This is a genomic window from Bacteroides sp. AF29-11, assembly GCF_003602895.1.
Classification (GTDB): domain Bacteria; phylum Bacteroidota; class Bacteroidia; order Bacteroidales; family Bacteroidaceae; genus Bacteroides; species Bacteroides uniformis.
In genome coordinates this window covers 25456-140798 of sequence record NZ_QTLY01000007.1, presented here as the reverse complement: position 1 = coordinate 140798, position 115343 = coordinate 25456, and the positions used below count along the sequence as shown (strand labels likewise).

Annotated in this window: 103 protein-coding genes and 4 tRNA genes (1 of these 107 running past the window's edge); 67 read left to right on the top strand and 40 right to left on the bottom strand. The window is 45.4% G+C overall.

Annotated elements, in window-relative coordinates:
• From DWZ03_RS13070 to mtgA, 3 genes are all read left to right on the top strand, one after another.
• Positions 1–372: the 3' end of an MATE family efflux transporter gene (locus DWZ03_RS13070; protein WP_057088297.1), read on the top strand. 957 nt of this gene lie to the left of the window's left edge; only the last 372 of its 1329 coding nucleotides appear in the window; the start codon falls outside the window, past its left edge; it ends in the stop codon at positions 370–372.
• Positions 373–472: 100 nt separating this feature from the next.
• Entirely contained in the window at positions 473–1147 is a 675-nt protein-coding gene (locus DWZ03_RS13065; RefSeq protein ID WP_120130247.1) for an OmpA family protein, read from the top strand.
• A gap of 89 nt (positions 1148–1236) precedes the next feature.
• Entirely contained in the window at positions 1237–1941 is a 705-nt protein-coding gene (mtgA, locus tag DWZ03_RS13060; RefSeq protein WP_120130246.1) for a monofunctional biosynthetic peptidoglycan transglycosylase, read from the top strand.
• Positions 1942–2016: 75 nt separating this feature from the next.
• Here mtgA and DWZ03_RS13055 read toward each other — a convergent pair whose 3' ends face one another.
• The 3 genes from DWZ03_RS13055 to DWZ03_RS13045 form a co-directional block, all read right to left on the bottom strand.
• Entirely contained in the window at positions 2017–3165 is a 1149-nt protein-coding gene (locus DWZ03_RS13055) for a cytochrome d ubiquinol oxidase subunit II (RefSeq protein WP_005828073.1), read from the bottom strand.
• A 20-nt stretch (positions 3166–3185) separates the two neighbouring features.
• Positions 3186–4760, bottom strand: coding sequence for a cytochrome ubiquinol oxidase subunit I (locus DWZ03_RS13050; protein ID WP_016273496.1), 1575 nt, complete (start codon positions 4758–4760; stop codon positions 3186–3188).
• 116 nt (positions 4761–4876) lie between these two features.
• Positions 4877–5098 (bottom strand): DUF4492 domain-containing protein, encoded by a 222-nt coding sequence (locus tag DWZ03_RS13045; RefSeq protein WP_005836288.1) that lies wholly within the window; start codon positions 5096–5098, stop codon positions 4877–4879.
• Between the two features lie 210 nt (positions 5099–5308).
• On the opposite strand from DWZ03_RS13045, the gene DWZ03_RS13040 reads away from it, so the two are divergent.
• From DWZ03_RS13040 to DWZ03_RS12995, 10 genes are all read left to right on the top strand, one after another.
• A complete protein-coding gene (locus tag DWZ03_RS13040; RefSeq protein ID WP_057088295.1) occupies positions 5309–6709 on the top strand; it encodes a TolC family protein in 1401 nt (466 codons plus the stop codon).
• Between the two features lie 12 nt (positions 6710–6721).
• Positions 6722–7951, top strand: coding sequence for an efflux RND transporter periplasmic adaptor subunit (locus DWZ03_RS13035; RefSeq protein ID WP_117866122.1), 1230 nt, complete (start codon positions 6722–6724; stop codon positions 7949–7951).
• A 15-nt stretch (positions 7952–7966) separates the two neighbouring features.
• Complete coding sequence (locus DWZ03_RS13030) at positions 7967–8713, top strand: ABC transporter ATP-binding protein (RefSeq protein ID WP_005828066.1); 747 nt, start codon at positions 7967–7969, stop codon at positions 8711–8713.
• Positions 8714–8766: 53 nt separating this feature from the next.
• Positions 8767–9987, top strand: a complete 1221-nt coding sequence (locus DWZ03_RS13025; RefSeq protein WP_005836280.1) for an ABC transporter permease — start codon at positions 8767–8769, stop codon at positions 9985–9987.
• Positions 9988–10068: 81 nt separating this feature from the next.
• A complete protein-coding gene (locus DWZ03_RS20025) occupies positions 10069–10236 on the top strand; it encodes a hypothetical protein (protein ID WP_153880970.1) in 168 nt (55 codons plus the stop codon).
• Positions 10233–11300, top strand: a complete 1068-nt coding sequence (locus DWZ03_RS13015) for a sensor histidine kinase (protein ID WP_016273492.1) — start codon at positions 10233–10235, stop codon at positions 11298–11300. The genes DWZ03_RS20025 and DWZ03_RS13015 overlap by 4 nt, the downstream gene beginning before the upstream one ends.
• On the top strand, positions 11297–11998 hold the full coding sequence (locus tag DWZ03_RS13010) for a LytR/AlgR family response regulator transcription factor (protein ID WP_005836276.1): 702 nt from the start codon (positions 11297–11299) through the stop codon (positions 11996–11998). Before DWZ03_RS13015 ends, DWZ03_RS13010 begins: the two co-directional genes overlap by 4 nt.
• A 412-nt stretch (positions 11999–12410) precedes the next feature.
• Positions 12411–13097 carry an energy transducer TonB gene (locus DWZ03_RS13005; RefSeq protein ID WP_005828058.1) on the top strand — a complete coding sequence of 229 codons (687 nt, stop codon included), beginning with the start codon at positions 12411–12413 and terminating at the stop codon, positions 13095–13097.
• Between the two features lie 316 nt (positions 13098–13413).
• On the top strand, positions 13414–14058 hold the full coding sequence (gene pdxH, locus DWZ03_RS13000; protein ID WP_120130245.1) for a pyridoxamine 5'-phosphate oxidase: 645 nt from the start codon (positions 13414–13416) through the stop codon (positions 14056–14058).
• Between the two features lie 99 nt (positions 14059–14157).
• Positions 14158–15201, top strand: a complete 1044-nt coding sequence (locus DWZ03_RS12995) for a DUF2776 family protein (RefSeq protein ID WP_119979722.1) — start codon at positions 14158–14160, stop codon at positions 15199–15201.
• Here the strand turns inward: DWZ03_RS12995 and pgl are convergent.
• The 3 genes from pgl to gnd are packed head-to-tail and all read right to left on the bottom strand — an operon-like array spanning position 15194 to position 18896.
• Positions 15194–15910, bottom strand: coding sequence for a 6-phosphogluconolactonase (gene pgl, locus DWZ03_RS12990; RefSeq protein WP_005836269.1), 717 nt, complete (start codon positions 15908–15910; stop codon positions 15194–15196). The two genes, DWZ03_RS12995 and pgl, sit on opposite strands and share 8 nt — an antisense overlap.
• Entirely contained in the window at positions 15907–17403 is a 1497-nt protein-coding gene (gene zwf, locus DWZ03_RS12985; RefSeq protein WP_034525610.1) for a glucose-6-phosphate dehydrogenase, read from the bottom strand. Before zwf ends, pgl begins: the two co-directional genes overlap by 4 nt.
• A gap of 17 nt (positions 17404–17420) precedes the next feature.
• Complete coding sequence (gene gnd / locus DWZ03_RS12980; RefSeq protein ID WP_034523384.1) at positions 17421–18896, bottom strand: decarboxylating NADP(+)-dependent phosphogluconate dehydrogenase; 1476 nt, start codon at positions 18894–18896, stop codon at positions 17421–17423.
• A 128-nt stretch (positions 18897–19024) separates the two neighbouring features.
• Here gnd and DWZ03_RS12975 point away from each other — a divergent pair, with 128 nt between their 5' ends.
• The 7 genes from DWZ03_RS12975 to DWZ03_RS12945 all read left to right on the top strand — a co-directional run bounded on the left by DWZ03_RS12975 (position 19025) and on the right by DWZ03_RS12945 (position 29531).
• Positions 19025–20185: a dicarboxylate/amino acid:cation symporter gene (locus DWZ03_RS12975; RefSeq protein WP_005837656.1), complete on the top strand. Its 1161-nt coding sequence runs from the start codon at positions 19025–19027 to the stop codon at positions 20183–20185.
• Between the two features lie 74 nt (positions 20186–20259).
• Positions 20260–21336: a GDP-mannose 4,6-dehydratase gene (gene gmd / locus DWZ03_RS12970; protein WP_005836261.1), complete on the top strand. Its 1077-nt coding sequence runs from the start codon at positions 20260–20262 to the stop codon at positions 21334–21336.
• 26 nt (positions 21337–21362) lie between these two features.
• Complete coding sequence (locus DWZ03_RS12965) at positions 21363–22439, top strand: GDP-L-fucose synthase family protein (protein WP_117962792.1); 1077 nt, start codon at positions 21363–21365, stop codon at positions 22437–22439.
• A gap of 20 nt (positions 22440–22459) precedes the next feature.
• Entirely contained in the window at positions 22460–24874 is a 2415-nt protein-coding gene (locus DWZ03_RS12960; RefSeq protein WP_120130244.1) for a TonB-dependent receptor, read from the top strand.
• Positions 24875–24974: 100 nt separating this feature from the next.
• The gene (locus tag DWZ03_RS12955; RefSeq protein ID WP_005828046.1) at positions 24975–26633 is read left to right on the top strand and encodes a long-chain fatty acid--CoA ligase; all 1659 of its coding nucleotides are present in this window, start codon (positions 24975–24977) and stop codon (positions 26631–26633) included.
• Positions 26634–26688: 55 nt separating this feature from the next.
• Positions 26689–28236, top strand: a complete 1548-nt coding sequence (locus tag DWZ03_RS12950; protein WP_005828045.1) for a sulfatase — start codon at positions 26689–26691, stop codon at positions 28234–28236.
• 8 nt (positions 28237–28244) lie between these two features.
• On the top strand, positions 28245–29531 hold the full coding sequence (locus DWZ03_RS12945; RefSeq protein ID WP_008663090.1) for an LA_2272 family surface repeat-containing protein: 1287 nt from the start codon (positions 28245–28247) through the stop codon (positions 29529–29531).
• A 1-nt stretch (position 29532) separates the two neighbouring features.
• On the opposite strand, the gene DWZ03_RS12940 is transcribed toward DWZ03_RS12945, so the two are convergent.
• The 9 genes from DWZ03_RS12940 to DWZ03_RS12900 form a co-directional block, all read right to left on the bottom strand.
• A complete protein-coding gene (locus DWZ03_RS12940; protein WP_120130243.1) occupies positions 29533–31521 on the bottom strand; it encodes a fructose-1,6-bisphosphatase in 1989 nt (662 codons plus the stop codon).
• A 54-nt stretch (positions 31522–31575) separates the two neighbouring features.
• Complete coding sequence (locus tag DWZ03_RS12935) at positions 31576–33246, bottom strand: putative transporter (protein WP_005828042.1); 1671 nt, start codon at positions 33244–33246, stop codon at positions 31576–31578.
• Between the two features lie 93 nt (positions 33247–33339).
• A complete protein-coding gene (locus DWZ03_RS12930; RefSeq protein WP_005828041.1) occupies positions 33340–34353 on the bottom strand; it encodes an inorganic phosphate transporter in 1014 nt (337 codons plus the stop codon).
• 12 nt (positions 34354–34365) lie between these two features.
• Positions 34366–35013 (bottom strand): DUF47 domain-containing protein, encoded by a 648-nt coding sequence (locus DWZ03_RS12925; protein ID WP_005828040.1) that lies wholly within the window; start codon positions 35011–35013, stop codon positions 34366–34368.
• Positions 35014–35041: 28 nt separating this feature from the next.
• Entirely contained in the window at positions 35042–35689 is a 648-nt protein-coding gene (locus DWZ03_RS12920) for a DedA family protein (RefSeq protein ID WP_120130242.1), read from the bottom strand.
• 95 nt (positions 35690–35784) lie between these two features.
• Positions 35785–36198: a hypothetical protein gene (locus DWZ03_RS12915; protein ID WP_005828038.1), complete on the bottom strand. Its 414-nt coding sequence runs from the start codon at positions 36196–36198 to the stop codon at positions 35785–35787.
• A gap of 99 nt (positions 36199–36297) precedes the next feature.
• A tRNA-Glu gene (locus tag DWZ03_RS12910) sits at positions 36298–36369 on the bottom strand.
• 15 nt (positions 36370–36384) lie between these two features.
• Positions 36385–36457: transfer RNA gene (locus DWZ03_RS12905), tRNA-Lys, on the bottom strand.
• Positions 36458–36460: 3 nt separating this feature from the next.
• Positions 36461–36550 (bottom strand) — tRNA-Ser (locus DWZ03_RS12900).
• Positions 36551–36777: 227 nt separating this feature from the next.
• Between DWZ03_RS12900 and DWZ03_RS12895 the strand changes: the two genes are divergently transcribed.
• From DWZ03_RS12895 to DWZ03_RS12865, 7 genes are all read left to right on the top strand, one after another.
• Entirely contained in the window at positions 36778–38121 is a 1344-nt protein-coding gene (locus tag DWZ03_RS12895; RefSeq protein ID WP_005836251.1) for an MATE family efflux transporter, read from the top strand.
• A 54-nt stretch (positions 38122–38175) separates the two neighbouring features.
• Entirely contained in the window at positions 38176–38760 is a 585-nt protein-coding gene (locus DWZ03_RS12890; RefSeq protein ID WP_005828036.1) for a Crp/Fnr family transcriptional regulator, read from the top strand.
• A 144-nt stretch (positions 38761–38904) separates the two neighbouring features.
• Positions 38905–39831: a tyrosine-type recombinase/integrase gene (locus DWZ03_RS12885; RefSeq protein WP_008663082.1), complete on the top strand. Its 927-nt coding sequence runs from the start codon at positions 38905–38907 to the stop codon at positions 39829–39831.
• Between the two features lie 503 nt (positions 39832–40334).
• Complete coding sequence (locus DWZ03_RS12880; RefSeq protein WP_057253254.1) at positions 40335–41738, top strand: undecaprenyl-phosphate glucose phosphotransferase; 1404 nt, start codon at positions 40335–40337, stop codon at positions 41736–41738.
• A gap of 38 nt (positions 41739–41776) precedes the next feature.
• Positions 41777–42604 (top strand): polysaccharide biosynthesis/export family protein, encoded by an 828-nt coding sequence (locus DWZ03_RS12875; RefSeq protein WP_044468649.1) that lies wholly within the window; start codon positions 41777–41779, stop codon positions 42602–42604.
• A gap of 16 nt (positions 42605–42620) precedes the next feature.
• On the top strand, positions 42621–45014 hold the full coding sequence (locus tag DWZ03_RS12870; protein WP_008663076.1) for a GumC family protein: 2394 nt from the start codon (positions 42621–42623) through the stop codon (positions 45012–45014).
• Between the two features lie 171 nt (positions 45015–45185).
• Positions 45186–45725 carry a UpxY family transcription antiterminator gene (locus tag DWZ03_RS12865; protein WP_005828025.1) on the top strand — a complete coding sequence of 180 codons (540 nt, stop codon included), beginning with the start codon at positions 45186–45188 and terminating at the stop codon, positions 45723–45725.
• Here DWZ03_RS12865 and DWZ03_RS12860 read toward each other — a convergent pair.
• The 3 genes from DWZ03_RS12860 to DWZ03_RS12855 all read right to left on the bottom strand — a co-directional run bounded on the left by DWZ03_RS12860 (position 45715) and on the right by DWZ03_RS12855 (position 46913).
• A complete protein-coding gene (locus DWZ03_RS12860; RefSeq protein WP_005828023.1) occupies positions 45715–46164 on the bottom strand; it encodes an N-acetylmuramoyl-L-alanine amidase in 450 nt (149 codons plus the stop codon). The two genes, DWZ03_RS12865 and DWZ03_RS12860, sit on opposite strands and share 11 nt — an antisense overlap.
• A gap of 4 nt (positions 46165–46168) precedes the next feature.
• A complete protein-coding gene (locus DWZ03_RS20020; protein ID WP_005828021.1) occupies positions 46169–46282 on the bottom strand; it encodes a smalltalk protein in 114 nt (37 codons plus the stop codon).
• Between the two features lie 91 nt (positions 46283–46373).
• Positions 46374–46913, bottom strand: coding sequence for a hypothetical protein (locus DWZ03_RS12855; protein ID WP_005828019.1), 540 nt, complete (start codon positions 46911–46913; stop codon positions 46374–46376).
• A gap of 284 nt (positions 46914–47197) precedes the next feature.
• Here DWZ03_RS12855 and DWZ03_RS12850 point away from each other — a divergent pair, with 284 nt between their 5' ends.
• The gene (locus DWZ03_RS12850) at positions 47198–47449 is read left to right on the top strand and encodes a DUF4248 domain-containing protein (protein WP_005828017.1); all 252 of its coding nucleotides are present in this window, start codon (positions 47198–47200) and stop codon (positions 47447–47449) included.
• A gap of 5 nt (positions 47450–47454) precedes the next feature.
• On the opposite strand, the gene DWZ03_RS12845 is transcribed toward DWZ03_RS12850, so the two are convergent.
• Positions 47455–49551, bottom strand: a complete 2097-nt coding sequence (locus DWZ03_RS12845; protein ID WP_117962782.1) for a BT4734/BF3469 family protein — start codon at positions 49549–49551, stop codon at positions 47455–47457.
• Between the two features lie 140 nt (positions 49552–49691).
• Between DWZ03_RS12845 and DWZ03_RS20015 the strand changes: the two genes are divergently transcribed.
• The 28 genes from DWZ03_RS20015 to DWZ03_RS12710 all read left to right on the top strand — a co-directional run bounded on the left by DWZ03_RS20015 (position 49692) and on the right by DWZ03_RS12710 (position 77298).
• Positions 49692–49847, top strand: a complete 156-nt coding sequence (locus tag DWZ03_RS20015) for a hypothetical protein (RefSeq protein ID WP_005828011.1) — start codon at positions 49692–49694, stop codon at positions 49845–49847.
• A 435-nt stretch (positions 49848–50282) separates the two neighbouring features.
• On the top strand, positions 50283–51620 hold the full coding sequence (locus tag DWZ03_RS12840) for a nucleotide sugar dehydrogenase (protein ID WP_120130241.1): 1338 nt from the start codon (positions 50283–50285) through the stop codon (positions 51618–51620).
• 120 nt (positions 51621–51740) lie between these two features.
• Positions 51741–52910, top strand: a complete 1170-nt coding sequence (locus tag DWZ03_RS12835) for an O-antigen ligase family protein (protein ID WP_229084506.1) — start codon at positions 51741–51743, stop codon at positions 52908–52910.
• The gene (locus DWZ03_RS12830; RefSeq protein ID WP_120130239.1) at positions 52894–54417 is read left to right on the top strand and encodes an MATE family efflux transporter; all 1524 of its coding nucleotides are present in this window, start codon (positions 52894–52896) and stop codon (positions 54415–54417) included. Before DWZ03_RS12835 ends, DWZ03_RS12830 begins: the two co-directional genes overlap by 17 nt.
• Positions 54414–55367 carry an FAD-binding protein gene (locus tag DWZ03_RS12825; RefSeq protein WP_120130238.1) on the top strand — a complete coding sequence of 318 codons (954 nt, stop codon included), beginning with the start codon at positions 54414–54416 and terminating at the stop codon, positions 55365–55367. The genes DWZ03_RS12830 and DWZ03_RS12825 overlap by 4 nt, the downstream gene beginning before the upstream one ends.
• Positions 55364–56491: a polysaccharide pyruvyl transferase family protein gene (locus DWZ03_RS12820; RefSeq protein ID WP_120130237.1), complete on the top strand. Its 1128-nt coding sequence runs from the start codon at positions 55364–55366 to the stop codon at positions 56489–56491. The genes DWZ03_RS12825 and DWZ03_RS12820 overlap by 4 nt, the downstream gene beginning before the upstream one ends.
• A 10-nt stretch (positions 56492–56501) precedes the next feature.
• The gene (locus DWZ03_RS12815) at positions 56502–57101 is read left to right on the top strand and encodes an acyltransferase (protein ID WP_120130236.1); all 600 of its coding nucleotides are present in this window, start codon (positions 56502–56504) and stop codon (positions 57099–57101) included.
• A gap of 4 nt (positions 57102–57105) precedes the next feature.
• Positions 57106–58089 (top strand): hypothetical protein, encoded by a 984-nt coding sequence (locus DWZ03_RS12810; protein ID WP_120130235.1) that lies wholly within the window; start codon positions 57106–57108, stop codon positions 58087–58089.
• Positions 58090–58123: 34 nt separating this feature from the next.
• Positions 58124–59176 carry a glycosyltransferase gene (locus DWZ03_RS12805; RefSeq protein ID WP_120130234.1) on the top strand — a complete coding sequence of 351 codons (1053 nt, stop codon included), beginning with the start codon at positions 58124–58126 and terminating at the stop codon, positions 59174–59176.
• Between the two features lie 242 nt (positions 59177–59418).
• Positions 59419–59790 (top strand): serine acetyltransferase, encoded by a 372-nt coding sequence (locus DWZ03_RS20230; protein WP_229122395.1) that lies wholly within the window; start codon positions 59419–59421, stop codon positions 59788–59790.
• A complete protein-coding gene (locus DWZ03_RS12795) occupies positions 59787–60746 on the top strand; it encodes an acyltransferase family protein (protein WP_120130233.1) in 960 nt (319 codons plus the stop codon). Before DWZ03_RS20230 ends, DWZ03_RS12795 begins: the two co-directional genes overlap by 4 nt.
• Positions 60747–60769: 23 nt before the next feature.
• Positions 60770–61918 carry an NAD-dependent epimerase/dehydratase family protein gene (locus tag DWZ03_RS12790; protein WP_120130232.1) on the top strand — a complete coding sequence of 383 codons (1149 nt, stop codon included), beginning with the start codon at positions 60770–60772 and terminating at the stop codon, positions 61916–61918.
• A complete protein-coding gene (locus DWZ03_RS12785) occupies positions 61915–62718 on the top strand; it encodes a hypothetical protein (protein ID WP_016273467.1) in 804 nt (267 codons plus the stop codon). The genes DWZ03_RS12790 and DWZ03_RS12785 overlap by 4 nt, the downstream gene beginning before the upstream one ends.
• Before the next feature lie 25 nt (positions 62719–62743).
• A complete protein-coding gene (locus DWZ03_RS12780) occupies positions 62744–63643 on the top strand; it encodes a glycosyltransferase family 2 protein (protein WP_005827989.1) in 900 nt (299 codons plus the stop codon).
• 3 nt (positions 63644–63646) lie between these two features.
• Entirely contained in the window at positions 63647–64690 is a 1044-nt protein-coding gene (locus DWZ03_RS20455; RefSeq protein WP_120130231.1) for an acyltransferase family protein, read from the top strand.
• A gap of 178 nt (positions 64691–64868) precedes the next feature.
• Positions 64869–65276 carry a serine O-acetyltransferase gene (locus DWZ03_RS12770; protein ID WP_050758074.1) on the top strand — a complete coding sequence of 136 codons (408 nt, stop codon included), beginning with the start codon at positions 64869–64871 and terminating at the stop codon, positions 65274–65276.
• A gap of 4 nt (positions 65277–65280) precedes the next feature.
• The gene (locus DWZ03_RS12765; RefSeq protein ID WP_120130230.1) at positions 65281–66042 is read left to right on the top strand and encodes a glycosyltransferase family 32 protein; all 762 of its coding nucleotides are present in this window, start codon (positions 65281–65283) and stop codon (positions 66040–66042) included.
• Between the two features lie 39 nt (positions 66043–66081).
• On the top strand, positions 66082–67083 hold the full coding sequence (locus tag DWZ03_RS12760) for a glycosyltransferase family 2 protein (RefSeq protein WP_120130229.1): 1002 nt from the start codon (positions 66082–66084) through the stop codon (positions 67081–67083).
• Between the two features lie 5 nt (positions 67084–67088).
• Positions 67089–68183 (top strand): glycosyltransferase family 4 protein, encoded by a 1095-nt coding sequence (locus DWZ03_RS12755; protein ID WP_120130228.1) that lies wholly within the window; start codon positions 67089–67091, stop codon positions 68181–68183.
• A 12-nt stretch (positions 68184–68195) separates the two neighbouring features.
• Positions 68196–69266: a glycosyltransferase family 4 protein gene (locus tag DWZ03_RS12750; RefSeq protein WP_005827977.1), complete on the top strand. Its 1071-nt coding sequence runs from the start codon at positions 68196–68198 to the stop codon at positions 69264–69266.
• Positions 69244–70362 carry a glycosyltransferase family 4 protein gene (locus DWZ03_RS12745; protein ID WP_005827975.1) on the top strand — a complete coding sequence of 373 codons (1119 nt, stop codon included), beginning with the start codon at positions 69244–69246 and terminating at the stop codon, positions 70360–70362. Before DWZ03_RS12750 ends, DWZ03_RS12745 begins: the two co-directional genes overlap by 23 nt.
• Positions 70363–70398: 36 nt before the next feature.
• The gene (locus DWZ03_RS12740) at positions 70399–71499 is read left to right on the top strand and encodes a GDP-L-fucose synthase family protein (protein WP_120130227.1); all 1101 of its coding nucleotides are present in this window, start codon (positions 70399–70401) and stop codon (positions 71497–71499) included.
• 153 nt (positions 71500–71652) lie between these two features.
• A complete protein-coding gene (locus DWZ03_RS12735; protein WP_044468735.1) occupies positions 71653–72372 on the top strand; it encodes a WecB/TagA/CpsF family glycosyltransferase in 720 nt (239 codons plus the stop codon).
• A 32-nt stretch (positions 72373–72404) separates the two neighbouring features.
• Positions 72405–73511 carry a GDP-mannose 4,6-dehydratase gene (gene gmd, locus DWZ03_RS12730; RefSeq protein ID WP_120130226.1) on the top strand — a complete coding sequence of 369 codons (1107 nt, stop codon included), beginning with the start codon at positions 72405–72407 and terminating at the stop codon, positions 73509–73511.
• Positions 73505–74215: a YjbH domain-containing protein gene (locus DWZ03_RS12725; RefSeq protein WP_117866179.1), complete on the top strand. Its 711-nt coding sequence runs from the start codon at positions 73505–73507 to the stop codon at positions 74213–74215. Before gmd (DWZ03_RS12730) ends, DWZ03_RS12725 begins: the two co-directional genes overlap by 7 nt.
• A 27-nt stretch (positions 74216–74242) precedes the next feature.
• The gene (locus DWZ03_RS12720; RefSeq protein ID WP_120130225.1) at positions 74243–75490 is read left to right on the top strand and encodes a YjbH domain-containing protein; all 1248 of its coding nucleotides are present in this window, start codon (positions 74243–74245) and stop codon (positions 75488–75490) included.
• A gap of 41 nt (positions 75491–75531) precedes the next feature.
• Positions 75532–76836 carry a carboxypeptidase-like regulatory domain-containing protein gene (locus DWZ03_RS12715; protein WP_016273452.1) on the top strand — a complete coding sequence of 435 codons (1305 nt, stop codon included), beginning with the start codon at positions 75532–75534 and terminating at the stop codon, positions 76834–76836.
• Positions 76837–76875: 39 nt separating this feature from the next.
• Entirely contained in the window at positions 76876–77298 is a 423-nt protein-coding gene (locus DWZ03_RS12710; protein ID WP_005827961.1) for a BT0820 family HAD-type phosphatase, read from the top strand.
• Between the two features lie 187 nt (positions 77299–77485).
• Here the strand turns inward: DWZ03_RS12710 and DWZ03_RS12705 are convergent, their stop codons facing one another.
• The 6 genes from DWZ03_RS12705 to DWZ03_RS12680 form a co-directional block, all read right to left on the bottom strand.
• A complete protein-coding gene (locus DWZ03_RS12705) occupies positions 77486–78247 on the bottom strand; it encodes a creatininase family protein (protein ID WP_098032099.1) in 762 nt (253 codons plus the stop codon).
• 62 nt (positions 78248–78309) lie between these two features.
• Complete coding sequence (locus DWZ03_RS12700) at positions 78310–79188, bottom strand: helix-turn-helix domain-containing protein (RefSeq protein WP_005836102.1); 879 nt, start codon at positions 79186–79188, stop codon at positions 78310–78312.
• 74 nt (positions 79189–79262) lie between these two features.
• Positions 79263–81587, bottom strand: coding sequence for a TonB-dependent receptor (locus tag DWZ03_RS12695; RefSeq protein ID WP_016273450.1), 2325 nt, complete (start codon positions 81585–81587; stop codon positions 79263–79265).
• A 146-nt stretch (positions 81588–81733) separates the two neighbouring features.
• Complete coding sequence (locus tag DWZ03_RS12690; RefSeq protein WP_044467267.1) at positions 81734–82072, bottom strand: hypothetical protein; 339 nt, start codon at positions 82070–82072, stop codon at positions 81734–81736.
• Positions 82073–82118: 46 nt separating this feature from the next.
• Positions 82119–83864, bottom strand: coding sequence for a bifunctional metallophosphatase/5'-nucleotidase (locus tag DWZ03_RS12685; protein ID WP_120130224.1), 1746 nt, complete (start codon positions 83862–83864; stop codon positions 82119–82121).
• 26 nt (positions 83865–83890) lie between these two features.
• Entirely contained in the window at positions 83891–85801 is a 1911-nt protein-coding gene (locus DWZ03_RS12680; RefSeq protein WP_120130223.1) for a sensor histidine kinase, read from the bottom strand.
• Between the two features lie 119 nt (positions 85802–85920).
• Here DWZ03_RS12680 and DWZ03_RS12675 point away from each other — a divergent pair, with 119 nt between their 5' ends.
• A complete protein-coding gene (locus tag DWZ03_RS12675; protein WP_120130288.1) occupies positions 85921–88056 on the top strand; it encodes a Tex family protein in 2136 nt (711 codons plus the stop codon).
• A 39-nt stretch (positions 88057–88095) separates the two neighbouring features.
• Here the strand turns inward: DWZ03_RS12675 and DWZ03_RS12670 are convergent, their stop codons facing one another.
• Positions 88096–88992 carry a CPBP family intramembrane glutamic endopeptidase gene (locus tag DWZ03_RS12670; protein ID WP_120130222.1) on the bottom strand — a complete coding sequence of 299 codons (897 nt, stop codon included), beginning with the start codon at positions 88990–88992 and terminating at the stop codon, positions 88096–88098.
• A 112-nt stretch (positions 88993–89104) separates the two neighbouring features.
• Here DWZ03_RS12670 and DWZ03_RS12665 point away from each other — a divergent pair, with 112 nt between their 5' ends.
• Positions 89105–90157, top strand: a complete 1053-nt coding sequence (locus tag DWZ03_RS12665) for a leucine-rich repeat domain-containing protein (protein ID WP_120130221.1) — start codon at positions 89105–89107, stop codon at positions 90155–90157.
• 206 nt (positions 90158–90363) lie between these two features.
• Here DWZ03_RS12665 and DWZ03_RS12660 read toward each other — a convergent pair whose 3' ends face one another.
• Positions 90364–91980 (bottom strand): ABC-F family ATP-binding cassette domain-containing protein, encoded by a 1617-nt coding sequence (locus tag DWZ03_RS12660; protein WP_120130220.1) that lies wholly within the window; start codon positions 91978–91980, stop codon positions 90364–90366.
• Between the two features lie 221 nt (positions 91981–92201).
• Here DWZ03_RS12660 and DWZ03_RS12655 point away from each other — a divergent pair, with 221 nt between their 5' ends.
• Together DWZ03_RS12655 and dnaJ are read left to right on the top strand one after the other, a co-directional pair.
• Positions 92202–92834, top strand: coding sequence for a nucleotide exchange factor GrpE (locus DWZ03_RS12655; RefSeq protein WP_005827933.1), 633 nt, complete (start codon positions 92202–92204; stop codon positions 92832–92834).
• An 11-nt stretch (positions 92835–92845) separates the two neighbouring features.
• Positions 92846–94018 (top strand): molecular chaperone DnaJ, encoded by a 1173-nt coding sequence (gene dnaJ / locus DWZ03_RS12650; RefSeq protein WP_057088198.1) that lies wholly within the window; start codon positions 92846–92848, stop codon positions 94016–94018.
• Positions 94019–94098: 80 nt separating this feature from the next.
• Here dnaJ and DWZ03_RS12645 read toward each other — a convergent pair whose 3' ends face one another.
• From DWZ03_RS12645 to DWZ03_RS12625, 5 genes are all read right to left on the bottom strand, one after another.
• Positions 94099–94557 (bottom strand): WbuC family cupin fold metalloprotein, encoded by a 459-nt coding sequence (locus DWZ03_RS12645; protein ID WP_044468723.1) that lies wholly within the window; start codon positions 94555–94557, stop codon positions 94099–94101.
• Positions 94557–94904, bottom strand: coding sequence for a UpxY family transcription antiterminator (locus DWZ03_RS12640; RefSeq protein WP_120130219.1), 348 nt, complete (start codon positions 94902–94904; stop codon positions 94557–94559). Before DWZ03_RS12640 ends, DWZ03_RS12645 begins: the two co-directional genes overlap by 1 nt.
• Positions 94883–95989, bottom strand: coding sequence for a Wzz/FepE/Etk N-terminal domain-containing protein (locus tag DWZ03_RS12635; RefSeq protein ID WP_016273442.1), 1107 nt, complete (start codon positions 95987–95989; stop codon positions 94883–94885). Before DWZ03_RS12635 ends, DWZ03_RS12640 begins: the two co-directional genes overlap by 22 nt.
• Before the next feature lie 8 nt (positions 95990–95997).
• Positions 95998–98466, bottom strand: coding sequence for an SLBB domain-containing protein (locus DWZ03_RS12630; RefSeq protein ID WP_117962626.1), 2469 nt, complete (start codon positions 98464–98466; stop codon positions 95998–96000).
• A 140-nt stretch (positions 98467–98606) separates the two neighbouring features.
• Entirely contained in the window at positions 98607–100280 is a 1674-nt protein-coding gene (locus DWZ03_RS12625; protein WP_117703614.1) for an SDR family NAD(P)-dependent oxidoreductase, read from the bottom strand.
• Between the two features lie 199 nt (positions 100281–100479).
• On the opposite strand from DWZ03_RS12625, the gene DWZ03_RS12620 reads away from it, so the two are divergent.
• From DWZ03_RS12620 to DWZ03_RS12590, 7 genes are all read left to right on the top strand, one after another.
• Positions 100480–100552, top strand: a tRNA-Thr gene (locus tag DWZ03_RS12620).
• 379 nt (positions 100553–100931) lie between these two features.
• On the top strand, positions 100932–101129 hold the full coding sequence (locus DWZ03_RS12615; protein WP_081106209.1) for a hypothetical protein: 198 nt from the start codon (positions 100932–100934) through the stop codon (positions 101127–101129).
• A 414-nt stretch (positions 101130–101543) separates the two neighbouring features.
• On the top strand, positions 101544–102455 hold the full coding sequence (locus DWZ03_RS12610; RefSeq protein ID WP_120130287.1) for a TolB family protein: 912 nt from the start codon (positions 101544–101546) through the stop codon (positions 102453–102455).
• A 66-nt stretch (positions 102456–102521) separates the two neighbouring features.
• On the top strand, positions 102522–103553 hold the full coding sequence (gene mltG, locus DWZ03_RS12605) for an endolytic transglycosylase MltG (RefSeq protein ID WP_098032839.1): 1032 nt from the start codon (positions 102522–102524) through the stop codon (positions 103551–103553).
• 76 nt (positions 103554–103629) lie between these two features.
• Positions 103630–105222 carry a thiamine pyrophosphate-dependent enzyme gene (locus tag DWZ03_RS12600; RefSeq protein ID WP_005827886.1) on the top strand — a complete coding sequence of 531 codons (1593 nt, stop codon included), beginning with the start codon at positions 103630–103632 and terminating at the stop codon, positions 105220–105222.
• A gap of 4 nt (positions 105223–105226) precedes the next feature.
• A complete protein-coding gene (locus tag DWZ03_RS12595; RefSeq protein WP_009036846.1) occupies positions 105227–105808 on the top strand; it encodes an indolepyruvate oxidoreductase subunit beta in 582 nt (193 codons plus the stop codon).
• Between the two features lie 30 nt (positions 105809–105838).
• Positions 105839–107146 carry a phenylacetate--CoA ligase gene (locus DWZ03_RS12590; protein ID WP_005827882.1) on the top strand — a complete coding sequence of 436 codons (1308 nt, stop codon included), beginning with the start codon at positions 105839–105841 and terminating at the stop codon, positions 107144–107146.
• Positions 107147–107686: 540 nt separating this feature from the next.
• Here the strand turns inward: DWZ03_RS12590 and rplT are convergent.
• From rplT to DWZ03_RS12550, 8 genes are all read right to left on the bottom strand, one after another.
• Positions 107687–108037 carry a 50S ribosomal protein L20 gene (gene rplT / locus DWZ03_RS12585; RefSeq protein WP_004289896.1) on the bottom strand — a complete coding sequence of 117 codons (351 nt, stop codon included), beginning with the start codon at positions 108035–108037 and terminating at the stop codon, positions 107687–107689.
• A 100-nt stretch (positions 108038–108137) separates the two neighbouring features.
• A complete protein-coding gene (gene rpmI, locus DWZ03_RS12580; RefSeq protein ID WP_005827880.1) occupies positions 108138–108335 on the bottom strand; it encodes a 50S ribosomal protein L35 in 198 nt (65 codons plus the stop codon).
• Positions 108336–108402: 67 nt separating this feature from the next.
• Positions 108403–109005, bottom strand: coding sequence for a translation initiation factor IF-3 (gene infC / locus DWZ03_RS12575; RefSeq protein WP_005827878.1), 603 nt, complete (start codon positions 109003–109005; stop codon positions 108403–108405).
• A 120-nt stretch (positions 109006–109125) separates the two neighbouring features.
• On the bottom strand, positions 109126–111066 hold the full coding sequence (gene thrS / locus DWZ03_RS12570; RefSeq protein ID WP_120130218.1) for a threonine--tRNA ligase: 1941 nt from the start codon (positions 111064–111066) through the stop codon (positions 109126–109128).
• Between the two features lie 79 nt (positions 111067–111145).
• Positions 111146–113206: a tetratricopeptide repeat protein gene (locus DWZ03_RS12565; RefSeq protein ID WP_120130217.1), complete on the bottom strand. Its 2061-nt coding sequence runs from the start codon at positions 113204–113206 to the stop codon at positions 111146–111148.
• A 117-nt stretch (positions 113207–113323) separates the two neighbouring features.
• A complete protein-coding gene (gene def / locus DWZ03_RS12560) occupies positions 113324–113881 on the bottom strand; it encodes a peptide deformylase (protein ID WP_005827872.1) in 558 nt (185 codons plus the stop codon).
• Positions 113882–113924: 43 nt separating this feature from the next.
• Positions 113925–114350 (bottom strand): Holliday junction resolvase RuvX, encoded by a 426-nt coding sequence (ruvX, locus tag DWZ03_RS12555; protein WP_005836066.1) that lies wholly within the window; start codon positions 114348–114350, stop codon positions 113925–113927.
• A gap of 116 nt (positions 114351–114466) precedes the next feature.
• A complete protein-coding gene (locus DWZ03_RS12550; protein ID WP_120130216.1) occupies positions 114467–115219 on the bottom strand; it encodes a YjbH domain-containing protein in 753 nt (250 codons plus the stop codon).
• Between the last annotated feature and the right edge of the window lie 124 nt (positions 115220–115343).

Sequence of the window (115343 nt, the reverse complement as noted above, 5' to 3'; positions counted from 1 at the left end):
TGGATGACGGGCGTATTCGGAAGCCTCTGCTCACTACTGTTCATCTTCTTCGGCAGCGAGGTGTTCTCTATCTTCGTACCCGAGGCCGAAGCCTACCGTGTGGGCGGAGATTTCCTCCGCATCGACGGCTATTCGCAAATGTTCATGATGATGGAAATTACCATGCAGGGCGTGTTCTACGGACTGGGACGGACAGTGCCGCCTGCCATTGTCAGCATCGGATGCAATTACATGCGTATTCCGGTGGCGTTACTGCTGGTGCACATGGGTATGGGAGTGGATGCCATCTGGTGGGCAGTAAGTGGAACGACCATTGCCAAAGGTCTTATACTGACAGCCTGGTTCGTCCTCATCAAAAGGAAAATTCTCTAAAAAAGGACAGAACTGGCGAACTTTAGAAAGAAGAATATGGTTATTATATACATAAATTTGCAACATTAAAGATAAAGTCAACTTTTAAAGAAAAAGAGTTATGAAGAAGATGAAATTTACAGTATTGCTTTTGTGCGGCGCATTGCTGCTGGGCAGTTGCGGCACAATGAACAACAAGGCCAAAGGTGGAATAATCGGCGGTGGCTCCGGTGCAGCAGCAGGTGCCATTATCGGCGGACTGATAGGTAAAGGCAAGGGGGCAGCCATTGGAGCTGCGGTAGGTGCTGCAGTAGGTACGGGTGCCGGCGTTGCCATCGGACACAAGATGGACAAGAAGGCTGCCGAAGCTGCCAAGATTGAAGGCGCCCAAGTGGAGCAGGTGACGGATGCCAACGGCTTGCCGGCTGTCAAAGTATCCTTTGCGGCAGGTATTCTTTTCGGCTTCAACTCCGCAGCACTGAGCAACGAGGCAAAGGCTTCCCTGCGCGAACTCGCACAGATTCTGAAGGAAGACCCGACAACGGATATCGCCATCATCGGCCATACCGACAAAGTGGGTACTTACGAAGCCAACATGAAAGTTTCCAAGAACCGCGCCTATGCCGTAGAGAACTATTTGCAGGATTGCGGTGTATCTCCTGCCCAGTTCAAGAAAGTGGAAGGCGTGGGATACAACGAATACGACGAAAGTCTGTCTGCCGAACAGAACCGACGCGTAGAGGTATATATGTATGCCAGCGAACAGATGATTAAGAATGCGGAGGCGAATAATTAATATGCCAATGTGATCAATGTGCCAATTAGCACATTGGCACATTGATCACATTGGCATATTAGCACATTAATCACACTGGCACTCTCTCCATGAAACTCCCGAAGCCTTTGCGGTTCCTCCGCAACATCATATTATTCTTCTTTATTTCCACTATCCTGGCGGTAGTGGCTTATCGTTTTGTACCTGTCTACATCACGCCACTGATGGTTATTCGCAGCGTGCAGCAGGTCTTCAAAGGTGAAAATCCGCGCTGGCACCACACTTGGGTATCTTCCGACAAGATATCCCCTCACCTGCCTATGGCCGTCATTGCCTCGGAAGACAACCGGTTTGCCACACACAACGGATTCGATTTCATCGAGATACAAAAAGCGATAAAGGAGAATGAAACAAGAAAACGGAAACGGGGCGCAAGCACCATCAGCCAGCAGACGGCAAAGAATGTATTCCTATGGCCCCAGTCTTCCTGGGTACGCAAAGGACTGGAAGTCTACTTCACCGTACTGATAGAATTCTTCTGGTCCAAAGAACGTATCATGGAGGTCTATCTTAACTCCATCGAAATGGGGAAAGGCATCTATGGTGCACAAGCCGCCGCCCAATACAAATTCAAGACCACCGCCGCCAAGCTCTCTGCCGGACAGTGCGCACTAATAGCGGCAACATTGCCCAATCCCATACGCTTCGACTCAGCACACCCCTCCCCTTACATAAAGAAAAGGCAAGGACAGATTCTACGATTGATGAAACTGGTACCCAAATTCCAGCTAAATGAGATGCGAACAAAAGAATAAGAAGAGGATGTATCAAAACAGTTAATAGCACACAGATGACACATCCTCCTTTAATTTTTAATTCTTAATTTTTAATTAATACGCGTGTCCTCCCTCTTCCATCTCCTTCGCATCAATCTTGCGATTGTCGATGCTGCGCCAAGCGTAGAAGATGTAGGCAAGAACGAAAGGAACAAGGATAGAGACATAAGCCATAACCTTCAGTGTGAACTGGCTCGAGCAACTGTTTGCCAACGTGAGTGAGCTTTGCAGGTCGTGGGTAGAAGGATAATAGGCCGTATTGTTATAGCCTGCCACAAGCAGCAGTGCCAATACCGTAAGCACCGTCCCTGCACCGGCAAACCAGATACCCTTGTCGAATGCCGGCTTCCACAGCGTGCGGATAATGCCCCAGAGCACAGCCACCACACCAACCAGGAATACAAGCAGCACTACCGGCATCTGCAGGAAGTTCGTCAGATACTTGTAGGGCTCCATGAACACCTCTCCCGTTTCCGGGCGTACAGCATAGCCGTCGGCAAGCAGCGTGCGGATGACGAAGGCCAGGAAGAATACCAGGAACAACGCCGTATTTCCCCAGAGTGCCCGGCGGCAGCGTTTCACCAAATCATCCTCATTGATATTATTAATAAAATAAAGCGCTCCCAAGATACGTGCCAGAAAGAACACAGCCAGCCCCAGCACCACATTCCACGGATTAAGCAGCGCATCCAACCCATGCCAGCCGTTAGCCCATTGGCTGATAACCGGCATTGCCGCATCTGCGATATTCCCTTTATTGATATAGAAGTTAGACCCCGTGAAGAACGTAGCAACCGCCCCACCCAGCAATACCGGACCTACTACTCCGTTTATCACCAGGAATGTGCGATACGTTGTCTTGCCCAGCAGATTTCCCGCCTTGGACTGAAACTCGTAGCTGACAGCCTGCAACACAAAGCTGAACAGAATAATCATCCACAGCCAATAGGCTCCTCCGAAACTCGTACTATAGAACAACGGAAACGAAGCAAAGAACGCGCCTCCAAACGTGACGAGCGTTGTAAACGTGAACTCCCACTTCCGTCCCGTAGAATTAATCATCATCTTCTTCTGCTCCTCCGTCTTCCCCAGACAGAACAGAAGCGAATTACCTCCCTGCACGAACAGCAGGAATACCAGCAGTGCTCCCAGCAAGGAGACTACAAACCACCAATAGTGTTGAAGAAATATATAAGCATTCATTGTGAGTTATGAGTTATAAGTTATGAGTTATGTGACGGTGTGTGCGTTTCGGTTTCCGGACCTTTGCGAATGGCCTTCAGCATAATTCCCACCTCAGCAATCAGCATGACAGTGAAAAGTACCAGGAAGATAAAGAACGTGGTCTGCACGGAGCCTACATCCAGCTTAGAGATGGCGGCACTCGTGGGCAGCATATCTTGGATGGCCCACGGCTGGCGACCACACTCGGCAACCACCCATCCGGCTTGTCCAGCCAGATAGCCCAGCGGAATGGTGAGCATAGCCACCCAATGCATCCATGGCATCCGCGACAAGTCTTTCTTATAGGCCAGGAACAGCACCACAATAAAGAAGAGGATGAAGTATCCACCCAACATCACCATCACACGGAACATGTAGAACGTAAGGGACACATTGGGCACCAGCTCGTTCACGTCCTTGATATAACCGTAACCGAAATAGGCTACATTATCTTTCAACACTTTGGCAGCCACCTCTGCATCCGCCTCATTGCCCGCAGCCTTGGCTGCACGATAGGCGGCAAACGCACCGATGGCCGTTTTTCCTTTTTCTATTTTCTCTTCTGCCGAAAGCGCTACGGTACCGTCCCTCAACGGATATCCGCCTTTCAGCAGGTCATTGATGCCGGGAACAAAAGCATCCATCTTGCGCTCGGCAAGCAGCGACAGCATCTTAGGGATTTCCACACGGAAAAGGAATGGGTCTACTCCGTCCTGCGGTGTCTGCTTGGCAGGATTCAGCAGCCCGAACGCTACCAATCCGGCACCTTGCCGCCCTTCATAATAGCCTTCCATAGCAGCCAGCTTCATCGGCTGCTTTTGCGCCACCTGATAGCCCGAGCCATCACCCGTCCAGGCAGAGAGCACAGCGGCACACAGACCTACCCATGCGGCAATCTTTACACTTGCCAGCGCAAATTTCTTCTCGCGCTTCTTCCACAGATACCAGCAGCTTACGCCTACTACAAACACGGCAGCCAGCACCCAGCCGGACAGCACGCTATGGAAGAACTTATTGACAGCCATCGGCGAAGTTGCCACAGCCCAGAAGTCCACCATCTCGTTGCGTGCCGTATCGGGATTGAACTCCATACCTACGGGATTCTGCATCCACGCATTGGCAACCAGAATCCACCAGGCGGAAATCGTGGCGCCCAGCCCCGTGAGCCAGGTAGATGCCAGGTGGAAACGCTTGCTCACCTTATCCCAGCCGAAGAACATGACGGCGATAAACGTTGCTTCCATAAAGAAAGCCAAAATACCCTCGATGGCAAGCGGCGCACCGAAGATGTCGCCCACAAACCAACTGTAATTACTCCAATTCGTACCGAATTCAAATTCCAGAATAATACCGGTTGCTACACCAATAGCAAAGTTGATACCGAAAATCTTCATCCAGAATTTGGCAGTACGTTTCCAAAATTCGTCACCCGTACGGTAGTACGCTGTCTCCATGATGCCCATAATTACCGCCAGTCCAAGTGTCAGCGGCACAAAAATCCAGTGATAGATGGCGGTCAAGGCAAATTGGGCTCTCGACCAGTCAATCAGGGAAGTGTCAATGTGTCCAAGCATAAGAATCAAGTTATGAGTTATAAGTTATGAGTTATTAAGTTTTTAAGTTATCGGGTAAGAACAGAGAGACACGGAGAATTTATAAGGGCAAGGAAATAAACTCTGTGTCTCCGTGTTTAGTCGCCCAGACTCCGATGGATAAGCTCATTACTGACATAGCCTTCCTTGTCATCGCCCACCACGGGGGTATTCAGAAACCGTGGGAAGAAGAAAAGGCGGAGAATGAAGAACATGATGAATAACTTCACAAGAATGATAAGCCACAAAGTACGCCCTAACGTCATACTTCGAAAACCTTCCAAATAAAAACGCCAAATGTTTACCGCAGTCTGTTTCATGCCGATAAAATTATAATGATTACAAATATAAAATACTTTTATATAAAGAACAAATAAAAAGGTGAAAAGTTGAACAGAAAAAAGACTTCTCCCATTCATCGGTACAAAAAAGATTTTAGGCGAGGAAAATTCACTCTACGTCTATCACTTTTGCAATCCTTTCTCCACCCTACTACATTTGCAAATGTAAAACCATAGAATAACGAAGATATGACGAACGTAAAAAGATTGACAGTGATAGCGCTATGTATGGCAAGCTGCATGGGAGTGGCCGCCCAAAACGGCACTTCCACGCAGATACCCGGCAGTTCCGAGCAGCCAGCCGACAGCCTGCCCGCCCAATGGGACTTGCAAGCGTGCATCGACTATGCCTTGCAGCAAAACATCACCATCCGCAAGAACCGCCTCAGTGCGGAAAGTGCCCAGGTAGATGTAAAGACCGCCCGAGCCGCTCTCTTCCCCAGCCTTTCGGCCAGTGTGAGCCAGCGTGTCGTGAATCGCCCGAAGAGCGAGACAAACACCATCATCGACGGCGACAACATCACCAGCAGCCAGAGCAAGACTTCCTATAACGGCAGCTACGGCATCGATGCCAACTGGACCCTCTACAACGGCGGGAAACGCCTCAACACCATCAAACAACAGCAACTGAACAACCGCATTGCCGAACTTAGCGTAGCACAGAGCGAGAACAGCATCGAAGAAAGTATCGCACAAACCTACGTACAGATACTCTACGCCGCCGAAGCCGTGAAAGTGAACGAATCGACCCTGGAAGTGAGCCAGGCCGAATGCGAACGCGCCCGCCAACTTCTCGAAGCAGGAAGCATAGCCAAAAGCGACCTGGCACAACTGGAAGCGCAAGTGAGTACCGACAAGTACCAGCTGGTGACAGCACAAGCCACCCTGCAAGACTACAAACTACAACTGAAACAACTCCTGGAACTGGACGGCGAATCCGAGATGAACCTCTACATCCCCACACTCGGCACGGAAAACGTACTGGCACCCCTGCCCACCAAAACGGACGTTTACCGTTCTGCCCTCGTGCTCCGTCCGGAAATAGAAGCCGGCAAACTGAATATACAGACATCCGACCTCGACATCAAAATTGCCCGCGCTGGCTATCTGCCTACGCTGAGCCTCAGCGCCGGCATCGGAACCAGCCATGCCAACGGCAATGACTTCACCTTCAGCGAGCAAGTCAAACAGAACTGGAACAACTCGCTGGGCTTCACCGTAAGCGTGCCTATCTTCAGCAACCGGCAGACCAAGAGTGCCGTAGAGAAAGCCAAGATTCAGAAGCAGACCAGCGAACTGGACCTGCTGGACGACCAAAAAACGCTGTACAAGACCATCGAAACCCTCTGGCTCGATGCCAACAGCGCCCAGCAGCGCTACGCCGCCGCCACAGAGAAACTGAAAAGTACGCAGACCAGCTATGAACTGATTCAAGAGCAGTTCAACCTGGGCATGAAGAATACCGTAGAACTGCTGACTGAGAAAAGCAATCTGCTCAGCGCACAGCAGGAGACACTGCAAGCCAAATACATGGCCATACTGAATATGCAGCTACTGAAGTTTTATCAAGGAGAAAAAATCGAATTATAATACCTTATATATATGAACAAAAAAAGAATCATCCTCATTGCCGTAGCTGCCGTAATCATAGTGGGCGGCGGCGTATGGCTCTTCGGTGGTGCCAAGGCCAAGCACAAGGTGACCTACGCCACAGCAACCATCCATAAAGGCGAGATTTCCGAATCCGTAACCGCCACGGGGACCATCGAACCGGTGACGGAAGTGGAAGTGGGTACCCAGGTGAGCGGTATCATCGACAAGATTCATGTAGACTACAATTCCGTAGTAACCAAAGGCCAACTCATTGCCGAGATGGATCGCGTGACACTGCAAAGCGAACTCGCTTCGCAACGCGCCGCCTACAACGGTGCAAAGGCCGAATACGAGTACCAGAAAAAACTCTACGAGCGCAACAAGACGCTGAACGAAAAGCAGCTCATCGCCGCCACGGACTATGAGCAGTCCGTCTATAACTACGAGAAGGCCAAGAGCAACTACGAAAGCAGCCAGGCATCACTGGCAAAGGCTGAACGCAACCTCTCCTACGCCACCATCACCTCTCCCATCGACGGTGTAGTCATCAGCCGCGACGTGGAAGCAGGACAGACCGTGGCTTCCGGCTTCGAGACACCGACACTGTTCACCATCGCTGCCGACCTGACGCAGATGCAGGTTGTGGCCGACGTGGACGAAGCGGACATAGGCGGTGTGGAAGAGGGACAGCGCGCCACGTTTACCGTAGACGCCTACCCGAATGACGTGTTCGAAGGAGTGGTCACACAAATTCGTCTGGGAGATGCCAGCTCAAGCAGCACGTCGAGCACCAGCACCAGCACGGTTGTGACCTACGAAGTAGTCATCTCCGCCCACAACCCGGACCTGAAACTGAAACCACGCCTGACAGCCAACGTCACCATCTTCACCCTCGACCGCAAAGACGTACTGTGCGCTCCTGCCCGTGCCCTGCGCTTCAACCCCGAAAAACCGCTTATCGGCGACAATGATATCGTGAAGGATTGCGAAGGGGAACATAAACTCTGGACCCGCGAAGGCAACACCTTTACCGCCCATCCGGTGAAGATAGGTATCTCCAACGGAGTCAACACGGAAATCATCAGCGGCATTAACGAAGGTACCGTAGTGGTAACCGAAGCCACCATCGGCAGCATGCCCGGTAGCGGCGCTCCGGCCATGAGCCAGGAAGCTCCCGGCGGCGAGAAGAGTCCGTTCATGCCTGGCCCTCCGGGAAGTAAGAAGAAGAGCGGAAAATAATACAAAAAAAGAATTATGAATAAAGCAGTCATTGAACTTCAAAATATCAAACGCAACTTCCAGGTGGGGGACGAAACCGTGCATGCCCTGCGCGGCGTCTCGTTCACCATCCGTGAAGGCGAGTTTGTCACCATCATGGGTACATCGGGCTCCGGAAAGTCGACTTTGCTGAATACCCTCGGCTGCCTGGACACGCCCACCAGCGGCGAATACCTGCTGGACGGTATCTCCGTACGCACCATGAGCAAGCCTCAACGCGCCGTACTACGCAACCGTAAAATCGGCTTCGTATTCCAGAGTTACAACCTGCTGCCCAAAACCACTGCCGTGGAAAATGTGGAGCTACCGCTGATGTATAACTCCTCCGTCTCGGCTTCCGAAAGGCGGAGACGTGCCATCGAAGCCCTGCAAGCCGTGGGGCTGGGCGACCGACTGGAACATAAATCCAATCAAATGTCCGGTGGCCAGATGCAACGCGTAGCCATCGCCCGTGCCTTGGTGAACAATCCCGCCGTTATCCTGGCAGACGAAGCTACGGGTAACCTGGACACCCGTACTTCTTTCGAGATTCTGGTACTGTTCCAAAAGCTGCATGCCGAAGGACGCACCATCATCTTCGTCACCCACAACCCCGAAATAGCCCAGTACAGCAGCCGCAACATCGTGCTGCGCGACGGACAAATCAAGGACGATACCATCAACACCCAAATCCAGAATGCAGCCGAAGCCCTGGCAGCATTGCCTAAGCAGGAGGAGGAATGAGGGATAAGGGATTAAGGATTAGGGATTAATTTTAAACTTTCCATTAAAACGATATGAACGGAACAAACCTTTTCAAAATAGCCTTGCGAGCCTTGAACAACAACAAGCTGCGCGCATTCCTCACCATGCTGGGCATCATCATCGGCGTGGCGTCCGTCATCACGATGCTTGCCATCGGACAAGGTTCGAAGAAAAGCATCCAGGCGCAAATCTCCGAGATGGGCTCCAACATGATTATGATTCACCCCGGTGCCGACATGCGCGGCGGTGTCCGCCAAGACCCCAGCGCCATGCAGACCTTGAAGCTGACCGACTACGAAGCCCTGCGCAACGAAACCAACTTTCTGGCTGCCGTCAGCCCCAATGTCTCCTCCAGCGGGCAGCTCATCGCGGGCAACAACAACTACCCCTCCTCCGTGAGCGGCGTGGGCACGGATTATCTCGAAATCCGGCAGCTCAGCGTGGAGAACGGCGAGATGTTTACCGAAGCCGACATACAGACCTCTGCCAAGGTGTGCGTCATCGGAAAAACCATCCAAGACAACCTCTTCCCCGGCGGAGAGGACCCCGTGGGACGTATCATCCGTTTCAACCAAGTGCCCTTCCGCGTGGTGGGCGTGCTGAAGTCCAAAGGCTACAACTCCATGGGCATGGACCAGGACGACGTAGTGCTTGCCCCTTACAGCACCGTGATGAAACGCCTGCTGGCACAGACCTACCTTAGCGGCATCTTCGCCTCCGCCCTTACCGAGGACATGACGGACAATGCCACCGACGAAATCACCGAGATACTGCGCCGCAACCACAAGCTGAAGGAGAGTGACGACGACGACTTCACCATTCGCAGCCAGCAGGAACTCAGCACCATGCTGAACTCCACCACCGACCTGATGACCACGCTGCTTGCCTGCATAGCCGGCATTTCGCTCGTAGTGGGCGGCATCGGCATTATGAACATCATGTACGTATCGGTGACGGAACGCACGCGCGAAATCGGCCTGCGCATGAGTGTAGGCGCCCGCGGTGTCGACATCTTGAGCCAGTTCCTCATCGAAGCCATCCTCATCAGCATCACCGGAGGCATCATCGGTGTCATCATCGGATGCGGAGCCAGCTGGATAGTGAAGAGCGTTGCCCACTGGCCCATCTTCATCCAGCCGTGGAGTGTATTCCTCTCCTTCGCCGTATGTACCGTCACCGGAGTGTTCTTCGGTTGGTATCCCGCCAAGAAAGCTGCGGACCTCGACCCGATAGAGGCCATACGCTACGAATAACCTTTCCTCCCTTGCCGGAAGTTAACCAAATAGTTCTTAAGTATTAGGAAAAAAGTTTCCGGCAATAGGGAAAAAAGTTATGTGAAACCAAGGATAATCTCTATCCCAAGCCTTGGGATAGACATCCGCAAGCTTGGGATACATATCCGCAACCTGGAAACGCTTATCCGCAACCTGCGAACAGAGATTTGCTTCGCAGGCAGCGGATATTTCCAATATCCACCTAAAATCCGTATCTTTGTATCATGATGAAACAACAGCTCCCTAACCCACGCCACCGCGGCATCGAAACCCTGATACACATCATTGTCTGGGGTATCGTCATCGGTTTCCCCTTTCTGATGATGACACGCAGCGGCTTCAATATCAGCCTCGCGGACTATCTGCGCCACGGTAGCAGCAGTACCCTCTCATTCTTCCTTGTATTCTACATCAACTACTGCCTCCTCATTCCCCGCTACTTGTTCGAGGGACGCATCCGGCAGTATCTCCTGCTGAACACACTGCTCATCATCTGCATTACCACCGGCGCCCACCTTTGGCAAGAATACACATTCCAAAACCATATGCGCGGCGATGATGACGGTCAGCACATGGGGCCTCCCAAATGGATATTCATCTTGCGCGATGTCTCGACCATGATTCTCACCGCCGGCCTCAGCGCTGCCATCAAGCTGAGCCGCCGCTGGGCGCAGATGGACGCCGCCCGCCGCGAAGCCGAGAAAAGCCGCACGGAAGCCGAGTTGAAGAACCTGCGCAACCAGCTCAACCCGCACTTCCTGCTCAATACGCTGAATAACATCTACGCCCTCATCGCCTTCGATGCCGACAAGGCACAGACTGCCGTGCAGGAACTGAGCCGACTGCTGCGCCATGTGCTGTATGACAATCAGCAGAACTTCGTCACCCTGGACAAGGAGATGGACTTCATCCGCAACTACATCGAACTGATGCGCATCCGTCTCTCCGCCAACGTCCGTGTGGAAACAAAGATAGACGTCCGACCGGACAGCCGTACTGAAATAGCTCCGCTCATCTTTATTTCCCTCATAGAGAATGCCTTCAAGCATGGCATCTCCCCCACCGAACCCAGCTTTATCCGTATCCACTTCAGTGAAAGCCCCGGAGAGATACATTGCGAAATAACCAACAGCTATCATCCCAAAAGCGTGGCAGACAAGAGTGGAAGCGGCATCGGGTTGGAACAAGTGCGCAAGCGTCTGGAGCTGACCTATCCCGGTCATTACGACTGGCAGCAAGGAGTGAGTGAGGACATGAAAGAGTATAAATCTATTTTAATTATAAAGATATGAATCTGAAGTGCGCCATTGTAGACGACGAGCCCCTCGCCCTGGGGTTGCTGGAAAGCTACGTCAACAAGACCCCGTTTCTAGAGTTGGTCGGTAAATACTCCAGTGCCGTACAAGCCATCAAGGAGTTGCCCGAGAAGCACATCGACCTGCTTTTCCTCGACATCCAGATGCCCGAACTGAACGGACTGGAATTTTCGAAGATGGTCGATTCCGGCACCCGCATTGTCTTTACCACCGCCTTCGACCAGTATGCCATAGACGGCTACAAAGTCAATGCGCTGGACTACCTGCTGAAACCCATCTCCTACGTCGACTTTCTGCAGGCTGCCAACAAGGCTGTGCAATGGTTTGAATTGCTGCAACAGCCCAAGGAAGAGATTCAGAGCATCTTCGTAAAGAGCGAGTATAAGCTGGTGCAAATCGAATTGAGTAAAATTCTGTACATAGAGGGGCTGAAAGACTATCTCAAAATCTACGAGGAGGATTCTCCCAAGCCTATCTTGTCTCTCATGAGCATGAAGGCAATGGAGGAACTTCTGCCTGCCTCGCGTTTCATGCGCGTCCACCGTTCCTACATTGTTCAGAAGAATAAAATACGTATTATAGACCGTGGCCGCATCGTGTTCGGAAAGAATTACATCCCGATAAGTGACAGCTATAAACAAGCTTTTCAAGAATTTTTAGACCAAAGAAGCTAAAAAAATCGACTAATCCGTCGATAAAATCGGAAAAAACGTCGATTTATTATAGAATCCTTTTGCATATTAAAATATGTTTTTTTATCTTTGCACCGAACAGATAGGAGTTGTGAAACTCCCCCAATAGAATAGTTTAGTTAAGTCTAGTTTAGTTTTTGTGTGAAGCACTTCCTCCGTAAGCGAACGTTGGAAGTGCTTTTTACATATCAACACTATTTAATCCACAAGCAGAAAAATTATCAAAGCAAATTTAAAAAACTATATATAACTACATATCAAACACCAACATAACATTCATTTTCTTATCTTTAATACAGAAACAAGTGGGCACGCATGTTTTATGATTTTACTAATCACATCTGTATAATGTTAGTTTCGCGACAACCATTATACGGTAATAATCTTGTAAATTATGGAAATCAAGAAAACATCCAAAGCAAGCCTGGAAAACAAGAAGTCAAGTTGGCTACTTGTAGGTTATGTAATTGTGCTGGTCTTCATGTTCGTTGCATTTGAATGGTCGAAGCGTGATGTTAGGATTGACATGAGCGGTGCTATTACCGAGAACGTATTTGAGCAGGAAATTGAAATTCCTATCACGGAGCAACCCGAATTAGTAGCTCCACCACCCCCTCAAGCTCCTGCAATTGCCGAGGTATTGACAATTGTGGATGATAATGACAATGTGAAAGAAACAGCCATTGCCTCTTCCGAAGAAATCGGTGAAGCTGTAATCATCAAACCCATATCTCCAACCGTAGATGAAGAGATTCCGGTAGAGGATGAGATTTTTGAAGTTGTAGAGAAGAATCCCGAGTTTTCTTATAATGGCATGAGTCTGATGCAATATCTGGGTAAGAGTATAAAATACCCGACTATTGCACAAGAGACCGGAACCCAGGGGCGCGTAATAGTACAATTCGTTGTCAACAAAGACGGCAGCATCGTAGATGTAAAAGTAGTAAGAGGCGTAGATCCCTATCTGGACAAAGAAGCTATCCGTGTGATTTCCACCATGCCCAAATGGAAACCCGGTGAGCAACGAGGCAAACCGGTCCGTTGTAAATTCACAGTTCCCGTAATGTTTAAATTACAATAGCAGACATGCCAGTGTCCACTTTCCACTTGTCTTCATAAGGTAATCTCCAATATCCGAGGGTGTGTCGAAACTGGTATTCACCACAGATTACACAGATTTGCACAGATAAGCATCTTTGATTATCAGTAGATTAAGCTCATTCTGTGTTAATCCGTGTAATCTGTGGTGAATTTTGACACACCCCCATTTTTTTAAGTATCAACACAGCCATTTCCTTCTTCCATATTTTTCTTTCCGCAGAAAAACAAAAACATTCAGCCCTCTCAGACTGTTACATAGAAAAACAATATATCACTCCTGATAAAACCACACGATAATGAAATCACAACTCTTTGACATCAGAAGAGAATATAAGAAAGGCAGGCTGACACCGGGTAACCTCAACGACAATCCCTTTGAGCAATTCGACCATTGGCTGAACGATGCTATCCATAGTGATGAGTACGAGCCCACCGCCATGACGGTAGCTACAGTCTCGACAGACGGGCATCCTTCTACACGCACAGTGTTGCTGAAAGGGGTGGAAAATGGCCGTTTCATCTTCTTCACCAACTACGAAAGCAGAAAAGGCCGGCAACTGACTGCAAATCCGTATATATCCTTATCTTTCGTATGGCACAAACTGGAAAGGCAAATACACATTGAAGGAAAAGCTGAAAGATGCGCTCCTGCCGATTCTGACGCCTATTTTGCAAGCAGGCCTTACAAAAGTAAAATCGGGGCGAGGATTTCACCCCAAAGTCACGTCATCGGCAGCCGTATGGAGATAATGCGCGCGTTCGTCCGCGAAGCGGCAACATGGATAGGGCAAAGTATCAAACGTCCCGACAACTGGGGAGGTTTTGCCGTCACCCCTTTCCGTGTTGAATTCTGGCAAGGACGGGAAAGCAGGCTACACGACCGTTTCCTCTATTCCCAACAAGCGGATGGCAGCTGGAAAAAGGAGAGGCTGGCTCCCTAAATACGGACAGGGAAACACTTCTCATCACAAATAAATCTTAAAAGGAGGAACAAAGCCACAGAAACGCTGTTTGAAGGGGAAACTCTAAAAACAACAGTTATGAATTACGGTATCAGTATTCTTTTCAGGGCTATACCCTTGTTGATGGCCCTTTTCTGTTTCGGCTACGGAGCCTTTGTGCTCCACGAAGGACTGGATTCGGCAAAATTTGTGGCCGGTCCGGTAGTATTTTCCTTAGGGATGATTTGCATTGCCTTGTTCGCCACAGCGGCAACAATCATTAGACAAATTATTCATACCTACAATCCGATAGCCAGATACGCACTTCCGGTTATTGGTTACCTGGCAGCCGTACTCACAGTAATCTATGGTTGGAATTATATGCACGAAGCTGCCACGGCAAGCAATTTCGTGGCAGGACACGTGATTTGCGGAGTCGGTTTCATCACAGCTTGTGTAGCTACCACAGCCACAGCCTCCACCCGCTTCACCCTCATTCCCGCCAACTCGGAACGTACCGACCAGCTACAACCTGCCGATGCATTCAATTCCTCCCAGGGATATATCCTGATAGCAGTTGCCACCCTTATGGCAGTAATGGCATGGATATGGGCCTTCTGGCTATTGTCAAAAAGCAGCGAGCACAATGCATATTATGTAGCAGGCCATGTCATGGCAGGACTTGCTTGTATCTGTTCCAGCTTGGTGGCGCTGGTTGCAACCATCGTCCGCCAGATACGCAACAACTATACAAAGGCTGAACGGAAACAATGGCCGGCCCTTGTTTTGATAATGGGCAGCATCAGCATTCTCTGGGGACTTCTGGTCTTGGCCAACAGCAATCCGGCACTCTCCTCCACAGGATATATTATGATAGGCCTGGGACTGGTATGCTACAGCATTTCCAGCAAAGTCATACTACTTGCCGCCATCTGGCGGAACACTTTCAAGCTGGCCAACCGCATCCCGCTGATTCCGGTCTTCACGGCCCTGGCTTGTCTGTTTCTCTCCGCCTTTCTGTTTGAGATGGCAAGCCTGCACAATGCCTATTTTGTCCCTGCACGCGTACTGGCAGGTTTGGGAGGCATCTGCTTTACATTATTCTCCATCGTAAGCATTCTGGAGAGCGGTACATCTAAGTAGACATTTTCCCGCCATTGGCCTGAGCATCGAGGAACAATTCCACACGCTCGGCATGGTGGGCCACATAAGCTGCCGGACCGGTATCCCCGGAATCAAGAATATCGCGGACCACATCCGCCTTATTCTTGCCGGTAATAAAGAAAATAAGATTCTTCGCAGCAAACAAAAGGCAGCCGGTCATGGCTATGCGTTTCTGCCCATTATAGGGATTGACACTCACCTCATAAGGATGAAAGGAAGAAAGCAGATATTCCTGCCCCGGAAAGATAGAGGAGGTATGCCCGTCGTCTCCAGCACCGAGCAAAACGACATCGAAGGCCGGGAAGCCACCCCAAAGCGGAACCGTGCGGCAAACCAGCGTCGAATAGTTCTTTGCTTCAATCTCCGGGCGGTTCACTCCATAAATAGGATAAACGTATTCATCGGGCATGCCTACTTCATCCAACAGCAAACGGCGCATGGTACCATAATTGCTCTCATAATCCTCTGCCGGCACACACCGTTCATCCACCCAATAAATCCGCATCCGCATCCAAGGAGTCACCTCCTTGTACTCGTTGGCCCAAATGTCAAACATCAGCGAAGGAGTACTTCCCCCACTGAATGCAAAATAAAAGGTCTTTTCCGGCTCACGCTCCATCATCGCAATCAAATGTTCAATCAACGCATGTGCCGTAGCTGTAGCCGAATGGTAAACATAACTTTTCATAACTCGCAATATTCATCTGTATTAGTCAAATTCTTACACGGATTGGTCCACTCAGCACCATGTTCGTGCATCATCGCTTCACTTTCCAAAGGTCCCCACGTACCTACGGGATACCCATATAAAGGAGCATCCGTATGCTCTTTCCAATAGCGCAACACGGGATCGAAAAAGCGCCATGAAGCCTCTACCGCGTCGCTGCGGGTAAAGAGTGTAGGGTCACCTTGTATGCAGTCCTCTATCAGACGGGCATAGGCATCGCCGGTAGGCAACCCGCCCAACTGGTCATAACTGAAGTCCATCATCACCTGCTTCACGTCAAATCCCGGTCCGGGAGTCTTCATGCCGAATTTCAGCACAATGCCTTCATTGGGTTGCAGACGGAGAATCAGCTTATTCGCGCGGGGACAATGTCCACCCTCGCAACGAAACATCTGATGGGGCGTCTCACGGAAATGTACAACAATCTCAGTCACCTTTGTCGGCATTTGTTTGCCGGTACGGATATAGAAAGGAACACCCTTCCACCGCCAGTTGTTAATACCGATTTTCATGGCAATATACGTTTCGGTACGCGAATCAGGTGCCACGTTCTTCTCTTCCCTATACCCGGCTTTCGAGCCCGAAGCCGTATATTGTCCGCGGACAATGTGTTCCTCCAAATCCTCCTCTGTCAAGGGGGCCAATGACTCATAGACCTTCACCACCTCGTTGCGGAAATTATCGGCATTGAAAACGGCAGGCGGTTCCAATGCTGTGAGCGCCACAAGCTGTATGAGGTGGTTTTGTACCATATCGCGCAGGGCTCCGGCACCTTCATAGAATCCGCCACGTCCTTCGATACCCAGATTCTCTACGGCTGTAATCTCCACATAGTCTATATAATTACGGTTCCATAGCGGTTCGAAGATTCCGTTGGCAAAACGGAAGGCGAGAATGTTCTGCGCCGTTTCCTTACCCAAAAAATGGTCGATGCGGTAAATCTGATGCTCCTTGAAAACGGAAGCATAAATGCTATTCAGCTTTCTGGCTGACTCCAAATCGTAACCGAACGGCTTTTCAACGATGATACGCGTATCAGGACGGTTCAGACCGGCCGCCTTCAAGTGCAAGGGAATGACACCGTACAAGGAAGGTGGAGTAGCCAGATAGAACAGCAGGTTGTCCGGTTTCTGCTCACCGGTAAACTCTTGTAAACGTCCGTCCAGCAGATGATAGCCTTCAACCTCGGCGGGATCCAATGTCTGGTAATGCAGATGGCTGCAAAAATCCCTCATTTTATCTTCCACCTGCTCTTTGGAAGCTACGAACTTACTCAATTCACTCATTATATATTCTTGGTAACGGGCATCCGTATACTCGGTGCGTCCTATCCCCAGAATGGAGAATCCTTCCGGCAACCGCCCGCCACTATATAAAGTATAGAGCGCCGGCATCAGTTTGCGCTTCGTCAAGTCACCCGAAGCGCCGAATATAACAATCACTAATTTATTCATCATCTTCTCCCCCTTTCTCACACATTGTACGTACCCGATTTCGTATCTCCTCCGTGTCCCGTCCAATTTTCATGGAAAAACTGTCCACGCAACTCGTCTGTCCTTTCAAAGGTATGCGCACCAAAATAGTCACGTTGCGCCTGAATCATATTGGCAGGCAACTTGGCAGACACCAGCGAATAGAAATAATTCAAGGCGGACGAGAATGCAGGCACCGGAAGTTCCTCTTTCATGGATTGTGCCACCAGATGTTTCCAGCCGGAAAGCAACAGCTGCATTTCATTTTTGAAATAAGGAGCCAACAGCAGATGTTTGGGCTTGTCTTTTGCCTCGAAAGCCGTAGCTATGTCGTTCAGGAAAATACTACGGATGATGCAGCCGCCCCGCCACATGCGTGCGATGGATGCCAAATCGAGGTTCCAGGCAAAAGCGTCGGATGCACGCTGCAACACGGCGAATCCCTGAGCATATGACACTAATTTGGAAGCATAGAGTGCGGAATAGATATCCTTCACCATCTCCGACTTGTTGTACACCGCCTGCGAGCGTCGGCATACAAATTGCTTGGAAGCCGTTTCACGCAAGCCCTTCTGTGCCGACAAACTACGTTCGAACACAGCCGTAGCAATCAGCCCCAACGGCATGCCCAGCTCCATCGCATTGATAACGGACCACTTGCCCGTACCTTTCTGTCCGGCGGTATCCAATATCTTATCTATCAGGTAACCTCCTGATTTGTCCTTATGACGCAGTATGTTGGCGGTAATTTCAATGAGATAGCTACGCAACTTACCCTCATTCCAATCAGCAAAGATTTCCGCCATCTGTCCATTGTCCAGACCAAGCAGATTCTTCATCACCCAATAAGCTTCGGCAATAAGCTGCATATCTCCATATTCGATACCGTTATGTATCATCTTGACGAAATGACCGGAACCGGCAGGACCAATCCACTGGCAGCACGGGGTACCGTCAGATGCTTTTGCCGCAATACTCTGCAGGATAGGCTTCACCTCAGGCCAGGCACTTTCAGATCCTCCGGGCATGATAGACGCGCCGTTCAGCGCTCCTTCCTCTCCACCGGAAACTCCAGCTCCCACAAAACGGAAGCCTTTCTTTTCGGCCAATGCCACACGCCGGTTGGTGTCCTCATAATTGGAATTACCACCGTCAATCAGGATATCCCCTTCGGACAAATGGGGAAACAGCTGTTCCATCAGTTCATCCACCGCACTGCCGGCACGAACCATCATCATTATTTTGCGGGGTATGGCAATGGAAGTTACAAATTCGGCTATATCTGTATAGCCTTCAATTTTTTTCCCTTTGGCGCGGCCGTTCACAAAACGTTCCACCACCCCTTCTTCCACTCCCGGAACCGTACGATTATATACCGAAACATTCCATCCCTTATCTGCCATATTGAGGGCCAAATTCTCGCCCATAACTGCCAGACCGATAAGTCCAATGTCTGTTTTATTTAAATTCTTCATATTCATGTAAATTTTGTCTTTATATGGAAACAAAATGCTAACAGCATTTGTTCGTATGAATTACGAAAATAAAATAGTACTTTTGTCAGCGAAAGCCTATTTTTCAACCAGACAGAAAACCAATGCTCATGAAGAACTTCCACATCGGACTATTGCCACGCATCATCATTGCCATTATCTTAGGTATACTTTTCGGAAATTTCCTACCGGCTTCGCTGGTACGGCTGTTCGTAACATTCAATGCCATTTTCAGTGAATTCCTGAACTTCTCCATCCCCCTCATCATTGTGGGACTGGTCACGATTGCCATTGCCGACATCGGCAAAGGAGCCGGACGGATGCTGGTCGTCACGGCGCTCATTGCTTACGGAGCTACCTTATTCTCCGGCTTTCTCTCCTATTTCACCGGTATGGCGGTATTTCCTTCCCTCATAGAAACCGGGGTGCCGTTAGAAGAAGTCAGTGAGTCTCAAGGCATTCTTCCCTATTTTTCCGTGGGTATCCCGCCCTTGATGAATGTTATGACCGCACTCGTACTTGCCTTCACACTGGGGCTGGGCCTGGCTCATCTGAAAAGTGAGGTACTGAAAAATGCGGCACGCGATTTTCAAGAGATTGTCATCCGCATGATCAGTGCAGTGATATTGCCGCTGCTTCCCATCTATATTTTCGGCATTTTCCTCAACATGACGCACAGTGGACAAGTATTCGGCATCCTGATGGTCTTTATTAAGATTATCGGTGTAATCTTCCTGCTTCACATCTTTCTCCTGGTATTCCAATACAGCATTGCGGCACTGTTTGTCCGCAAGAACCCTCTCAAACTACTGGGACGGATGATGCCTGCCTACTTCACGGCTCTAGGCACTCAATCCAGTGCCGCCACTATCCCCGTAACATTGGAGCAAAGTCGGAAGAACGGCGTCTCTGCCGATATTGCCGGATTCGTCATCCCACTTTGCGCCACCATCCATCTGTCGGGCAGCACATTGAAGATTGTGGCATGCGCCCTGGCACTGATGATAATGCAAGGCATGCCCCATGATTTCCCTCTATTTGCAGGATTTATCTTCATGCTGGGCATCACTATGGTAGCCGCTCCCGGGGTACCGGGAGGCGCCATCATGGCATCACTGGGCATCCTGCAATCCATGCTGGGCTTCGACGAGTCGGCACAAGCGCTGATGATTGCACTATACATAGCGATGGACAGCTTCGGTACTGCCTGCAATGTGACGGGCGACGGGGCAATCGCACTGATTATCGACAAAGTGATGGGAAAGAAATAGTTTATATTTTGCCATCTCGTGGAAAATAACGAATATTGCAGTCCGAAAAGACATAATAACAAGAAGCATACATTATGAAGAAAGCCCTTATCTCCGGCATTACCGGGCAGGACGGCTCGTTCCTTGCCGAATTCCTCCTGCAGAAAGGATATGAAGTGCACGGTATCCTGCGTCGCTCTTCCTCTTTCAACACCGGCCGCATCGAACACCTCTACTTCGATGAGTGGGTACGCGACATGAAACAGAAACGTACCATTAACCTGCACTATGGAGACATGACAGACTCCAGCTCTCTCATCCGTATCATCCAGAGTGTGCAGCCGGACGAAATATATAACCTTGCCGCCCAAAGCCATGTCAAAGTATCCTTCGACGTGCCCGAATATACCGCCGAAACCGATGCTGTAGGCACCCTGCGCATGCTCGAAGCCGTACGCATTCTCGGTATGGAAAAGAAGACACGCATCTACCAGGCCTCCACTTCCGAGCTCTTCGGAAAAGTGCAGGAAGTGCCGCAAAGCGAAACGACCCCGTTCTATCCCCGCAGCCCCTATGGCGTAGCCAAACAGTATGGCTTTTGGATTACAAAGAACTACCGCGAAAGCTATGGCATGTTTGCTGTAAACGGCATACTCTTTAACCACGAGAGCGAACGCCGAGGTGAAACCTTCGTGACAAGAAAAATCACACTGGCGGCTGCCCGCATCGCCCAAGGCTTCCAGGACAAGCTGTATCTGGGCAATCTGGATGCCCGGCGCGACTGGGGATATGCCAAAGACTACATCGAGTGCATGTGGCTCATCCTGCAGCACGACACCCCCGAAGACTTCGTCATTGCCACCGGAGAAATGCATACCGTACGCGAATTTGCGACACTGGCATTCCGAGAGGTAGGCATCACTCTGTGCTGGGAAGGCCAGGGAGTGGATGAGAAGGGTATCGACACACAGACCGGAAAAGTCCTCGTGGAAGTCGACCCCAAATATTTCCGGCCTGCCGAAGTGGAACAATTGCTGGGCGACCCCACCAAAGCAAAAACACTGCTGGGATGGAATCCGAGGCAGACCAGTTTTGAAGAGTTGGTACGCATCATGGCAGAGCACGACATGAAATTTGTGAAGAAACTGTATTTAAGAAGCAAAGAGCTTTGAATGAACTATTAAACTTTCAGACAACAATGTTAGACAAAAATGCCAAAATATATGTAGCAGGCCACCGGGGACTGGTAGGTTCTGCCATCTGGAAAAATCTTGAGGAGAAAGGATACACCAATCTCATCGGCAAGACCCACACAGAACTCGATCTGCTCGACGGAGTTGCCGTACGCCGCTTCTTCGACGAGGAACAGCCCGAATATGTATTCCTTGCCGCCGCCTTTGTGGGTGGCATCATGGCCAACAGTATCTACCGTGCCGACTTCATCTACAAGAACTTGCAGATACAGCAGAACGTCATCGGCGAAAGCTTCCGCCACGGAGTGAAAAAACTTCTCTTTCTGGGCAGCACCTGCATCTATCCCCGTGATGCCGAACAGCCGATGAAAGAAGACGCACTCCTCACTTCTCCGCTGGAATACACGAACGAGCCCTATGCCATCGCCAAAATAGCCGGACTGAAAATGTGCGAAAGCTTCAATCTTCAATACGGTACGAACTACATTGCCGTGATGCCCACCAACCTTTACGGTCCCAACGACAACTTCGACCTGGAACGCAGCCACGTGCTCCCTGCCATGATACGCAAGATACACCTCGCCCACTGCCTGAAACAAGGCGACTGGGATGCCGTACGCCACGACATGAACCTGCGTCCGGTGGAAGGCATCAACGGCGACAGCAGCAAAGAGGACATTCTGAATATCCTCCGGAAATACGGCATCAGCGAAGAAGAAGTGAGATTATGGGGTTCCGGCACCCCCTTGCGCGAATTCCTCTGGAGCGAGGAGATGGCAGATGCCAGCGTCTTCGTCATGGAACACGTCGACTTCAAAGATACCTTCGAGCCGGACGACAAGGAAATCCGCAACTGTCACATCAATATCGGTACGGGCAAGGAAATCACTATCCGCCAGTTGGCAGAGCTGATTGTCAACACCGTAGGCTATCAGGGCCGGTTGACCTTCGACACTTCCAAACCCGACGGCACCATGCGCAAACTGACCGATCCCGGTAAGTTACATACATTGGGATGGCATCATAAGATTGATATCGAGGAAGGTGTGCAACGCATGTACCGATGGTACTTGGGAAAGTAATTAGTGACGTCTGATTAGCCATGAATGCCATACGGTACAAGGTGGGAACTGTATTGTTTATATTGCTGATACTTTTATCAGGTATCAGCCCAACCATGAATGCCATGATAGCTCCCGTGACCTATTCCGTTCGCGGCAAAGTCATCGACAGACAGTCCAGACAACCCGTGGCCTACGCCAACGTTTTCGTTGCCGGCATCCCCGGGAAAGGGGCATCCACCGATTCACTCGGCACATTCAAGATAGAGCAGGTACCTCCGGGCATCTATAGCCTTGAGGCATCCTGCATAGGATACCAGACTGTTTCCACCCCCGAATATATCGTTTCAGCCTCAACCCCGTTCATCGAGATAGAGATGGAAGAGGATGCCAATCTGCTGAACACAGTAGTGGTGGTGCCTTCCCCCTTCCGGCGAAGTATCGAAAGCCCGGTCAGCATGCGTATCATCGGCTTGCAGGAAATAGAGAAAAGTCCCGGAGCCAACCGGGATGTTTCGCGCATCGTACGCTCCTATCCCGGCGTCTCTTTCTCTCCCATCGGCTATCGCAACGACTTGATTGTTCGGGGCGGTTCTCCTTCCGAAAACCGCTTTTATATGGATGGCATCGAAATCCCCAACATCAACCACTTTGCCACTCAGGGTGCATCCGGAGGACCGGTAAGTATTGTCAATGCCGACCTGATACGCGAGATTACATTTTATACGGGCGCCTTCCCCGCCAACCGCTCCGGAGCCTTGAGTTCCGTCCTCGACTTCCGCCTCAAGGACGGAAATCCGGACAAGCAGGCGTTCAAAGCCACCATCGGCGCATCGGAAGTCTCGCTCAGCGGAGCAGGCCATCTGGGGCAGCGCACCACTTATCTGTTCTCCGCACGCCAGTCCTACCTGCAACTTTTGTTCAAGGCTTTGGGACTGCCCTTCCTGCCCAATTTCATTGACGGACAATTCAAAACAAAAACCCGTTTCAACGAGCACAGCGAGCTGACCCTGCTTGGTCTTGCAGGCATTGACAAGATGAAACTGAATACCGATGAAAAAGGAGAAGATGCCGAATATCTGCTCAGCTATCTCCCCACTATCCATCAGGAAACATTCACTCTCGGAGCCTCTTACAGACACTACAATGGAAGGCACGTACAATCCCTTATACTGAGCCATAACTACCTGAACAACCGCAATCTGAAATACCGCAACAACGATGACTCTTCCGAAGACAACCTGACCCTGCGCCTACGCTCCACAGAACAAAAGACCACCCTGCGTTTCGAAAACCAAACGCGCTTGGGAGCATGGACCCTAAAAGAAGGAGCAGAACTGAACAACTCCATCTATACAAACCACAGCAGGCAAAGACTATACGGCAGTCATTCGGGTACGCTTTCCATCTACGAAACCTCACTCAACATCTTCGGCTGGGGGGCTTTCTTCTCTTCCAACTATACCACCGCCGACAAGCGTCTGGCCCTTTCTGCCGGTATCCGTATGGATGGCAACACTTACAACCGAAAGATGCGGCAGCTATGGAAACAGTTCTCCCCACGCCTCTCTGCATCCTACAAACTCTCGGAACAATGGACCCTGAGCGGAAGTACCGGCCTCTACCACCAATTGCCTCCCTACACCGCTTTGGGATATAAAGACAATGAAGGGCAATATCTCAACAAAAACCTGAAGTACATGCAGGTCTTTGAAAGCAGCCTCGGTGTGGACTGGCACCTGCAAGACCGGTTCATGGTTTCTGCAGAAGGTTTCTTCAAGCGTTACAGCCGTATGCCACTTTCCCTTCAAGACAACATTCCGTTGGCATGCAAAGGAAACGATTACGGTGTCACCGGCAACGAAGCACTCGCCCCTACAGCCAGCGGCAGGGCCTACGGACTGGAAACCATGTTCCGCTGGCAGGCATCCGGCAAGTTCAATCTCGTATCCTCCTTCACCTTATACCGCAGCGAATACTGCAACCGTCCAGATGGAGACTTCATTCCATCCACCTGGGACAACCGTTTCATACTCAACATGAGCGGTACATACAACCTGCCCCGGCGCTGGAGCATAGGAGGCAAGCTAAGCTATATAGGCGGCAGCCCCTACACTCCCTATGATGAAGACAAATCATCACTCGTAGAAGCATGGGATGCCAAAGGACAGCCCTACTACGACTATGCGTACTATAATACCGGGCGACTTCCCAACTTTGCCCAGTTAGACTTGCGTGTGGACAAGTCCTTCTACTTCCATCACTGCATGATAGGAATCTATCTGGACATACAGAATATCACCGGCAACAAACTGAAGCAACCGGATGTGATAATGAGTACGGGCATCATCGAAAATCCGTCTGCTCCTGTTGCCGAACAGCGCTATAAAATGAAATACCTCAAGCAGGAAAGCGGCACTATCCTGCCTACTTTAGGTATAACTGTCGAGTTTTAGCAAATAGCCGCCATAAAAACTATTTTCCCTATAAAAGTTTGCTTTCTATATATAAACCCTTATATTTGCACAATTTTCAACCAAATGTGCAATTAATATCATGGAACAAAGTTTTATCGCCTATATAGAGAATAGCATAAAGGAAAATTGGGATTTAGACGCTCTGACCGACTATAAGGGAGCAACCCTACAATATAAGGACGTAGCCCGCAAAATAGAAAAGCTGCATATCATTTTCGAGGCAAGCGGCATCAAGAAAGGCGATAAGATTGCCGTCTGTGGCCGCAACAGTTCCCACTGGGGCGTAACGTTCCTCGCAACATTGACCTACGGTGCGGTAATCGTCCCCATCCTTCACGAGTTCAAGGCAGACAATGTACACAACATCGTGAACCATTCCGAAGCCAAACTGCTTTTCGTAGGCGACCAGGTTTGGGAAAACCTCAACGAAAGTGCCATGCCGCTGCTGGAGGGCATCATGATGATGGCAGACTTCTACATTCTTGTCTCCCGCAGCGAAAAGTTGGACTATGCCCGCGAACATCTCAACGAAATGTTCGGTAAGAAATACCCCAAGAACTTCCGCAAGGAGCATGTCAGTTATCACAAGGACCAGCCCGACGAACTGGCGGTCATCAACTATACATCCGGCACCACCAGTTACTCCAAAGGAGTGATGCTGCCCTACCGCAGCCTTTGGTCAAACACCACTTTTGCTTTCGAAGTATTGCCGCTGAAAGCCGGTGACAAGATTGTCTCCATGCTGCCAATGGCACATATGTACGGACTTGCATTCGAGTTTCTGTATGAATTCGCCGTAGGTTGCCACATATTCTTCCTCACTCGTATGCCCAGCCCCAAAATCATTTTCCAGGCTTTCACCGAAGTGAAGCCTAACCTGATTGTGGCTGTTCCGCTCATTATCGAAAAGATTATAAAGAAGAGCGTACTGCCCAAGCTGGAAACTCCCGCCATGAAGTTGTTGCTGAAAGTACCCATCATCAATGACAAGATAAAGGCGACCGTACGCGAACAAATGATTCAAGCCTTTGGCGGAAACTTTGCAGAAATCATTGTAGGAGGAGCTGCCTTCAACCAGGAAGTGGAGCAGTTCTTAAAGATGATAGATTTCCCCTATACGGTAGGCTATGGAATGACGGAATGCGGTCCCATCATCTGTTACGAGGATTGGACCCGCTTCAAACCCGGTTCTTGCGGAAAGGCCGCACCGCGTATGGAGGTGAAAATCCTATCATCCGATCCCGAAAACATTCCGGGAGAGATTGTCTGCCGTGGTCCCAATGTCATGCTGGGTTACTACAAGAACGACGAGGCCACCGTACAGGTACTCGACAAAGACGGCTGGCTGCACACCGGAGACCTTGCCCTGATGGATGCCGAAGGCAACGTAAGCATCAAGGGACGCAGCAAGAACATGCTCCTTGGTCCGAGCGGTCAGAATATCTACCCGGAAGAGATAGAAGACAAACTGAACAATATGCCGTATGTAGCCGAAAGCATCATCGTGCAGCAGAATGAGAAACTGGTAGGTCTGGTTTACCCCGACTTCGATGATGCCTTTGCCCATGGGCTGAACAATGACGACATCGAACGCGTCATGGAGGAAAACCGTGTGGCACTGAATGCAGAACTGCCCGCATACAGCCAGATATTCAAAATGAAAATCTATCCTGAAGAATTTGAAAAAACGCCGAAGAAATCTATCAAACGCTTCTTGTATCAGGAGGCCAAAGGATAATGTAAAAAAACAATTAAACTACAACCTATCTAACCCTTTCTAAATTATTATCTAAATGAGAAACGAATTATTATTATCCGCCATGCTTCCGATATGCGGAATGGCGGGAGAAGCGTATGGCATGCCGCCTGGGGATGCCGTACCTGCTCCAAAAGAGCAGCCAAACATCATTCTGTTCCTAGTGGATGACATGGGATGGCAAGACACGTCCCTCCCCTTTTGGACACAGCGTACCAAGTACAACGATACGTACCATACTCCCAACATGGAACGGATGGCTACACAAGGCAAAATGTTTACGCAGGCCTATGCATGCAGCATCAGTTCACCTACGCGTGTCAGCCTTTTTACGGGAATGAATGCTGCCAGGCATCGAGTCACCAGTTGGACCCTCCGCAAGAACACTACCCATGAACAACCCGACTCGGTCATGATTTATCCGGAATGGAACGTTAACGGCATTTGTCAAGAGCCTGGCGTGGAACGGACCACACAAGTCACCTCCCTGGCCGAAGTGCTCAAAGACCATGGCTATCACACCATTCATTGCGGAAAAGCCCACTTCGGTGCTGAAGGCACTCCCGGAGCCGACCCGTTGAAAATGGGGTTTGAAGTGAACATAGCCGGACATGCTGCCGGTTCACCTGCCAGCTACTATGGCAAGGAGAATTTCGGCAACAAAACAGACGGTAAAAGCCCGCTGGCTGCCGTACCCGGTCTGGAGAAATATCATGGAACCGACACTTTCCTAAGTGAAGCCCTTACCATAGAGGCCATGAAGGCCCTGGACGATGCACAGCAGACTGACAAGCCATTCTTTCTGTACATGGCACACTATGCCATCCATACCCCTATACAACCTGACATGCGTTTCTACCAGAAGTACCTGGACAAAGGCCTTCCTCCGGTAGAAGCCGCCTATGCTACTCTCATTGAGGGTATGGACAAAAGTCTGGGAGACATTATGGATTATCTGGACAAGAACAACCTGACGGAAAACACTATCCTCATCTTCATGTCCGACAATGGCGGTTTGGCGGCCCATACCCGCGCCGGACAACTGCATGTCCAGAACTATCCGCTCAACAGTGGTAAAGGTTCCGCCTACGAAGGAGGCATACGTGAACCGATGATTGTCCGCTGGCCGGGCATCGTAGCGCCCCAAACCCAATGCGACCATTACCTGATGATAGAGGACTTCTTCCCCACCATCCTTGAGATGGCAGGCGTAGACAACTATACAACCGTACAGCAACGCGACGGCATCAGTTTCATGCCATTGCTCACCGGAAAAGGTAAAATGAAAGACCGTGATATCTACTGGCATTATCCCAATAGCTGGGGTCCTTCCGGCCCGGGCATCGGAGCCACTTGCTCCATCCGTTCGGGCGAGTGGAAGCTGGTGTATTATTTCGGTGACGGTAGACGGGAACTTTTCAACATCCCCGCCGACATCAGTGAAAAACATGATATGGCCCGAGAGAAGCCTGAAGTTGTCAAAGAGTTGTCACGGAAATTAAGTAATTACCTCCGGTCTGTGGATGCGCAGCGCCCTCTGTTGCGTGCCACCCGCCAACCAGCTCCCTGGCCGGACGAAATATAGAAAAAAGTATGAAACGAAACCTTTCCCTCCTCCTTGTGTCCCTGCTTTTTGCAGGGACAGCTCTTGCCCAAGAACATAATCCGGGCAGCGTACAGCCGGATACGATTCAGAAATCCTCCGAGAAATCTTTCCGGAAACAACGCTCTCCACGAACAGACCATGGCCCAGTAGGTATCAATATCTCCTTATGGAAAAACATCTCCACACAGCGGACTGATACCATAGGAAGCACCTGCTTCAATCTGGGTGTGTTCTCCTCCATGAACCGTCTGAATGGCCTCGGCATGAATATTCTTGGCAGTGTAACCGGCAGGGATGTGAACGGTGTACAGATGGCAGGTCTGTCAAATATGGTGGGGGGAAGCATGCGAGGCATGCAGATAGCAGGAATTACCAACATCAATGGCAACAACCTTATCGGAGTATCCGTTTCGGGACTAGTAGGTATCACCGGAAACCATGCGCAAGGCGTCATCATTTCCGGTCTGGCAAACATCAGTGGGGACTATAATCGTGGCGCCTCCATAGGCGGCCTGTTGAATATCAGCGGAGAAGGTGCTTCCGGCATACACTTTGCCGGACTCGCCAATATTTCCGGTGGAAATTTCAAAGGATTTTCAGGGGCCGGCCTGCTAAGTGTAATCGGTGAAGACTTGAATGGCATGCAGATGTCCGCCCTTACCAACATCACCGCCGGAGATATGACCGGTGTTCAGGTTTCCGGCCTGGGCAATGTGGTGGGTGGTACAGCCCGAGGATTACAAATAGGCGCTGCCAATATGGCCATACGTGCCAAAGGGCTTCAAATAGGTCTATTCAACTACTACAAAGAAAAATTAGATGGTTTCCAGTTGGGATTAGTCAATGCCAATCCCCAAACAAAAGTTCAACTGATGTTTTTCGGTGGTAATGCCACCAAGCTGAATGTAGGTGCCCGTTTCAAGAACCGGCTCTTCTATACCATCCTCGGTGGCGGTACCCATTATCTGGATTTTGGCGATAAGTTTTCCGCTGCCCTCTTCTACCGTGCCGGTCTTGAATTACCGCTCTACAAACAGCTGTTCATCAGCGGAGATCTGGGATACCAACATATAGAAACCTTCAAGAACAAGGACTACGGCATTCCGGCACGTCTCTATGCCCTCCAGGCACGTGTCAATCTGGAATACCACCTGACCGAGCGCTTTGGCATATTCCTCACCGGCGGTTATGGCGGCAGCCGCTACTACACCCAAGGGAAAACCTATGACAAAGGCATCATTGTAGAGGGCGGGGTAACGATACTGAAATTATAAATTATTGTTTCTCCTTAATCAGCCCCGTCCTATACGCCACCAGCAGTTTCATCAAATCCTGAATCTGCGTAACGAGTTCACTTCCTTTATCCGTATCCTTCACCATCATACGCTGCGAATTGAATTCGACAACCAGGGTTGTAGACTTGATGTCTTGTCCTTCTTCAATGGCTTTCTGACGGCTCTGGAACGGCTCATGCTGCACCAACTGCAAGCCGTGGGAATGATATACCAGCGTATATCCCGCAATTCCCGTTTCCGGCTGATAGGCTTTTGAAAAACCACCGTCAATCACCAGCAGCTTACCATCCGCTTTGATGGGTTTCTCACCTTTAATGGTCTTTACCGGTACATGTCCGTTGATGATATGCGAATGTGGCCCCGGCTTCACGCCGAACTCATCAAGAATGCGGTCACACACCTCAGCCTCGTTGCGCAAAGCATAGTAATGCCCTTTCGTCTCCTTATGCAATGTTTTGTCGGCCACAAAATAGCGTTCAAAGGTAGCCATCTTGTCTTTATCGAAGGAAGGGGCATCCGGTCCGCACCACATGTACCAGACATAATCCAGTGCAAACTGTTTCTCGTCCGAACCGTCCTCGTCAAAGTAAGCGGTACGTATCAGCTGGTCGGTCTTTTTCAGCAACTTACGTCCCCAGTATTCCTTTTGGCCGATGCGGACATGTTTAAAACTGCCGTCCGCATTCAGAGGCACGGAAGCATGATAAAGCAGGTTACTGTTGCACACCAGATACATGCCGCCATACGTAAACAAGCAGCGCATGTGCTTCTTCATCTTCTCGCTGTTCATGAAAGAAGAATGAATCCGGTGCATCAGTTCGCGCTCTTCGTCCGACAGACGATACGGGTCCGCCGGGTCTACGGTGGGGAAATTCACATCGCGCAACGGATATTCCTTGCCTTCGTATACAAACACACCACGCTCGAAATCCACCAGATGCAGCAGTTTCCGGTTCTCCATACCGAACTCAGGACGGCGGCTGATGATTTCCGCCTCCAGTTTCAACTGGATAACCGTAATCGCCTTGTGCATCTGTGTAATCAGCCGCAAGGTCTTCTCATTGTATTCCGCATCGGCAAAGTTCATTTTCGGCGCAAAGATGGTGCAAGGGTCATCCGCATAGGTATCCATGGCAAACGTTGCAAGCGGCAACAGATTGATGCCATAACCATCCTCCAGCGTTGCTAAATTGGCATAGCGCATCGACATACGGATTACGTTGGCTATACAAGCATCATTACCCGATGCGGCACCCATCCACAGAATATCGTGGTTACCCCATTGGATGTCGAAATTATGATAATCACAGAGAGTATCCATGATAATATGCGCACCCGGTCCGCGGTCGTATATATCGCCCACGATATGCAGCGAGTCGATGGTCAAGCGCTGGATAAGGTTGCACATCGCCACAATAAAATCATCCGCACGCTTCGTAGAGATAATGGTACTGATTATGACATTGATATAGGCATGTTTGTTAGGTTCGATGCTCGATTCGTGCAACAGCTCTTGAATGATATACGAGAACTCTGTTGGAAGTGCCTTGCGTACTTTCGAACGGGTATATTTGGACGAAACGTTCTGGCATACTTTTACCAACTGGTTCAGTGTTATCAAATACCAGTCTTCCAGGTCCGTTTCCTGCTCCTTGATAAGTTGCAGCTTCTCTTCCGGATAATAAATTAACGTACAGATTTCCTTCTTCTCACTTTCGCGCAGTGTATGCCCGAATATTTCGTTCACCTTACGTTTCACTGCCCCCGATGCATTCTTCAGCACATGCTGAAAAGCCTCATACTCGCCATGAATATCCGTCAGAAAATGCTCTGTACCTTTCGGCAGATTCAGAATAGCCTCCAGATTGATGATTTCTGTACTGGCATCAGCAATGGTAGGAAAACTGCGTGATAATAATTGCAAATAACGCAAGTCATTGACAATACTTTCCGGAGTTATATTTCCCATAGTTATTTAATTGATAGTTGATAATTGACAGTTGATAATATCCCTCATTCTTCATTATCCATTAATGAAGAACATGAGCAGCACTTGGGCTATAATTACCCGTAGAAACATGCACAGCGGATAAACCGTAGCATAAGCTACAGACGGATTGTCTCCCGGAATGGTGTCGTTGGCGTAGTTCAGCGCCATGGGGTTTGCCATGCTTCCGCACAGCATACCCGCCATTGTTCCGAAATCTATCTTCAGCCACTTGAAGGTAACGATACCCATAATCAATACCGGAACCACAGTCAACGCAAAACCCGTAGCAATCCATAACAGCCCTTCCGGCCGGAATACCGTATCGAAGAAATGGGCACCTGCATCCAGTCCCAGGCAAGCCAGGTAAAGAGACAATCCCAATGCACGGAGCATCAGGTTCGCACTGCGCGTAGTATAAGTCACCATGTGCATCCTCGGACCGAATGTCCCGATAAGAATACCTACGATGATAGGGCCTCCTGCCAATCCGAGCCGCACGGGAGCGCTGATGCCGGGAATGGAAATAGGAATTGCTCCCAAAGCCAGACCGATGACAATGCCGATAAATACCGCCACCAAGTTCGGTTCCTTCAGGCTTTTCACAGCATTGCCCAGCACCTTCTCCACATTTTGTATGGCAGCGGCTTCGCCCACTACGGTCAGGCGGTCACCCAATTGCAAGGTCAGTTCCGCTGTGGCCAGCAGCTGCACGCCGCTACGATAAACCCGGCTGATATTGATACCGTAATGATTACGCAGATGGAGAGAACCCAGCTTCTTGCCGTTCAACTCCGGGCGCGTCACCACGATACGTTGCGAAATCAGCTGGCTGTCTATGGCATTCCAGTCTATATCTTCCTTGTTCCAGTCAGTATGCTCCTGCTCGCCGAAAAGCACAGTCAGAGCCGGCGTATTTTTCTCCGAGGTAATCACCAGCAGGCGGTCACCTTCCTTTATAATCTTTTCCGAGGTAGGAATACTCACATTCCCATCCCGCCACAAGCGGGAAATCACGAACTTCGGATAGCTGTTCAGCCCGCCTATTTCCTTGATACTCTTGTTGAAGATGGCAGGATTGTGCACCTGGAACGCAACAATGTAAGGCTTGTTCACGTCATCCTTCTCTTTCAATTCCAGGTCTTCCTTATGCGCCAGCGTCTTACGGATGAACAGTACGGCCAGAATGACCCCTACCACCCCCAGCGGATATGCCACCGCACACCCCAAAGCAGGGGTACTGGACTCCAATCCCATCTGTTTCAATGTCTGCTGTGCCGCACCGAGTGCCGGTGTGTTTGTCGTGGCACCGCAAAGTATGCCCACCATATCCGGCAGGGATACTCCCAACCCATAGCTGCCCAGTACAGTCAGCAGGGTGCCGATAAGCACTACACCCGTGGCGAGCATATTCAGTTGTACCCCTCCTTTACGGAAAGAGCTGAAAAAGCCCGGTCCCACCTGCAAACCCAAAGCATACACAAATATCACCAGCCCGAAGCTTTCCGCATAATTCAGCATCTGCGGGTCTATGGACAACCCGAAATGCCCGGCAATGATGCCGGCAAAGAATACAAACGTCACTCCCAATGAAATGCCGCAAACATGTATCTTCCCCAATCCCAATCCGATAGCGGAAATCAGTGAGAGTACCACAACCGCCTGCAAGGCGGAGTGCTCGACGAATAAACTATATAGCCAGTCCAATGTGCATTCTATTTTACAGTTTCAGGCTGCAAAGATAGTGCAAACCTCATGCAAAATAAAACGAACCCGTCTATTTTTTATGCGGCAGCACTTCTAAAAAAGGGATACGATACAATAAATCCCTGCTGCCAGCAAAGCACTGACGGGGATAGTCAGCACCCAAGCGGTCATCAGACTCTTCGTAACTCCCCAACGCACAGCCGAAAGCCGCTTCGTGGCCCCTACTCCGATAATAGCTCCCGTAATGGTGTGTGTCGTACTTACCGGAATCTTCAGATACTCCGTCAGATAAAGCGTAAACGCACCGGCAGTTTCCGCAATCACCCCTTCCAGTGGCGTCACCTTCGTAATCTTAGTCCCCATGGTCTTCACAATCTTCCACCCGCCGGACATGGTACCGAGTGAAATGGCCGTAAAACAAGAGAATGCCACCCAGTCCGGCAGGTCATCAATACTGTTTATCCCCATTCCCAGTCCTTCCGAATGTCCGGCTATCATAGCCGCAGCAATGATACCCATTACCTTCTGTGAATCATTCAGACCGTGCCCGATGCTGAACAAAGCCGAAGACACCAGCTGCAGTTTCTTGAACCACACCTCGGCCGTATGGGGATGCGCCCTGCGACAAATGTACAAGACCAACAACGTAAAACCGAATGCCACCACCATACCAATCAAGGGAGCCAGAAAAATGAATGCCGCAATCTTCAGAATGATACTCAACTGGATGGCCTCAAAACCGTGTGCCATGATGGCAGCTCCGGCAAAACCTCCGATAAGCGTGTGCGAAGAAGAGGAAGGGATTCCCTTCCACCAAGTGAACAGATTCCAGGCAATAGCCGCAATCACGCCGGCCAGAATGATAGGCAAAGTAATGTAAGGCTCCATCACCGTTTTCGATACGGTGTTGGCAATGCCGAAACCGCCGATGACACACTTGGCGATGAAAAAGGCCACAAAATTGAAGAAAGCCGCCCATATCACCGCCTGAAACGGTGTAAGCACTTTGGTAGACACAATGGTGGCAATAGAATTGGCCGCATCATGAAAACCGTTGATATAATCGAATATCAGAGCCAGTACAATGATAATCACTAATAGTTCCATGCGTCCGTTCGTTTATGCGTATTTCACAATCAGGCTCCTCAAAATCTTGCCCACGTGTTCGGCTGCGTCCGTCGTTTTTTCCAACTCATACATAATCTCCTTGATTTTGATGAGTTCAATGCAGTCCTTCTCTTCTTCAAAAAGCCTGGTGATGAAAAATTCATAAATATCATCTGCCCGGTTTTCTATGTCATGCAGCTGGTTGCAATATGCGCGCAGCTTATCCGGACTCTTGCGGAATGCCTCCAGTTCATCCATGGCCTGGCCGATGAGGGCCGCTTCTTGTTGAACCATATGTCCCAGCTCTTTCCCCTTGTCCGAAATAGGATGCGGATTATAGATAGTGATACGCTTGGCACAGCTGTTTATTCCATCAATCACATCATCCATGCCCGAAGCCAGGTCATGGATATCCTCCCGGTCAAAAGGAGTAATGAAAGTAGTGCCCAGTTCATCCAGAATCAGATTGGTCAGCTTATCGCCCTCGCGCTCCAAATCTTTGATTCGTTTATAATCTTCCGCCCTCTTCTCAGGCGAGTCATGGCCCAATATTTCTATCAACAGAGCCGACGAGGACAATAAAATCTCAGACAATTGCTTCAGCAAAGGAAAGAATTTCGGTTCTTTCGGTGTGAACCGGCTAAAAAAAGAATTCTTCATAATGGATAAATGTACTAAGTATATTAATTTATTTTTGTTTTCGTTGTTTCAGTCTTGCACGCAGCACTTCTACCACGGCCGGCAGTATGGAAACCACAATAATGGCCACAATCAGCAGTTTGAGGTTCTCTTGTACAAACGGAAGGTCACCGAAGAAATAACCCGCATAACAGAAGATGGCAATCCAGCAGGTGCCCCCAATCAGGTTGTACAGCATGAAGTAATAGTAATACATCTTACCCATCCCCGCCACGAATGGCGCAAACGTACGGACGATAGGCACAAAACGGGCTATGATAATTGTCTTGCCTCCATACTTCTTATAGAACTCATGGGTCTTGTCGAGATGGCTTTGCTTGAATATTCTGGAATCGGGATTATTGAAGAGCCTTTGCCCGAAGAAATGCCCTATCATGTAGTTGCAAGAGTCGCCCAATACCGCGGCAACAAACAATATCAAAGCCAGCACATTGACCTCGAGAGGCATGTCGGGCAGTGCGGCAATAGCTCCCGCCACAAAAAGCAGGGAATCGCCCGGCAGGAAAGGTGTGACCACCAGCCCCGTTTCGCAGAAAATAATCAGAAACAATATGGCATACGCCCACATATGATATTCCTGCACTATATCAATCATATACTGATCGATATGGAGAATAAAATCTAATAGAAAATCCATTATATATTGATTATCAGTACTTAAAAAATAGAGAAAAACTCGGCATGGGGAGACGGGCAATCTCTCTGGCTCCCGAAAGAGAGGAAGGGAAAGTACTAAATAAGAATACGCCTCAGCGTATATACATAATATCTATATGAAATCTTATGGGGATGGAAAGTAAAGGGGAAAGAAGTTGTCTTTTCTTCCGGGAGCAGAGTTTTCAGGGTTCTCGCAACCTTGGCGGCAATGAAGTCCGGATTAAGCCTCAACAATTTCGAGCAAGAGGCATGCCGTAATGAGAAGGTATTTCCTATGCAACCGGCATCTGCCAGGCAATTATAATTCGCGTCCTCCCCTTTTTCCTGGCATTGTCTGCCATCTGCCCCCGACAAGCTGTGCTGGGCTCCGGAGAAATAATGCACATCCGCAGTAGGAAGTGTCTTACATCCCTCCATATCATCAGAAACGGAAGTGAACTTCGATATGAGGAACAACCCTAACAAGATATAGAATATACATTTCGCCATAGCGGGTGCAAATATAGAAACTATTTTCGGATTACAACAGAAAAATAAAAAACAAAAAGCGGTCAACCGTTTCATCAGTCAACCGCTTTCTTGTTTTTGTAGTGGGTACGAGAATCGAACTCGTATACCATGCGTGAGAGGCATGTATCCTAACCGTTAGATGAACCCACCCTCGCATTTGTCTTGTACACCCTCAGGGATTCGAACCCTGGACCCACTGATTAAGAGTCAGTTGCTCTACCAACTGAGCTAAGAGTGCATCTGGCGGAAGCTGGGGGATTCGAACCCCCGGTACGGTTACCCGTACGTCAGTTTAGCAAACTGGTGGTTTCAGCCACTCACCCAAACTTCCTTTTTATAACCAGCATTCTTTTCAAATGCGGTGCAAATGTAGGGCAAACTTTTGGACTGTGCAAATCTTTCCTACATATTTTTTTCACAGTTTTCATGCAATTTGAGATAACACGTTAACACTCAAACCCTAAAACAAGAAAAAAAATTTGATACATATCAAACCGTCCTTTTCAACCTTTCCTTATCTTTGCGCGATTTTTAAAGTATAGTGCACATACACGGACAATGATACAACAAGAAAGCCTAAAAAAGCGGCTTGCCAAGCTGGCCGCCCCCATTTTTATAGAGACACTTCTCATCATGATGCTCGGTGCGGTGGACACCATCATGCTGAGCCGCCACTCGGACAACAGTGTTGCCGCCGTAGGGGTAGTCAACCAAATTATCATGCTCACTTTCCTCGTTTTCGAAGTCATCAACCTCGGAACGTCCGTTCTGTGTTCCCAGTATCTCGGTGCGAAACTACACAAGAAAGTAGTGCAAGTAGTCGGCGTATCCATCCTCGTCAACCTGGCGGTAGGTATCACGGTCAGCCTGGTACTGTTCTCCTGCGCCCATCCCATCCTCCGGCTGATGGGGCTCACCGCTGAACTGATGCAGGACGGCATGGACTATATGCGTATCGTAGGCGCTTTCGCCTTCTTCCAGGCACTATCCCTCACCCTCTCCGCCTCCCTGCGCAGTGCCAACAAGGCCATCTACCCGATGATGGTCACCGTCGTAGTCAATATCCTCAATATCATCGGCAACTACTCCCTCATCTTCGGCCGCTTCGGCTTTCCGGAACTGGGCGTGGAAGGCGCCGCCATCTCCACAGCCTTCAGCCGGGGTGTCTCCATGATTATACTGTTCGTCATACTGTTCCGCAAGCACATCCACCGTTTCCCGCCGGCATACTTCCGCCCTTTTCCGTGGATAGAACTAAAGAACCTGATGAAGGTAGGCCTGCCCTCTGCCGGCGAACAATTGTCGTACAGCTCGTCGCAAGTCGTCATCACCTACTTCATCAACATGCTGGGAGTGGAAGCGCTCGCCACCCGTACCTATTGTGTCAACATCATCATGTTCGCTTATCTGTTCAGCATCTCCATGGCACAAGGCGGCGCCATCTGTATCGGGCATCTGATAGGCGAGAAGAAACCTCACGCAGCCTTCCTTATGGGAAAATACGTCATGAAGAAATCCGTCATGATTACCGTCATGCTGTCCTGCATCCTCGCCCTTTCGGGGCATGCCATCTTTGGCTGGCTCACGTCCAACCCCGACATCATACGTATGGGTGCCACCATCCTTATCATAGATGTACTCCTCGAAATAGGCCGCCCCATCAACATCTTCGCCACCAACGCCCTTCGTGCGGCAGGAGATGTCAACTACCCCTTCTACGTAGGGTTGGTGGTGCAGTGGAGTGTAGCTGTAGGTGTGGGATACCTTTTCGGCTTCCCCTTCGGCTGGGGTATCTGCGGCATGTGGGTAGCCTTCCTGTTGGACGAGAATATCCGCGGCTTCATTTTCGTCCGCCGCTGGTATGGCATGAAATGGGTAAACAAAAGTTTCATACGGAGCTGATTTTTTCTCGTAAAAACCTTATCTTTGCCCCTCGAACAAACAAATTATGGCTTTATGGATGCACTATTGAAAGAAACCGTAGATGCCGCTATCAACTCCCGCTATCCAGGCATGGCTCCCGAGGGAAGAAGGTTGATAGAGGAAATCCTCATTCGCAAGGAAGTAGAAAAGGGCGCATTATTACTCAATGAAGGGCAGATAAGCCATAATATCGTATTTGTAGGAAAAGGCATGTTGCGCCAATTCTATTATAAAAACGGTAAAGACGTCACCGAACACTTTTCCTATGAAGGCTGCATCATCATCTGCATAGAAAGTACCTTGAAGCAGGAACCCACCCACCTCATGATTGAGGCACTCGAACCGAGTGTCGTATACCTGCTGCCATACAACAAGCTGCTGACACTTACCGAAATCTCATGGGAAATAAACATGTTCTATCGGAAGATTCTGGAATATTCCCTGATTGTTTCACAGATAAAGGCTGACTCCTGGCGGTTTGAGACTGCACGCGAGCGCTATAACCAGCTCATGGAACATCAGCCCGAAGTCATCAAGCGGGCTCCCTTGTCGCACATTGCGTCCTATCTGCTGATGACCCCCGAAACACTGAGTCGGGTACGTTCGGGCATACTGTAACCCTCCTCCTGTCTGCCCGGAGAATACATATCTGAATTTATATAGAAATTTTACCATTTCTCCCCTAAGCGTGCATTGATTGCCATACAATCATTTCATGCTCAAGGTTGTTTTATATGTATTTAAAATATTAAAATTCAGATTATGAATACTATACATAATTTTTCCGCTTCCCTGATACAGCGGACAAAACAAGCCGGACGATACAGTACATCCGGTATATATACCAGTACAGTGAACAGCTTTTTCCGCTTCATCGGCCACCGTTCCATCACTTTTGCAGATCTCACCCCCAGCCTCATCAAGCAATACGAAGACCGGCTGCTCGGTGAAGGGCGGCGCCATAATACCATATCCACCTATATGCGTATGCTCCGTTCCATCTCTCACCAGGCTGCCGAACAAGGCATTCCATTCACACACAGTATAGACGATTTGTTCGCCTATGTATTCACCGGCTATGAGCCTACCGCCAAACGGGCCATCTCCCCTTTACTAATCCGGCGCTTGGTAAATCTCGATTTGGAGAAGAAGCCTGCCTTGCGTTTCAGCCGCGACATGTTTCTGTTAAGTTTTTACTTACGAGGCATTCCGTTCGTAGACCTTGTACATCTCCGCAAAACGGATGTCAAGCACAATACCATTTATTATTACCGCCATAAGACCCGTCAGCAATTGTCCGTACATATAGAGTCGTATGCCGCACAGATTATAAATAGGTATAAAAACGAAGCCGCCTCTTCCCCCTATTTGCTACCGATATTATCACTAACCGGGGAAGATGGTTACAGACAATACAAAAGTGCTTTACGGCTCTACAACCAACATTTACACACACTTTCGAAGATGTTACGGTTAAGCATTCCATTAACATCTTATGTAGCCCGCCATAGCTGGGCCACCACTGCCAAAGACGAAGGAGTGGCCATTTCTGTGATTAGTGAAAGCTTAGGACATACTTCTGAAAAGGTAACTCACGTTTACCTTGCTTCTTTTGACAACAATGCGATGAGTAAAGCAAATAAAAAAGTGATTGCAACAATCCATCCAAACAAAAAGAAAAAACCCTAAAAACTAGAATTTGTAAAAGTATTCCTATTTGTATAGGAGTACTTTTATTATCCAATTTTATTCTCTTACTTACAAGGTAATGGATACCAATACTCTCTTACTTACAAGGTAAGAGAATATGTTTTGTGGCTGCAAAGATATGAAAAAGATTACTACAATCGCAAAAAAATAGATTTATTTTTTAATTCATATTTATCTCATATATAGATATAAGACACATTGCAGCCACTTGTATTTCAGTCTTATATATTTACATAAAAGTCCCCATTTTGAATTCAAAAATTAAATTTAATTATGAGATAAAATATCGTTTTACATTTTAATTACATATATAGTCTTTTAATGTAAAATACCTTTTAATGGCTGGTTTATAAGATTATTCTCCAAATAAAATACCACCTCTTACCTTGTAAGTAAGAGAATTATTAAACAAACAAGAATGAACAGTTTTTTCTCTTTCAATACCATTGAGAAAGAAAAAAGCTATTGAATTAGTGTGAATTATGAAACAAGTTCTCCATTTCAATAAAGTGATTAAGTTCGTCATTATCTTTGGTGACTTATGCTTACTGAACATCATTTTCATCTCGCTATATCACATTTTTGACTACCAAACACTGGGCAATGAATTTACACATTCATTGTCCCAGCTATTGGTATTATTGAATCTAGTCTATCTACTTTGCAATTACTCCAATGGCGTCGTACTGCATGAACGTATTGTACGTCCGGAACGCATTGTACGTCGGGCTCTCCGTAATACAACTTTTCACGCCACGCTGTTCATCAGCTTGGCTACTTTAGCAGATATAGGTACCAGTTCACTCCGTTTTTTTACATGCTTTTATAGTATTTTCTTTATCTGCCTCGCTATATATCGCCTTCTTTTCCGGTATTTACTGAAAAAATATCGAGAACATGGAGGTAACTCACGTACCGTCATTTTAATCGGCAGTAACAAAAACATGACAGAACTCTATCAAGAAATGACCGGAGATCCCACCACGGGCTTCCGCATTACCGGCTATTTCTGTGATGTACCTTCTGATGATTTTCCCGAAGATGTCCCCTATTTAGGGCAGCCTAAAGAAGTTGTCACTTATTTACAGCAACACCATATAGAACAAGTCTATTGCTGCTTGCCTTCTGCACGTAGCCATGAAATACTTCCAATCATCAATTATTGCGAAAATCACTTGATTCGTTTCTATAGTGTACCTAATATTCGCAATTACCTGCATCGTCGCATGCACTTCGAGATGTTTGGCAATATCCCCGTACTCACTATCCGCGAGGAACCTTTGGCACAAATGGAAAATCGCCTACTGAAAAGAGCCTTCGACCTCTTTTTCTCCCTCGTTTTTCTGTGTACAGTATTCCCCTTCGTCTACATCATCATAGGTACCGCTATCAAGCTATCCTCCCCCGGTCCTATCTTCTTCAAACAAAAACGAAGCGGAGAGAATGGAAATGAATTCTGGTGTTACAAATTCCGTTCGATGCGTGTCAACATAGACAGTGACGAACTACAAGCCACCGCCAATGACCCGCGCAAAACAAAAATCGGAGATTTCATCCGTAAAGCCAGCATTGACGAACTTCCCCAATTTTTCAATGTGTTACTGGGGCAAATGTCCGTTGTAGGGCCACGCCCCCATATGCTGAAACACACTGAAGAATATTCACGCCTTATCGACAAATATATGGTCAGACATCTGGTAAAGCCCGGCATCACCGGTTGGGCCCAAGTCACCGGCTACCGTGGTGAGACCAAAGAACTCTGGCAAATGGAAGGACGTGTACAGCGCGATGTATGGTATCTGGAACACTGGACTTTTCTATTGGATTTATACATTATATACAAGACAATCAGAAACGCCATTCAAGGCGAGAAAGAAGCGTATTGAGAATTAAAATTGAAAATCAAAAATTAAAAGGAGCAGTAATGAAAAACAAGAAAAGTATAGCCATCTTGATGGCGGCAATTACATTGGCAAGCTGCCAATCTTACAAAAAAGTACCTTATCTACAAAGTTACAAATCACTTACAGATAAGAGTTATAAGGAAATCGTCATCAATGAAGTCAACCAGCAGGATACCCTCTACGATGCGCATATCCAACCTAAAGACTTGCTGAATATCACCATAAACACCACTGATCCGCAAGCTGCCGCACCGTTCAACCTGACCATGCAGACCTATAATAATATAGCACAATCCAATGCCAGCACTACATCGCAACCAGCTCTGCAACAATATCTCGTAGACAATGCAGGTGAGATAGACTTCCCCGTGATAGGCAGACTGAAAGTAGGGGGCTTAACTAAAAATGCAGCCGAGAACCTTATCCGTGAACAGCTTCGTCCTTATCTCAAAGAAATACCTATTGTCACTGTACGTATGTCCAACTACAAAATTTCTGTCCTCGGTGAAGTGAACAGTCCCGGAACTTTCACTATCAATAATGAGAAAGTGAATATTTTCGAGGCGCTTGCCATGGCAGGCGACATGACCATTTACGGTATACGAAACAACGTCAAGCTCATCCGCGAAGACTGTAACGGCCAGCGAAATGTCATCAGCCTAAACTTGAACGAGCAGAATATTCTTCATTCTCCCTACTACTACATGCAGCAGAATGATATCCTTTATATAGCTCCAAATAAAACCAAGGCAAAGAGTGCAAGCGTCAGCAACAGTACCACTATCTGGGTTTCTGTGATTACTTCCCTTGTTTCACTCGCAAGTCTGATTGTCAACATTGTAAGATAATTTTAATCCTCAAAAAATGAAAGAAGATTTATACGATGACCTTTTAAACGAAAAAGAGGAAAAAACAGATTTCCAAGCCCTCTTTTTCAAATACATCATTCATTGGCCCTGGTTTGTGGCAAGCGTATTGATATGCACTGGCTTGGCCTTTGCTTATCTCCGTTACCAAATACCCGTCTACGAAGTGTCATCTTCTATCCTAATTAAAGAAGACGACAAGAAAAGTACCAACAATGCACTGTCTGCCATGCAGGATTTTGGTATGCTTTCCATGACCAGCAACTTTGACAATGAGCTGGAAATTCTGAAATCAAGGACACTCATCAAGAAAGTCGTGTCACGTCTGAACCTTTATACCAACATCGCCATCGAACAATCTTTCGGCTACGATGTTCCACTTTACAAAAACTCCCCTCTTGATGTGTTCATGACCGCCGAGGAAGCTGACAAACTGGAAGGGAACATTCGGCTGGAACTGATATACTCCCCTACCGGCCAACTGACTGTCACAGCCTTTTATATACAAAACGGAGACAAGCAAGAAACGACCAAATCTTTCGACGAACTACCTGCCATTCTACCACTCCCGGTAGGTGTCATCACCATTTCGCACAATGATTCATTGCCTGCTCCGCAAGAGCCCGTCAATCTGAAGGCTATCATCAGTACCCCCACTGCCGCAGCAGCAGGCTATAGGGCAGGTCTGACCGTAGCCCCCATATCCAATACCAGTACCATTGCCACCATCAGTGTACAAAACACCCATATACAACGAGCCTCCGATTTCACCCAAGAACTGATAATACTCTATAATCAGGACACCAACACCGAAAAGAATGAAGTGGCCCAGAAAAGCGCCGACTTCATCGAGGAACGTATCAGCATCATCAACCACGAACTGGGCACCACAGAAACCGAACTGGCGGAATTCAAGCAACGCGCCGGACTGACCGACATCAGCAGCGACGCGCAGCTTGCCCTTCAGGAAAGTTCCAAGTACGAACAGCAATATGCAGAGAACGCCACCCAAATCAACCTCGTGAACTATCTGCGCGACTACATCAACAATCCTGCAAACAACGACGAGATCATCCCTGCCAACGTAGGACTGAGCGACATGAACCTGACCTCCGCCATAGACAAGTACAACAATCTCATCGTGGAGCGTAAGCGCCTGCTACGTACCTCCTCCGAAAGCAATCCCGCCATCATCAATCTGAACACGGGGATCGAGGCCATGCGCCACAATGTGAAAACCACCGTAAACAGTGTTTTGAAAGGCCTGCAAATCACCCGGAGCAACATCGACCGACAGTCGCGCAAGTACGAAAGCCGCATCAGCAACGCCCCCAAGCAGGAGCAGGAGTTCATGAGTATCGCACGCCAGCAGGAAATCAAGGCCACCCTCTACATCATGCTGCTGCAGAAACGCGAGGAAAACGCCATCACACTGGCTGCAACCGCCAACAATGGACGCATTATCGAAGAGCCCATGCCTGCCGGCATCGTTTCTCCCCAAGGCAAAAAAATCTATATGATTGCCTTTGTCATCGGCATCGGCATTCCCTTGGGCATCATTTTCCTATTGAACCTGCTCCGTTTCCGCATTGAAGGGCATACCGATGTGGAAAAGCTCACAAAGGTTCCCATTATCGGTGACATCCCCCTTACCGGTTCAAACAAGCATGAAGAGTCTGCCATTGCCGTACGCGAAAACGACAACGACATCATGACGGAAACCTTCCGCAGCCTGCGCACCAACCTGCTCTTCATGATGGGCGATCCGGATAAGAAAGTCGTCCTGGTTACCTCCACCATAAGCGGTGAAGGCAAGACTTTCATAGCTTCCAACCTCGCCCTCAGTCTGGCGCTGCTCGGCAAAAAGGTCATTCTGGTAGGATTGGATATACGCAAACCGGGATTGAACAAGTTGTTCCATCTTTCACACAAAGAAAAAGGAATCACCCAATACCTTGCCGCCCCCAAATCCACAGACCTTCATGCGCTGATACAGCCTTCCGGCATAACTTCCAACCTCGACCTGCTATTGGGCGGTCCCATCCCACCCAATCCTACGGAACTACTGGCACGCCAGTCACTGGAAGACACCATCAGTACATTACGCAAAGAATATGACTATATCGTACTGGATACAGCCCCTATCGGCATGGTGACCGACACGCTCATCCTTTCGCGCGTAGCGGACGCCAGCATCTACGTCTGTCGTGCAGATTATACGCATAAGACCGATTACCAGCTCATCAACGAGCTTCAGGAGCATCATCGTCTCCCCAACTTATGCACAGTAGTCAACGGAATCGATATGAAGAAGAAAAAATACGGTTATTACTACGGCTATGGTAAATACGGAAAGTATTACGGCTACGGTAAGAAATACGGATACAGTTGAGTTAGCGACTAGCTATTAAGAGTTGAGAGTAAATAATCGAGTGTCTAATTTTTAATTTCTAATTTCTAATTTTTAATTAACCCCGCCCCTCCAATGTGACAGGCGACCGCGTAGCGCGCCCGAACCTCAACTATTTATGAACCATAGAAATACACCTTTAAAGGATTTTACATGAACCATACTGATATCACCCCTCATATTATTCCTCGTCGCCAATGGCTGGTGGCATACGTGCAGTCTTGTCTGGAAAAGAAGACTGCCGAACGGCTGAAAGCTATGGGAGTGGAATATTACTTACCCATACAAAGCGAAATACGCCAATGGAGCGACCGGCGCAAGAAAGTGGACCGCCTGGTCATCCCGATGATGATTTTCGTGCATGTCACTCCGCAGGAACGCCCCCTGCCGCTTACCTTACAAGCTATCAGTCGGTACATGGTATTGCGCGGTGAAAGCCGTCCCGCCGTCATTCCCGAGGAACAGATGGAACGTTTCCGCTTTATGCTGGATTATAGCCCGGAGGCTGTAGAGATTTGCAGTACACCTCTGGCAGCAGGTGATGCCGTGAAAGTAATAAAAGGCCCCCTTGCCGGATTGGAGGGAGAACTGGTCATGATAGGAGGAAAAAGCAAAGTGGCAGTCCGGCTGGATATGCTGGGCTGCGCACATGTGGACATGCCGATAGGATACGTGGAGAGAATTAATTTTTAATTGTCTCGTATTCGCTTTTGGCGTCAAAACAAGGACAAGCCTTATGGATAGAGGAACTGAGTTGCCGATGCCCTGAAATACGGGCATTGGGATAGTCGGTCTTCAGCTGCCGAAGCAAGTCAAGCAAAGAGCATTTCTGCGCATAGGTACGTGTATCGGCAGGGACACCATTCTCGTCGAGCCCACCCTCATAGCAGATGCCGATACTCTTGTCGTTCCAGCCGGTGGCATGGGCTCCAATCTGATGAACCGGGCGACAAATATGCACCTCGCCGTCACGGGTGATGTAGAAATGATAACCGATATCGGCAAAGCCCCGTGCCAGATGACTGCGGCGAAGCGCCTCCACCGAGAAGTGACGGTCACAGCGCGTAGCGCTGCAATGAACTACCAGGAGGGTTACCTCCCGATAGTTCTGATAGAAACTGCCTGCTTTCATCCGGCTAACGGTTGATGCAGGAAGTCAAGCCAAACACTCCGGCCAATGTAGTGGCCACGGTAATAATCACTTTAAGGACAATGCCCCATACAGATTTTGATTTTGTTTTCTCACTCATAACAATTTGCAATTAAGGAATTAAACACTATGGTTAGCTGCATTTTTTAGACAGAAGAACATATTTATTTTCTCTCTTTTGTCTTTTCGTTTCATCCTAACGGATTTTCCCCCTGGTCTCCGTCCGAACCGCCTCCCGGGTTGCTGCCTCCACCGGCATCTTCACCCCCGCCAGTGGCTCCGGTCAGGTCCACGGTAGTCTTTCCGGCCTTCAGGGCTTTCACCACGGCACGGGCTGCACTTCGGGTTGCCACCAGATTGAATTCCGCCTCCTCCAGCAGCTCTCCAAAACGCTGGCCACAGGTCCAGTTCACATTCAGCCTACGGATATGGATGGCAGGATTGAACTCCTTGGCAGAAGCCGCGCCGATACTGTTGATGCTGATGTAGAAACTCCCCAGGTCGCCCAACTGGATTTTTTGTCCGGCCAGCAACTGCTCCCGCATGCAATCCACGGACATGGTGAGGATGGCAACGATATCCGAACGCTTGTACACGCAGCCATGACTGGCTATATGCTCGGCAAAGCGGTTGATGTCCATCACTTCCGAATACTGCGCACTTGCGTACGCTTTTTTGGCAACCGTCTTATCGGTAGGATTGCCACGCATCACGATACTGTAGTTAATCATAAATTAAAAATTATAAGTTAAAAATTAAAAGATAGGGAGACGATACTAATCCCAGGGGCTTACGATTACTAATCTTCGCGCGTCACGATTACTAATCTTCACCCTTCATCGTCTGACAGAACAAAGATACGACGTACCTCCGGGCAGAATAAGAGATGCGGTGAAGTGATATGAAGGGATGTGGGAAAATGTGAGATTAGGTAAGATTATACCGGGTTCCGGCAATGGGTATACAGAAAAAATTCCGTACATTTACAGTGTAATAACCAGTTAAAGCATTGTTTATGAAGTACGTTGAAGACTACGAAAATATCCCCGGCAAAGAGTGGCCCGTCCGCCCCTATTACAAACGTGAACTGGCAGAGGCATACGCCCCCACCATTTCACCGGCATCCGCACTCAACCGCTTGTCCAAATGGATGAAGCTGAATTTGGAACTGGACGAAGCCCTGCGGCATACCGGCTACAAAGGCTCCCAGAAAATATTCACCTCCCTGCAGGTGGAACTTATATTCAGGTATTTAGGAAAACCGTGAAAGAATCAATCCCCCACATAGCGCGCCATGGCGCATTGGTTGCGGTAGATTTCATCCCCTTTCAGCTCGACCACCCGATAACCACGACGGCCACCGGAACGGACAGCCTCATAGCCCTCCTGCTTCATCACCAGACCGAGGCGCGTGGGACTCAAGGGTTGCCGGATACCTATGTTGATATGTCCCAGTATCTGGGCATTGGTCAAGAACATACACTCCTCGCCCGGCATGGGGCGGCGATAGTACACCTGAACGAGCTCACGCTCCAGGCAGGGCACCTCAAAATAACGGTTATGAAGATTCACGGCATCAATCTCCTCCTGCTCAAACCAGTAGTGAAAGCCGCTCTTCCAGAGGGCATAGCCTTGCGCATACACTCCGGCATAGTCTATGGGATAATCGAAAGGACTGTCTATGGAATCCACCTCGAAGGGAAGCCAACGGCGGTTGCCACTGAGGTCGTTGAGGAAGGTGACGTTGTTGCTCGTGCCACAGAAGCTGGCAATATGCGGACGGCTCTCCTTGAAGTGTCCGTAGGCGGCACGCTCGTTCACGTCTGTCATGCCGGTGATGGCCTTCAACTGGCTGACCTGGGCAGAGGTCATCTCCTCCAGCTCTTCAAGGCATACCAGTGCAAACTCGGTCAGCGTAAAAAGGTCGTCCTTGCTGACGCGCCGGCTGTTGCTTTTCACATAAAAATAACGCTGAAGTTCGACAGGAAGCAGACGCTGCATCCAGGTAGTCTTGTAGATGCCCTGCTTACCGATGAAGACCAGAATCTCATGATTCACCACCTTAGTATCGAGCAGCGAAGCAATGGTGGCCACCAGCCACTTCTTGAAGTAGATGCCGAAAAGCTTCTGGTCGTCCTTCACATGTACGCCGGCAGCCAGACGAGCAATAGGGTCAGTAGTACCGTCCCAAGCAGGCAGCCCCTCCAGATAGGCTACAAAGGGATTGAAAAGCGGTGTGTACTCCGAATCGAGCACGGAACGTATGTCCGCAATGCGGGCAAGCATCCCTGCCTTGTTCATGCGGCTCCACAACGTGTTGACGTAGCGGTCGGTCAGCTCCGCATACTCCTCTCCGCAGTCGGTCATCAGGACTTCGAACTTGCCACTCACCGTATTTTTGCGGAACTTCGCCTGTTCGGAAAGGAACTGCTCGATATCTGCCACCGTGGCAAACTTTTCATCGCCCTCTCCCCTGCGGACAAGGGAGCGGGTGCCATGCTCCCCGGTATTCGCGTAGCAGGAGCCGATGACAGTTGCCACATCCCCGTCATAGTCAGGAAAGTGCTCCGCTGCCCAAGCGGCGGCTGTCTTCCGGGCCACTCCGTACTGGTTGAGCAGATACCCCATGCGCATCACATATTCGTTATGATGATGTTCACAATAACTCACTCCCTCCTCTTCCAGCAGGCGTTCGGCAGCTTTCACCACCTTCTCCAAACGTTTGTTGCGCTTTGTCGGCACAGCTTCGGAAGCGCTATCCTGCGGTTGGGGAGCAATCGGACTATCTTGCAAAACAAAAGAAGCGGCACTGGGATTGTAATATACATGAGGGTCGGAAGCCAGTCCACTGATACGGGTAGCATTCTTGCACTGCCCGTCGCTTTCGAAGCCCACCAGGCAGGAATAGTAGTCGTTGACTTGATTGAAATACTTGGCGTATTGCCGGAAAGCTTTTCCCTTTTCCGCTCCGTTCAGGTCATCGATGCGGCAGATGATACGGATGCCATGACCGCTGATAGTGGTGTAGGCCATCAATGTATACTTGTCGGCACAAATCAATGTCAGTGTGGCAGCCATCCGCTCGGGAGCGATATGGTCCAGGTCGACCAAGGTATAGCCGGTCCAGGCACAGATATGTTCGCGGGTCTTCCCACCTTCAAAGCAGACGGCAACAGCGAAGCAGGGACAGCCGGACTTCTCGCGGTCGGCATCCCTACGCAGGTCTTGCTGCAAATAGTAGCGATGTTTCTCGGTGCGGTCTCGCAGGGCAGCGTCGCATTTAATGATGTTGACTATTTCTTCAAGAGAAGTTTCTACTGATTCTGTGTCCGAATAGCCTCTGAAAAGGCTGATATTGCGGTGTTCCATAATTTACTGATTTTTGTTTATGTTTAAAATTACGACGCGAAGGAACGCATAAGTGCCCAGATACACAAGTCCGGTCGTTTCCACTACATGGAAATGATTTCGCTTGTTTTTATTATTGTTTAACAATTAAAAGAGTCAACATGACAAAGAAAGAGCCGGTGACACCGGCATTCGGAGCCTTTCTGAGCAAATGCCAGAAAGAACAGCTCGTTAACGGCAGACATCTGACCAACGAGACCATCGCCCAAGCAACGATGATGAGTACCAGAACCTACAACCTTTTAAAAAAGGGCTGAGCAACAACATCAACCAGATACATGCCATAACGCATTTCTGGAGGTCGTTCCCGAAAACAGACCAAGAAAGGGAGAGTTTTGAGAAAGAGGTGGCAGATTGCCTGGAGAGGGATTTGAGGAATTATAGAATCCACACGGGAGTCTTGAAACCTTAACTTCACTTGCAACCTTGACACTTGTGGCACCCTTTTTCCAATACTCCCTATTAGGCTAATATTTATCACACACAAACGATACAGGTCTGTGCATATTGATAATTTGTCTCGCGCGCGTAACGGGTATTTATGTTTAAGGGGTGACACAGGTGTCATTTCGGCTTACCACTGATTACATAAATTGACAGAAATTGAAAAGAAAAATTACCTACAAGAATCTGTGAATTTTATGGTATAGATATTAGAGAAAGTAAGCAGCTATTCCATATAAAATATAATCATGATTATGAAACAATATAATATTGCCGTTGCAGGTACCGGCTATGTAGGTCTGAGTATTGCAACTTTGCTTGCACAGCACAACCATGTCACTGCTGTCGATATAATCCCTAATAAAGTAGAACTTATCAACAACAAGAAATCACCCATTCAGGATGAATATATAGAGAAGTATTTGGCAGAAAAGGAGCTTGACCTAACTGCTACTCTGGACGGCAAGGCAGCCTACAAAGATGCGGACTACGTCGTTATTGCCGCTCCTACCAACTACGACCCGGTGAAGAACTTCTTCGACACCCATCATATCGAAGATGTGATAGACCTCGTCATCAGCGTAAATCCGGATGCGGTAATGATCATCAAATCAACCATCCCCGTGGGGTATACCCGTTCACTCTATATAAAATATGCACAACAATTCCTTCACAATCCGGAACTGGAAGGCAAGAAATTCAACCTGCTCTTTTCTCCGGAATTTTTGCGTGAGAGTAAAGCACTTTACGATAACCTTTATCCTTCTCGCATCATAGTAGGTTATCCTAAAATTATTGAAGGAACAGAATTTACAGAAGAAAATACAGCTATAAATGCCATCAGCAATCCCAATGCGGAAGAATATGCCAAAATTTTCGCAGCATTGCTCCAACAAGGTGCTGTTAAAGAGAACATAGATACCCTATTTATGGGTATGAAAGAAGCCGAAGCCGTAAAACTTTTCGCCAATACCTACCTTGCCCTGCGTGTCAGCTATTTCAACGAACTCGACACGTATGCCGAAATGAAAGGGCTTGATACCGCAGCCATCATCAACGGAGTATGTCTCGACCCACGTATCGGCACACACTACAACAACCCCTCTTTCGGTTACGGCGGCTATTGTTTACCTAAAGATACAAAGCAACTCCTTGCCAATTACGACCGCGTCCCCCAAAACATGATGACCGCCATTGTGGAAAGCAATCGCACACGCAAGGATTTCATTGCTGACCGTGTATTGCAGAAAGCCGGTTACTATAGTTATGCAGAAGGTAATTATGATGTTGCAAAAGAAAAGCAAGTTGTAATTGGCGTATATCGCTTGACGATGAAGTCCAATTCGGATAATTTCCGACAATCATCCATTCAAGGTGTAATGAAACGGATAAAGGCAAAAGGGGCAGAGATTATCATCTACGAACCGACACTGGAAGATGGAAGCACGTTCTTCGGCAGCAGAGTAATGAATAATCTGGATGAATTCAAACTACAGAGTGATGCGATTATTGCCAATAGGTATGACGTCTGCCTGGAAGAGGTGAAAGAGAAAGTTTATACGAGGGATATTTTTAGAAGAGATTAAGAAACTATTTTTTGAAAAAGTGATAAACACTCCTTATAAAATCCGATGAATTATATTCATAAATATACAACCTGTATCATTCAATACCTCTATATATACATAATGATATCCTCCGCAGGAATGGCCTTACCCGCCTATATAGGGAATGATAATTTCATCATATTGACACTATTAATGGGAATATACTATGTATTGAAGAAAAAGACATTATTTCATCTTCAAAAGCAATATTTACTTTTCATCGGATGCTTGTTTTTTTCAATGCTTCTAGTCATAATAGGCTCTACATTAAGTTTAGGTACAGCACTCAGTGTTACTTCAATACCATTAATCATATATACTACTTACAAAATAGATCCACGTAACTATCTCCAAAGATTTGTCAAACTTTTTTTCTATATCGCTTTAATCAGCATTATCCTCTTTACAATCATACGCTTGTTTGGATTCAACTCGTTTTCCGGGATATTTCCACATTTATATACCTCCTTCTATAGAGAAGGGCAAGTCTATAGTTATGGAGGATTTTTATACCGTTTTGTCACCCTACATAGTGATAGAAATTGTGGTCCATTTGGCGAGCCGGGCCAATACCAATGCGTACTTGCTGTCGCCTTATATTTCACTCTATTTCGCCCCCTTCTTTTCAAAGAAAAAGAACGAATGCTATATATGATTGTATTCTTCTTCGCTTTGATTACGACCCTTTCCACAAGCGGTTATATAAGTTTATCTATATTAATTTTTTGCTTTTTGCTGCATTCCTCAAGAACTACAGATAAACGAATGAAAAAAATATATATAGCTATGATTATTGGTACTGTGTTTTTCATGTCGACGACAAAAGTTGGTAGTGAATTCATGAACACAGTTATATTCCACAAAATTTACGCAAACGGTCAATTGGATTTCTCTCTTAGTTCCGGTGGTGCACGTACCATAAGTATAAGTAGCGTATTATCTACCATATACCATCACCCTATTACTTTGGTTGGAGTTGGCTACGACGAATTACGCAATATGGGGGTGGGAGGATGTGCAGGTTTTCTATTCCTACTTCTCGCCATAGGAATAATGCCATTTTCCATATTATTTGGCTTTTGTTTCTATCAGGTATTTAAGTATAATAAAGGTATCTGGGACATAATAGTACGAATTTTATTAGTTTTAAATATGGGGTTAGGTCAGCCCCATATTATGAACTTTGCTCTCTTTACTATGATGTTATACCCTTACTTCATAGCTAACAGCTTTAAAAAAACAAATACATACTATGTCAGAGATTGCTAACAGAGTATTAAGAAACACTTGTTATCTCTATGCCAGAATGGGCATTACAATGTTCATCTCACTTTATACTACCCGATTGATACTAAATTCTCTCGGAGCTTCTGATTTTGGAATTTTCAACATTGTAGGTGGAGCAATTGGAATGCTTGGTTTTCTAAATGCAGCAATGGCAGATGCCACCCAGCGTTTCATGTCTTATGCTGAAGGCGAAGGAAACAAAAATAAAAAAAAAAGTATTTTCAATGTTAGTTTTATTCTTCACTTTATTCTTGCAGTAATTGTGGGAATTGTATTGCTGATAGCAGGTTTTTTTTTCTTCAATGGTATACTCAACATACCAATTGAGAGAGAGTTTGCAGCAAAGGTCGTTTATGGCAGTTTGATTATCAGTACCGTATTCACGGTAATGACTGTTCCATATAACGCAGTAATAAATGCCCATGAAAATATGAAATACTATGCAGCCATGGGATTGATCGAGGTACCCCTCAAATTGCTAGTTGCCATTATTTGTATGTACACTACTAACGATAGATTAATCATATATGGAATACTCATGGCTTGCATTCCCTTGATTATGCTTTCCACCATGCGAATATACTGTCACAAGCATTATGAAGAATGTATCATCTCTCCATACACTAACTGGGATAAAAAACTAATGAAAGAAATGACCTCATTTGCCGGATGGAATCTAACAAGCAGTGTAGCAAGTATTCTGACCATGCAAGGAGTATCAATCATACTAAATTCATTTTGGGGGGTATTAGCAAATGCAGCACAAGGAGTGGCTAATCAGCTTTCCGGCCAGATAATGGTATTTTCTAGAACTATGCTCACAGCCTTAAATCCCATAATCGTAAAAAATGAAGGGGCAAATAATAGAGAGAAAATGATAGAGGCTACTTTAGCTGGAAATAAATTTTCTTATCTTATAATGATTTTTTTTGCTATCCCATTCTGTATCGAAATGCCATTTATCCTCAAAATCTGGTTAAAAGAACCTCCAGAATATGCTGTGCTATTTTGCAGATTAATTCTGGTACGATTATCTATTACACAATTAACAATTACTTTCAACACCGCAATAGGAGCCACCGGAAAAATTAAAAACAGTAATTTTATAACGTCCATAATCATGATTTTAATGTTACCACTTACTTGTCTACTATATTATTGGGGTACTCCAATTTACACTATCTATATAGTGCTCATTTTTATGGTCATTTTACTATTCACCTCTTCTGTTTACTTCATGAAAAAACTTTGTAAATTAAGGATAAGACTATTTGTGAAAAATGTACTTTTCCCATGTTTTAGTGTTTCTTTTATTACACTTTCTACTGGTCTACTACCTCTTTGGGGATTTAAAGAATCCTTTTTTCGTTTCATTTTGGTGAGTGGTATTTGCGTCATTTCTTTCGGAGTATCATTTTACACCCTAGGCTTAAACCAAAAAGAAAAGTCACTAATACAATCATTAATAAATAAAATTAAAAAAACATGATTACATTCTTGACGAAGAATCATATTCCATACAAGGAATATATTCCATTATCTAATTTTACAGGCATGAATCAAATAGGAATATTACCACTAATTGTATATCCTGAAACCATAGAACAATTGAAGAGTATATATCTTAAAGCTATCACCGACAAACTTTCTTTTGATATTTTGGGAGGAATAACCAACACCTATTTATCCAACAATTATCAAAGAGATATAATAATAGTCACAACAAAACTCAAAGGAATAGAAAAAACGAATGAAACAATATGGGTTGAGTGCGGTTATAGTCTCACTAAAATAGCATGGGAATTATCATCAGAAGGCATAACTGGATATGAAGGTTTCATTGGAATTCCCGGCACTATCGGGGCAGCTGCTATCAACAATAGCGGAGCATTTAACACCTCCATCTCTAATATAGTAAAAAAAGTAAAAATTCTAACTCCACAAGGAAATGTCACCGATCTTACCAACAAAGAATTGAAATACACTAATCGAAATAGCATCTTAAAAAGAAATTTAGGAAAAGGCATTGTACTATATGTCGAATTAAATACAACAAATAAAGATAACGTAGACAATATTTTAAATAGAATCAAAATCTATAATGCTTTTCGTAAAACACAGGTAGATGGCAAACGAAAGAGTCTGGGAAGTATTTTCGTATCAAGTAGTCTCAAAGAGATAGGTAGACGGCATAAAATAGCAATTTTCACAAAGAAGGTAATCAACCAACCTATTAAATTCTTTTTCCATAATACAAGAATTAACACATTTCTTGATTTTTTATTTTTAGGCAAACCATCTTTAGCGAAACATTGCGATAATTTGAATAGGTTTTGTTGGCAAAAAAACACCAAAGAAGATGATTTTATGGAATACTTAAATTATATGCAAAAATTAGCAGGTAATCAATTAAAACTAGAAATTGAAATACGAAAATGAAAGTTGGAATTTATACTATACACGCAGCACATAATTTCGGAGCAATGCTGCAAGCATTTGCAACTCAATATATAATTAAGAGTTTTGGTATTGATGTAGAAATCGTAAATGACCATCCTAATGAAAAATTAAATGCATATCTAACTAATAATATTTCTTTAAAATCAGTTATAAAAAATCTATATGCGCTTATAAATCCACTGATATGGATAAAGAGCAAAAGATTTAGAGATTTTCACAAATCCATGCCATTATCTAAAAAGTATAAAAGCATCAACGATATATATAAGAATCCACCAAAATATGATATCCATTTAGTGGGTAGTGACCAAGTTTGGAATATAGAACGAAAAATAGACAAACAATACTATTATTTTCTTGATTTCCTACCAAGAAACGAAATATGCATCTCCTATGCCTCAAGTTTTGGAAATTCTAATGTTTCTAATTCTGTTTATCCACTATTACAACAATTACTTTCCAAATTTAATAAATTAAGTGTTCGAGAAAAAGGAGGAGTAAAACTGATTAAACGAGCAACAGGATTAGATGCTACATTGGTATTAGATCCAACACTTTTACTCACCGATGAGCAATGGTCTAAATTTAGTTCCACATCCCCTATTATTAAAGGCAAATATATCCTTTATTATGGATTTGATAAAAGTGAAAATTGTTATCAAATAATAAAAAGTTTACGTTTGTCTCTACAGTTACCGATTGTCGCAATATCTGTCAGCACAACAACTCCTTATAAATTTGATAAATTTATTCAAGCAGCTGGCCCCAAAGAATTTATAAATTTATTTAAACATGCCTTTTACATAATAACTAGTTCCTTTCACGGTGTTGCTTTCTCAGTCAATTTTCAGAAGAATTTTATTGTAATGCAACATGGCACACGAATGGAACGAATTGAATCATTATTAGACATTATAGGACAAAGAAAACGAATCGTTTCAAGTGCACAAGAACTAAAAGAACTACTCATAAATGATAAAAATATTGATTATCAAAAATGTTCAAGACTAATAATAGAAACAAGGAACTATTCTATCAGATGGCTTAAAAATGCACTATTAGAAAATGACCAAACAAAAAATATTCAATTAATAAATCTATAATCATTATTGTATGAATATTAAACAATTGAGAACAACATTAGGAACTATAAAGCGACTTTTTTATGATAGTCGTCCGCAAAAATTAGGAAAATATGGAAAGAATGTTTATATAGAGTATCCTCTTGTGTTTCACAATCCCTCTAATATATTTCTTGAGGATAATACATCTATTAAAGCCTTTACTACAGTATTGAATACAACCGGAAAATTTATAATGAAAAAGAATTCAACTGCAGCACAAGGGCTAACAGTTGTTACTGGCAACCATCATTACGTCAAAGGACATTTATTGAATGATTCCATAAGAAACAGACTTTCAGATATAGAAAAAGACATTATTGTAGAAGAAGATGCATTAATATGTGCCAATGTCACATTATTAAGTGGAGTCACAATAGGTAGAGGGTGTATCATAGGAGCAGGAACAGTTGTACGAAAAAGTACACCACCATACTCTATCGTTATTGGAAATCCTGCAAAGGTCATTAAGTTTATATTTACACCCAAAGAAATATTGGAACATGAGTTTGGACTTTATCCAGAAACAGAACGCTTATCACTAGACACTATAAAGAAACAGCAAGAAACATATATAGGCAAAACATTATAAAACAATGAACTATTTAACTGACAAGATTCTACGCGGAACACATCGACTCTATGTTAACCATTATGGTTCATACCTAAAACCTCTTGATCGAATAACAGATCCAAATGAAGCATCCAACATTATATATCAACAATTAAAATCAGATATTCCGTGTATGATTGCTCGCTATGGCAGTGTAGAAATTTTATGCATCAACAACTACCTAGGAATAAATAAGTTCAAACACAATATCTGGAATTATATTACAGATAAATCCCCTCAATTTTGGTGGAATAAGACTGGGATACAGAGCATGCAAAACAATGCAGGTTTTTTTCCACTTACAGAACAAAATTTAGAACGATTTGCAGAACTAATGATTGAAGACTCGAAGTTAGTGGATATATTAGGGTCATGGCGCTTAGAGGAACGTAGACTCATTGATATAGAAAATGTGAAAGCTGTGCAACTTCTACTATTAGAACCATACCATGCAATACACCCTTGGTCAAGAATTCTTAAAGGGAAAAAAGTACTTGTCATACATCCTTTCGCTGAAACAATACAACAACAATATGCAAACAAGAGAACACTATTATTCAAAAATCCAGAAGTTTTACCAGAGTTCCAATTAGAAACACTTAAGGCAGTTCAAAGTATCGGTGGCCAAAGTTCTTTTTACACATGGTTTGATGCATTACAATACATGAAAAACGAAATTGATAAACGGGATTATGATATCGCATTAATTGGATGTGGAGCATATGGATTTCCTCTAGCAGCTCATATCAAGCGAAGCGGAAAGAAAGCTATTCACCTAGGAGGAGCCTTACAACTGTTGTTCGGCATCAAAGGAAAACGTTGGAGTAATCCTACCTACGGTATAAAATCACTCCCTTTTATAAGGGAAAATTACTATAAAAATCTAATGAACGATTTTTGGGTTTCTCCATTAGAGACAGAAAAGCCATTTAATGCTAATAACGTAGAAGGTGGTTGTTATTGGTAAATTTATCTAGTTACAGTATACTCTATTTTATAAAATGACATCAAACATTAAGGTAATATATATCACAAAATATAACCAAAAAGAAATTTTAAAGAGACCTGATAATTTTGCTTATTACATTAAAAGCATGATGAATACAAACTTTATTGATGTGCATCTGTTAAATCCATTATCTTTTAAAAAAGCAAATAGCATTCTATCTTTTATTAGCCTAGTGAAAGCTATTAAAGAAGTTAGCCCTGACATTCTATATTTAGATAATCTGCAAGGACTCAACGAACTGATAACTCTAAAACGAGTCGGAATTTTAAAGTGTAAAATAGTTGCGTGGAAATACACTTACTGCAAAGAATACTCTAACCCTATTAAAAATTGGCTTACCAAGTTTTTTTATTGGACAGGAATAGACCGAATCTATATGATGTTTGACAACCACACACATCATGCAATAGTCCATAACATTGTGAAAGATTGCCAAATAACAACACTGAGCAGAGGAACAGAAGCCGAATGGTATCAAAAATATCTTATTCCCCAAAAAGACAATTTTCTGGTAATGGCAACAGGAAAGGATAGCAGAGATTACCAAACGCTCTGTGAAGCCTGCGAACAAACTCAGACAAATTGCCATATCATTACTCGCCGCCACGAAAGCAATATAAAAGTAGCGGAAAAGTTCAAAAACAGTCAATACATAAAATTCACATTTATGGAAGACCTACATATAAACAATGAATATGAGTACATTATGCAACAACAAGGCCAAGCATCTATATTGGCTATTCCTTGTGAGAGAAGAGAATATGGAGTAGGTTACACCAATATAGTAGAAGCATTGCCTTACTACATTCCAATCCTAATGACACATAACCCCGATATACACATAGATTTAGAAAAAGAAAACATCGGCTATTTAATAGAACCTTACGATGTCGAAACATGGAAAGAAAAAATCATTTACCTAAAGCAACATCCTGAAGTCATAGAAACAATGAGTAAACATGCTAAAAAGTTGACAGAAGGAGAATATAATGCACAAACCACTGCTTCCTATATAATAAATGACTTTATCCGAATCATCCAATAATGTAAGTATGAACTTCAAAATATGCCGCCAATTAATACACGAAGATTTTCGTAAGGTACTGACACAACAGCCACATAGAAAAATATCTGAATACTTATATATCCTAAGATATTTAATTTCCAATAACTCATTCAAATTTTGTTTTTGGTTCAGATTGGGCAGTTGGTCAAAAGGAAAGAAAAAAGTACTACCTATCTATATCCTTTCATTATATCCTTTCATGGATGATGCATCGGCATTATATGTTTAAATTTGGAATTCAGATGCCATTAGGTACCCCCGTAAAAGGAGGATTAAGCTTTAATCATTTTTCATGTATCATTATTAATGGAGCAACCCAAATAGGACATAATTGTACCATATTTCATGGCGTAACAACAGCTCTAAAAATGGGAGGAAGCAATGCTGGCGTACCCTCTATTGGAAATAATTGTGTGTTGGGACCAGGAAGTAAAATTTTAGGTTCTGTAACTCTTGGAGATAATGTTTTTGTGGGAGCCAATGCTGTAGTTACTCATGATATGCCATCAAACAGTATAGTAGCTGGAATCCCTGCAAAGGTGATTAGTATGAATGGACAGCAAAGTACAGAATTAGTAAGACAGCATAAATGAAAAAAAGAATAGAATGGATTGATTTATGCAAAATCATTACAATGATAATTGTATGCTATGATCATACAATTCAAAGCATTGCTCCCGATGAAGCCTTGAAAAACGGTTTCTTCATAGGCTCTATATCTTTTCATATGCCCCTATTTATGATATTAAGCGGCTATTTTATCAACCCTGAAAGAATGAGAACTGATAAAATTACAATATCTTGTTTTTCGAAATTTAAACATCTAATGATACCCGCTTTTTCTTGGTATATAATCCAATGTTGCCTATTTAGAGAAATACCTGAAGTAAAAGCATCATTAGAATCATATTGGTTTTTAAGCTGCCTATTTTTCTGCTTCTGCATATTAGCCATTATTACAAAAATCACTACCAATAACCTTATTGTATTTACGGTGGCATGTATAATAACCTATTTCACACCATACTGTTACTTTGTAAAGATTAATTTTTTAATGCCTTTCTTAGCTATAGGATATTGGTTGAATAAACATAATAAATATCTAACTTGGCAATTAGTATTACCTATATTAATGATTTACATAATCCTATATCAACATTGGACTTTTGAGGATTCTGTTTATATTACTCCTATTCGCTTTCACAAATTCAGTTCTATAATACCGATATCACACATAGCCATATTTCGATTTGCAATTGCTGTAACTGGAAGTTTATCAATAATATATGGTTGCATATTAATCACAAAGTATTTTAAAAACAACATCCTTATAAAAAAACTTATTCATTATGGGAAATATACACTTTGCATATATACCATACATTTCATTTTTATAAAACTCATAAAAGATTTTTTCAATAAACATTTGTGGAACAATGACTATCCTCTTATATTATTTTCAATATTAATATCAACACTAATAGTTATACTATCTCTATCAATTGCATCCTTACTTAGGTATAACCATTATACTAAAAAATTCTACTAGGAGACTTTTAAAATACAACAAATATGAAACTTACATTTAAGAATGTCTTGATTACAGGCGGAGCTGGTTTCATCGGCTCTAACATTGCATCAAAGTTAGTTGACAAAGGAGTTAACGTGACTGTATTAGACTCTTTGTCTGAGCAAATACACGGACAAAAACCGGAAGAGACATCCCCTCTTTATCTATCTATAAAAGATAAAGTCAAGTTCATCAAAGGAAGTGTCACATCACGGGAAGATTGGCTAAAAGCCATTGATGGTCAAGAAGCCATTATTCACTTGGCAGCAGAGACCGGTACAGGGCAGTCTATGTATGAAATAGAAAAATATGTAAATACTAATATCGGTGGAACAGCGTTAATGCTTGATATTTTGACCAATGCCAAGCACAACGTAAAGCGCGTTATTGTAGCTGAAAGCCGTGCCATCTATGGAGAAGGCAAATACTATAGCCCACTATTGGAAAAAGATGTTTATCCGAAAGAACGTTTAGACGAGAATATGTGCAAAGGAGAATTTGAATGTACTTATCCTAATGCTGGAAAGCTGCAATTAGTGGCTACCACTGAAGACTCGAAGATACATCCCTCTTCTGTATACGGCATAACCAAACAAGTACAAGGCCAATTGGCACATTTGGTATGCCCTTCCATCGGCATTGATGCTGTTTCATACAGGTACCAAAATGTATACGGTCCAGGTCAATCACTCTCCAATCCATATACAGGAATTCTTTCCATATTCTCAACCAGAATAAAAAATGGCAATGAAATCAATATTTTTGAAGACGGAAAAGAGACAAGAGATTTTGTATTCATCGAAGATGTAGTAGATGCAACTATTTTAGGCCTTGAAACCAAAGAGGCTGCCGGTCACGCTTTCAATATCGGCACAGGAGTTAGCACTGATGTTCTTACAGTAGCAAATACATTGTGTGAAAAATATAATATTAAGGTTCCCATCTCAATATCAGGAAATTATCGTTTAGGAGATATCAGACATAATTATGCCGATATAACATTAGCACGTACTATATTAGGCTATGAACCCAAATGGAGCTTTTCCGATGGTATAGGCGAATTCTGTAAATGGGTAAATACACAGGAGATACAAGCCGATATGTATGATGCCTCTATCCTAGAAATGAAAGAAAAAGGACTATATAAATGAAAATTCTTATAAACTACGCAGACAAGCAATATGAGCCTGCCCGTAAATGGAATACATTAACTGGTAGGTATATTGCTAGATTTGATAAAGTATATGAATATACTCCTAATGACATAGATCAATCATTTGCCAAACTACATCACGACATCCTATCACAAAAAAGAGGAAACGGCTTGTGGCTTTGGAAACCTTATTTTGTAAATAAGGCTCTGTCTGATTGTTCTGATGGAGACATCATATTCTACTGTGATTCAGGATCTTTCTTTATAGGGAGGGGGATAATCGCAAATCTTTCAGAAAAACAGCCTCTATTCGTTTGCGATATACCATTACTCGAATCTTGTTTTACGAAACCAGTATGCTTTGAAAAGATGGGGCTTACGGAAGAAAAGTATAAAACAAGTAATCAAATCATCGCAACTTATTTCTGCTTTCTTGTAACTCCTGCCACACGTAAATTTATGAAAGAATGGCTGTCACTATGTTGTGATTTTGAACTATTATCACCAGCAGGATTAGGAAAATTCGATGTTCCTACAACCGATTTTGGAGAAGCATTCGTTGCCCATCGTGAAGATCAAAGCATTTTTTCATTACTATGCAAAAAACATGGAATATCCCCCCATCGAGACATCAGCCAACGTGGAAAGCACCCCGAAACCTATAAATCACCATTCTATGCCTATAAAATTCCAATACACCCAAATGATAAGTATAAACCTATAATTTTCCTACACAAATCACCTCGATTGAACTTACAATGGTTTATACGATATATTTATCATAAAATTAAGCCATAATATATTCCCCTTTATCAATTGCAATATGAACCATATAGCCATACTTTTGACTGTATTTAACCGTAAGGAGAAAACCATAAAGTGCCTGCGCAACATAACAGCACAATCACTTCCAGCTGACACTAAGTTTGACATTTATATAGTGGACGGAGGTTCTACTGACGGAACTGTAGAAAGCGTAAAAACACAGTTTCCCCATGTTAACATCAAAACCGTAGATGGAGTATTCTGGAATCGCGGTATGATAGAAGCATGGAAAATGGCCGAGGAAAAAAAACGAAATGGATGTAACTATGATTATTACCTTTGGCTAAACGATGACACCTTCATATACAAAGACTGTATCGCATCTTTGCTCCGTGTAAGCCTATTGAAAAAAAACAGAACCATCGTACTTGGGTCTACAGTGGATACTCAGACACGTAGCAAACTAACGTATGGAGGCAGAGATAAAACTGGAAAAGTGGCACGCCCATCTTCTGATGACAGCCCTGTGCCAGTAATTATGATGAATGGAAATATAGTATTGGTTCCTCACAGCGTGTACAAGAAATTGGGGACACTTGACCCCTACTATACACATGCGCGCGGTGATTTTGATTACGGGCTGCGCGCCCGTAAAGCTGGAATAGAATTATGGCAGGTAGGACATCCACTTGGCGAATGTGATGCGCATGAACACATTGATGCCTGGTGCGACCCAGAAATACCGCTAAAGAAGCGTTGGAAACTTATGTACCGCCCCAATGGAATGCCTCCAATGGAAATATTTCATTTAGAGAACAGACATTATGGATTCTGTATTGCACTGAAGCATTATTTCACAATTCATCTCCGTTGTATTTGGCCAAATCTTTGGATAAAAGCAGGTAAAGCAAACATAAATAAGCTACACTTTAATGTAATAAACAGACAAAGATTATGATAAATAGTAAAAATAAGATACACCAGGGGGGGGGGGAGAATAGAATATATTGATTTAGCTAAAGGTTTTTGTATTATCCTTGTTGTATTGTTCCACTGTGACATATATTTCTATCACATTGGATATGAATTCAACACAATGGTTGGTAACACTTTCCGCATGCCATTATACTACTTCTTATCAGGACTATTCTTCAAACCATATAATGGATTTTTTAATTTTGCTATCAGAAAAGCGAACAAATTATTGATACCCTTTTTCTTTTTCTATTTTTGTACAGGAGTGATTGTACCATTCATTCTACAAGAATTAAATGTAGATATGGGAATCAAGTCTGTCATAGGATGGCATAGTTTCATTGATTTTTATAATGAGAAATTCACAAATATCCCTTTATGGTTCTTGTTAAGTTTGTTTGAAACCAATATCATTTTTTATTTTTGTTTGATTTTTATAAAAAAATATACAAAGTGCTTCAAAATAGCCACACTTATATGTATCTTATTTATAATTGGTATAATAGGATTCTTTATGGGAAGGAATAATGTCAATATCCAGATATTTATTGACACTAGTATGACAGTGCTCCCGTTCTTTGCCATTGGGTACATTTTCAGGAAATATACCCACATACTCGAACCTAATAAATGGGATAAGTATTGGATATTATTTGTACTTATGTCTGGTGGTATTACTTACCTACTTTCCGGAGGAAACCTTATGTATATAGAAAATAAGTTCGATGTACATCCTATAGCTTTTTATGTTTCCGGAATAACAGGAACTTTGTGTGTACTGTTTATATCAAAAGCTATAGTAAAAATACCATTTATAAGCTATATAGGAAGATATTCAATTATGTTATTGGTTACCCATCTTCTGCTATTAGCCGTTGTATCGCTTATTATCAACAAGATTATCAGTAACCACGACAGAGCTTATTGGTGTACAGTATGCATTACTTTAGCTTCATATTCAATCATTATACCTCTAATGAAAAGATTTCTGCCTTTTGTAACTGCACAAAAGGATTTATTCAAAGTATAAAACAAAAACTATTACAAATTATGATCTGGAAAGAATGCAAAAGTCTTATTGTATCCGACTTGGAAAGGTTAACAAAAATTAATAAATGGGGGGGGTAAAATCGCTTCTATTTAATGCGTCATTTCGAATCACCTTTTGGTTTAGAATTGGTTCCTATCTAATAACTAAACACCACTTTATGGCTAAATTCTGTTTAAGGTGCGTCCAGCTTATTCATAAGCACAATCAATATCTCACAGGTATTCAAATTGGATTTGGTACAAAAATAGGTAAAGCACTAATGTTTCCACATTATTCATGCATTGTCATCAACGGTTCAGCTATAATTGGGGACAACTGTACCATCTACCATGGTGTAACAGTAGGTAGTGTACGCGGTCCTAAAGGTGGTGCACCTCATATTGGAAATAATGTCGTGATAGCCTCTGGAGCTAAAGTAATTGGGAATATTACTATTGGGAATAATGTGATGATTGGTAGCGGAGCTATTGTGGTAACAGATATTCCTGATAACTCGGTAGTAGTAGGCAATCCGGGAAAAGTGATTTCAAAGAGAGGATTAGAACACACAAAATATTATAGTTAAAATTATGATTCCTAAAATAATCCACTACTGTTGGTTTGGAGGAAAGGAGATGCCTCCATTGGTACAAAAATGTATTAAATCATGGAAAGAGCATCTTCCCGATTATGAGTTTAAACTTTGGAATGAAGAAACTTTTGACATAAATAGTAGCGAATGGTGCAAAGGAGCTTATGAAAACAAGAAATATGCTTTTGTTGCAGACTATGTACGCCTAATAGCACTTTATAAAAATGGTGGAATTTACTTGGATACAGATGAAAAAATGGAAAAAAGCCTAAACCCATTCGTAGAAAAAGATGCAGCCTTCATGGGATTTGAAGACGGAAAAGTTCTATCAATGGGGGTAATGGGATTTCCTCCTAAGCATCACATAATAGCTGAACTTTTAGAGTACTATAACCAACCATTTTCTATGGATATTATCACACAAAACACCTCCAATGTAGTAATAGTCACCAATTATTTAGCAGAGAAATATAGATTAAAAACAGATAATAGCGAACAATTGATAGGAGATGTACATATATATCCACGTACATACTTTAATGCAATGGACTTTTTTGGAAACTGGGATAAAACTTCCAATACCACTACTGTACATTTATATATGGGATCGTGGCTTCCTGATGAAGCCAAACAAAAGCTTGACCACCGAAAAAAATGGTATTGGAAATTAAGTAAATGGATATGGGTACATATAGGATTGCAAAAACTAAAAAAGTGCATCACAACGAATCTAAATAGAAAAGCCTTACACAACTATTGACATTTATTCTACGTTCTACCAACATATATTATAAAGGCCATGTTACTCCATAGCATCATCATTCCCGTATATAATACCTCTCAATATTTAAAAGAATGTATTGAGAGCATCTTATGCCAAAATGATATTCTTTTTGAATTACTGCTAATAGACGACGGCTCAACGGATGATTCTGGAAAAATTTGCAATGAATATTCACAAAAAGACACAAGAGTAAAATGCTTTCATATTCTAAACGGAGGTGTAAGCAAGGCTAGAAACTACGGACTTAGCAAAGCTAAAGGACAATATGTCTCATTTATCGATAGCGATGATTTTGTAGCCAGCAACTATTTAAAAATCATCAAAGACATAATAGATAGCCATCCGGATTTCGCTATATATAATTATATTCGTTGGATAAATAATGCCAAACAAGAAAAAGGCAGATTTAGATTGTCAAACAGAATGTACCATAGCATCCATAGCTTATATCAAGAGGCTGTAAATTTAGAAATAGTATCATTATCAGTATGCTGTGCAGTTTTTAATAGAAATATTATAGAAACACATCACATCCGTTTTAATGAAAGCATGAAAACGTGTGAGGATTTTATGTTTTCGCTTGCTTATTATCAATACATACACAATTTTATGGCTATAAATACACCTGTATATTATTATAGACAAAACTTAAACAGCGCTACAGGAAAACGGGCTCTACAGCATGGATTGGACTACCAAATAGTATTTACGAATATAAGTAATGTTTTTAATTTACAAAACTTTCCCAAAGAAACAACGAATATTTTTCAACGCAGATGGACACGCTGGATTATTGATTTAATTTCTAATTATAAAAGCCAAAACTTAAAAAGTAAAGACATTGAAGCTGCTGTCTATTCCCAACCTTACTATACAGCTATGATGCATTTTATTCCTCAAGGCATACTGCACAGAATAGAATTGTGGCTTCTTAAAAAGAAATACTCAAGAGGCATAGTTCTGTATTGCAACATTATGATGCATTTTAAACATCTACTAAAGCGTTATAAACTTTGAAACAAATGAACATTGGATATATTCATTTAGACTATGGGGAATGGACTACCGGAAGTTATAACATCCAAGAAATCGGATTGGCAAAAGCCTTGGAACAAATGGGACACCAAACAACGATTGTGTACTGGATGTCTCCCAAAGACAGGCGCTGCGGAACGGAAGTAAACACGACCTCCAATATTAAGAAAGTGTATTTGCCCTATAAAAGAAAGTTTGTACATCACGTATGGCCTGATTTTTCATTACTACTAACACTTGGCATCGATGTGTATCACTTGCAAAGCGACAACTTGCTTTGTGTACCGGAAGCCGTGAGTTTCTGCCTGAAACATAATCTGAAATATTATTGCTACGTAGGTACAGTGCATAGCTCTTCGCCTAAAGCTATTTCACGCTGGATAATGGACAAGTTAAGCAGCAGAAATTTTTCCGCATTCAAAAAGACAAAAGTCTTTTGTAAAACTCCAACTGTAGTAAATGAATTAAAACAAAAAGGGGTGACAAGTGCAGAATGGGCTCCTGTAGGCTTAGACACAGACATTATTCCATTGGCGACAAGCTCTAAAGAGCGACAAAGGGCAGAACTGAAATTACCTAAAGATAAAAGTATCGTATTCTTGGTGTGTGCATTAAGACCGGACAAGCATCCGATGGATATTTTTCCCTTAGCAGAAAGATTAGGAGACAAATACTTATTAGTGCATGCAGGAGCTCTTTGGATGCAAACAGAGGAATATATGGCCAAATTAAAGTCAAGTGAGAAATATAGCAATATATTATTCATAGGGAAACTTCCAAATGAAAAAATCCATGCATATTATGAAGTTGCTGATTATGTGATAAACTTCAACCCCAATGAAATTTTCGGAATGGCAATTCTTGAAGCAATGTACCATAATGTAACAATAGTAGCGCGACATGCACCCGGCCCAGACTGTATCATAGAAAACGGGAGAAGTGGGTTCCTATGCAACTCAGTGGAAGAAATAGCCCAAACAATACTCTCCGGTAAAAAAGTTCAAAATGCACGAAAACGAATCATAGAATATTTTACATGGGAATCAACCGCTAAAAAGTTTTTGGATTATATACAACACTAAAACTACTAATATATGCGTATATTCCACATTATCACTCATTTTGATATAGGAGGGGCAGAAAGAGTAGCTGTCAACATTGCCAAGTCACAAACTACAGGGATGGAATATCATCTTGTGGAAGTAGTACGTGGAAACGGAGAATTCAGCCAGGCTTTCATTAAAGAACTGCATGATTGCGGTATTTGTTTCCACCGTTCGCATATTACAAACAATAAAATCGCTATTTTATTGTTTCCTCTATGGTTTGTATATCTGTCACTAAAATGGAAACCACAAGTAATCCATACACATACAGAAATTCCAGACCTCAGCATATACTTATGGAACAAAATATTCGGTTGGATGTTTCCATCCATAAAATATGTACGAACAATCCACAACACAGAGCTATGGAATCAATGGGCCCAAATAGGCAAAAAAGTTGAATATTTTTATTCTAAAAAGCATGCCAATATAGCCATCAGCGAGTCAACACAACAATGTTATCAGCATATTTATGGAGAGACACCACAAATCATATTCAATGGATTGCAATCTGTAGAACAGAAAAAATTCAACCACATCATAGCGGACAAAATAAATATCTTATTTGCCGGCAGATTGGAATATCAAAAAGGAGTAGATCAGCTGATAGAAGTCGTAAAAGCATTAAAAGACAATCCTAAGTTTTACTTTCACGTTGTGGGAAATGGCTCAATGAAAGAGAAAGTACACAAGGCTTTAGAGCCACTATCTAATGCATCTCTTTATGACAAGATTTTCGGACTGAACCAATACATAGGAGATTTTGATTATTTATTTATGCCCTCAAATCACGAAGGCCTTGCCTTAATGCCTATCGAGGCAAGTTTGGCACACACGCCGACCATTATCAATAGCTGCCCCGGTTTAAAAGACACATTGCCTGAAACATGGCCTTTAAAAGTAAATGACAACAAAGTGGATGATTTTATCAGACTAATTTTATCCTTAGAAGACACAACGTATTATGAGGAATACGCAAGCATAGCATACGGGTATGCGAAAACAAATTTTTCTATAGAAAAAATGCAATTTGAATATGAACAAATCTACAAAATATAGCAAAGTCCTATTTATCCTCCACATGCCCCCACCAGTACATGGTGCATCCATGGTAGGAAAATACATACATGACAGTAAAATTATAAATAATGCCTTTGAATGTCATTATCTAAATCTTGCATTAGCAAAAGATCTGGATGATATTGGTAAAGGAGGAATAAGAAAACTGAAAGAGTTCTATAAGCAACTAAAACAAATTAGGAAACAAACAAAATTAATAGTGCCACAACTTTGTTATGTAACTCCTAACGCAAAAGGTGGTGCTTTCTACAAAGATTTTTTTGTAGTTATGCTTTTAAAAATGATGAGACAAAACATCGTTGTACATTATCACAACAAAGGCATAGCTACCAGACAAAATAGATATTTTGATAATCTATTATATAGCACTTTTTTCAAAAATCTGAAAGTTATTCTATTGATAGAAAATTTATATCAAGACATAAAGAAATACGTAAATTACAAAGACGTTTATATCTGCCCCAATGGAATACCTACCCATGAAAATCTACCTACAGCTCCTCAAAAAGAATTTAACATTCTATTTTTGTCAAATATGATAAAAGAAAAAGGTGTATGGGATTTAGTAGAAGCGTGTGCGATATTACAAAAAAAAGGAAAGCCTATAAAATGCCATTTTGTAGGAAAATGGAGTAATATTACAGAAGATAGGTTTAAAGACGTAATAAACAAACAGAACCTTAAAGAATGTGTATTTGCCCATGGAGCAAAATATGATAATGAAAAAGACGCATTTCTGCAAAAAGCCGATATATTTGTTTTTCCTACCTATTACGATAATGAATGTTTCCCATTGGTGCTATTGGAAGCCATGGAACAAAGCCTCCCCTGCATCAGCACAAACGAGGGAGGAATACCTGGTATCATAGAGGAAGGCAAAACCGGATTTATCGTGGAAAAACATAGTCCGCAACAGCTGGCAGAAAAGATAGAATATTTAATAGACCATCCCATGATATGTGCTGAAATGGGTAAAGCCGGTAAAGAAAAATTTCAAAGGGAATTCACTTTGGAAAAGTTTGAAAACCGGATGAAAGATATTTTAAAAGAATGTATAGCTTCATACAAGAAGTAAATAGAAAAAATTAATTTTATAACTAGGGTATTAGTCATGTTAGAAAAAAATGCAAAGATTTTTGTAACGGGGCATCGTGGTTTAGTAGGTTCCGCCATCTGGAACAACCTGCAACAAAGAGGTTATACAAACTTAGTAGGACGCTCACACAAAGAACTGGATTTGCTGGACGGAACCGCCGTAAAGAAATTCTTCGATGAAGAACGACCGGAAGCGGTGGTACTGGCTGCTGCCCACGTGGGTGGCATCATGGCAAACCTGCAATACCGGGCGGACTTTATCTATCAGAATCTGCAAATCCAGCAGAACGTAATCGGCGAGAGTTTCCGTCACGGAGTAAAGAAGCTGCTCTTCTTGGGAAGCACCTGCATCTACCCGCGTGAAGCTCCGCAGCCCATGAAGGAAGAAGTGCTGCTGACCTCTCCGCTGGAATACACCAACGAGCCGTATGCCATAGCCAAAATAGCCGGGCTGAAGATGTGTGAAAGCTTCAACCTGCAATACGGAACCAATTACATAGCCGTGATGCCTACCAACCTATATGGACCGAACGACAACTTCCACCTGGAAAACAGCCATGTACTGCCTGCCATGATTCGCAAAGTCTACCTTGCCAAATGCCTCAACGAAGGGGATTGGGATGCTGTACGCAAAGATATCGACCTGCGTCCGGTGAAAGGGGTAAACGGCAGCTATGGCAACGAGGAGATTCTGGCAGAGCTTGCCAACTTCGGAATAACCCCGGAAGCGGTCACCTTGTGGGGAACCGGCAAACCGTTGCGTGAATTCCTATGGAGCGAAGAAATGGCAGATGCCAGTGTACATGTACTGCTGAATGTGGACTTTAAAGACACATATGCTCCGGACAGTAAAGAAATACGCAACTGCCACATCAATGTGGGCACCGGAAAGGAACTCAGCATAAAGGAAGTGGCTGAAAAGATTATAGCCGAAATAGGATTCAAAGGTGAGCTGCAATGGGATGCCTCGAAACCGGACGGCACACTGCGCAAACTGACGGATGTGACCAAACTGCATAACCTGGGATGGCATCATAAAATAGAAATAGACGAAGGAATACACCGTTTGTACGAATGGTATCTGAAAGGTATCTGCATCAATCATCAGACCAACTAAATTACATTTTTCACATTCCTCTTGTATATTACACACATAATCTTTACATTTGCCGCAGTTCTCGGACATATTGCATCGTTCCGTTCAAAAATACCTTTCCATGTGACGGGCGACAGCGTAGCGTACTCTGCGGAAAATTATACTCCTTTTTACATGTTGAAGTTAAAGACGATTTCGCTTCTGGAACACAGAAGTGAGCTTGACGCATTGCCCGAAGGCAAACTGCTGATTAACACCATCAATGCGCACTCGTATAACACAGCATTGAAAGATCCTGCCTTTGCAGAAGCTTTGCTGAGGGGAGACGCATTGATTCCAGACGGAGCAAGCATTGTACTGGCATTCAAACTCCTAAGACATGAGAAGATAGAGCGCACAGCGGGATGGGACTTGTTTCTGTACGAAATGGATAAGCTGAACCGGAAAGGAGGAACCTGCTTCTTTCTGGGAAGTAGCGAAGACACCCTGAGGAAAATAAAGGTAAAAGCCGTCCGGTTATATCCCAATATCCGGATAGAGACTTATTCCCCACCCTACAAGCCGGAATTCACCCAAGAAGACAATCAAGCCATGATAGCCGCCGTAAACCAGGCACAGCCGGATTTGCTCTGGGTGGGCATGACCGCTCCCAAACAAGAGAAATGGACTTATGCACACCTGAAAGAACTGGAGGTAAACGGTCCCATCGGTACTATTGGCGCTGTGTTCGACTTCTTTGCTGAAAACGTGCAACGTGCTCCCGTATGGTGGCAGGAACACGGGTTGGAATGGCTGTACCGGCTGGTAAAGGAACCCAGAAGAATGTGGAGAAGATATATCATCGGGAACTGCTTATTCTTATGGAATATCACAAAAGAGAAATTTACATCATAACATAAATAAAAACTGATTTTAAAACCCGAATCATGGATAAGAAAATTGCATTGATTTCAGGCATCACCGGTCAGGACGGTTCATTCCTGGCCGAGTTCCTAATTGAAAAAGGATATGAAGTACACGGCATTCTGCGCCGTTCGTCATCGTTCAACACCGGACGCATAGAGCATCTTTATCTGGATGAATGGGTGCGTGACATGAAGAAGAACCGTCTCGTAAACCTCCACTACGGGGACATGACGGACAGCAGCTCGCTTATCCGCATCATACAGCAGGTGCAGCCGGACGAAATCTATAATCTGGCGGCACAAAGCCATGTGAAAGTATCATTCGATGTGCCGGAGTATACTGCGGAAGCAGATGCCGTAGGCACCCTGCGTATGCTGGAAGCAGTACGTATCCTGGGACTGGAGAAAAAAACGAAAATCTATCAGGCTTCGACTTCCGAACTGTTCGGTCTGGTGCAGGAGGTACCACAGAAGGAGACAACCCCGTTCTACCCACGCAGTCCATATGGTGTGGCCAAGCAATACGGCTTCTGGATTACGAAGAATTACCGGGAAAGCTACGGCATGTTCGCTGTAAACGGCATTCTCTTCAACCACGAAAGCGAACGGCGCGGAGAAACCTTCGTGACACGCAAAATTACACTGGCGGCAGCACGTATAGCCCAAGGATATCAGGACAAGTTATATCTGGGTAACTTGAATTCGCTGCGCGACTGGGGATATGCCAAAGATTACGTGGAGTGCATGTGGCTGATTCTGCAGCACGACACTCCGGAGGATTTTGTCATAGCTACCGGAGAATATCATACCGTACGTGATTTCACTACACTTGCCTTCAAGGAAACCGGTGTGGAACTACGTTGGGAAGGAGAAGGCGTGAATGAAAAGGGCATTGATACCAAAACCGGTAAAGTGCTGGTGGAAGTGGATCCCAAATACTTCCGTCCTGCCGAAGTGGAACAACTGCTGGGTGACCCGACCAAAGCCAAGACACTGCTGGGTTGGAATCCACGCAAGACTTCTTTTGAAGAACTGGTGAAAATCATGGTGACACATGACATGGCATTTGTGAAGAAGCTCTATATGAGGGCACAAATGGATGGTAAAAACACTTCCCCAACATGCTGAAAACGAAAATGAGAAAATGGTGCCTGCTCCTACTGCTGCTTGGTTGCAGCATGGGAGTACAGGCCCAATATTCCATGGGCAACACCGGACTGCTGAACATCCCGACAGCAGATATGCAGGAGGCCGGTACTTTTATGGGAGGCGGCAATTATCTTCCGAACGGCATGACACCGTTTAACTTCAACACTGGAAATTATTTCGTTAACATCACATTCTTATCTTTTCTGGAGTTGAGTTATCGGTGTACGCTATTGAAAACCACCCGGTATGACGGTAAGAAAGGATATTTCCAGCAAGACCGTTCTTTATCTGCACGTATACGTCCGATAAAGGAAGGAAAATATCATCCGGCAATAGTCATAGGTACCAATGACCCTTTCAAAGACACTGGAACCAACTACTTTGCAACCATATATGGCGTACTGACCAAAGGCTTCTCCATCGCAAAAGGAGACCGACTAGCACTGACTGCCGGATATTACCTGCCACTGAACAAACACAGTATACAAGACGGTCCTTTCGGAGGCATCAGCTACTCCCCTGCTTTCTGCCGGGAAATGACTGTCATGGCCGAATATGATTCGGAAGGTTTCAATGTGGGAGCCGCCGCCAGATTATGGAGGCATCTCTCCATCCATGTGTTTACCAGAGAATTCAACAGCATATCGGGAGGAATACGGTATGAATGCAGGTTGTTGCACTAAGAGAGAGATAAGGGATTGGAGAATAGGATGAAAAACAAGAGAAAAAACGGTTTGAAGTGGATACTGGCAGTATGGTTCTGTGGCATTTCTGCAATGGCAGATGCTCAAGTGACAGAGAGCCTGAAAGCCATCGGAATGGAAAATATACGATGTGCACAGACCCCAGGGGTAACCACTGTAAGTTTTGAGAACAACGTATATAGAAGTACCTACACCGGAGTGGGCAAAGCCATAGATGCCTGCTTGGGAAGCAAGACGAAGGGCGATTTGCAATTGGTGGTACTGGAAAACCGGATTCCCAGGCTTTGCATCAATCTGCCGGATACACTGACGGCAGCATACAGAAACGGAGAAATCAGCCTGACACAAGTATATCAGCAAATGGGAATTACGGTAGATACGGATGCGGCCATGAAAGCATTGAAAAATGCCGGTCAGGAAGAAGCGCCGTCTGCCTGGAAGATGGATTTGGTGATATACCCCGATTTGTTTTTAGAGAACAATACGTTTGACGAACTGTATACGTATGCCATCAACCTGAATCCGGCAGTAGAAATGGCTTTGTGGAAAGGCGGAAAAATGACTGCACAAGTGATACTGCCCGTAGCCACCAATCTGAGTGGAGAGATGAAACGGATAAGACCGGGAATCATAGCTCTATCGCAGGATGTACGCTTCAGGCACAACATCTTCGGGAAAATGACGGTGGGTAACTTCACCAACAACAGATATGGTGCACAACTGGAAATAAAATACCGCACCAACAACGGACGTTGGGAACTGGGCGGAACGGCAGGCTCCACCGGTTTCTCCGCCATCACCCGGGAAGACGGCTGGTATATAGGCAGAAAACAGCGTATCAATGCCTCACTGAATGCTTCGTACTACGAACCACGCCTCAACTTGCAGTTCGACTTGAAAGCAGGAAGATATATTTACGGTGATTATGGAGTGAGAGGAGACTGTACGCGGCACTTCGGAGAGTATGCCATCGGCTTGTATGCCCTTTGTACAGACGGAGAGATAAACGGAGGATTTCATTTTGCCATCCCCCTGCCGGGAAAAAAATGGAGTAGAAAAGGATTCTTCAGAGTAAAACCGGCTGACTACTTTGCATGGGCATACGGCATGGTGGCAGATGGAGAGTACATAGAAAAACAACTGGGAAAAAGTTACAGTACACGCCCTAACGAAAACCGAAGCAGCAACTTCTACCAGCCGGACTATATACGCTATTTCCTTATAAAGGAACTACAAAAAGAAAAATCGAAATAAGTATAATTTAAACAGATTAGTTTTATCAAATGACGAAAATTATGAAAAAGAAAAGTTTATTTTTAGGAGGTGCATTGATGTTTGCAATGACCTTCAGCACAACAGTCCTTACATCTTGCCACGATGACGACAAGAAGTATGAAGAAGTGGAAGACCCGCTAAGAAGTCAAACAGCCTACTACATTGCAGGTACCATTACCGATGCCAACGGTCCATTGGCAGGAGCCACCGTAAAAAGCGGCGAATACTCTGCCACAACCGATGCAAAAGGCGTATACTCACTGACTGTGAACAAAACCGGCATCTACACGCTCACTGTAACAGCTGAAGGACATGATGACTACGAGGCCACAGCAGAATTTACAGACGGAACAGCCAACCACAGCCTGATGGTGGTAAATGTAAAAATGTCAACAACCATAGAATTCGGCGAGATGCAGGAGGCTGACGGAAGCACCATTGAGGCTCCGAAAATAGAAAATCCGGAAAAGGAGAATGCCGCCACCATCAACATACCCACCGGAGGTACGGAAGAAAACACCAAGATTGCAGCCGTCGTGTTTGAAGAGGCACGTGAGGCCAATCCGGCAACTTCCACACAACCGGAAGCATCAAAGGCTTCTGTAAATAACGTAGCCATCAAGACAGAGCCGGCTGACGCTGTTGCCAAGGAAGATATCATCATTGCCATTCCCAATCCGTCGACTGATGCCAACCTGGGCTATTTTGATCCGGAAAACATGGAAGTGGAATCCAGCGAGGCGCCTGCAACCAGAGCCGCTGCTAAAACCGTAGGATTCAACAATAACAATTACATCATTACCATTCCGCAAGGCGAGAAGATAGCCGGCAAATATTCACCTAGAGTGAAATTTACCAAACAAGCTGCCGCCAGTGTAGCAGACGGCTACAACGAAGTGAATGGAAAAGCCGAGGTAATCAAGATTGAGAACAGAGATTACGATGCGCTGGAAAACATCACCCTGACCCTTAAAATCAAGAACGGATGGGACTATACCGTTTCTCCGGCTGAAGCGCTGAAAGCTGCAGGAGCATCCGATGCACTGGCCACATACATCAACAACTACATTGAAACTGAAGAGGGAGGTACGAACGGTTCTTATGAAATTGAACAAAAGCTGACTGCAAGTGTCAGTGGCAACCATGTACTGCTGTATGGCAGCAAGCGTATGGTACGCGTGAAAACATATACCTTTAAAGTAGTGGTAGGCAACCAGAGCAAAGACGTAAAAGTAGAGTTGAAAAGCTACACGGGACATCAGGAAGAATATTCAAACAATCCGGTCAGCCAGCACTCAGGCGGCACCACAGGCGGTCAAGGATAATTTTCTCCACAGTCTGAAACCAATAAAAGCTATTCATTTATGACCATAGCCGTTGATTTTGACGGTACCATTGTAGAACACCGCTATCCCCAGATAGGAGAAGAAATTCCCTTTGCCACCGCTACGCTGAAGATGCTGATAAACGAGCGTCACCGGCTGATTTTATGGTCGGTACGTGAAGGGAAGCTCCTGGAGGAAGCTGTGGAATGGTGTAGGAAACGGGGTGTGGAATTCTATGCCGTCAACCGGGACTATCCGGAAGAAGACATCGCACACACCGGTTTTTCACGCAAAGTAAAAGCCGATCTCTTTATCGATGACCGCAACCTGGGCGGACTGCCCGACTGGGGAAGCATCTACCGCATGGTGCATGACGGGCTGACCTACGAAGAACTGTTTCGCGAAAACAGTGAACCGGTCCGGCAGAAAAAGAAGGGCTTTTGGGCACGTTTGAAAAAATAATATCCGAATGAGATTTTTGACTTATGTCAATTCATAACCCGCAAAAACCTTCTAATTTTGTACTCGAAATAGAGAAAGATTAGTTTTTATAAGAGTAAAGAGATTAGTTTTTAGGGTGCACTAAAAAAATAGGCAATATCCACAATGGTTATTGCCTATTTTTATATATAGCCGGAAGCCAAGTACATCAATACAGACTTCCTTGACCGACTTCCGTAAAGAGCTTCGACAACTTCTCCACCACCGGTTTCATATAACGTTCTCCTTTCTCGGCAGAAGCTTTTTTGGGGTTCCCTACCCCGCTGTCGACTGTAGCCTTATCCCAATGGCGAGGAGCCCAGCCAACCTTTTCATTCAAGGAAGGAATGGCAAACGGTTTGGATTCCCCGTCACCGGCCTCAGCCAAATTCACCAGCTCGGGATGGTAATGCATCATAACGGAAGTCTCAGACTCGCCGGCATGGTCGTCGACAACAGCCTCAAAGTAGTCTTTGGGAGGGACGATGCTGAACCAGTCGGCAGCGATAATCAGAAAATCGGGATACACAAACGCCAGGTCACGAATCATTCCCTTGAAGTTGTTGCCGCCATGACCGCTGAGAATAATCAGCTTACGCATGCCTTGTGCATAGAGGGAGGCAACTATGTCTTCCAGAATGGCCTGCTGGGTGGAATAGCGGGTATGGATGCAGAACGGAAGTTCGCGCTGCCCCGGATTGTGTGCACCGAAAGGTACGGGAGGCATCACCATACAGCGTACACCGGAATTCTGCAAAGCCAGTGCAGCCGCATCTACGGCAATATCATGCGGCAGAATACAATCAGTGAGATAAGGCAGATGCAGATTATGGGGCTCCGTAGCTCCCCAAGGTAGGATGACAACGTCATACTTCACTCCTTTCACCTTTCCATAGCAGGAAACAGTAAGGTCAATTTCTCTTTTTTCCATGATAGTTTATTTTGGGGGTAAATCTTTACCGCAAAAATAAACATTATTCCGTCACATTGAACCTATTGCCGGCGATATTCTTTAGGTGACATACCGGTGTGATGCTTGAAATACTTGCCAAAGAACGACTGGTTGGCAAAGTGCAGCTCGTCTGCAATTTCCTGAATGCTCAGCTCGGAAGACTTCAACAAGGCTTTGGCTTCCAAAACGACGAGACTGTCAATCCATTCGCCCGCCGTCTTTCCGCTGATTTCCTTCACTACGGTGGAAAGGTGCTTGGCAGTGAGGAACATCTTATCAGCATAGTAGGACACACTGCGCTCTTCCTTATAGGACTCGGAAATAGCACGGATAAAGCGCTCGAACAAGTCTTCCTTCCTGCTTTTGGGAATGCGTTCCTGGATGACATGTCCTTGATAGATATTATATATCTCATAAAAAAGGGCCAACAGCAACCCCTGAGTGATTTCCTTACGGAAAGGATTGTCTTTCAGCTTCACCTTGCTCCAAAGAAAAGAGTGATACTCCTGAAACGATTGGGATTCCTCCGGAGTGATGTGAACGAAGGGCCGCTCCTTAATCATGAAAAACATAGGGAAAAGCTGTTGCATGGTAGGTATCACCATATCCATAAAATCCCTTGAGACGGCAATGAAAAGACCGGAAAAATCATCGGAACGCTCGCGTTGCAGAACAATCTGGTCGGGAAGAATAATACCCAACATACCTTCCCGCATTTCACATTGCTGCAGGTTGAGTTCCAGTTTGCACCACCCTTTCAAGCAGACAGTCAGGCAAGCAGCATTCAAACGGGTGGGATAAGAGCTCAAAGGCATGTCCTTGATGTCATTAAAAATAGCAAAATCATTGCCGATGAAATCAATCATCGGCAAATGATGTATCTGGGAAATGTCTACATTCCGTATTCTCTTAGTATCCATGGTTTTTGTGCTTTGGCGACAAATGTAGGACTATTTTGCGGAATTTAGCTCTAAAAATTCTTAAATGGAAACTTTTAGTTCATTATCTTGAAACCGATAAAGAAGGTTCTCGGCTGCGTCGGTCCGTAGAAATAACCCGCATCGCGGAATTCCCCTTTATCCAGGTCTTTCTGGAAACTGTTGAAGATGTTCTGTACACCCGTGTTCAACTGGAGTTTGATATGGTCGTGAAGCACAAAGGTGTAGTTCAGCTTCACATTCAGGTCCAGGAATTGGGGAGTATGCTCCATGCGGTCTGAAGTGATATTACAGAAGGCACCCTCGGGAGCATCTTCCGGTGCGTAGTGCGGAACAATCATCTTTCCCGTATAGGTACCGGAAAGAGAGAAATCAAAATTCTTTACCGGTGCGGAGGAGAAAGTGAAGTACCCGTAATAATCAGGTGTACGGGGCATGCGCTTGGTGGTAAGGTCTTCTCCGTCCACCTTCGTCCAGGCTTCCTCATGGGTATAGCGGCTGCGCTGTGCCGTAAATCCGAGCTGGAACTGCGCCTCCTTGCCATGGGCAATCTTTACATCCAGATTGGCACCATATACGCGTGCACCGTTTCCGTTGCGGCGCTCCTTGATGACATCCCCTACTTCGTTCTTGCCGATATCTTCGAGCACAAAGACGTGGCGCAGGTCTGTATAGAAACCTTCCACCAGGATGTTTGCCTGCCAGTGACCCAGATGGGCAGTCCAGTCCACCGAACCGCTGTAACTGTTGGAGCGTTCTTCACTCAGGTTATCGGCGAGTTTGATTTGGACTCCCTTGCCGCCTACTGCCGTCACGTGCAAGTCCTCATCGTATGCCTGCGGAGCACGGAAACCGGTAGAATAAGTCAAGCGTGCCTGAAAATCATCTGTCGGCTTGTAGAGCAGGTTGACGCGGGGGCTGAAAATAAGCTTGTCTATCAGGTTGTGCTTGTCCAGGCGGGCGCCGACCAGCATGGTCAGTACGTTCATCTTCCACTCATTCTGCACGAAGGCGCTGGCAATGCGGACATCCTGCTCCATGTCACGATGATAGCCGGTCATGATGTCGTGCAGGGAGTTGTTCTGATATTCCAGTCCGCCGGTGAAGGTGGCGGGGGCAAAGAAGCAGTTGTCCATATTGCCCACGTACATGCCGCCGGCAACCCAGGTCAGGTCTTTCGTCTTGCCGTAGGCATTCATGTTCTTTTGGGCACCATAGTAGCTGTTGCGGTCGGTGTGCTGGATGGAGGTGTAAGCCGAAATCTTATGCTTGTACTCTTTCCAGAACAAATCATAGCTCACGCCTCCGCTATTGATGATATGCTTGGTCTGCTCGGTGATGTCCGTCTCGTGCGGCTGCAAATCGAATTTGTTGCCTCCGCGACGAAGTTCGTTAGTGGTATGGTATTCCAGATTGATGCGGCTGAAATGCGTAGGACGGTAATAGGCGCGGAAACCGAAGGTATTCATGTTCAGCTTGCCCAGCTCGGAAAAGCCATCGCCATCGCGGTCGTAGGGGTTACGGTTGCGGTAACTCTCATAAAAGGCAATGCCGTAAGAGTTATCTTTGGCAACCAGCGACACATTGCCACCCATATATTGCTCCCAGGACTTGCCGTCCATATTGGAGAACATGCTCGATACCTGGAAGGAATTGTTGATGGGGTCTTTGGTTATAATATTGATAGTTCCTCCCACAGCATTGGCGCCAAACAGGGCAGAGCCTCCGCCACGCACCACTTCTACCCGTTCAATCATGTTCACGGGGATTTGCTCCAATCCGTACACACCGCTCAATGCACTGATGATGGGACGGCTGTTTATCAATATCTGCGAATACGGACCTTCCAAGCCATTGATGCGCACCTGGGGGAAGCCGCAGTTCTGGCAGTTGTTCTCCACGCGCAGGCCCGACTGGTAGTTCAGTGTCTTGGCAAGGTCGGTGGAGTTGACCATCTCGAACAATTTGGTACTCATCACATTTACAACTACCGGAGCTGCCTTGCGGCTTACCTCGTTGCGGTTGGCAGATACCACCACTTCATCGGTCATGAAACTCTCCTCTTCCATCGGGAAATGTATGACGGCAGTAAAGTCCTTGCTCACCGTCACTTCCTTCTCTTGGGTCTTGTAGCCCACTGCCGACACACGGAGCTTGTATTTTCCCGCCGGAAGCTTGCGGAACTCAAATTGTCCTTCTTCATTGGAAACCGTTCCCTGACCACTGCCGATAATCAAAACCGTGGCATACGGTATATTTTCCTCCGTACCTTTCACTATCACATGGCCGGAAATCATATTGCCTTCTTTTATAGGATTTACGGCAAAAGCTACGCTGGCACTTACCACTGCAAGTACCAACGCCAAAATGTATTGTTTCATCAAATTAGCGCTCTAAATAAAAAAAATAATTCAAGTCTGAAAAAAGATAATCATCCGAGATGCCGCACTTCGTTCACTGAAATGCCGGACATTCGAAATGCCTGGTATCTACATACAAAAAATCCAGGCGTTTTTCAACCTAATGACTATGAAAAAAGAGCGGGAGGAGCGCGAAGGGAAAGGGTACGTATCACTTCCCCCTTTACAGTAGGCGTTGCCGGTTTGACGCTGAGCACGGCCAGCAAAGGACGCATCGGATGCTGGACCTCATACACATCCGCCCCGGAAGAGCAGAATGCTGACAGATGCCCGATGACCAGCAGGGAAGTCTGGGAGTGAGAGTGTGTGCCATGAAAAGGGTGAGAGTGCGTCATCAGCACCCCATTCACATAATGGACGTGAGTGAACGCGGTGATGCTTGCCTGGTACATGATAAACAGTACCAGCAAGCTCAATGCGCCTATAATTTTTTTCTTCTGCTTCACGTCCAAAAACTTACATTATAGATTTTTGAGCCGCAAAGATAGTGAATTATTCTTTAACTTTGCCAAACAAGAACTCATAATCACGCATGGAAGCCGGAGCCACCCATTCTTCGGGAATGAACTTCCACTGATTCAGCGCACGCGGTTCAATCACCTTCTTTCGCTCGATGTACTGCATCAGATAATAGCGTAAGTCCTTATCCGTAGAGTGGATGATGCGCTCCTTCAATTCATCCTGCGAGATGCCGGAACCCTTTGTCAGCAATTCGCCGCCACCGTTTCCGCGATAAGAATTCACCGCTACCTTATACATTTTATCCATATCGAACGGGGTACCGTCTGCCATACTGAGAATGGTTACTTTCTCGCCATCCGGCTTGGTCACATCCACCGTGTAGATAATACCCGCCGCAGAATCGAAGTTGAAGCTGAAATTCTTGAATGAGGCCCTATCCGTAGCACCTTCGCGACGTTTCTCACGGAAGAGCAGGATATGGTCGTTCGGAGACTTCATCCGATTGGTCCACAAATCATATGACATCTCCAAGGCATCGCGTATCTCCTTTCCCGTCAAACGCATGGTGTAAAGCATATTTTCGTACTTATACAGATTGAACATATCGTTCACAAAAATGTCTCCTTTACGGATTTCCGTATCATAGGACAAAGGAGCCGCAAAAGAAATATCCGCTCCGCTGATTGCCAACTGCAACTCATGAATAAGGTCTATAAAAGCGGAAGAACCGAAATAGGCAGGACGTGTGGAGATAGTCTCGGTAAAAGAACCAATTTTCTTGGAAACAAAATTCTGCACAGCTTCATTTTCGGGGGCAAAGCGTTGCATGAACTCTTCGCTAACGCCGTAGTCTTGCGTATCGGACAGTATGCCGTCTATCTTCTTGTCTATAACTTTACCATCACGCAGTTTCAAGGTTATATCCACATTACTCACAACGACACCGTTGCTGGCAGGGTCCATCACCAGTACCGAGTCACCGGCTATGTTGCACACCCTCTTGCATTCGCGCGCATGGTCGTGCCCCATCAGGACAATATCGAATCCCGGCACGTTGCACGCCACTTCCACCGAAGCGTTTTCGCGATACTTGCCTCCCATCAGCTGGGCATCCTGGCCGGCATGGAACATACCGATAACCAAATCAGGCTTTTCCTGTTCACGGATAATCTTCATCCATTTGCGGGCAGTCTCCTCCATATCGTCGAAACGCAGCCCTTTCCACAGATTCTCTGAAAGCCACACGGGGATGGCAGGAGTTATCATACCGAGAACCACAATTTTCACTCCGTCACGTTCCAGCACCTCATAGGGTTTGAAATGGGTTTCTCCGGTAGCAGTATCCACAATATTGGCACCCAATATCGGAAAACGGCAGTCACCTGCCCAACGGTCGAAAACAGCACGGCCGGTCTCTACGTCATGGTTACCCATATTACCGGCATTATACCCCATGAAATTCATCATCTCCGCTGCCAGATGAGGGGCAACGGTATCTATGTAATTATAATAATAGGCTGTGGGCTGTCCCTGCAGAATGTCACCATTGTCCAAGAGAATCAGATTTTTGCCATAAGCCTCACGTTCCTTTTGCACCAAAGCATGCACACGTGCCAGACTACCGGTTGCCTCCCGGCGGCGTATAAAGTCGTAGGGATAGTAGTTTCCGTGTATATCACTGGTCTGTACGACTTTCAGTTTCACCTCTCTTTCCTGCGCAGGCAGTATGCTTGTCAGGACAAAAATCCAGATAAAAAAACAACTAAATCTTTTCATTATATTTCCTTATTTCTTGTCGGTTCTTATAAGTTCATAGGATGGGTAAACATAAACCGCGCTCCATTCGTATAGGCAGGATCTATCCAAATCTCGCCGCCCCACTTCTCAACGGTCAGCTTACAGATGGACAAGCCCAAGCCGGTTCCCTGCACATATTCGTTCAGCTTCTCGAAACGTTCGAACACCCGTTTCTGTTTGTCCAATGGAATGCCGCAACCGGTGTCAGTCACCGAGAATACTGCAACATTCCCCGCCGTATCCGGCTCCAGCTTCAAGGTTATCGTACCTTCCTTTGTAAACTTGTCCGCATTGGAAAGCAGATTTATCACAACCTGCTGTAAACGCTGCACATCCGTCCGCATCTCCACCACCTCACGTTCACACTCAAATAGGAATTGATTGGTCGACCTACGTGCCTGGGCCACGGAAGCTACTACCTGCTGGCATATCTGCACTACATTGCAGCTCTCCAAAGAAAGGATGACGCGGTCGGCCTCCAAACGGGACACATCCAATATGTCATTAATCAACCGAAGCAGCAAATCAGAGTTGGTCCTGATAATCTCGAAATAGCCACGCTGTTCTTCTTCCGAGGCTCCTCCGGCAGACAGCACGTCCGAGAAGCCCACAATCGCATTCAATGGAGTACGGATTTCGTGGCTCATATTGGCAAGGAAAGCACTCTTCAGGCGGCTGGATTCTTCGGCACGGTCCTTTGCTTCACGCAAGGCCCCCTCGGATACCTCCAGTTCATCCTTCAACTTCTTTGTATGATAATAAAAGTAAAGGGAAACGAACAAACCGCCCAACAGCACCAACAGAACAGCACCGACAGACCAGATATGATACTTGTACTGTTCGTAGAAAGAAGGGGTTACGTTCAGCATCTTTACCGGCTGCGGAAGGCCGGCGATATTCAGTTTCTTTTCCTTCACGAGCTTGCCGTCCAGTATGGTCTCATTCGGAATGACTTCCATATGAGTATTCCCATCCTGCGGGTCAGTCAGCAGACGATAAGATTGCCTTGCCATCTCCTTGCCCAAAGCACGGTAGGCAGGAACGATGCCTGCCACAGCCCAGTATCCCAAACCGGCAGAACTCAAAGAGAATGTGGGCAAGACTGGAGCAGCTTCCATCATGGCATAAGTAGCATTACGCATAAAATAGCCATCATTCATATCCACGCGCCACGTCCCCATTAATACTGCCGTATGTTCCGGCAGTTCATGCAACCTATCACAAATAGTATATATTGTATTGACACGTCCGTCAAGCAGTATCAGATCCAATTCGGGAAATTTCTTCATTTCCTTCACTACATAAGCTTGCATAGCAACACCACCATAACTGTTGTCTGATATAAAAGCGATATTCTCGGTGTCAGGATACATCTGCTTTACCATGTTGATATTCGCCTCCACATCATACTCATAAACGAAGCCGGCCTTGATAGGCGAATCCGGAAAATCCGTGAAAAAATCTACGGATTCAGGCATCCAAGTCTTCAAATCGATGGTATCTCCCGGCAACAATATGGCGTTCCGGCTGGATAGCGCACTCACTACCGGAGTATTGCCGCGTACAGAGTCTTCCAAAGAAAGGTAGGCAGCCCAAGCTTCCTGCCCAATAAGAACAATCAATGCCGGACTTTTATCATTCTGGTATTTGGATAATAGCCCTGCCATTCTCTTTTCCCAAAAAGGAGCTTCGGAAAAACTTTTGCAATTCATGTTTTCCAATGCAACGGTATTCGTCCCTCCTAAACGTTGGAATTCCTCCATAAAGTCAGAGATATTGCTGGAAGTCCGACCGGCATCCGGATTATAGGAACTGATAATCAATACCGGATGCTCTCCCGTAATCGAGAAAGCAGGCAAAAGGCAGCAGAAAAGCGCTACCACGCATGGTAATATTGTACGATATATGTGTTTCAATTGATTGATTCGTTTAATTGCTCCATAGCTTTGACAAATATAGATAAAAGTTGGAACCTAAAGAAAAAACAACAATTGTTTTTTGTACTTTTGGCACCTATTATAAAATGAGATACAAAATGATACAAGATTTTCATCGAATGATATCTGCCGCTCTCGGCATATCAGAAAGACAAATAAGCCAGACCCTCGGCCTGCTGGAAGATGGAGCGACAATTCCTTTCATCAGCCGCTACCGAAAGGAAGTGACGGGAGGACTGGACGAAGTGCAGATTGAATCCATAAAGACCCACTACGAAAAGCTGAGCGAAACAGCCAAACGTAAAGAAACCATCCTCAACACCATACAGGAACAAGGCAAACTGACCGCCGAACTTCAGAAGCGTATCGAGGAGACCTGGGACAACACCCTACTGGAGGACATCTACCTTCCCTACAAACCCAAACGGAAAACACGTGCCGAAGCAGCCCGCCAAAAAGGACTGGAACCCCTCGCCACCCTGCTGATGCTGCAACGTGAGCCCCATCCGGAGGAACGCGCCGCCGGTTATGTGAAAGGAGACGTGAAGAACGTGGAAGATGCACTGAAAGGTGCCCGTGACATCATAGCCGAGCATGTTAGCGAAGACGAACGTGCCCGAAACAGCGTGCGAAACGCATTTGCCCGCCAAGGCATACTGACCGCCAAAGTGGTGAAAGGCAAAGAAGAGGAAGCGACCAAATACCGTGACTACTTCGACTGCTCCGAATCGTTGAAGCGATGCAGCTCCCACCGCCTGCTCGCCATCCGGCGTGCCGAAGCGGAAGGCCTGCTGAAAGTCAGCATCAGCCCGGACGATGAGGAGTGCGTGGAACGGCTGGAACGCCAATTCGTGCGAAGCAACAACGCCTGCGGACAGCAAGTGGCAGAAGCCGTGCAGGATTCCTACAAACGCCTATTGAAGCCATCCATAGAGACGGAATTTGCCACGCAAAGCAAGGAGCGCGCCGACGAGGAAGCCATCAAGGTATTTGCCGAAAATCTCCGTCAGTTGTTGCTGGCTTCACCACTGGGGCAAAAGCGTGTGATGGGTATAGACCCCGGATTCCGTACGGGTTGTAAAGTTGTGTGCCTCGATGCACAAGGAAATCTGCTCCACAATGAGAACATCTACCCCCACCCTCCGGTCAGCAAGCAGAAAGAGGCATTTGCCAAGCTGCAAATGATGATAGAGTCTTATAAGATAGATGCCGTAGCCATAGGTAATGGAACTGCCAGCCGCGAGACGGAGGAGTTCTTGAAACATCAGCGCTTCAACCGCGACATACAGATATTCATCGTCAGCGAGCAGGGAGCTTCCATCTATTCGGCCTCTAAAATTGCACGGGACGAGTTTCCCGACTACGACGTCACCGTACGCGGTGCTGTGTCCATAGGCAGACGACTGATGGACCCGCTGGCAGAGTTGGTAAAGATTGACCCGAAATCTATTGGTGTGGGGCAATACCAGCATGATGTGGACCAAACCAAGCTGAAAAAATCACTGGACCAGACCGTAGAAAACTGTGTAAACCTGGTAGGTGTCAACCTGAACACCGCAAGCAGCCATCTGCTGACCTACATCTCGGGATTGGGTCCGCAGCTGGCACAGAACATTGTGAACTATCGTTCCGAAAACGGTGCCTTCACCTCGCGCAAGGAACTGATGAAAGTGCCGCGCATGGGTGCCAAGGCGTTTGAGCAATGTGCCGGCTTCCTACGCATTCCGCAGGCAAAGAATCCGCTGGACAATACTGCCGTGCACCCGGAAAGCTATTGCATCGTAGAACAGATGGCAAAGGACTTGGATTGCAGCGTAGCCGAGCTGATAGCCAGCCGGGAGCTGCGTCTGAAGATTAATCCGGAACGCTACCTCTCCCCCACCGTGGGCATGCCGACACTGAAAGACATCCTGCAAGAGCTGGACAAGCCCGGACGTGACCCACGCGGACCGATAAAAATATTTGAATTTGATAAGAACGTGCGCACCATCAACGACCTGCGCGAAGGCATGGAATTGCCCGGCATCGTAGGAAACATCACCAACTTCGGCGCATTTGTCGATATAGGCATCAAGGAAAACGGACTGGTACACCTCTCCCAACTCGCCGACAGATTCATATCAGACCCTAATGAAGTAGTGTCCATTCATCAACATATACGCGTAAAGGTACTCAGCATAGATATGGACCGGAAACGCATACAGCTGACAATGAAAGGAGTGGAACAGAATTAGGGATTAGGGATTAATGGTTAGTGGTTAATGGTTTCCGTATTAATCATTAATCCCTAATCCCTTATAATAGTGTCTTAAGATAATTACTGTACCAAGCACTAAAAGTAGTGAACACAGAATGGAACCTTCGAACCCGAAAGTTCCTCCATTTATCAGATTTTCTTCCGGAAAGTGAAGAATCAGCAGATTCTCATTGCCGAACTCATTTCCACTGACTTTATATCCCAAAACAGAACCTTGAATCCAGTTCCAGAACCAATGCAAGGCAATGGGGAAACAGAGGTTGCGCGTGTATATATAGGAAGCTCCCAAGAAACAACCCGCCAGCATGATATTCAGAAACGGGACAAAGGCAAAGCTGGGATTGAAAAGATGCATCAACGAAAATAACACTGCAGAGATAAGCAATGCCACAAACTTATTGACGCCTCCATCCAGCATACGCCCTAAAATGAAACCGCGTCCAATAACTTCTTCCGTAACTGCCACTAAAAAATAAAGCAAAAGACTTGCCAACAACGAAATGGGAGAAAACAAGACTCCTGCCACTTCCACAGCCCCCAACAATAAAGACAAGCCAAAACCAACTGCATACAAGAACACGACAAACAAAGCTCCGTTCAGCAGGCTTCTGCCCCATCCCTTCAAAGACAAGCCCAAGCCCGAAAAAGGAAGCTTCCTGAAGCCCAGCACCATACAAGCGGCAATAAGCCCACTGGCCAACATCAAGACTTCATTCAACATCATTAAATAGACGCTCATCCCACCAACTTGTGTCTTCAACTCAGGGAAAGCAATCGCAAAAGGTATGGCAAACAAAAACAGAAAAATCATAAAAAGTACAGTAAACAGTACTATATCAACGAATGCCAGCCAAATACGTTTTGTTTTACTCATAGCAACACACTCTTCCTTCACCGTTTCTTCCGTCTCCATTTGTATCTCATTTTGATTAATATCCGACAAAAATAATAATAAAAAGAAAAAACTTCATGTATTCCTGCCGTTTTCTTCTTATATTTGAAAAATCAATCTGGAATCTACAAACATGAAACTAAGAAAAATACTTTTAGCCGTTGCCGGACTGGCGTTAATGCTGAATGCCTCGGCACAAAAATCCAAAAGATACTACGTGGCCAAACCTGGCACCCTGGTGGAACTGATGACAGAAGCGGAAGCCAATGAAATCACCCAACTGACCCTGCAGGGCAAGCTGAATGCCGTAGATTTCAGGCATCTACGGGATGAATTCAAAAACCTGCAACTGCTGGATATTTCCAATGCCTCCATCAGCATGTATGCAGGCAAGAACGGGACTTATCCAAACCGTTTTTATGTATATCCTGCCAATTGCATTCCGGCATATGCCTTCTGCAAGCAAATGGACGACAGTACATTTGTAGGTAAGGAGACGCTGACCAGGATTATCCTTTCCGACAAGACCAAGAACATCGAAGATGCTGCCTTTAAGGGATGCAAAAATCTCAAGATATGCCAGATACGGAAGAAAACGGCTCCCAATCTGTTGTCCGAAGCATTGGCCGATAGCGTTACAGCCATATTTGTTCCATTGGGATGCAGTGACTCCTACCGTACCAAAAAGAAATGGGAGACCTTTGCATTCATTGAAGGAGAACCACTGACAGTAAATGTACAGATTGGCAAAATGGGCAGCCTTGCCAGCGAACTGTTAAGAGCCGGATTTCAGCCCAAAGACGTTAACTTTCTGACCGTTGAAGGAAAAATGGACGAAGCCGACTTCACATTGATACGCGACTATATGCCCAATCTGGTTTCCATCGACATGACCAACAGTAATGCCACTGCAATTCCCGACTATACTTTCACCCAAAAGAAGTATCTGCTGAACGTACGGCTCCCGCAGGGGCTTAAAAGCATCGGACAGCGTGCATTCAGTGGCTGCGGTCGTTTGTGCGGCACGCTGGTGCTTCCTGCCAGTGTAACCGCCATTGAGTACGGAGCATTTATGGGATGCGGCAACCTGCGCTATGTGCTTGCCACGGGGAATAAGATTACCACGCTGGGCGACAACCTTTTCGGAGAGAGTAAAGGTAAAATCATATACAAGGAGAAGCGGTAGTATTGTAATCCTTTTTCAATGTATCAACAAGAAAAAGCAATCCCCCTCCCAGAAGTAGTTCTGAGAGGGGGATTACGTTTTACTAAATCTTGTCCGACGATTTACTAAATCCTTCCCGGAGATTTAGTAAATCTCCATACGAGTTTTAGTAAAACATCCGAAGGCCTTCGGAAAGGATTCAAGAGTCTGTTCTGAAAATTTATCTTTTAAGCTCCGTACATCCGCGCACGCAACTCCTTGATATGGTCCGAAGTGATGTATTCATCATACTCCATCATCTTGTCGATGATACCGTTCGGAGTCAACTCGATGATACGGTTGGCAACCGTCTGAATGAACTCGTGGTCGTGGGATGAGAAAAGGATATTGCCCTTATAGGTCTTCAAGTTATTGTTGAATGCCTGGATAGACTCCAAGTCGAGGTGATTGGTAGGTGTATCCAGAATCAAGCAATTGGCATTGCGCAGCTGCATACGTGCAATCATGCAACGCATCTTCTCACCTCCCGACAATACGCTTGCTTTCTTCAGCACCTCCTCGCCGGAGAACAGCATACGTCCCAGGAAGCTCTTCATATAGACTTCATTGCCTTCACCGAACTGGCTCAACCAGTCCACCAGATTCAGGTCTGTATTAAAGAATGCAGTATTGTCCAGCGGCAGGTAAGCGGTGGTGATAGTCACACCCCAGTTGAAGGTACCCGCATCCGGTTTCATATTCTCGTTGATAATCTCAAACAGGGCGGTCATGGCACGCGGGTCGTGCGAAAGGAATACAATCTTGTCTCCCTTCTCTACGTTGAAGTTGACGTCGCGGAACAGCACCGTACCATCTTCCAGCGTTTTCGTCAAACCGGAAACTTCCAGAATCTGATTACCCGGTTCGCGTTCGGGCGTAAAAATGATGCCCGGATACTTACGGGATGACGGCTTGATTTCTTCTACATTCAGTTTCTCCAACATCTTCTTGCGGCTGGTAGTCTGCTTGCTCTTTGCCACATTGGCACTGAATCGGCGGATAAACTCTTCCAGCTCTTTCTTCTTCTCCTCGGCCTTTGCCTTCTGGTTCTGCTGCTGACGGAGCGCCAGCTGGCTGGACTCGTACCAGAAGCTATAGTTACCGGCAAAGAGGTTAATCTTTCCGTAGTCGATGTCCACCGTATGCGTACAAACGGAGTCGAGGAAGTGACGGTCGTGGCTTACCACCAGCACCGTATGCTCAAAGTTGGAGAGGTACTCTTCCAGCCAAGTCACGGTCTCCATATCCAAGTCATTGGTAGGCTCGTCCAGCAGCAAGTTATCAGGATTTCCATAGAGAGCTTGCGCCAGCATGACACGTACCTTTTCTTTGTTGTTCAACTCACCCATCAACAGATAATGCTTGTCTTCCTTGATACCCAAACCACTCAGCAAGGCGGCAGCATCGCTTTCGGCATTCCAGCCGTCCAACTCGGCAAATTTCTCTTCCAATTCGGAAACCTTCAGTCCATCCTCGTCTGTGAAATCCTCTTTGGCATACAGCACTTCACGCTGCTTCATGATATCCCACAACACCGTGTGTCCCATCATCACCGTGTCCATCACCGTAAAAGCATCCCACTTGAAGTGGTCCTGGCTCAAAACGGAAAGACGCTCTCCCGGAGCCAGCATGATGGAGCCCGTCGTAGGGTCCAGCTCTCCGGAAATCGTTTTCAAGAAAGTAGATTTTCCGGCGCCGTTGGCACCGATGATACCATAACAGTTACCACTTGTAAACTTCAAGTTTACGTCATTGAACAACACTCTTTTACCAAACTGTACTGAGACATTAGAGACTGTAATCATCTTTATATTTACGATTTATTTATTTACAATTTACTATTTAATACCTATTAGTCTGCGAATTGCGAGTGCAAAGATAGTTATTTTTCCATGAATAGACACAGAGAAGCGCTGTCAATCTGACATAAAAGTATTACCTTTGCAGCGTTTTCGGCAAAAACATCCATTTTGGCAAAGTTTTTGCTGGGGTACTGATATCGTATTAACTTAAACCCTTAACAGCAATGAAAGCAAAATCATTTTACAAGAATAATAAGCATAACAATATGAATCCGAAAGAAAAAGAAAACAACCAGGAAGAGGAGCTGAAAACTCAAGCTACTCCCAACGAATGTGACGAAGAAACTGTCGGACAAGAAACTTCACAAGAAAACGAAGCTCCCCTGACAGAAGAAGAAAAGCTCGCCCAGGAACTGGAAAAGGCCAATGAACAGATTGAAGAGCAGAAGGACAAATACCTGCGCTTGTCTGCCGAGTTTGACAATTACCGCAAACGCACCATGAAGGAGAAGGCAGAACTTATCCTGAACGGTGGTGAAAAGAGTATCAGCAGTATTCTCCCCATCGTGGATGACTTTGAACGCGCCCTCAAAAACATGGAGACAGCCACCGACGTAGCCGCCGTAAAAGAAGGCGTTGAACTGATCTACAACAAATTCATGTCTGTATTGGGACAAAACGGCGTTAAGGTGATAGAGACAAAGGAACAACCTCTCGATACAGACTATCACGAAGCCATCGCTGTGATTCCGGCACCCAATGAAGCACTGAAAGGCAAAATTCTGGACTGCGTACAAACCGGTTACATCCTAAACGACAAAGTGATCCGTCATGCCAAAGTGGTAGTCGGAGAATAACATAAAACTGTATGGAAAAAAGAGATTACTACGAAGTATTGGAAGTCGAAAAGACAGCAACGGTAGAAGAAATAAAGAAAGCCTATCGCAAGAAAGCCATCCAATATCATCCGGACAAGAATCCGGGCGACAAAACAGCCGAAGAGAAATTCAAGGAAGCGGCAGAGGCATACGACGTACTAAGCAATCCGGACAAGCGTGCCCGCTACGATCAGTTTGGTCATGCCGGACTGGGTGGTGCCGCCGGTAATGGTGGTCCGTTCGGCGGCTTCAGTGGAGGCATGTCCATGGACGACATCTTCTCCATGTTCGGTGACATCTTTGGCGGACACAGTGGAGGAGGTTTTGGAGGTTTTGGAGGTTTCGGCGGAGGTGGCGGCACACAACAACGCCGTTACCGTGGTTCGGACTTGCGCGTCAAGGTAAAACTGAACCTCAAGGAAATCTCTACCGGTGTGGAAAAGAAATTCAAGCTGAAGAAATACGTGCCTTGTACCCACTGTCATGGTACGGGAGCCGAAGGTGACGGTGGTTCAGAGACCTGCCCGACTTGTAACGGCAGCGGCACGGTAATCCGTAACCAGCAAACCATACTCGGCACCATGCAGACAAGAACCACCTGCCCGACATGTGGCGGTGAGGGCAAAATCATCAAGAACAAGTGTAAGGAGTGTGCCGGTGAAGGCATTGTATACGGTGAAGAAGTAGTAACCGTAAAAATCCCGAAAGGTGTTGCAGAAGGTATGCAACTCTCTATGGGCGGAAAAGGAAATGCAGGCAAGCACAACGGTGTACCGGGTGACCTGCTGATTCTTGTAGAGGAAGAGCAAGACCCGAACCTGATACGCGATGAAAATGACTTGATTTACAACCTGCTCCTCAGCTTCCCGACAGCAGCCTTGGGTGGTGCGGTAGAAATTCCCACGATTGATGGAAAGGTGAAAGTAAAAATTGACTCAGGTACGCAACCGGGAAAAGTACTCCGCCTGCGCGGCAAAGGTTTACCCAACGTGAACGGGTACGGCACGGGAGATTTGCTGGTAAATGTCAGCGTATATGTACCCGAAACGCTGAGCAAGGATGAGAAGAGAGCATTGGAGGAGATGGAAGAATCGGATAACTTCAAGCCGAACACTTCGATTAAAGAGAAAATATTCAAAAAGTTCAAGAGCCTGTTTGACTAATAACATGGTACATAAAGAAGCCTCCCGGTATACAATAAAATATATCGGGAGGCTTTCTTATGGGTTTATCGGGGAAAATGTTAAAGCTCCAACATCCGCTTCATAAAAGCCTTTATTCCCTCCACATCAGAAGCCTGAGGAGCCCACGAAGCCAAATCCTCTGAGGGTAGAGGCTGATATGGGCCTTTTTTAATTTCAAAAATAACAGTACCTGACTCCAAGGCAATAATACTATGCCATGTATTAGAAGGAATCTCCAGACCATATTTACCTTCCGAAGGATTGAGGCATACCTTATCTGTTACATTACCGGCATCATCATAAAAAAATGCCAGCAGACTTCCACGCAAAACCAGATAAGTTTCTTCCTTATCTGTATGACGGTGAGGAGGAAGATAAGTTCCCGGTTCCAAAGCATTCAGCAACCGATGAATAGGAGCATCCATAGACGCATGAAAATTATAATTCATACGTAAACGGGAGTTCTCCTTAGCTCGTGAAGTAACGGTATCCAGCAGCTCTTCTGTTATCAGCTTCATCATAACTTCAGCAATTGGGCAAACTTGGCAGGAAGTTCTGCTTTGCACGCCTCAATAGACAAACTTTTTCCTTCATTATTTACTAATATAGCAGCCTTCTGCAAGGAAGCCAATAAGGTAACTTCCGACACATTACCGGCAACAAACAAACATCCGGAAAAAAGAGGAGTAATCACCTTCCGGGTATGCCCTTTCCATTTTACAAACACAGCCTGCATCGGGCAATATGTAGTATATCCCGCAGCATTCAAACGCTGCATCAACTTATGTTCAGACTTGGGTGCTGTGTACAATGCATGCCAGCACATCATATCATTATCCGTCATCATATTGTTTGCTTTTTCCATCCCTTTAATAAATCTTTTACAAATAATATCCATCCCACACTGCCGACACCTGCCAAGAACATGAAGCCGATCAAAATCATCAATTTATTGGGCTTTGCAGGCTTCAAAGGTACCGTAGCCGGCTGGACAACCGTATATACCGGTGTAATCTCCTGCACCTTAGCTCTTGCCATCTGCAATTGTTGAGACACTTGTGTATATACTTGATAGGCTAAATTCATTTCATTCTGTAAACGCTCTTGCTCTGCGCGATAACTCAGCAATATTATATTCTGGTTTGCATCTACAAAATTTGCGTATTTCTTCTGGGCAGACTCATAACTGGCCTTTGCTTCTCCATAAAGTTTTTCGGTAAATGCCAAATCATGACGAGCTTTATTAGTTCGATAATCTGTGATGTAGTTCTGCAGGCAATGCATCACGGTATCCGTCAGCGAAGCAGATATCAAAGGATCCTGCATAGTAACAGACAAGGTTGTCACACCTGTCTTTTTGTCTACGGAAACAGAGATACGTTTACTTAAAGCATCTGCAATGGCAGACTCATCTCTAGTAAGACGAAAAGGATCCAGCTTTGCATCCCCCTCTTCCGGTTCATCCTTAAACAAAGACAATGTCCATCCTAACACCTTAAAAGGAGCGGAGAAAATTGCACTCCACCAAGGAGAACGCTGTTCTTCTTTCAAATAAGCATATAAAGTCGTGTCTACTTTTGCTTTCTGATCCTTGACTTTAACATCGAACAGTTCAATCAGAAAAGGAGTAGAACTTACAATATCAGGATAAAGTTCGGGTGACAAAGCATCTTCACCAGAAGAAGTACCCAAATTGATACCCGCCATGGCTGCAAGGGCTCCCATACTTCCGCCACCAGATTTACCACCACTCTCCGGAGCCAACGTCACACTTGTAGAATACTCCTTAGGAATACTAAATGCAACAACCAGTCCAACAAGGGCAGCGATACCACACGCCTTAAAAACCAATTTGCGACTAGCCCATACTTTCTGGGCCAGTTCTATCAAATCTATTTCTTGTTCCTCTGGTTGTGGAGAAGTTATGTTTTGTATTCTTTCTTCGCTCATAATTCAAATTACTTAAAGAGATTAACCATAGTCGCAATCATCGCTGCAATAGAAGCTGTCGTACTTCCCATTCCCAGAATTTCAGTAGTAGTCATCTTCCTTTTCTGTTCTTTACTTGGAACAATTATTTCACAACCTGGTTCAATGGCTTTCTTGTTTCCTGCTCTTAAACGAGAAACTGTACCATTCATGTATATTACATAGACCTTGCGTTTCTTGGCGTCATTACCAAAGCCACCAGCCTGGTTGATGTAATATTTCAAGCTTTCACCCTTTTTATATAAAACTGTATTCGGATACATTACAGCACCGTTGATTTTCACTGTACTTACGTACTCCGGAACAAATAATACATCTCCCTCGCGAAGCACCATATCAGCATCTGAACCAGGATTTTTCAAGGCCTCTCCCAGATTTATACCTACAGAATAGGTATCGGACAAATCCAATCTTTTTACAGATATGGAATCTCCGCCTCCCGCTTGCGCCATACGCAGAGCATCTTCCTTACGGCGGAATTCTTCTTCGGTCATCCTACGTATAAGACGCGCTCCTTTTATATAAGCATCGGGAGTTACTCCACCAGCCTTAGCTATCAAGTCACTCAAACGTTCATTCTTTTTCGATAGTGCATAATTACCGCTAAAAAGGACTTCTCCGCCCACCATAACATTCTGTTGTTTAAAATAGGACGGACTCTTACGAACATAAATTTCATCAAAAGGCTCAAGATGGAAATCCTGGCTTCCTTCTCCCACCAATAAGCCATCTTTCAAATCAAAAGAGAAATTCTGGCCTACTGTAGTACTGAAAGATGTACTCTTCGGATCTTTCATGCGCCGTGCAACTTCAACCTTTGTTGTAGCCGCCGCCTCCAACAAGCCACCAGCCTGCAACACCAAATCCTCTACTGTCATTTTATCAGAATAAAGATATGTACCCGGATTGGCAACTTCACCATGAATGGTAAGTGTAGCTTCTTCCTTCAAGTCATGAATACTTGGAATATATAAAATGTCATTCTTCTGCAAAGGAATATCTGCAGCCGTCCCGTTCAGCAAACCTTTCACATCTACTTGTATAACCTCATGCGACAAGTCTTCAAGTTCACGATCGATTATAGCACGGTTTAAGAATGCATCTCCGCGAAGTCCTTCCGCTTTCTTAATCAGCTGCTTCACTGTATTCATCGTACCGTCCAACTGATACAAACCTTCACGATATACAGCACCGCGGATTTCCACACGATTCTCAAAACGCTGTAAAACGGAATCAACCGTTATCTTATCACCGTCATCTACGCGGAATACGGAATAATCCATCTCATCCACATTATAAATTTGATGCTCACGTCCACTTTTACGGATTATACGTAATGCTTTCTTATAAGCATCACCCGTAAAACCACCTGAATACTTCAATAATGTACCTACGGTTTCAGTGGGTTTCATTTCATAAAACATCGGACGTTTTACCTTACCTAATATCTGTACCAGTGACTGGTAAGGATCCACAAGAATTACATCACCATCCTGCAGACGGATGTCATCCTTCATTTTTCCTTTCATAAGTAAATCGTAAACATCCAAATCCGCTATTGTATTTCCATTGCGAATCACTTTAATACTGCGCAAACTACCAATCGGATTCACACCACCTGCACGATATAAAGCATGAAATACGGAAGCAAATGATGAGAGGGTATAAGTTCCGGGCACCACAACTTCACCCATAACGTTTACTTGAATAGAACGTATTTCTCCTAATGTCAGTTTAACTTGGGTAGACGGAACATTTCCGGTTACTCCAGAATATATTCTGGCAAATTCTTGTTTCAAATAATTATTGGCTTCCTTTACTGTTTTGCCACTCAGATAAACCGGTCCTAAATTATTCACAAGAATACTTCCTTCCGGAGAGATTGTTTGTCGAATCGTTGTTTCAGAAGCTCCCCACACATCAATAATCACCTCGTCACCAGGTCCCAGACGATAATTCTCGGGAGTAGCAACATTCACATTGGGTTCGAAAGTCAAATTATCGTTAGTAAAAATATTATGACCATAAATTTGCGAAGTCGGATCCTCTGTTTCCTTCTCTTGAGACAAGGAACGATTATCCATCATTTGTAAAGAATCTCCTGCAACATCCGTTTGTCTGGCAGAATAAGTTTCCGAGGTTGTACGCAGCCCTTTGACTACGCCACTCATTTCACCACGTTGACGAGAACGCTTCTCATCTTGGGTATTGCTCTGCGGACTTCCAGATTTAGAGTTTTCATACTTTTTCTGAATTCTTTCAACTTGTTCCTTTGTCACTCCCCGCCGCATTAATTCAGTAGTAATCTGCTTTTGATTTTTGCCCATCTGCTGAGCGCTTTTTACATACTGAACAACCTGATCATCTGACATCTGCTGAGCAAAAGCTACCCCTGACAAAGTAAATACCAAAAAGAATAGTGTTATTAATCTACGCATAAGATATTCTGATTAATCTTTTGAGTTCTTGTAATAAATATAAATCGGGCACAAAGGTAATATATTATTTTTATAATATACATTTATTCCACCTCTAAGTTTCAGAAAAAGCATTAAAAAGCTGTCACTTTCACGTCTTTTCATTGGGTAGAAGAAAGCGGGAAAATTGGCACTATTTTTTTCATTAGTCCAATCAAAATAGCCTTTTTTTCAGTATAACTATGTTGCACCAAGGCCAGCACTTCTTCCCGCACATGTTCATAATCATCAACAGATGCCTTTTCACGCTTTATCTTTTCACTGATTACAGAATCCAAAAGTCCATCCCCAGGCCCTCCCACAATGTACACTTCTCCCCCATCCCCCATGACTCCCACTTCCAGGGTGAGCATACAAGCTTCAGACAAGGTAATCAAACAATGAGTATTCGTCGGATACACCTCACCCAAACGTACTATGAACATATCAGTTTCCCCTTTGTCGCGTTTCAACCTGCAATCAGATGACTGCACATATATTTCCGCCACACGCTTACTATATTCCATAGCATTTTCCGGATGACGTGCATTAGCAGCAGATATCATAACCATACGGGACACTCTATACTTTACCGCCAGGTCTGCAATATTCACTGTCCCCGATATATTCGTTTGAATTGCCTCCGACACAAAATCATCCATCAGTTGTACATGCTTATAAGCAGCAGAATGAAAAACAAGTTGAGGACGTGTTTCTTCAAATATAGCCTCCATACGCGTACGGTTAGCAACATCTGCAACCAATACACGGACCTCCAGATTCTTCCAATGATCAGACAATTCCAACTGTACATCATACAATGGGGATTCTGCCTGATCTACCAGAATCAACTGATAAGGATTCAGTGTAGCCAACTGGCGGACGATTTCCCTTCCTACAGCTCCCGCCGCTCCCGTAACCATTACTCTACGCCCCTCGATATGGGCCGTAATTTTACGCACGTCAACTTGTACCGGTTCTCTACGGAGCCAATCTTCTATTTGAATGTCCTTTATCAGTCCATCGTCCATACAATCGCTTAAGGGAGGAACGGTCATTACATGAATATCATGAGAGAACAGTTTATCCAGCATTCCGGAATTTTCCAAATCCGACACCTTGCTTGGAGAGATAATGATTGTATCCACTTTCTTTTTCTTTAGACGGTCAAACAGCTGCTCATCATTGGGATATACCCTGCATCCCATCGTATGTTTACCTATCATATCAGGTTCGTCCGAAATAAAGCCACGCAGGCGATAATGATTATTACGACTAACTCTCAAGGATTTTGCAACATTGACTCCAGTCCCATGGAATCCATAAATAAAAACATTCACGCAATGACGTGCATCAAAAGCAATAGCTTCATAAAGCATCTTCACAGCAATGCGCATACAAGCCATCAGAGAGAAGGTGAACATATATGCCATAAACAGAATGCTGTTCGGCAAAGTTTCTCCAAGCCCCGAAACAGACCAACAGCAATTCCCTAAAAACAGTACAACATAGCTTATCGTAAGACTCCAAAACACACGATAAATATCTACAAAAGAGGAAAAACGGATAACACCCACATAAGTACGGAGAATATGAAAGAAACAGATATTACACAAGACAGCCCAAATGGTCAGCCATACATACAAAGAAATTTCATAAGATACGGACGAAAGCCTATATTGCAAAAAACATGCAGAAAGCATGGAAATCACAACGATAATTACATCTACCAACAGCACCGTCCATTTGGACGCTATGCGTGAAGAAAGATATTTATAATAGATTCTTAAATTCATAATCAGTATCAGACTTATTTGCTATAGGACCTACGACAAAGATGCTTCTTTTCGTTTTATTATCCAATTTTTATGGCAATAAAGTTCAGGACATTCAAATAGAAAATTATCCCACTAAAATATTTCTAAAAAAAACAGAGATTCTTTTTGCCTTTTCAAATAAAGATGTACCTTTGCACCCCGTAAACAAAAGCTTATTGCCGCTATAGCTCAGTTGGTAGAGCAACGCATTCGTAACGCGTAGGTCGCCAGTTCAAGTCTGGCTAGCGGCTCGATATTCAAGCACTGATTATCTGGAATAATCAGTGCTTTTTCTTTTCAAGAATCGTTAGAATAAAAAACGCTCTTCTACGAATATATTTGCATAAAACACAATGCCCTTCCAAACAGTTTAATCCATAGCCGCATAATTATCCCAAAGCAAGTAAAGCTAGTTTAAAACAGCACCATCTGATTACAATGATAACTTGAAACATATAGGTACATTATTAAAAGCATAATACACCTTATATTATACATAGTAATCCCCAATATTTGCGGCAACTTTTCAATAACCCAATTTTTCAATCTTAAATAAAGGATTGAGGTGATTGAAGAACACAAGCCAAAATCAAAAGGCTACCATAGGTTTCTATAACATACTATAAACAAATGAAAAGAATCAAATTATTTACAGCGGCTTTGCTGCTGGCGGCTATATCCGCAGGAAACGATGTGTGGGCGCTTTCCGATTCAGGAAAGAAAGACACGCGTCCGATAGAATCACCCAAATTCTTCAGTGGAAACGCCCACCCGCTGCTTCCACCTCCTTCAATTCAGACTCTTTGCAGACTGTCTCTACAAAGATAGACACAGACAAAGACGGCATTCACGACCTTTATTTCGTGTTTAAAGGCAAGGAGCTGAAGGTAGATGAATGGATGTTTGAGAGATTTTGAGTTAGCCTTACTGTGCTTTATTTCCACATTTACTAAGAATTATTCGTCCGACATCTGTTGCATTATCGTCCGACAGCTGTCGGACGATAATGCAACAGATGTCGGACGAATAAGCAACAACCGTCGGACGAATAATTCTCTGCAAGGAAAAACATAATCTATCGTAGTCCTCAAAGGTATTCAGCGCAATACCGGAAACTATTCATATGATAAGCACTACGCATTCGACCATCACTACAGATTCTCTCTGAAAAAAGCATGCTCCGACTATGTAGTTTCCAATAAAAAATGTATCTTGCGGAGATTTATTAAATACGATATGAACATGAAACCCTATCTAATCCCCTTCTTTGCAACTGTTGCACTGACCGCAACCGCTCAACAAAAAAACGAGATTACCAGCGTCCTCGAAATACTGGATGTAACCAACGGTAACCGGACCGTCGTAAAAGAATTTCCCTACCGGATTGAAGCTCCCAATTGGACGCCCGACGGGCAATGGCTGCTATACAACAGCGAAGGAAAGCTTTACCGCCTTTCCCCCACCTCGCCTGCCGAACCGGAACTGATAAACGCCGGATTTGCCCAAAACTGCAACAACGACCACGTCCTCTCGACCGACGGACAGCAGATAGCCATCAGCCACGGGACGAAAGAAGACTATAAATCGCGCATTTATACACTTCCCATCACGGGCGGCACTCCCCGTTTAATAACACCTATGGCTCCCAGCTACCTCCACGGTTGGAGCCCCGACGGCAAAGAGCTTGCCTATTGCGCCGAACGAAACGGCAACTATGACGTCTATACCATCCCGGCGGAAGGAGGTGAAGAAACCCGCCTGACCACTGCCGAAGGTCTGGATGACGGACCGGAATATTCCCCCTGCGGACAATACATCTGGTTCAATTCCGTACGCACCGGACTCATGCAAGTCTGGCGCATGAAGGCAGACGGCTCCGAACAGACCCAGATGACCTTTGACGAAACCCGTAACTCCTGGTTCCCCCACATCTCCCCTGACGGAAAATCCGTTGTATTCATCACCTACTACAAAGGTGACCTGGAACCGGGAGAGCACCTGGCAAACAAGAACGTAGAGCTGCGCCTAATGCCCGCAAACGGTGGAGAACCCAAGACATTGTTAAAGCTTTTCGGTGGACAAGGCACCATCAATGTCAACTCATGGGCACCGGACAGCAAACGCATAGCCTTTGTCAGCTATCGAATTAACTGATATGACTTGATGGTTTTCACTCCATTTTTTACTAACTTTGCCCGACTAAAGATGCAGTAAAACAAAATGGAAAAGAAGAAAATCATTATCGGAACATTCGTCGCACTGATTCTTATTGGAGCAGCTTGTGCAGGAACAGTATACTACTATCTGTTTGCCCCGCAATTCCATCCGAAAAAGACAGTCTATATCTATATAGACCGCGACGACACCGCCGACTCTATATATAATAAGGTGGAACAACAAGGCCATCCTCGAAGCTTCACCGGCTTCCGCTGGATGGCCCAATACAAGAAATATTCCGAAAATATACACACCGGACGCTACGCCATCCGGCCGGGGGAAAACGTATATCACGTATTCAGCCGTCTGTACCGCGGATATCAAGAACCTACGAACCTCACCGTCGGCAGCGTACGCACACTGGACCGGCTGGCACGCAGCGTAGGCAAACAGCTCATGATAGACTCCACCGAAATAGCCGGATTGATGAACGACTCCGCATTCCAACAAAAACTGGGATACAACAAAGAGACCCTGCCCTGCCTCTTCATCCCCGAAACCTACCAAGTCTATTGGGACATGAGTGCAGAAGAGTTCTTCGAAAGAATGCAAAAAGAGCACCAGAAGTTCTGGAACCAGGAACGCTTAGACAAAGCCACCGCCATCGGAATGACCCCGACGGAAGTCTGCACCCTCGCCTCCATCGTCGAGGAAGAGACAAACAACAATCCCGAAAAACCAATGGTGGCAGGGCTCTACATCAACCGCCTGCACACCGGCATGCCCCTGCAAGCCGACCCTACCATCAAATTTGCCTTGCAGGACTTCGGCTTGCGGAGAATTACGAATGCCCATCTGGCAGTAAAGTCACCCTACAACACCTACATCAATGCCGGACTACCTCCCGGTCCCATACGCATCCCCTCACCCATCGGGCTGGATGCTGTGCTGAATTATACGAAACACAACTACCTCTATATGTGTGCCAAAGAGGACTTCTCGGGCACCCATAACTTTGCATCCAATTATGCCGAGCACATGAAAAATGCAAGAAAATATTGGAATGCATTAAACGAAAGAAAGATTTTCAAGTAATCTGCTGATAAAATAAAAGCAAAATCCTATATTTGCGTCAAATATTAATCCATGACTAACACTTAAATATTCAGATATGAGCAAGCAACTCTTACTTGGCGATGAAGCCATTGCACAAGCTGCATTAGACGCCGGACTTTCGGGTGTATATGCCTATCCCGGCACTCCTTCTACGGAAATCACCGAATATATTCAGATGGCACCGATTACTGCCGAAAAGAACATCCATAACCGCTGGTGCTCCAACGAGAAAACTGCAATGGAAGCTGCCCTGGGCATGTCCTTTGCAGGCAAGCGTTCATTGGTGTGCATGAAGCACGTGGGTATGAACGTAGCTGCCGACTGTTTCATCAACTCTGCCATTACCGGCATAAAAGGTGGTCTGATAGTCATTGCTGCCGACGACCCCAGCATGCATTCCTCTCAGAACGAGCAGGACAGCCGTTTCTATGGCGACTTCTCCCTCATCCCGATGTACGAACCAAGCAACCAGCAGGAAGCATACGACATGGTGTACAACGGATTCAACTTCTCCGAACAGACCGGCGAACCCATCCTGATGCGCATGGTTACGCGCCTGGCACACTCCCGTTCCGGCGTAGAGCGCAAGGAGCAACAACCGCAGAATGAGATTTCCTTCAGCGAAGACCCGCGTCAGTTCATCCTCCTGCCGGGTAATGCACGCAAACGCTACAAAGCATTGCTGCAACGCCAGGACGAATTTATCAAAGCTTCTGAAAACTCCGCTTACAACAAATATACCGACGGCCCCAACAAAAAGCTGGGTATCGTGGCATGCGGCATCGGCTACAACTACCTAATGGAAAACTATCCCGAAGGTTGCGAATATCCGGTACTGAAAATCGGACAATACCCGTTGCCCAAGAAACAGCTGATGCAGCTGGTAGAAGCATGTGACGAGATTCTGGTACTGGAAGACGGACAACCGTTCGTAGAAAAACAACTGAAAGGCTATCTGGGCATCGGCATCAAAGTAAAAGGCCGTTTGGACGGCACTCTTTCACAAGACGGAGAGCTGAACCCGGACAGCGTGGCACGTGCCGTAGGCAAGGAGAACAAGGCTGAATTCAGCGTTCCTTCTCTGGTAGAGATGCGCCCGCCCGCTTTGTGCGAGGGTTGCGGCCATCGCGACATGTACACGGTGCTGACCCAAGTATTGAAAGAAGAATATCCCACTTATAAGGTGTTCAGCGACATTGGTTGCTACACGCTGGGAGCCAATGCCCCATTCAACGCCATTAACTCTTGTGTGGATATGGGCGCCTCCATCACCATGGCGAAGGGTGCTTCAGATGCCGGCCTGCATCCTGCCGTAGCCGTCATCGGCGACTCCACCTTCACCCACTCGGGCATGACGGGACTGCTGGATTGCGTCAACGAAAACGCCGACGTCACCATCGTCATCTCCGACAACGAAACCACCGCCATGACCGGAGGACAAGATTCTGCCGGCACCGGACGTCTGGAAGCCATCTGCGCCGGCATCGGTGTAGCTCCCGAACACATCCGCGTCGTAGTGCCCTTGAAGAAAAACTACGAAGAGATGAAGCAAATCATCCGGGAAGAAATCGAGCACCACGGCGTATCCGTCATCATCCCCCGCAGAGAATGTATCCAAACATTAGCACGCAAAAAAAGAAACAAGTAAAGCCATGAAAAAAGACATCATACTTTCCGGCGTAGGAGGACAAGGTATCCTCTCCATCGCCACCGTAATCGGCAAAGCAGCCCTCAAGGACGGACTCTACATGAAGCAGGCAGAAGTACACGGCATGAGCCAGCGAGGCGGCGACGTGCAGTCCAACCTGCGCATCAGCGACCAACCCATCGCTTCGGACCTCATTCCCACAGGAAAATGCGACCTCATCATCTCCCTGGAACCGATGGAAGCACTGCGCTACCTCCCCTACCTCAGCCCCGAAGGTTGGCTGGTGACCAATGAAGCCCCCTTCATCAACATTCCCAACTATCCGGCAGAAGAAGACATCAAGGCCGAAATCAACAAGCTGCCGCATAAAATCATGCTGAACGTAAACGAAGTGGCAAAAGAAGTCGGCTCTCCCCGCGTAGCGAACATCGTACTGCTGGGCGCCACCATCCCCTTCCTCGGCATCGACTACGCAAAGGTGCAAGACAGCATCCGCGAAATCTTCCAACGCAAGGGCGACGCCATTGTAGAGCTGAACCTCAAAGCATTGGCTGCCGGCAAAGAGATTGCTGAAAAACTGATGTAAACTATAATTGACTCTAAATTTCAACATACCATGAATAACAAATACTGGGAAGAAGAGATTGAAACGATGCCCCGTGAGCAGTTGCGCGAACTGCAACTGCAACGGTTAAAAAAGACTGTCAGCATTGCCGCCAACTCTCCTTATTATAAAAAGGTATTCCAAGAGCATGGCATCACTGCCGACAGCATCCGGTCTATAGAAGACATACGTAAGATACCGTTTACTACCAAGGCCGATATGCGCGCCAATTATCCTTTTGGATTAGTAGCAGGCGATATGCGTGAGGACGGAGTACGTATCCATTCTTCCAGTGGCACTACGGGCACGCCGACGGTCATCGTACACTCCCAACACGATTTGGACTCTTGGGCTAACTTAGTGGCACGCTGCCTCTATATGGTAGGTATCCGTAAGACGGATGTTTTCCAAAACAGCTCCGGTTACGGCATGTTCACCGGAGGACTGGGCTTTCAGTATGGAGCCGAACGCCTGGGTGCGCTGACTGTTCCTGCCGCTGCCGGAAACAGCAAGCGTCAGATAAAGTTCATCACCGACTTCAAGACCACTGCCCTGCATGCCATTCCCAGCTATGCCATCCGCTTGGCAGAGGTATTCCAGGAAGAAGGGATGGACCCCGCCGGCACAAGTCTGAAAACGCTTGTTATCGGTGCCGAACCCCACACAGACGAGCAACGCAGAAAGATTGAACGCATGCTTGGCGTCAAAGCCTATAACAGCTTTGGTATGACTGAAATGAACGGTCCCGGCGTAGCCTTCGAGTGCACCGAACAAGACGGCATGCACTTCTGGGAAGATTGCTACCTGGTCGAAATCATTAACCCGGAAACCGGCGAACCCGTACCGGAAGGTGAAATCGGCGAACTGGTACTGACAACGCTGGACAGAGAGATGATGCCCCTCATCCGCTACCGTACACGCGACCTTACCCGCATCCTGCCCGGCAAGTGCCCTTGCGGACGTACCCACATCCGTATAGACCGCATCAAAGGCCGTAGCGACGATATGTTCATCATCAAGGGAGTCAATATCTTCCCCATGCAGGTGGAAAAGGTGCTGGTACAATTCCCCGAATTGGGCAGCAATTACCTCATCACGCTCGAAACGGTCAATAACCAGGATGAGATGATTGTGGAAGTTGAACTTAGCGACCTCTCTACTGACAATTACATCGAGCTACAAAAGATTAGCAAAGCCATTACCCGCCAGCTGAAAGACGAGATTCTGGTAACTCCGAAGTTACGGTTGGTAAAGAAAGGTTCCTTGCCGCAGAGCGAAGGAAAAGCCGTCAGGGTAAAAGACTTACGGGACAACAAATAAACTGTAAAAAAAACTCTTTTCAAAACAGACCATCTGTTCACCCGATACAGATGGTCTGTCTTGTATAAACACATCATCTATCTTCCCTTGACACATCATCTGTTTCAGCATCACGTATCATCGTTTCACAATCACCCACATCCGCATAAAACGAAAGAGGAACGGTTATCCAAACAGATTACCGTTCCTCTTTTATAGAAAGCCGCACCGATGATGTGATGAAACTCCGTATGACATGATTTGAGTGCTCCTCCTCTTTGTAATCCACCGACTCAAGAGTTACCCCGAAGGGCGTGGCCCGCCATTGAGAAGCGAAGCTTGTCTCGGTATTTCATAAAAATTGATGAGTTTCCCGATCCAATCAATGCGGCTATTTTTTCTATAACAAAGGTAATGAGTTTCTATGAAAGAAACAAGTAAAAGCAGTAAATTGTTTCAAGTCCTTTTCAAGTTTTAACCCCTCCCCGGAGTATCAGAAAACAAAAAGTGCTGACTACCAAAAGAGTAATCAGCACCTCGTAATTTATCTGCTAACTGTTTTTATGCAGCCTTTGCTTTAGCAACGATAGCCTTGAAAGCTTCCGGATGGTTCATCGCTAAATCAGCCAACACTTTGCGGTTGATTTCGATACCAGCTTTATGCAAAGCGCCCATCAGCTTAGAGTAAGACATACCTTCCAGACGAGCAGCAGCGTTGATACGCTGAATCCACAAAGCACGGAAGTTTCTTTTCTTGTTCTTACGGTCACGGAACGCATAGGTCAAACCTTTTTCCCAAGTATTCTTGGCAACGGTCCAAACGTTCTTTCTTGCACCAAAGTAACCTCTGGTCAATTTCAAAATTTTCTTTCTTCTTGCTTTAGAAGCAACATGATTTACTGATCTTGGCATAGTTTTACTTGTTTTTGAATGTTAGCGCCGTTACTTCACGCAGCGGACTTAAAGCTAATGCATTCGGTTAATAACTTTAATACTTTTGTACGCTTTTCAATTACTTCATTGCTAAGAGCTCTTTCACCTGGCTTACATCTGTTGTACTAACAAGTGTAGAGTAGCACAAGTTTCTTTTCTGCTTCTTAGTTTTCTTAGTCAGGATGTGACTATGAAAAGCGTGCTTTCTTTTGATTTTACCTGTTCCGGTAAGAGTAAATCTCTTTTTAGAACCGGAGTTAGTCTTCATCTTTGGCATCTTTTTTAAACTTTTTAATTATTAAATTATATGGCAACGCACTATACCTATGGCGTTACTCACTTCTTTATTCTTCTTCGGTTTCAGCCGACGCAGCCTTTGGCGCATCTTCTGCAGGCTTGGGAGCCGCGCTCTTCTTAGGTGCCGCCACTTTCTTCGGAGAGAGCTGGATTGTCATTCTCTTTCCTTCCAAAACCGGCATTTGGTCTACCTTCGCATAGTCTTCCAAATCATTGGCAAAACGGAGCAGCAACACTTCACCTTGCTCTTTGAACAAGATGGAACGTCCTTTAAAGAATACGTAGGCCTTCACCTTGTCACCATCTTCCAAAAAGCCTTTAGCATGCTTCAACTTGAAGTTATAGTCATGGTCATCTGTCTGAGGTCCAAAACGTATTTCCTTCACGTTCACTTTTACCTGCTTTGCCTTTTGCTCTTTCTGACGCTTCTTTAACTGATAAAGAAATTTAGAATAATCAATAATACGACAAACAGGGGGTTGTGCATTTGGAGAAATCTCCACGAGATCCGCTTCATGTTCTTCAGCAAGTCTTAAAGCCTGCGCTATCGGATACACTTTTGGTTCTACTTCATCGCCCACTATGCGGACTTCTTTGGCCCGGATTTGTTCGTTAATCCGATGTTGCCCTTTTAAGCTGTCATTCTTCATTAAATAACGTTTACTTCCAGTTTGTTTCTTATTTACTATTCCCAAATTAATGTTTTTGTTAAGTAAAAGCGAACTTTAGAACATCTAATATATGCTATGCTTCTACAATTGGGCGCAAAGTTACCATTTATTTATCATATTCTGAACTTCTTCGTTCATTTTTTTGGCAAATTCTTCAAATTTCATGGTTCCTTTATCACCTTCTCCCTGCTTGCGGACAGCAACTTCCTTGTTTTCAGCCTCCTTTTCACCTACAACCAGCATGTACGGAATACGCTTCATCTCATTGTCACGAATCTTACGACCAATCTTTTCATTGCGTTCATCCACAATGGCACGGATGTCATATCGCTTCAAATATTGTTTCACTTCATGCGCATAGTCGTTGAACTTCTCGCTGATAGGCAGGATGGCAACCTGGTCAGGAGTCAGCCACAACGGGAACTTACCGGCCGTATGCTCAATAAGCACAGCCACGAAGCGTTCCATGGAGCCGAACGGAGCACGGTGAACCATTACGGGACGGTGCTTCTGATTGTCAGCACCGGTATATTCCAGCTGGAAACGTTCCGGCAGGTTGTAGTCCACCTGGATGGTACCCAGCTGCCAACGGCGACCGATGGCATCCTTCACCATGAAGTCCAGTTTAGGCCCATAGAAAGCGGCTTCTCCATATTCTATTTTTGCCTTCAACCCCTTTTCTTCACAAGCTTCGATGATGGCGCGTTCTGCTTTTTCCCAGTTCTCGTCGCTACCGATGTATTTTTCGCGGTTCACTTTGTCGCGCAAGGAAATCTGTGCCTCAAAGTTCTCGAAGTCCATAGATTCGAACACGATGGAGATAATGTCCATAACACGGAGGAACTCATCCTTCACCTGGTCCGGACGGCAGAAGATATGCGCATCATCCTGCGTAAAGCTACGTACACGTGTCAAACCGTGCAACTCGCCACTCTGCTCGTAACGGCAAACCGTACCGAACTCTGCCAAACGCAAAGGCAGGTCTTTGTAAGAACGGGGTGAGTTCTTGTAAATCATACAGTGGTGAGGGCAGTTCATCGGTTTCAAGAAGTACTCTTCCCCTTCTTCCGGCGTATGTATGGGCTGGAAGGAGTCCTTACCATATTTTGCATAATGGCCGGAAGTGATGTAAAGCAATTTGTTGCCGATGGGTGGACACATTACTTCCTGATAATCGTAACGGGCCTGGATGCGGCGCAAGAAATCCTGCAAGCGGATACGCAGTGCAGTACCTTTGGGAAGCCACATCGGCAATCCCTTACCTACGGTGTCAGAGAACATGAACAAGTCCATCTCCTTACCGATTTTACGGTGATCGCGCTTCTTGGCTTCTTCCAGCAGAACAAGATGCTCATCCAGCATCTTCTTCTTCGGAAAGGTGATACCATAGATACGGGTCATCATCTTACGGTCCTCCTGTCCACGCCAATAAGCACCGGCAACGGAAGTCAGCTTGATAGCCTTGATAGGAGCTGTGGTCATCAAGTGAGGGCCACGGCACAAGTCGGTAAATGCACCCTGCGTATAAGTTGTGATGTGGCCGTCTTCCAATTCGGAAATCAGCTCGCATTTATAAGTTTCTCCACGGTCACCGAACATCTTCAAAGCATCCGCCTTGGCAATGTCTTGTCTGACAACCGCTTCTTTCTTAGCCACCAGTTCAGCCATCTTTTTCTCAATGGCTGGCAGGTCAGCTTCCTTGATAGTCGTGTCACCCGGGTCCACATCATAGTAGAAACCGTTTTCGATAGCAGGACCTATACCGAACTGGATGCCCGGATAGAGTTCCTGCAAAGCTTCGGCCAGCAAGTGGGCACTGGTATGCCAAAAGGCATGTTTACCCTGCTCATCCTCCCATTTATAAAGAACCACTTCAGCGTCTTGCATGATAGGACGCCCCAAATCATAAATTTCTCCGTTCACGCCACAAGCCAGCACGTCTTGTGCCAATCGCGAACTGATGCTTTCTGCAATCTGCAGTCCCGTTACTCCTTCGTTATATTCACGAACAGAGCCGTCTGGAAATGTTATCTTTATCATAGTTTATATGTATATTTCATTTTTCAGAACGCAAAAATAGCTAATTCTTTTTGATATTCTATTTTTTAGCAAAAAAATGTTATTCCCGTGTATCTGTAAACCTCTTTATGATATTATAGGCCGAGACAATGCCCAACTCTCCGGCTTTACTCAAATCGGCAATACCTTGTTTGTTATTCCCCAGGAAGATGTGCGTCAACCCACGGTTAAAGTATGCTTCAGCAAAATCGGGACTCAGCTCAATCGCCTTGTCATAATCCGCCAAGGCGGCACGGTAATCCTTCAGTAACGAAGACACATTGCCACGGTTATAATAGCCATAGACAAAATCAGGAGCCAATAGAATAACGTGATCCAGGTCATTCTTCACAACTTCATAATCGATGGCTGTCACTTCAGGCTTCTTCATTTCCGTTGTACCCGAAGTGGCACCTTCACTCATTGTGGCTTCGGCCTTTTTATATTCCAGTTGCTTATAACGCACCAAAGCACGCATAAAGTATGCCGGGAAGAAAGTGTCGTCCAACAAGATACTCTTTGTAAAGTCATCTATGGAACTGGCAAAATCCTGAACCAGATAGAAATCCAGACCTCTCATGAAACGTTTCTTGGCGTTCTTCTCGTCAGCCACCACATCAGACGTATGAGCGTCTATCAAAGCAAAGTGGAAGCGTACTTGTTCCTCCGTCAGCGGAGCTTCCATATTGGTGATGCGCAGTGGCTTCGGGAACAGTTTCGAATGGTTCAGTTCCTCAATATACTTATGATAATGTACGATACGCTTCACATCGCTCAGTTTCTCATAATAAGTCAAAGCATACATCGGCTCAAGCTTGATGGTCACATTTCGGTCTTGTACACGTCCGCGATAATCGCTCTTATAACGCTGGTCAGCTTCCGAATCGTCCGCTATTACAATTTTCCGATAATTTTCCATGTTCTTGTCGGATTTCTTACGGGTCTTCCCACCATCTCCATTGGAGTTTTCCGAGGAATTATCCGCAACATCCTTACTGTCGTCACCTTCCTTTTTGTCACCGGAAGAAACACCGTTACGCTTGTCTATCTGCATCTTCATGATTTTGAACTCATCCTGCTCGGCTCCCTTATGGTCGCCAATCTTTTTACGGGCTTCGGCACGCTGATAATAGCCGGCCATAAAGTTAGGATATTCTGCAATCACTTTGGAATAGTCACTGATAGCTCCCCGGTAATCCCCCGTCTGCGCACGTAACAAACCACGATTGAAGGTGGCCATCATGTTATCCGGTTCCATCTTCAACACAAAATCAAAATCCTCTATTGCCCGGTTGTCATCGCCCACCTGGGCACGCAGCAAACCGCGGTTGTAGTGCCCGAGAAAATTATTCGGATCAATATCCAAAGCCAAATCATAGTCACTCATGGCGCCTCTCAAATTATTCTGATGGAAACGCGCCAAGGCACGGTTGATATAGTTACCGGCATTCTTTGCACTCAGATGGATAGACTGGTCCAAATCAGCTTCAGCCTCTTTATACTTCCCCTGCTGGAGGCGTACAATGGCTCTTGCCCCCCATCCATCCGGGTCATAACGGTCCATATCGATGGCTTTGTCAAAATCACGCAAAGCTTGTATCGTATCGTTCTGTTTCAGGGAGACTTCCCCGCGCATCAGATAAGCACGTGTATATCTGGGGGCAATTGTCAGAAGCGTACCCAAATCTTCCTTAGCCGCCTTATAATCTTCTTTCTGAATATGGCAAAGGGAAAGATTATGCCAAAGCACCACATTCTCCGGGTCGTATTTGATGGCAGTTTTATAATCTTCAATCGCCTCGTCAAACTTGTTCTGACGGATACGTGCCAATCCTCTGATTTGGTAAGCACCTACCACAAAAGGGTTCCGCTGAATCGCAGCATCACAATCACTCTCCGCTCCCTGATAGTCATCCAAATTGATTTTTGCCAGTCCACGGAAGAAATAAGGCTCATATAAATAAGGTTTCGCGTTGATTACTTGATTAAAATATTGGATAGAAAGCACGTAATCCTCAAAATACAATGCATTCCGAGCAATGGTCATCACCCGTTCCGTATTGATTTGTGCATACAACAATGTGGGTAACAGCAAAATAGCCGTCAGTATTTTTTTTATCATCTTGTTTTATAAATGCTTGTAAACGAAACAAAAGTAACGTTTTTCGTTTACTTGTCGGGATTAGCGGAACACTTTTTATATTTTTTGAGCCTTTTATACCATATTATATGGTTAAACTTATTTCTTTACGGTTTTCACCTTATAAGTGCAGTGTGCCTTGCCTTTCAACATGGCATTCAGTTTTCCTTTAATCATCTGCTTGCGTAACGGAGACAAATGGTCGATGAACATCTTTCCTTCCAGATGGTCGAACTCGTGCTGCATCACGCGTGCCAGGTAACCTTCGATAATCTCATCGTGCGGTTCCAAGTTCTCGTCCAGGTATTGCACGCGTATTTTGTTGCCACGCTTCACTGATTCATGAATTCCTGGAAGGCTCAAGCAACCCTCGTCCATAGAAACTTCCTCACCGGACACTTCCAGAATATGGGCATTGATATACGCCTTGCGGAAATCTTTATATTCTGGCAAATCATCAGACAAGACATCCAGATTAATGGTTACTACGCGGATAGGCAAACCTATTTGCGGTGCAGCAAGTCCCACACCTTCAGCATTGTCCATCGTTTCAAACATATTCTCAATAAGTTCTTTCAAATTCGGATAGTCCGGGGCAATATCCTCTGCTACCTTTCTCAATACGGGCTGGCCGTACACATAAATGGGTAAAATCATTTCCTTTACTACAAATTACTAATTACAAATTACTTTCTATACATTATAAAAAAGAGAAACGTTTGTTCTCTAAATAAGTTTGCAGAATAATAGTTGCACTGATTTCATCCACCAGTGCTTTATTTTGGCGGTCTTTCTTTTTCAATCCGGCCTCAAGCATCGTCCGATGAGCCAGAACAGAAGTAAAACGCTCGTCTACATATTCAACCGGCATGTCAGGCAGTTTCTTCTTCAGCGAACGGACAAAAGGTTCGATATTCTTCATATTTTCCGAAGCCTCATTGTTCATCTGCTTAGGAAAGCCTACCAAGATACGCTCTACCGGCTCCTTAGCCACATAATCAAGAAGAAACTGCAACAATTGGTGTGTAGGCACAGTTGTCAGTCCATTCGCAATCATCTGCAATGTATCACTCACGGCTATTCCCGTGCGTTTCCGACCGTAGTCTATGGCTATTATTCTACTCATAATGGGCTACAAAATTACGATTAAAATTTGAATTCCGCCGTTAATCTTACATATATAATACAGAAAAAGGGATGTCTGATAGTATCAAACATCCCCTCCTCTGATTTTTTCACTAATTATTTCAAATGAATTTTGTATGTCAACCCTCCACTGAAATATTTCATCCTCTGCATTTCCACCTGCACATGCAGATGCTTGAACAACAGATAAGTGGCTCCCAAGGCAAAGTCCTTGGAGTCATATTCCGCTATCATCCTTAACTGCGGATGAAAGGACGGATTGTAGGTGACACCCAATGCAAAGCCATTCAGTTTGTACTCCTTGCGGTTGTTGTAAAGGTAGGAAAGATGGACACCGATCTCCTCCTTACCCACAACGGGTATATGCTTGGAGGCGGCAATATAGAAACGACTGTAATAGCCGTTACCTTCCGTGGTGCCGACCTGGCCGCCGCCGGAGGAAGTGAACGGGTCGGACGTCCCCAGCACGACAGCCGGCATGTATTTCCAGAACTGCCCCTCCTTCAACACACGCAGACGGGCGGAAAAGTAGCGGTCCTGGTTCGTGAATCCGCTGTATCCGTATGGCTTCAATCCCAACGCCTCCGCCTTGAAGAGCGTACACGTGTAGGCCACTTCCAGAAAGGGAAAGACTGTGACATTCAGGAAGTAGTTGTAGGTATGATAGTACCAGGTGGGTGGTGTGAGCTCCTTGTTCAGGAAGTTACCGCCAACCATGAAGGTCTTGTCACGCTGCATCTCCGCAGAGGGTGCATGCAACAGCCCGGTCGTACCATACGTCAACTGGGAAAAGGCCGAAAGGGAAAGGCTGCAAAACAGAACGATAAAGAATAGCTTAAACTTCATCATCACATATAAATTCAGTCGCTGATAAAAAATGGATTGCTTTATGACATGCATCGGACATAGTACCAAAAAAAGGCGTCTGAGTCCCAGACGCCTTCATTTTTAGAGTCTATTTGTCACTTGGAGT

Excerpts from the sequence above, each read along its gene's own strand:
- DWZ03_RS13065 (WP_120130247.1), top strand. The coding sequence starts at position 473 with ATGAAGAAGATGAAATTTACAGTATTGCTTTTGTGCGGCGCATTGCTG.
- mtgA (WP_120130246.1), top strand. The coding sequence starts at position 1,237 with ATGAAACTCCCGAAGCCTTTGCGGTTCCTCCGCAACATCATATTATTC.
- DWZ03_RS13055 (WP_005828073.1), bottom strand. The coding sequence starts at position 3,165 with ATGAATGCTTATATATTTCTTCAACACTATTGGTGGTTTGTAGTCTCC.
- DWZ03_RS13050 (WP_016273496.1), bottom strand. The coding sequence starts at position 4,760 with ATGCTTGGACACATTGACACTTCCCTGATTGACTGGTCGAGAGCCCAA.
- DWZ03_RS13045 (WP_005836288.1), bottom strand. The coding sequence starts at position 5,098 with ATGAAACAGACTGCGGTAAACATTTGGCGTTTTTATTTGGAAGGTTTT.
- DWZ03_RS13040 (WP_057088295.1), top strand. The coding sequence starts at position 5,309 with ATGACGAACGTAAAAAGATTGACAGTGATAGCGCTATGTATGGCAAGC.
- DWZ03_RS13035 (WP_117866122.1), top strand. The coding sequence starts at position 6,722 with ATGAACAAAAAAAGAATCATCCTCATTGCCGTAGCTGCCGTAATCATA.
- DWZ03_RS13030 (WP_005828066.1), top strand. The coding sequence starts at position 7,967 with ATGAATAAAGCAGTCATTGAACTTCAAAATATCAAACGCAACTTCCAG.
- DWZ03_RS13025 (WP_005836280.1), top strand. The coding sequence starts at position 8,767 with ATGAACGGAACAAACCTTTTCAAAATAGCCTTGCGAGCCTTGAACAAC.
- DWZ03_RS13015 (WP_016273492.1), top strand. The coding sequence starts at position 10,233 with ATGATGAAACAACAGCTCCCTAACCCACGCCACCGCGGCATCGAAACC.
- DWZ03_RS13010 (WP_005836276.1), top strand. The coding sequence starts at position 11,297 with ATGAATCTGAAGTGCGCCATTGTAGACGACGAGCCCCTCGCCCTGGGG.
- DWZ03_RS13005 (WP_005828058.1), top strand. The coding sequence starts at position 12,411 with ATGGAAATCAAGAAAACATCCAAAGCAAGCCTGGAAAACAAGAAGTCA.
- pdxH (WP_120130245.1), top strand. The coding sequence starts at position 13,414 with ATGAAATCACAACTCTTTGACATCAGAAGAGAATATAAGAAAGGCAGG.
- DWZ03_RS12995 (WP_119979722.1), top strand. The coding sequence starts at position 14,158 with ATGAATTACGGTATCAGTATTCTTTTCAGGGCTATACCCTTGTTGATG.
- pgl (WP_005836269.1), bottom strand. The coding sequence starts at position 15,910 with ATGAAAAGTTATGTTTACCATTCGGCTACAGCTACGGCACATGCGTTG.
- zwf (WP_034525610.1), bottom strand. The coding sequence starts at position 17,403 with ATGAATAAATTAGTGATTGTTATATTCGGCGCTTCGGGTGACTTGACG.
- gnd (WP_034523384.1), bottom strand. The coding sequence starts at position 18,896 with ATGAAGAATTTAAATAAAACAGACATTGGACTTATCGGTCTGGCAGTT.
- DWZ03_RS12975 (WP_005837656.1), top strand. The coding sequence starts at position 19,025 with ATGAAGAACTTCCACATCGGACTATTGCCACGCATCATCATTGCCATT.
- gmd (WP_005836261.1), top strand. The coding sequence starts at position 20,260 with ATGAAGAAAGCCCTTATCTCCGGCATTACCGGGCAGGACGGCTCGTTC.
- DWZ03_RS12965 (WP_117962792.1), top strand. The coding sequence starts at position 21,363 with ATGTTAGACAAAAATGCCAAAATATATGTAGCAGGCCACCGGGGACTG.
- DWZ03_RS12960 (WP_120130244.1), top strand. The coding sequence starts at position 22,460 with ATGAATGCCATACGGTACAAGGTGGGAACTGTATTGTTTATATTGCTG.
- DWZ03_RS12955 (WP_005828046.1), top strand. The coding sequence starts at position 24,975 with ATGGAACAAAGTTTTATCGCCTATATAGAGAATAGCATAAAGGAAAAT.
- DWZ03_RS12950 (WP_005828045.1), top strand. The coding sequence starts at position 26,689 with ATGAGAAACGAATTATTATTATCCGCCATGCTTCCGATATGCGGAATG.
- DWZ03_RS12945 (WP_008663090.1), top strand. The coding sequence starts at position 28,245 with ATGAAACGAAACCTTTCCCTCCTCCTTGTGTCCCTGCTTTTTGCAGGG.
- DWZ03_RS12940 (WP_120130243.1), bottom strand. The coding sequence starts at position 31,521 with ATGGGAAATATAACTCCGGAAAGTATTGTCAATGACTTGCGTTATTTG.
- DWZ03_RS12930 (WP_005828041.1), bottom strand. The coding sequence starts at position 34,353 with ATGGAACTATTAGTGATTATCATTGTACTGGCTCTGATATTCGATTAT.
- DWZ03_RS12925 (WP_005828040.1), bottom strand. The coding sequence starts at position 35,013 with ATGAAGAATTCTTTTTTTAGCCGGTTCACACCGAAAGAACCGAAATTC.
- DWZ03_RS12920 (WP_120130242.1), bottom strand. The coding sequence starts at position 35,689 with ATGGATTTTCTATTAGATTTTATTCTCCATATCGATCAGTATATGATT.
- DWZ03_RS12915 (WP_005828038.1), bottom strand. The coding sequence starts at position 36,198 with ATGGCGAAATGTATATTCTATATCTTGTTAGGGTTGTTCCTCATATCG.
- DWZ03_RS12895 (WP_005836251.1), top strand. The coding sequence starts at position 36,778 with ATGATACAACAAGAAAGCCTAAAAAAGCGGCTTGCCAAGCTGGCCGCC.
- DWZ03_RS12890 (WP_005828036.1), top strand. The coding sequence starts at position 38,176 with ATGGATGCACTATTGAAAGAAACCGTAGATGCCGCTATCAACTCCCGC.
- DWZ03_RS12885 (WP_008663082.1), top strand. The coding sequence starts at position 38,905 with ATGAATACTATACATAATTTTTCCGCTTCCCTGATACAGCGGACAAAA.
- DWZ03_RS12880 (WP_057253254.1), top strand. The coding sequence starts at position 40,335 with ATGAAACAAGTTCTCCATTTCAATAAAGTGATTAAGTTCGTCATTATC.
- DWZ03_RS12875 (WP_044468649.1), top strand. The coding sequence starts at position 41,777 with ATGAAAAACAAGAAAAGTATAGCCATCTTGATGGCGGCAATTACATTG.
- DWZ03_RS12870 (WP_008663076.1), top strand. The coding sequence starts at position 42,621 with ATGAAAGAAGATTTATACGATGACCTTTTAAACGAAAAAGAGGAAAAA.
- DWZ03_RS12865 (WP_005828025.1), top strand. The coding sequence starts at position 45,186 with ATGAACCATACTGATATCACCCCTCATATTATTCCTCGTCGCCAATGG.
- DWZ03_RS12860 (WP_005828023.1), bottom strand. The coding sequence starts at position 46,164 with ATGAAAGCAGGCAGTTTCTATCAGAACTATCGGGAGGTAACCCTCCTG.
- DWZ03_RS20020 (WP_005828021.1), bottom strand. The coding sequence starts at position 46,282 with ATGAGTGAGAAAACAAAATCAAAATCTGTATGGGGCATTGTCCTTAAA.
- DWZ03_RS12855 (WP_005828019.1), bottom strand. The coding sequence starts at position 46,913 with ATGATTAACTACAGTATCGTGATGCGTGGCAATCCTACCGATAAGACG.
- DWZ03_RS12850 (WP_005828017.1), top strand. The coding sequence starts at position 47,198 with ATGAAGTACGTTGAAGACTACGAAAATATCCCCGGCAAAGAGTGGCCC.
- DWZ03_RS12845 (WP_117962782.1), bottom strand. The coding sequence starts at position 49,551 with ATGGAACACCGCAATATCAGCCTTTTCAGAGGCTATTCGGACACAGAA.
- DWZ03_RS20015 (WP_005828011.1), top strand. The coding sequence starts at position 49,692 with ATGACAAAGAAAGAGCCGGTGACACCGGCATTCGGAGCCTTTCTGAGC.
- DWZ03_RS12840 (WP_120130241.1), top strand. The coding sequence starts at position 50,283 with ATGATTATGAAACAATATAATATTGCCGTTGCAGGTACCGGCTATGTA.
- DWZ03_RS12835 (WP_229084506.1), top strand. The coding sequence starts at position 51,741 with ATGGCCTTACCCGCCTATATAGGGAATGATAATTTCATCATATTGACA.
- DWZ03_RS12830 (WP_120130239.1), top strand. The coding sequence starts at position 52,894 with ATGTCAGAGATTGCTAACAGAGTATTAAGAAACACTTGTTATCTCTAT.
- DWZ03_RS12825 (WP_120130238.1), top strand. The coding sequence starts at position 54,414 with ATGATTACATTCTTGACGAAGAATCATATTCCATACAAGGAATATATT.
- DWZ03_RS12820 (WP_120130237.1), top strand. The coding sequence starts at position 55,364 with ATGAAAGTTGGAATTTATACTATACACGCAGCACATAATTTCGGAGCA.
- DWZ03_RS12815 (WP_120130236.1), top strand. The coding sequence starts at position 56,502 with ATGAATATTAAACAATTGAGAACAACATTAGGAACTATAAAGCGACTT.
- DWZ03_RS12810 (WP_120130235.1), top strand. The coding sequence starts at position 57,106 with ATGAACTATTTAACTGACAAGATTCTACGCGGAACACATCGACTCTAT.
- DWZ03_RS12805 (WP_120130234.1), top strand. The coding sequence starts at position 58,124 with ATGACATCAAACATTAAGGTAATATATATCACAAAATATAACCAAAAA.
- DWZ03_RS20230 (WP_229122395.1), top strand. The coding sequence starts at position 59,419 with ATGTTTAAATTTGGAATTCAGATGCCATTAGGTACCCCCGTAAAAGGA.
- DWZ03_RS12795 (WP_120130233.1), top strand. The coding sequence starts at position 59,787 with ATGAAAAAAAGAATAGAATGGATTGATTTATGCAAAATCATTACAATG.
- DWZ03_RS12790 (WP_120130232.1), top strand. The coding sequence starts at position 60,770 with ATGAAACTTACATTTAAGAATGTCTTGATTACAGGCGGAGCTGGTTTC.
- DWZ03_RS12785 (WP_016273467.1), top strand. The coding sequence starts at position 61,915 with ATGAAAATTCTTATAAACTACGCAGACAAGCAATATGAGCCTGCCCGT.
- DWZ03_RS12780 (WP_005827989.1), top strand. The coding sequence starts at position 62,744 with ATGAACCATATAGCCATACTTTTGACTGTATTTAACCGTAAGGAGAAA.
- DWZ03_RS12770 (WP_050758074.1), top strand. The coding sequence starts at position 64,869 with ATGGCTAAATTCTGTTTAAGGTGCGTCCAGCTTATTCATAAGCACAAT.
- DWZ03_RS12765 (WP_120130230.1), top strand. The coding sequence starts at position 65,281 with ATGATTCCTAAAATAATCCACTACTGTTGGTTTGGAGGAAAGGAGATG.
- DWZ03_RS12760 (WP_120130229.1), top strand. The coding sequence starts at position 66,082 with ATGTTACTCCATAGCATCATCATTCCCGTATATAATACCTCTCAATAT.
- DWZ03_RS12755 (WP_120130228.1), top strand. The coding sequence starts at position 67,089 with ATGAACATTGGATATATTCATTTAGACTATGGGGAATGGACTACCGGA.
- DWZ03_RS12750 (WP_005827977.1), top strand. The coding sequence starts at position 68,196 with ATGCGTATATTCCACATTATCACTCATTTTGATATAGGAGGGGCAGAA.
- DWZ03_RS12745 (WP_005827975.1), top strand. The coding sequence starts at position 69,244 with ATGAACAAATCTACAAAATATAGCAAAGTCCTATTTATCCTCCACATG.
- DWZ03_RS12740 (WP_120130227.1), top strand. The coding sequence starts at position 70,399 with ATGTTAGAAAAAAATGCAAAGATTTTTGTAACGGGGCATCGTGGTTTA.
- DWZ03_RS12735 (WP_044468735.1), top strand. The coding sequence starts at position 71,653 with ATGTTGAAGTTAAAGACGATTTCGCTTCTGGAACACAGAAGTGAGCTT.
- gmd (WP_120130226.1), top strand. The coding sequence starts at position 72,405 with ATGGATAAGAAAATTGCATTGATTTCAGGCATCACCGGTCAGGACGGT.
- DWZ03_RS12725 (WP_117866179.1), top strand. The coding sequence starts at position 73,505 with ATGCTGAAAACGAAAATGAGAAAATGGTGCCTGCTCCTACTGCTGCTT.
- DWZ03_RS12720 (WP_120130225.1), top strand. The coding sequence starts at position 74,243 with ATGAAAAACAAGAGAAAAAACGGTTTGAAGTGGATACTGGCAGTATGG.
- DWZ03_RS12715 (WP_016273452.1), top strand. The coding sequence starts at position 75,532 with ATGAAAAAGAAAAGTTTATTTTTAGGAGGTGCATTGATGTTTGCAATG.
- DWZ03_RS12710 (WP_005827961.1), top strand. The coding sequence starts at position 76,876 with ATGACCATAGCCGTTGATTTTGACGGTACCATTGTAGAACACCGCTAT.
- DWZ03_RS12705 (WP_098032099.1), bottom strand. The coding sequence starts at position 78,247 with ATGGAAAAAAGAGAAATTGACCTTACTGTTTCCTGCTATGGAAAGGTG.
- DWZ03_RS12700 (WP_005836102.1), bottom strand. The coding sequence starts at position 79,188 with ATGGATACTAAGAGAATACGGAATGTAGACATTTCCCAGATACATCAT.
- DWZ03_RS12695 (WP_016273450.1), bottom strand. The coding sequence starts at position 81,587 with ATGAAACAATACATTTTGGCGTTGGTACTTGCAGTGGTAAGTGCCAGC.
- DWZ03_RS12685 (WP_120130224.1), bottom strand. The coding sequence starts at position 83,864 with ATGAAAAGATTTAGTTGTTTTTTTATCTGGATTTTTGTCCTGACAAGC.
- DWZ03_RS12675 (WP_120130288.1), top strand. The coding sequence starts at position 85,921 with ATGATACAAGATTTTCATCGAATGATATCTGCCGCTCTCGGCATATCA.
- DWZ03_RS12670 (WP_120130222.1), bottom strand. The coding sequence starts at position 88,992 with ATGGAGACGGAAGAAACGGTGAAGGAAGAGTGTGTTGCTATGAGTAAA.
- DWZ03_RS12665 (WP_120130221.1), top strand. The coding sequence starts at position 89,105 with ATGAAACTAAGAAAAATACTTTTAGCCGTTGCCGGACTGGCGTTAATG.
- DWZ03_RS12660 (WP_120130220.1), bottom strand. The coding sequence starts at position 91,980 with ATGATTACAGTCTCTAATGTCTCAGTACAGTTTGGTAAAAGAGTGTTG.
- DWZ03_RS12655 (WP_005827933.1), top strand. The coding sequence starts at position 92,202 with ATGAAAGCAAAATCATTTTACAAGAATAATAAGCATAACAATATGAAT.
- dnaJ (WP_057088198.1), top strand. The coding sequence starts at position 92,846 with ATGGAAAAAAGAGATTACTACGAAGTATTGGAAGTCGAAAAGACAGCA.
- DWZ03_RS12645 (WP_044468723.1), bottom strand. The coding sequence starts at position 94,557 with ATGAAGCTGATAACAGAAGAGCTGCTGGATACCGTTACTTCACGAGCT.
- DWZ03_RS12640 (WP_120130219.1), bottom strand. The coding sequence starts at position 94,904 with ATGGAAAAAGCAAACAATATGATGACGGATAATGATATGATGTGCTGG.
- DWZ03_RS12635 (WP_016273442.1), bottom strand. The coding sequence starts at position 95,989 with ATGAGCGAAGAAAGAATACAAAACATAACTTCTCCACAACCAGAGGAA.
- DWZ03_RS12630 (WP_117962626.1), bottom strand. The coding sequence starts at position 98,466 with ATGCGTAGATTAATAACACTATTCTTTTTGGTATTTACTTTGTCAGGG.
- DWZ03_RS12625 (WP_117703614.1), bottom strand. The coding sequence starts at position 100,280 with ATGAATTTAAGAATCTATTATAAATATCTTTCTTCACGCATAGCGTCC.
- DWZ03_RS12615 (WP_081106209.1), top strand. The coding sequence starts at position 100,932 with ATGAAAAGAATCAAATTATTTACAGCGGCTTTGCTGCTGGCGGCTATA.
- DWZ03_RS12610 (WP_120130287.1), top strand. The coding sequence starts at position 101,544 with ATGAAACCCTATCTAATCCCCTTCTTTGCAACTGTTGCACTGACCGCA.
- mltG (WP_098032839.1), top strand. The coding sequence starts at position 102,522 with ATGGAAAAGAAGAAAATCATTATCGGAACATTCGTCGCACTGATTCTT.
- DWZ03_RS12600 (WP_005827886.1), top strand. The coding sequence starts at position 103,630 with ATGAGCAAGCAACTCTTACTTGGCGATGAAGCCATTGCACAAGCTGCA.
- DWZ03_RS12595 (WP_009036846.1), top strand. The coding sequence starts at position 105,227 with ATGAAAAAAGACATCATACTTTCCGGCGTAGGAGGACAAGGTATCCTC.
- DWZ03_RS12590 (WP_005827882.1), top strand. The coding sequence starts at position 105,839 with ATGAATAACAAATACTGGGAAGAAGAGATTGAAACGATGCCCCGTGAG.
- rplT (WP_004289896.1), bottom strand. The coding sequence starts at position 108,037 with ATGCCAAGATCAGTAAATCATGTTGCTTCTAAAGCAAGAAGAAAGAAA.
- rpmI (WP_005827880.1), bottom strand. The coding sequence starts at position 108,335 with ATGCCAAAGATGAAGACTAACTCCGGTTCTAAAAAGAGATTTACTCTT.
- infC (WP_005827878.1), bottom strand. The coding sequence starts at position 109,005 with ATGAAGAATGACAGCTTAAAAGGGCAACATCGGATTAACGAACAAATC.
- thrS (WP_120130218.1), bottom strand. The coding sequence starts at position 111,066 with ATGATAAAGATAACATTTCCAGACGGCTCTGTTCGTGAATATAACGAA.
- DWZ03_RS12565 (WP_120130217.1), bottom strand. The coding sequence starts at position 113,206 with ATGATAAAAAAAATACTGACGGCTATTTTGCTGTTACCCACATTGTTG.
- def (WP_005827872.1), bottom strand. The coding sequence starts at position 113,881 with ATGATTTTACCCATTTATGTGTACGGCCAGCCCGTATTGAGAAAGGTA.
- ruvX (WP_005836066.1), bottom strand. The coding sequence starts at position 114,350 with ATGAGTAGAATAATAGCCATAGACTACGGTCGGAAACGCACGGGAATA.
- DWZ03_RS12550 (WP_120130216.1), bottom strand. The coding sequence starts at position 115,219 with ATGATGAAGTTTAAGCTATTCTTTATCGTTCTGTTTTGCAGCCTTTCC.